This is a genomic window from Wujia chipingensis (assembly GCF_014337155.1).
Taxonomy (GTDB): domain Bacteria; phylum Bacillota; class Clostridia; order Lachnospirales; family Lachnospiraceae; genus Coprococcus_C; species Coprococcus_C hominis.
This window is the reverse complement of sequence record NZ_CP060632.1, coordinates 57,672-173,014: the sequence shown is the minus strand read 5'-3', so window position 1 is coordinate 173,014 and position 115,343 is coordinate 57,672. Positions and strand designations below refer to the sequence as shown.

Below are 115,343 nucleotides of genomic sequence, written 5' to 3'. Positions count from 1 at the left end.
TCGTAGATCTGCTTTGCAAGCGAGTTCACTTCGCTGACTGCAAGTTCAACCTCATCGTTGATCGTCTTCTGCGTCGATTGGAAATTGCTTGCAAGCTCATTCACCATGTCTGTGAAAGAATCTGCCGTAAGCGCAAAGGAGATTCGCGTTGTATAATCGGCTGGCTTTGTCGAGAGATCCTGCATGGCATCGGACATCTCTGCCATCCATTTTGTATAGCCTGCCTCGGAAGTCATTTCGTTCATATACGTCTGTAACTGTTCGAGATTGGCATGCTGTGAATTGTACTGACTGTACTTGGAATTTGCAGACCAGTATTTCGTGTCGTAATATGCATTTCTCTGACGTTCTACGGCTGAAGCGGTAATACCGGTTCCCATCATACCATACGTCTTGTTCAGACGTAAGGCGTCCGATGCGGAAGCCTGCACGTTCTGTCTGGAATATCCTTTTGTATCCGCATTGGATATATTGTGCGCGGTTGTATTCAGCGCCGTCTGGAAATATGTCAGTCCCGAAAGACCTGTATTGAGTCCTAAAAATGTAGATGGCATCGCTTCCACTCCTTCTTTGTCAATTGCGAATTATCGTTTCTTTTATGCACCCAGCTTCTCGATCAGATAAGCAATCATCTCGGATACGGTGTTGATATATCGGGAGGACGCATTATATGCATGCTGGAATTTGATCATGCTGGATAACTCCTCATCAGAGGATACGCCAAGCAGCTGCTGTCTCGTATTCTCGGCGTCGGACACTGCCTGCTGTCCGGTTTCCATCATGGATTTGTATGTGTAACCACGGTCTGACAGATCATCCATCATACCGCTGTAATAATCTTTGTAATTGCACTGCACCAGAGAATTCGGACTGACCGTTGCAAACTTATCGTTCCACCGTGCCAGCAACTCATCTGCGATCGTCTGTGCCTCCTCACCCGATACACGGGAGAGTGGAAGCAGGGACGGATTCTGTAACAGCTTCTCGTTCACCTTCAGGTTTCCGATCGTATAAAGCGAATAGAAATCGTCCGGATTTTCTTCGTTATATACCTTGAACGTCTGTGTCGTTCCATCTGCCAACGTCAGTGTACGCTCTGTGTACCGCTCCACGCTGTTTCGCGTAAACAACTCGGTGCCCGGATACTCATTACCTGAACCCATGCCGATACCTGCAGTATCCTCGTCCAACACCTTTACGGTAGAACCATCTGCCAGCGTCACGGTTTTGTTCGGACACAACGTATCGTTGATCTGTGTCACCATCGCATGAATCAGCACATCAAACTGTGCCTCCAGATTCGTAATCGTGTATGGTTCCACATACGTATTAAAATATTCCAGATCTTTTACATAATCTTTGACGTCCTGCTCGTACTGCGCCATCGCCGTCTGATAATCCGCATTGTTAGCAAAATCTTTCTCCAGCGGTTTCGTCGGCTTTGTCGGTACGTCCGTGTAGTTACTGATAAAATAACCCCGCGACATCATAAGACCATTCAGAGAACCGATATCGCTGTTACTGTCCGCGGTCGGTACCCGGTTTATATTAAACAAAGGATCGCCATCCTGCTCCCATACCGGCATCAGGAAGTCCGTCGAAGAACCTGTGAATCCGTAATTCTGCTGATATTTCTCATTCTCACACACCTTCTGTGTCGTCAGTGTGTAGGTTCTTCCAAGCGTAACCAGTGTATGTCCTTCCAGATACACCTCTACCGTACCGTCTTCGTTGTTTACAACTTCGGTATTCACAATAGAAGAAAGCTTATCAAGTGCCTGATTCCGCTTGTCCTTTAAGTCATTTGCTTTTTCCACATTTCCTGCCTCAACCGCACGGATCTGCTGGTTGAGTTCATAGATGGTAGATGCAAGATCATTGACTGTCTTGACCTGATCCTTGATCTCCGTGTTCAGATTCCGCTGATACTCGATCAGACTGGAACGTATCGTCTGCACACGATCGATCAGGGTGAGTGCATTGGAGATAAAGGAGCTCCGCGTTACGATACTGTTCGACTCCTTCTGCAGCTCCTGCATGGATGTCCACATATCGTTTAACGTCGTGTTAAAATCCTTACCCTCTAACTCACCGAAATAATTCTCTATCTCTGAGACGGTTTCATACTGCGCCTTGTAGTAGCTCATACGCCCGCTCTCTGTGCGGTAGGTATCATCTGCAAACTGGTCGCGCACCTGTCGGATCTGCGCCGTTACAACTCCCATACCTACGTTATTGATATAATATGAGTCCGTTGCGACTCTGTTATATGACTGGTCTGTCAGGAGTACCTGCTGTCTGGTATAGCCCTCAGTCTGTGTGTTTATTAAATTATGTGCGGTTGCATTTAACGCATATTGACTTGTCTGAAGTCCTGTTACGCCAACCGTCAACCGTCCCATCGTTCCTGCCATACGTTTACTCCCTTATTCCCGTTAATTCTGTACATCAAATCTGCCCGGTACATCGGCACCGCCTGCATATGCAGCGTTGCTCTTGAACATCTCTTTCGAATACTCTGCCGTCTCCGGCGCCCGGTTTAAATTCTGCATCAGATTGATGTTATACTCGATCATTTCAAGTGCATCCTGAATCAGATTCTGATTATGTCCGTTTACTTCCCGCACCTTCCGTGCAAGCTTCGCCAGCTTCTCGTTGATCGCAAGCAGCGGATCATGGAATTCCGGCTGTCCTTCCAGAAATGTAACAACGTCCATCACCTTGACATCATCTGGTCGTTTGCCTAAGATATTCGCTACATTTGTCATTGTCTCGCGCCGTCTGTGTTCCACGCTTGCAAGCGCATCTGCCAGACGCTGCTCCTTCTCGGTTGTCTCAGACAGACGGTCAAGATTGTTCGATACAATCGCACCCGTCTTCTCCATCGACACCTGCAGAAGCTGCTCATACAATGCATACTCATCATTCAATTCCGTAATCAGATTCTCAATTATACTTGCCATGTCGCATCCTCTTTTAGATATTTGTCTTGCTGTAACTGTCCAGTAATTTCTGTGCGAAATCATCCACGCTCACATCATATGTGCCGTTGTCAATCCGGCGCTTCAGATCCTGAATCTTGGACTCTCTGACATCTGGTGTATTGCCCAGTGCTGTCTTTGCTGTCTGCATATCTTTTCCCATGCTTGAGAAAGATACCTGATCCAAAAAGCTTCCTGATCCGGTTGTTCCAGAAGTCTTCGTCTTCTTGGTGCCTGTGTTGCCATAGATCTGACTGATCATATTATAGGTTCCTATTCTCATTGCTTCTCCCTCCTTTTTCTTATCTTTCGCAAGCCGCAGTCTCCTGCAATTACGATTCTTCAATATGAATATCGGAAGTTTTCCCTGTATCATAACCCTTTTTATGTAAAAAAAGACACATGCACCAGCATTTGTGCATATGTCTCTTCTCTGTTTTATGTATTTTATACAGAAGCAATCCCTGCCTGCTTTTCATCCACTGGATTAGTCAAGAAATCGCATCTTACCAGCGGAACTCTTCCGAACCGCCTGCTGGCGTTCCCGCTTGTAAGCGTTTGTCATCGCATCTGCCAGTCCGCCTGCACACTCCTTACAGAATCTTCCGCTGTGGATCATCTTGCCGCAGCGCTCACATTCCAGACCAACCAGAGAATCATCGGTAAAGGATAAACGTTCCTCGCGCACCCAGTATTTGATCTGCTTGATCGTAACATCACACGCTTCCGCTACCTGATTGATATTCTCGCGTGGATTCTCCTCGATATATTTCTTTACTTTCTGAAACTTCTCTTCCAGCTTTTCTTTACATGCAGGGCACAGCTTTTCGCCCGCAATATAATTAAATAACTTCTTACAGTTTCTGCAATTCATCAGTTCCATGATTTGTTCCTCCCTCTATCTATTCTGACACAATCTCTATATCACTTTCATCTTCCGGTTCCGATTGCTACACTTGTATAATAAACATCCGGGATTCCCGCCGCATGCAGACTCTTCGTACATGCCTCGATCGTAGCCCCCGTCGTGTAAATATCATCGACCAACAATACTTTCTTATAGCTTACACTTTTTTCTATACATTGAAAAGCCTTTTTTAAATTTTGCTCGCGGTGCTCCGGGTCCAGACTTTTCTGCGGTTCTGTATTTACCACACGCGCAAGCAGCTCCCGTTCAACCGGTATATCCAGTTTCTTTCCAAGTGCATCTGCCAGAAGCTCCGCCTGATTGTAACCACGCTTCTCCAGCTTGCGCTTATGGATTGGGATCGGAATCAGCGCATCAATCCCCAGACTCTGCAATGTGAGTCCATGCCGTTTCACGATCTGTCCTGCATAGAATGCTGCATAATCACGCTGATTGTGATACTTGAACCGCGCCAGACTCTCATCAAGTGGATACTGGTATTTCATCGCCGGAAAGCCCTGTATATATGTCCGTGTATGCCGCGTACAATCCTCACACAGCTCCGCTTCCTCATCAGTGATCTCGCACCCACACCGCATGCAAACTGGCTGTGCCGGATAATCAATCATCGGTCTGCACTCGTCACACACCTGTCCAGCCTGTCTCCCTGTCACATCGCCACAAAGCGGACAGGTCGGCGGATATATCCAATTCACAAGTTTATTCCATACTCTCATTTAACTCCTCTAACCGAAGTGCCAGCGACGTGTACCGCTTCTGCTCCTCGGAATTATCAACCATCTGGTTTACCAGATTCACATCACCGACGATAATAACCAGCTGTCTCGCACGCGTGATTGCTGTGTAAATCAGATTCCGGTTCATCAGTTTCCGGTTTCCGCCAAGCAGCGGAATGATAACTGCCGGATACTCACTACCCTGTGATTTATGAATCGTCACGGCAAATGCATGCTCGATCTGATCCAGCTCTTTATAGTTATAAACACTCTCTCGTCCGTCGTCAAACAGGATTGTCAGCTCCTCATCGTAATCACTGATATCGGTAATCACGCCCATATCTCCGTTAAATACACCGACACCTTCATCCAGCACATAGCCTCTGCCGGTACCTGTCTTGGAAACACCGTAAATCTTCCACTCCTGTTGGTAATTATTCTTGATCTGCATGACCTTGTCGCCCTTTCGGAAGGTCACATCGCCACGCACATGCTCGGGCTTGTCCTTCGCCTTCGGATTCAGACGGTTTTGCAGCTTCTGGTTCATATTCTCCACGCCGACTTCGTATTTCCGCATCGGACACAGGATCTGGATTTCCTGCGGTGAAAATCCATAGTAATTCGGCAGATTCTTCATCGTGAGTATCTGTACTTCCTCGATGATCTGCGATGCTGTCCGCTGTGGGATAAAGAAGAAGTCCTTGCTCTTGTTCGTCAGGATCAGATGCTCGCCACGCTGGATCTTATGCGCATTGAATACGATGTCGCTGCCATCCTCCTGCCGGAAGATCTTGTTCAGCGTCGTAACCGGGAAGCAGCCCGAATTGATAATATCCTTCAGCACATTTCCGGCACCCACGGAAGGAAGCTGGTTTACATCCCCGACGAAGATCAGTCTCGTTCCATATGGAACCGCCTGCACGAGTGAATAAAAGATATACGCATCAACCATCGACATCTCATCCACGATGATCGCATCACATTCGAGTGGATTGTCTGCATTTCGTGAAAAATGCATGCCGTGATCGTCCTGATTTTTGCTGTCCTCATCCATCGCACCGCTGATTTCCAGCAGACGATGAATCGTCTGTGCCGGCCATCCGGTCGACTCGGTCATACGCTTCGCTGCACGCCCGGTCGGTGCACAAAGCTTGATCTCCATACCTTTCTTGGAGAAATATTTGATAATAACATTGATGATCGTCGTTTTTCCGGTTCCGGGACCACCGGTAATAACTGCCACCCCGGCTTTGATCGCCGATTTTACAGCTGCCCGCTGCAGCTCATCCAATGTCAGTTTTTCTTCTTTTTCAATCTTCTGAATTTCCCGTTCCAGCTCGTCCTGTTCCATATCATAGCGAAGCTGCAGATCGGTAAGCAGTCTTGCAGAATTCAGCTCCACATAATAATTCGATGCCAGATAGACGACATCTTCTTCATCGATCTGCTTGATCATGATCTTGCCTGCGATCAGCAGCTCCATCAACTGCTGTTCAAACAGGGAAACCGTCTGTTCGTACGCCGATTCCGCACTTGTCGCATCCGCGTATTCTGCATAACCAAGCGCCGACTGTCCATAGATGCCTTCGACATCCGTTGCAGTGTCGCGCGTCAGCTCCACACAGCGGCGCAGCAAAAGCTGCTTCGGCAGATACATATGTCCCTCGCCGCCTGCCATATTCAGCACATACAGCACAGCCGACCGCAAACGGAATTCAGAATCCTGTGCAATTCCCATGCGCTTTGCGATATCATCCGCGATCCGGAATCCGATACCGGAAATATCCTCCGCCAGTTTATATGGATTGCCGCGCAGAATGTCATAGACTTTATTTCCATATGTATTGAAGATGCGAATTGCCAGATTCACCGAAATTCCATACTGCGCCAGAAAAATGGCAACCTCCTGAAATTCCTTCTTCTCCAGATACGAGGTCGCGATCGCTTGTGCCTTTCGCTCAGAGATTCCACTGATCTCCGCCAACCGCTCTGGTTCCTCCTCGATGATCCGAAGGGTGTCATCCTTGAATTTCTTGACGATCTTCTTCGCCAAAACGGCACCAATGCCCTTGATGATACCAGAGCCTAAATACCGCTCGATTCCAAGTGTATCCTTCGGCATCTGAATCTCGCAGGAGGAGAATTTGAACTGAATATCATACTGCGGATGATTCACGTATTCTCCCTCTGCAATCACATAGAGACCTTCACCGGCACCCGGCAGGGTGCCAACGAAGATCTCTTCACCTTCTTCGCCTTCCACGGACATCACACAATAGCCCGTTTCGTCGCTTTTATATACGATTTTTTCTATGTAGCCTTCTCTAATCATGTCATGATCCTATTTGTATTTTATGCATTTTGTGTCTGCGTAGTTGCCGCAGCCTGTTCCTGCTCATGCAGCTCCTCCGGCGTGATTGCCGCATTCTGTTTCTTCATAGATTCGTATAGCTGCTGTGCCAGACCAAGCTTGCCCTGATCGCTGACCAGCTTTGCATACTGCTGCGCCTGCAGGTCATATGCGTAGTCTGCATATGGGTTGTCGTCCTCATCGCTGTCGGACTTGATCGTTGCCTGTACCTGCTTATACACCTGCTCGACCAGATATGCTTCAAACTCCTTGCATGCCGCAAGCATCTCCTCATCGGTTGCTTCCGAGGAGGTTGATTTCTTGATCTGATTGGTTAAGTTGCTCGTCTGTGCCTGTGTCACATAGGATGAATAATCTTTATTTGTAAGGTTTGTGATGTTTTCCATAAGGTCACCTTTCCTCTACCTAACGAAGAGCGTTAGCCTGTTGCATCATTTCGTCGGATGCCTGAATTGCTTTGGAATTCATTTCGTATGCACGCTGTGCCACGATCAGGTTAACCATCTCATTTGCCACATCGACATTCGATGCCTCCGTGTAATACTGATGCGTCTTTGTCTGCTTCACTGCCGCATTTCCATTCTCCGCAACTGCCGCGCCACTTGCGACGGTTACCGAATAATTGTTGCTGCCTTCCTTGGAAAGACCTGCCGGATTATTAAACTGGTAAATACCAAACTTGACCGGACGTCCATTCGCATCTGTAATCACTGCTGGGTTCCCTGTACCATCCGGGAATGCCAGAGTGCCATCCTGATTAACTACCAGATCCGTTGCCACACGATTAGATGGCAATATGATTTGATTTCCATATGCATCCAGAACCGGATTTCCGTCAGATGTACAAAGCATGTTTCCATTTGCAACCGGCGAGATTTCAAACGAACCATCTCTTGTGTACTGCAATTCTCCACTCTCCGTGCGAATCTGGAAGAAACCATCCCCTTCCAGCGCTACACTGAACGGATTCTCCACATGCGTCAGGTTTCCCTGTGTAAATGTACTTGTAATCGCTGCCACACGGCTGCCAAGACCTACCTCTGCCGCAACCGGCTTGTTCTCGCCTGCATTGTTCGTCGATGTCGACTGCAGGTTCTGATACAGCAGTGACTTGAAGCTCGCCTGCTGTGATTTATAACCAATCGTATTAATATTTGCTACGTTATTTGCAATTGTATCTACATTGACCTGCTGTGCCCGCATACCGGATGCAGCCGTCCAAAGTGATCGCATCATACGCTACTACCTCCTATTATCTTCCACTATAACCGTCCGATTTCATTGACTGCCTTGTCCAAGGTCTGGTCGATCGTCTGAACCATCTTCTGATTTGTCTCATACGCTCTTGTGACCGCGATCATATCAACCATCTCTGTGACCATATTGACATTTGACATTTCCAGATATCCCTGATTGACTGTTGCATCCGCCTGTGTCTGTACGGCGCCATCCACGGCTTCGTACATATTCTCACCATAGCTGGATAATGCGTCGTAGCTCTGAAAATCAACCAACTGCAATTTCGCAACATACGTATTGCCAGAGTAAATTTCTCCCGCCTGATTTACGCTGATCTTGACCAGATTTGCATTCGGAATCTGTATACGATTACCGCCTTCCGCCAGCACATAATCGCCATCCTTTGTCACAAGATAACCGTCCCTGGTTACAGTGAAATCGCCATCGCGCGTGTAGCGTGTCGTTGTCGTTCCACTCTTGTCTGTTGTGCTGATGGTAAAAAATCCGCTGCCGGATAATGCCAAATTGTACTGGTCTTCTGTCTGTCTGAAATTTCCCTGAGACATATCATAATACGTCTCTCCGATCTTCACGCCGAGGTTCACGCCGCCGATGCCCTGCTTTATGTTCGGTCCGATCGTTGGATCGTCAATCTTGACTGCCAGCTGGCGGTCAAAAGACTGCGATGTAACGTCCACCTTTTTGTAGCCGGTCGTGTCCGCGTTCGCCATGTTGTTTGTCACAACATCCATTCTCTTTTCCTCGTTGCGAAGTCCGGTCCATGCCGTGTACAACCCTCTTACCATCGTTTTCCTACTTTCTACTTTCGCTCACTCAAAAACTCAATATACTTACCTGTACCGATTGCCACTGCAGTCAGTGGTTCCTCGGCTGTCATCGTTGTGATTCCGGTGTTCTCCTCGATCAGATCTTCGAGTCCGTGCAGCAATGCACCGCCACCAGTCAACACGATTCCACGGTCTGCGATATCAGCTGCCAGCTCTGGTGGTGTACGCTCCAATACCGAATGTACTGCATCCACGATCTGGGATGTCACCTCGCGCAGCGCCTCCTCGGTCTCATCCGAAGATACCGTTACCGTCTTTGGAAGTCCGGTTACCAGATTTCGTCCACGGATATCCATGGAGATATTCTCTGGTCGTTTGTAACAGGTTCCAATATTGATCTTGATCTCCTCTGCCGAACGCTCACCGATCAACAGATTATGACGTTTCCGCATAAAACGAACGATCGCATCGTCGAAATCATCGCCCGCTACCTTGATGGACGATGATACAACCACGCCATCCAGTGAAATAACTGCGATATCCGAAGTACCGCCTCCGATATCTACGATCATATTTCCGCATGGTCTGGAAATGTCAATACCGGCTCCGATTGCGGCTGCAACCGGCTCCTCAATGATATAGACATCTCTGGCACCCGCCTGATAGGTCGCATCCTCAACAGCACGCTTCTCTACATCCGTAACACCGGATGGCACACATACACTAATACGTGGTCTTCTACCGAAGAAGCTCTTGCCCACTGCCTTCTGGATAAAATATTTCAACATCTTTTCTGTCGTTTTATAATCGGAGATAACACCCTGTCTGAGCGGACGCACCGCAACGATATTCCCAGGTGTTCTTCCGAGCATCAGTCTTGCCTCTTCCCCGATTGCCATGATCTGTTCGGTATCTCTGTCATAGGCAACTACGGACGGCTCCTTCAATACGACGCCCTTTCCTTTGACATAGACTAATATACTGGCGGTTCCTAAGTCGATTCCAATGTCTGAACTTGCCACGTCTTGTTCCTCCTATCTATATATCGGAAATTTCCTAATTATCCTTAGCTTTTTTCATAATAATCATGGTTGCAGCGCCTCCCTGTAACCATTCAATCGGCACTTCCGTGATATCCATGATCTCGTCCAATGCTGGCACATAGCTGCACCAGTTTGTGATCTTCCGTCCGGCAATATCCTTGCGGACACCATCCATATGCTCAAATTTATCGCGCAGATTCTTCAGGATCTTGCGGCTGTCGCCACCAGTCAGATCATATCCAAGCATGTCATTGAGTGCCTTGTTGGAGAAGAATACATAACCCGTGTACAGATCCCGGATAAAAATGCCCTCATGGAAACTATTGTATGTTTCTATCAGATGTTTATTCACATTTCGCACATTATCATCGCCATCTGCATTTTCCAGCATATTCTGGATCAGCAGAGAGATACTCTGTGAGAAACGAAGTTCTTCTTTTGTCCAGATTCGTTCCGATTTCGACTCTGCAAAAATCAAAATACCGTACAATCTTCCTTCCAGATAAATCGGATATGCGATCTCCGCCCGGAAATTATACCGCATCAGGTTGATTACATCGCGCTGTGTCATATTGGTACGGTCAAGCATACAACAGCCATTGCCGCGCTTGATCGCGTCTACCACAAGATACAAACGCTCCGGAAGCAAAGTCAATATATCGTCACTCGGCATCTCACCGGATACATCGAAATAACTTCGCAGACTGAATGCTTTTGGATTGTCCTTGTCAAATGTATATAAGAACATGCGGTCCAAATCCATATGCAGCGCGACCTCACGCAACGTCTCGCCAATGACCTGTTCTACATCTTCGCTTAATTTGCTGTTGATCTTCGACAATGCATTGTTGACAATGCTCTGTCGTGCAAGCTCCTCACGCAGCTTCTTGCCCGCGCCACGTGACTTCGCAGATTCCACAATAGAATTATAGCTTTGCAGCAGGAAATCCGATACCAGTTCTGCTGTCGTCCAATGAAGCTCGTAAATTTCCTCCAGATGCTCTGTCTCATCCGGTGTATAAGAGCCAAGCACCCAGAACCCCTGCAAATTATCACCGACGAAGATCGGTGCCATTGCCAGCTTTCCATAACCGCCTTCCTCGCGGTCAAAGATATGTGGCTTCATCTCTGCCAGTACTTCTTCCTTCATCGTTTTGAAAAACTCTTTGTAGGTTGGCGTCTCAAACAGATCATAGAAATCACCCAGATCCGTCGCAGGTCCGACTGGTGTAGATTCCACCTTGCCATTCTCATCAACAAACACAGAATACAAATTAGTGAGTTGTGAAAATCCACTCATGATCATTTCCATCTTCTGAATCTGCGGAATCATGCCCGGATTATCCAGCTTGCTGATTACCAGGGATCCCGTCGGCGAAATCTGCATGCGTCTGTTTGGCTCTTCAATCGCCCGTTTGATCTCCGCCTGTTTTTCTTCTTCCTTCTCCGCAGAGATATCGCGGATATAAAACTCTACTTCATATGTATTTTCTTCTTCTGACACAACTTCGATACAGATATTGACCCGCACCTGTCGAAGCACCCCATCGTCTCCAACCATACGATATTCGTGCACGTAATCCTGAACACGATTGTCAATCGCATTATGAATGGTCTTCATTACCATCTCACGATCCGACGGATAGATATAATCCTCGGACAATTTCATTCCTTTGTTCAGCATCTCGACATTCATACCAATCTCGGATGCGTTCGGTGAAACATATACCAGACTGGAACCCGGCATATCGATAATATATCGTTTTACAAGCACAATATATTTTGTCTTTTCAATCGCTTTTCTGAGGTATTTGTTTTCAATTACCATGCCACTCGCCCCCTTATCGTATCGTAAAGCCTCGGTATCTAATAAGGCTGTCACACGCAATGTGCGACAGCCCCGTCTATACTGCTTTCTGAATCGGACTAATTGTTGCTGATCTCAGGGAATGCCTGATCTGCAACCTTAATCGTATTGTCTACGGAAATAACTACATTATCAAGTGCTGCTTTCATCTGTGCCATATATTCGCTTACACTCTCGCACTCACGCTTCACAGACATACGTGTATTGTATGCCTCTGTTCTTGCCTGATTCCGCATCTCCTCACACTCTGCAGTTGCCTCTGCGCGCATATTTGCACAGGTTTCCTCTGTATGATCGTTCAAAGACTGACATGCGCTCTCCGTCTCTGCACGCAGGTTGTCTGTCTCTTCTCTTGTCTCACGCTTCACGCGCTCACACTCTGCATATGTGGATTCCTTGCGCTCCTGACATTTGCTCTTTGTCTCTGCATCGAGTCTCTCACAGGCTGCAACTGTCTCTGCATGCATACGCTGGCACTCTGCGGTTGTCTCCTCTGACATCTGACGGCAGGCATCACTTGTCTCCTGTGTCAGTCTGTCGCATTCTTCCTCTGTCTTTGCGCGCAGCTCCCCGCACTCCTTCTGTGTCTGCTTTGTCAATGCATCTGCACTCTCACGTGCCTCCAGCAAAGTTCTGGAAATTGACTCGTAACGGCTCGCTGACTCTTCTTCTCTTGTCTCGTACGCTGTCATCTTGTCACGGAGCTGTGTCACTTCTACCTGCAGCTCATCGTTTACCTTCTTGAGGTTCTCGATCGTGCTGGAAGATTCGTTCAAGTTAACCTCTCTCATCGTGTGGAGATTCTTTACTGTCTCTGACAGCTTCAATACGTTTGCCTTTAAATCTGCAACCTCTTTCTCGTGTTCTGCTGTCAATTCGTCTATATAATTTTCTACTGCCTTCTTGTCATATCCACCAAACGATGTGGTCTTCAACGTTACATCCATTCTGCAATTCTCCTTTCGAATGTCCATTATCCAATATGTTTCTTAATTATATCATAAGAACTTCGTTTATGCATCATTTTTTTACACGGGATTTATGATTAACAATCTATATACAAATTACTTTAACGGACGTTTGAATTGACGATAATGGATTTACGAAGGGACATTTGCGACCGCCGGTACTTAATGAGTGTGAAACACGAATTTAGTACCGCTGCGCGGAGCAACTAAGCGGAAGCGGTCCCGGAGTGAACCATTATCGTCAATTCAAACTATGCATTAAAAGGTTCAATAAAAAGTATGTGTGTATTGATATTTGCTTTCACTTTATGATACACTAAGGGTATGTTTAATCATATAAAAATTATTACGAGGTGATCTTTAAATGAACTTTTTCATGAAAATTCATGCAAAAAAATACAAACGATTTTCTCTTTTGCCGATTTGTATGCTGTTAATTTTTTCATTAACCGCATGTACAGCGAATGTGGAGAAGCGGTATCAGACCTACATCAAGAGTTTGATCGCAATCAATTATCTTGGTGCAACCAAGGATTACATTGCGGCGTCCGGTGCCAATCAGGAGGATGCAGATGCCCTTTATCAGGCAAACATTGACCTGCTCACTGACAATATCCTCACCTATTACAGTGTGAATATTGACGATGCGCCAGAGATGCGGGAGCAGTTCGAGTCTCTTGCCAAAAATATTTACAGCAAGGTTAATTACAAGGTAGATAAAGCAAGAAAAGACGGCAGTGTTTATCTGGTAGATGTCACGATTTACCCGATCAACCTGTTCGCACAGACCTCTTCTGAAGTAACTGCTTATGTCGACACATTTAACAACGATGTGAAGGCTGGAACTTATAACGATTATTCTCTCACTGATTACGAAACATTATTCTCGCAGGGCTTGATTGACATCCTGAATGCCGGTTGTGAAAATATGAGTTATGCCGACCCGCAAGTTATAACTGTTGAAATTATTGAAGATGGAAATAAATATTACATCAGCGACCGCGATTTCATGCAGATTGATGCTGCTATGATCAGTTCCGCAATCGTGACTGAGACTGCAACTTCAACAGATGCGAACTAAATAATGAAGCATGCAGGTAATATATGAAACAACATATAAAAACGACCGATTGGTTTTAAACCAACCGGTCGTTTTTGATATATTATTTTATTATTCCTAGCTGATCATTGCTCCAGCCGGCATATCCTTCTCTGCGGTAAGCAGTGCCAGATTTCCATCGAAATCCTCTGCACAAAGAAGCATACCTTCGGATAACACACCTGCAAGCTTTGTCGGCTTCAGGTTCGTGATAACAACAACCTTCTTACCAACCATCTGCTCTGGTGTATAGTAATGCTTGATTCCTGATACGATCTGCAGGGTTCTGCCCTGTACCTTTACCTGTGAGCAAAGCAGCTTCTTGGACTTTGCAACTTCCTCACAGGAGATGATCTCACCCATCTGCAACTGCATACGGCTAAACTCATCAATTGTGATCTCTTCTTTCACTACAGCATCAAGTGTAGGAATCTCAACCTTTTCTTCCTTCTTTGCCTTCTTCTCCGGCTTTGGCTCTTCTTCAACCACTTTGGATGGGAAACGCTTCTCGATCTCCTCGAGCATCTTTGGTGCATCGATTCTTGCGAAGAGAATCTCCGGCTGATCCGTTACCTTATTCCCGGATGGATACAGGCCAAAGTTCGAAAGTTCTGTCACACGACGCTTTTCTGCATTGAGCTGCTTTAAGATCTTCTCAGACGTCTCCGGCATATATGGCTCCAGAAGGCTTGCGCCAACCACGATGCTCTCTACCAGATTGTAAAGAACGGTGTTCAGACGATCTGCATTCTCCGGATCCTTGGCAAGTGCCCAAGGCATTGTCTCATCGATATACTTATTGCAACGCTTAAACAAAGCGAAGATCTCTGTGATCGCATCTGCCACGCGGAGCTTGTCCATGCATGCATTTACACGGAGTCTGGTGTCGGTTACAACAGCCTTCAAGTCATCATCGACCGGCTCATGTGCACCGGCATTTGTCACAACGCCATCAAAATATTTATTCGACATGGAAATCGTACGGTTCACGAGGTTTCCAAGTGTATTTGCAAGTTCTGAATTGATACGCTCAATCACAAGCTCCCATGAAATAACACCATCGTTCTCAAATGGCATCTCATGCAACAGGAAGTAGCGGACCGCATCCACGCCGAACAAATCTACCATATCATCTGCATAGATTACATTTCCACGGGACTTACTCATCTTTCCATCACTCTGGATGAGCCAAGGATGTCCGAACACCTGCTTCGGAAGCGGCTCGCCAAGCGCCATGAGGATACATGGCCAGTAAATGGTATGGAAACGGATGATATCCTTGCCGATCAGATGCAGATCTGCAGGCCAGTAACGATGGTACAATTCGTCCGAATTGCCATCCACATCATAGCCAAGACCTGTGATATAGTTGGTCAACGCGTCGATCCATACATATACGATATGTCCCGGATCAAAATCTACAGGAATACCCCATTTGAAGGATGTTCTTGATACGCACAGATCCTGCAGTCCCGGAAGGAGGAAGTTGTTCATCATCTCGTTCTTGCGGGACTCCGGCTGGATAAAGTCCGGATGTGTATTGATATGCTCGATCAGACGGTCAGCGTATTTGCTGAGCTTGAAGAAATATGCTTCTTCCTTTGCCGGCTGTACCTCACGGCCACAGTCCGGGCATTTGCCGTCCACAAGCTGTGCTTTCGTGAAGAAGGATTCACAAGGTGTACAGTACATGCCTTCGTACTGACCCTTGTAGATATCGCCCTGATCGTATAATTTCTTGAAAATCTTCTGTACCTGCTTCTCATGATAATCGTCCGTTGTACGGATGAATTTGTCGTAAGAAGTGTTCATCAGATCCCAGATACGCTTGATCTCAGCCGATGTCTCATCCACGAATTCCTTCGGTGTGGAGAGATTCTCAAATGCTTTAATCTCGATCTTCTGACCATGTTCGTCAGTTCCTGTCTGGAAACGTACGTCGTATCCGACGTATCTCTTGTATCTGGCAATGCTGTCTGCAAGTACAACCTCATACGTATTGCCTATATGAGGCTTACCAGATGTGTATGCGATTGCGGTTGTAATGTAGTACGGTTTTTTAGGCATATGAAACCCCTCCCTTATTTTTGTTTTTAACCCACTCTTAATTTAAACTTCTGGACATCGCGCTCGTCATCAACTACCTCGATCTGACCGCCAAGTCCACGGATCTTTCCATCGAAATCTTCGTAACCACGCAAAATATACTTGATATCGTCGATCGTACTGAATCCTTCCGCTGCCAATGCTGCAATGACAAGTGCGGCACCTGCACGCAGATCCGGTGCTACCAGATTCGCGCCTGTGTATCCATCCACGCCAGTAATCACTGCGGAATTACCTTCTACTTTGATGCGTGCTCCCATGCGGGAAAGCTCGCTTACATATTTAAACCGGTTTTCAAATATACTCTCCGTAATCACGCTCGTTCCCTGTGACAATGCAAGTGTTACCGCCATCTGCGGCTGCATATCTGTCGGGAATCCCGGATATGGAAGTGTCTTAATCTGTGTTGCCTTGAATCTGCCGTCCGCCATAACACGAACTGCATCATCGTATTCGATTACGCGTGCACCAATCTCATTCAGCTTCGAAGAGATTGCCTCTAAGTGTTTTGGAATTACATTTTTGATGAGAACATTTCCCTTTGTCGCTGCCGCCATCGTCATAAATGTTCCCGCCTCGATCTGATCCGGAATGATCGAATACTCCGTTCCTCTCAGCTTCTGAACACCACGGATACGGATGACATCCGTTCCGGCGCCCTTGATATTTGCACCCATACTGTTCAGGAAGTTCGCTACATCTACAATGTGTGGCTCCTTCGCAGCATTCTCGATCGTCGTCTTTCCCTCTGCAAGCACGGCTGCCATCATGATATTGATGGTTGCACCAACCGTTACCACATCGAGATAAATATGATTTCCAATCAACTGGTCTGCTTTCGCAACAACCTTACCGCCATTTACAATCTCTACTTTCGCACCAAGTGCCTCAAAGCCCTTGATATGCTGGTCGATCGGACGCAGTCCAATATCACAGCCGCCCGGCAAAGCAACCTGTGCATAGTTGTATTTACCAAGCAAAGCTCCAAGCAGATAGTAGGATGCTCGTATCTTCCGAATATATTCATCATCCACACAGACATCCTCGCCGGTTCTGATTGTTCCGCCGCAGATAGAAACTGTATGGTTATCAATGTATTTTACCTTAGCGCCAATTGTCTCGATTGCACGAAGTAATGTCTTTGTATCTTCTACATATGGTACATTCTCAATAATGCATTCTTCGTCTGTCATGACTGCTGCTGCAAGGATACCGAGTGCGGCGTTTTTCGCACCGGCAATCGAAACTTCACCTTCCAGAACATTGCCGCCTTTTATAACATATTTTTCCATTTCACACCTCTGTGCTGCCAGTTATTTTTTACGCTACTAGCCCATAATCTTAATAATTATAACACATTCCATTATTTTGTAAAGCATTTTACTTGTCTGCCTCACAATAAATGCATCGATAAATACGATTTTTTTCATCGGCTAATTTAAATATATGCACAATTCCTGGTTCTGTCGATGTGATACAGCGAGGATTTTTACATTTTTTCACATTGATCAGTTTTTTGGGCAATGCCAGCTTCTTTTTCTCGACCGTCTGTCCGTCCTTGATGATGCTGACTGTGATATCTGGATCGATGTAACCCAACACATCCAGATTCACATCGTACTCCTTATCAATCTTCAGGATGTCCTTCTTGCCCATCTTGCTGCTCTTGACGTTCTGCAGGATGGCAACGGAACAGTCGAGCTTGTCAAGTTCGAGGTCGTGATATACCTGAAGTGCCTTGCCAGCAGTAATATGATCCAGCACAATACCATTTTGAATACTATCTATCTTCATGATTTTTCCTCCTTAATGCAAATCCATTTCCTTACTCTGGGATCTTGGCAAGCTTGTCCGCAGACAGATTCAGCTTCGCACCATTCGCCTTGAGCAGTGTCAGCATCAGTGCCATACGCACGAATTTTCCATTCATAACCTGACGGAAATAGCAGGCACGTGGATCGTCATCGATTTCCACAGAGATCTCGTTCACACGTGGAAGCGGATGCAGGATTGCAAGGTCAGACTTTGCATTTTTCAGCTTCTTTCCATCAAGAATGTATGTATCCTTCAATCTGACATAATCCGCCTCGTTGAAGAAACGTTCCTTCTGTACTCTTGTCATATAAAGCACATCCAGCTCGCTCATCACTTCTTCCATCGACTCTACTTCTTCATATGGAATATTCTTTGCTTCGAGCACTTCGGAAATAATGTATTCCGGCACGCGGAGTTCCTTCGGTGCAATCAGGATGAATTTGATGTTCTCATAACGGGACAATGCCTTGATCAGGGAATGTACGGTACGTCCAAACTTCAGATCGCCACACAGACCAATCGTGAAATTATCCAGTCTTCCTTTCTCCCGCAGGATTGTAAGCAGGTCTGTCAATGTCTGTGTCGGATGGTTATGTCCGCCATCCCCCGCATTGATAATCGGCACGCCACTCACCATGGAAGCACGCATCGGCGCACCTTCCTTCGGATGACGCATTGCGATGATATCTGCATAGCAGCTTACCACTCTTGTTGTATCGCCCACGCTCTCGCCCTTCGTTGCTGACGAAGAATCAGCCGAAGAAAAACCAAGTACATTTCCGCCAAGCTCCATCATTGCTGATTCAAAGCTAAGCCTTGTTCTTGTACTTGGTTCAAAAAATAATGTTGCAAGTTTTTTGCCCTTACACGCTTCGCTATACGCTTCTTTGTCGTCGATGATATCCTGTGCCAGCTTCAAAATGCCATCGATTTCTTCTACGGTCAGGTCTGTTGAATCAATTACATGTTTCATTTCTGGTTTCCTCCCATTGAACGCACGTTGTTTTTTCGGAATATCTCATCGATTGCAAACCGGTCTTCCCGGTTGCAAACGAGGATATATGTTTTTCGATTCGCACGAATCTTCAGTACGATTACATTGCTGTCCTCCCCCTGGTTCTCCAGGAGAAAAGACCGCATGAATTCCCATTCGATAAATGTGGTTCCGACCAGCACTCCATCTTCTGTGATGCCACTCTGTATCCGGGTGGACAGCACGATGAACAACACAAACATCAATACCGCAGGCACAAATATGTAGATCTTAAAATATACCAACACAACAAGTCCCACAAGTCCAAGGTTCGCATAGACGACCTCAGAGATATTTAATTTGTGATGCAGCCGGCTCTTTATGACGATCCCAGACTGTTTTTTCACGGCAGAGACGCAGACAAGCGCGCCCGTACCAAAGCCAAGGAAAAGCACAAACGCCAGTACCGAAAGCCACACATCCATATATTATACCACTTAAATTCCTTTTATCAATGTATACATGACAGCTTTTTCTGCGTGTCTTCTGTTTTCTGCCTGATCGAGAATATGATCAAGGTTCTTCATCTCCACGTCCTTCGAAATCTCGAAGCCTACATGCATTGGCATGTCGTGGAAGACAAGTGCATGACTGCCCTCTAAGAACTCATCGTTCAACTGATATGGCATCATCTTATCCATGAGTTCTTTCTTCTTATCCTGATATGCAGGATCGTTGAAGAACTCCATGTCAAGCCATGTATCGGTGTAGCAGATATCCATATCCTTGACATATTTCTTCACTTCGTCCATCGGCATGTTCGGATCAAGCTCTACATAGTAACCAGTCTTCTTTGCTTCCTCATAGAAGTCTGGACCGCAGGCAGTATCATTTACAAGCGGGGTAAGTCCGTACAAAGTTCCCTGCTTCATCTTGGAGAAGAATTCTACCAGTGAATTGAATACGTTGTTCTTTGCACCGATATATAAGAACTTGACATTCAGACTACCAAACTTCTCGATGATCGTCAGTGCATCTGCCAGAATCTGGCAAGGATGGTACGAGTTATCGCAGCCATTGATAAATGGTACCGTTACATTGTCACCGAACAGCTCAACGGTCTCATTTTTCACGAGACGTGCCATGATGATGTCCACATTGCGGCATACATATTTGATCTCAGAAACCGGCTCGCCAAGAACAAAGTTGCTGTCCTTCCAGAGCTGGTTGTAGTAGGTTCCGCCAAGCTCTGTCATTCCTGTCGTGAAAGAAAGGAATGTACGGGTACTTGTCTTCTCAAACAACGTATAGAGCTTCTTGCCCTCCAATGCGTGGCTGTACTTCTCCGGATTCTTCTTCATATCCAGTGCAAGATCAAGAATCTTCTGCAGCTCTTCCGCAGAGAAATTCTTGAAGTTCAACATATTCTTCATGATATCTTCCTCCTGTTTTCTACAAATATTTCTTTAAGTCGTCTACCTTGTCGGTCTTCTCCCACGGAAGGTCGATATCGGTTCTTCCGAAATGTCCATAAGCGGCTGTCTGCTTGTAGATTGGTCTGCGCAGATCAAGCATCTTGATGATACCAGCTGGACGCAGGTCGAAGTTCTCACGGATGATCTCTACGAGCTTATCATCTGCAAGCTTACCTGTGCCAAATGTATCTACCATGATGGAAGTTGGTCTTGCAACACCGATCGCATAAGAAAGCTGGATCTCACACTTCTCAGCCAGTCCGGCTGCTACGATATTCTTTGCTACATAACGTGCGGCATACGCTGCGGAACGGTCTACCTTTGTGCAGTCCTTTCCAGAGAAGGCTCCGCCGCCGTGACGTGCATATCCACCGTAAGTGTCTACGATAATCTTACGTCCGGTTACACCAGAGTCACCGTTTGGTCCACCGATAACAAAACGTCCGGTTGGGTTGATGAAGAACTTCGTCTCATCGTCGATCATATCCTGTGGAAGGACTGGATCAAATACATATTTCTTGATATCCGCATGGATCTGCTCCTGCGATACATTCTCGTCATGCTGGGTAGAAAGTACAACTGCCTCTAATCTGCAAGGCTTTCCGTTCTCGTCATACTCTACCGATACCTGTGTCTTACCATCTGGTCTTAAATAAGGAAGTGTGCCGTTCTTACGAACTTCTGTCAGCTTTCTTGCAAGCTTGTGTGCCAATGAGATTGGATATGGCATAAGCTCTGGTGTCTCGTTTGTTGCATAGCCGAACATCATACCCTGATCGCCAGCGCCGATTGCCTCAATCTCCTCATCGGACATATGATTTTCCTTTGCTTCGAGTGCCTTGTCAACACCCATTGCGATATCGGTTGACTGCTTGTCAAGTGCAACGATCACACCACAGGTATCACAGTCAAATCCGTACTTTGCACGGTCATAACCGATCTCACGAATTGTCTCACGTACGATTGTCTGAATATCGATCTGTGCCTTTGTTGTGATCTCACCCATAACAAGTACCAGTCCGGTTGTTACGGCTGTCTCACAGGCAACACGGCTCATAGGATCCTGCGCTAAAAGCGCATCTAATACGGCATCACTGATCTGATCACAGATTTTGTCAGGATGGCCTTCGGTTACTGATTCTGAAGTAAATAATAACTTCTCCATTTGTTCCTCCTTTGGAATGCATTTGTCTATGGTTCTTTGTCTCTTTTTCAGCGGCAATTCATAAAAAATAAATCCGGCTGCAAGCAACCGGATTTGAAAGTCGTTATCAAATCTTCTTATTGCTCGACAACTTAATCTAAGTATCGCTCAGGTCGGCACCTTCCGTCTCCGGGGTTGCCGTGGCTTCTTCGTCCCTTATGACTCCACCACTCTGAATAAGAGAGACATGTTTAACATATATCATATATTTCTAATTGTCAATGGTTTTATTTGCTAATCTCGTTGTATTTGCGCATATTCTGGCGATTTTCATTCCTGTGTGCCATGCTTTTTACGGATAAATCGAATCAGCGCCGCAACAAGCATCAGAATCAGCACGCCCACTGCTGCGCCACAGCTATCGAGTAGCACGTCCTTTACCTGTCCGCTCCGTCCAGGGACAAACAACTGATGAAACTCATCCGTCGCCGCATACACCGTCGCAGTTCCCCACGCGAATAACGCAGACACCTTTCGTTTTCTTCGGACATCCAGCCATACACCACAGAGCAGCATTGCAAAGACGGCATACTCCGTCGCATGTGCCAATTTTCGGATCGGATGATCGACCTTCGCTGCAAACGCAAGCTGTGCTTCCTCCGACCAGTTCTTAAAATCCGGATGTACAATGCGTCCAAACTCCATACCGACCGTATAACTGTCCTCCGTCGATTCCTCGCCATTTCTGGCAGAGAAACAGAAGATCATAATCGCGAACAGTACCGACAATACAAGAAACACAATCTGCCGTTTCGACAGCCTCCCCGACTGCGTCTGTTTATCCTTAGATATGCTTCTTGATTGCATCTGCCAGTGCCTTCAAGGATTCTGATTCTGTCTCGCCCTGCTTCCATGTCACCTGTACGTCATCCCCTGCGTGACGTGGAATCACATGCATATGGAAATGATGCACGGTCTGACCGGCTACTTCGCCATTGTTCTGCACGATATTCAGGCCCTCGCAGCCAGTCTCTTCCTGTACCGCTTTCGCAACGTGGGTTGCAAGCGAAAATACCTTGCCTGCAGTCTCCTCATCAAGCTGGTAGATATTATCGTAGTGCTCCTTCGTCAGAATCAGCGCATGTCCCTGATTGGCTGGTGCCAGATCCAGAATTACACGGCACTCTGGTGTCTCATATACCGTTGCAGATGGAATCTCTCCATTTGCGATCTTGCAGAAAATACAATCATCTTTTTTCATCTTTACTTACTCCTTTTTATTTTAACTACTTATACTTTACCATTTCTGATAAAGCATGGCATCGTTTTGCTCTTAGACCTGGTATCCACGTTTTTCGTAGTTTACACCCTGTATACTCTCGTTCAGGGTTCCTTTCCCATAGGTAAGTCCAGCGTACACCTGATGTACATTCTGCATCACAGCGCCCTCGTTGTCAAGTTCGTGTAAATGTACAAATCCGACACGTAAGTCATCGACCATCTGCACACATCGATCCAGTTCATCCGGCTGTCTGCGTACTTCCGAGCGCACAAGCTTCCCATAGATAAATCGCAAAATGGCAATCACATTTCTTCCAAGCGGATCTTCCTTCGAGAAACATTCAATCAGCTCCTGCATCGCACGCCGCGCCTGCCCAATATTCTGCAGATATGCGGTCGCGTCATCCGCCTCATACGCGGCGATCGCGTCGTTACCATATGTATGAAAGATATCACACAGCACCAGAATCAGACCGCTGTGGTTTTCCTGACTAATGCGCCGTGTGAATTCCTGTTTTTGTTCCTGTGTCATGATAATTTCCTCGTATTCCGATTTTATCAATATATTCCACGTTATCCTATACTATCTACTGCAACAACTGCAAGATAGATTCCGGACGATCATTTGCTTTCTGCATCATCGCGATTGCCGCCTGCGACAAAACCTCCTGCTGCGTATATTCTGTCATCTCCTCAGCCATATCCGTATCCATGATCCGCGAATAAGCCTCCGTGATACTCTCACTTTGCACTTCGAGATTCGAATGCACATCATCCAGCCGGTTCTCATACGCACCCAGCTTCGAACGTGCAGCCGAAACTTTCTTCACTGCCTCATCAATGATATCAACTGCCTGACTTGCATATTCATGTGTGTACATGATCAACTCATCCACGCCAAGTGATTTTGCATTCAGCTCTGGAATGTCGATGGCTAACTGCTCACCCTCGTTGGAACCTGTCTGTATTACCATCGTTCCAGCCGACAGCACTTCGATCTCTGCTGTTACAGCTCCACCATTTTCGGCAACAGCGCCCGGATCTGCTTCAATCGTCATAGAGAAGCCGCTTCGGTCTGTGACTTCAATCTTATTTCCATTTGTCTTCAAAGTTGCAGTCGTAGAAAATCCATCTTCTGTGATGTTCAAAGCTGCCTGACAATCCTTGCCCTGCATCATCGTGCCATCTGCCACTCCAAACACCGCTGCCAGCTCCGGATTTCCCACAGAGATGCTGATTTTCTCACTGCTGCCATATCCCTTTGTGCGGAACACCACCGGTGCTCCACTGTCAAAGCTCTCCTCTGTCGTTCCGTCATTCGACGCAAAGATATCAATATTGATCTTGGCAAGGCTGGTCTGGATCTTTCCATATACATCCTCCATCGACATGCCCTCCTCGATCTCGATTGCAAATCCATTTACCTTCAAAGTTCCTGCCTGCTCTTTTGTGATCACGGCTGTAGAATAGGTAAATCCTGTCGTCATAGATGCCTGCTCTGCATCGGCTGTGACATTGATCGAATAAACACCCGTGCTTACCTCTGATGAAATGTATGTTGCTTTCACACCATTGACACTGGACAGGGAACGTCTCGTCAGATCCCCATTCAGCAGTGTCTGTCCGTTAAATGCGGTCGTATCGGAAATCTGTGTCAGCTCAGCCGCCAGGGAATCAATCTCCTCCTGAATCGCATCACGATCGACCTCATCATTGACATCGTTTGCCGCCTGCACAGCCAGTTCCCGCATACGTCCTAAAATGCTGTGCATCTCCTCCATGCCGCCCTCTGCGGACTGGATCACAGAGATACCATCGTTAGAATTCAAAGCCGCGCGGTCAAGTCCCCGGATCTGTGCACTCATCTTCTTTGAAATCGCAAGTCCTGCCGCATCATCTGCCGGGCTTGTAATCTTATAACCAGAAGAAAGTCTGGACATCGACTTTGCAACTTTATTATTTATTTTACCGAAATTCGTCGTGGCATTCATCGCCAGCGCATTATAATTAATTCTCATGGTCTGCCTCCTTAAACCCGTTCGTTATGCTTCAGCTATCCAAATGTCTGCTTCTTATCCGGCATCATGTCCGCGGCACATTATACGTCCGCATCCCGGTTTTACTATGTTATATATCGGTAAGTTTCGCCATAGCCTTAACGAAGAATATTGCCGCCCGACACAGTTTTTGTGTGTCCGCTCCCCCGTTCGTTCCACGCGCCGCTGTACGGCTTTCTCCAAGCGCAACTGCCGCATCCGCATATTCACTTCCGGCAAGCAGTTCCCGGAACGCATCCGTCCGCCCGGCAAGCCATGTATTCGCCTCCGAGGAACCGCCAAGAATCTCACCCGTGCATGTTCCCGCTTCGTCCATCCGGATCTGCGCCTGCAGCATACCATGCACCCCTGCCGCCATCCGGATCGTGATGCCGCGGGCTTCTACTCCGCCCGTCTGCATCGTCAGATTCACTACCTTCATACCTGACTCTGTCTCAACCGGGAGCTGATACTGCCTTCTGCCCGCCATGGCTCCCAATATTCGGAATCCTGCCTGCACGACCTTCATGCCCTGCAGCTGATCTGATGTTATATTTCCTTCTTCTGCCCGATCATACATCTGCTCTACCATCTGCTGCCGGATATCCGCATACATCTGCGCCAGATCTGCGTCTGCTTCGATCTGTTTCAGCAGCATCTCCGATTCAAACGGCAACGCAATCTCCTCTCCTGTGAGGGACTTCGCCATAGCATCCGTCTCTGCGTCAACTGCATCCTCCTTCGTATGGTCCTGCCATCTAATCTGCTTCCATACCTGTGATGCAAATGTATAGAAATTCATGGACGCCTGATGATTGACAGCTTCTGCTTCCGGTCCTACCGACATTCCCTGCAGTATATAATCCGCCGCTTCCAGATTCTGTGCGCTCTCTTCAATATCATTTGCCTGCAGAAGCTGTTCTGCCTGTGCAAGCATCGGAGAATCAGAGATTTTCTCCCATGGGTTTTTATATTCTTCCTGCGCAGCCATCGGTTCATTTCGGCTCATATATTCATCTTTCTCTCCCATGCGGAGCTGTCCGGTCCAGTTACCATCCGCACCAACCCGTCCCGCATATGCACGCGCGATCTGATCATCCATCTTCTCCCCACGTGTCTGCAGATCCGCAAGCATACCGAACGAATCATCGACCACAGCCTCCATCCCGGCGGCCTTCCGGCTTCGCATCGCAGTAATCAGATTACGCACGGTAAGCCGGCTGTTGTTCGCGAACAGATACCCGGCTTCCCGGTCGCCGGATTTCTCTAACTGCTTAAATACCCGGTACAACCCGATATATCCTGCGCGTTCCTCGCTGCTGATCTGTCCACGCTTCTCTACATCACGCAGATACGTTGCAAAATCGTCTGTCTCCTTCACACCTGCTTTGTAATTTTTGTCCCGCAGTGTCTGATTGAGTTCATCGACTGTCATATCAAGCGGGTTGATACCATCCCGGATCATAGACAGCACCGCATTCGGATGGCATGCGGCAAGCATATCATTGACCGCTCTGTCATACTCTATGATCTGTGCGATATTTTCCTCCGTGATTTCCATGCGGTTATACCCGAGAATCTGTACCGCTCGTGTATGTTCCTCATCCACCGGCAGCTCCATATCTGTCAGTATATCTTCGATATTTGAAAATGCTTTGCGGATACTATCTCCCATATCCGCACGCGGGGCTGTACCAAGTGCCTCATATCCGCGCTCCATCGCTGCGAAATCAACGGAACGCCGGATCGTCTGTGTCGATATATCTGCCACCCCATCCGGCACATTGTTATCGGACATCCGGCGTTGCATATCACCCGCCTGTCCACCGATCTGGTGTTCTTCCTGTACAAGCTTCGCAAATCCATGTACCGTCACCGACTGCAGCGCGTCCGTACCCGCCAACACGCCAAGCCTTGCTGCCGGTGCCGTGCCAATCGTCTGCAGATCTGCCTGCATCTGCTGATAGATTGCCTTGTTTTCTTCGGTTGGCGCAACACCCTGCTTCGCAAACATCTCCTGCGTAAGCTGTGCCTCTGCATTTCGCAGCTTCGCCACCACCTGCGCCAGTTCACGAGTATCAATATTGATATCCACGGAGAGCATCCGTACCGCAACACTCTGTGTCATGGAGAGCCGGATCTCCTCTAACTGCCGCAGTGCCGTTACCTCCCGCAGCGTCTGATTCTGTATGTCGGAACCTGCGCTCCGGCCATCCTGTAACTGTGTACCCTTATCCGCGGTTTCGTCGTATGCTCCCACCGGCTGTCCACCGGTCTGTCCATCCCGTACCCCATCATAATGCGCCGCCACCAGCGCAGCGATTGTAAGCGGCCGCTCTGTACGTACTGCCTGTGCCACATCCTCTGCTGTAATCGAAGCTGCATCCTGTCTGAGCTTTGCCGCTCTCGTCTCAAGCTCCTGTGTCTGCCGCTTCTCTGCCTGCTGTGCCGTCGGCAGTTCACCGATATCCTTCCCGATCTGCGCCTGCATCTGCATATAAGCCCGCACGGAATCCGTCGTGACCGGAATATCATTTGCCAGAAGCAGATTTGCCCCGGCCATGCTTGTTTCATCCACGGCAAATCCAGCCTGCATGATCACATGTGCGAGCTGCGCCTGCAAGCCGGAATCTGCATTTCCATCTTCCCCGGGAATATACACCGATTGTCCAGCGCTCTGTTGCAGCTTGGATATTGTCTGTTGTGCAGCCTGTTTCGCCGCATATGCGGTGTCTCCTCCGAATTCCTCCACCGCGGCAATCGCTCTTTGTCCACTGTAATGCGCTTTGTAGAGTGTCTCCTGCGTGAGTGGCTGCCGATTCTTCAGCAGGTACAGAATGTCCTTGTTCCCCACCTGCAGCTTCACATCTGTCCCGGCTATCTGCGCCCCGCTGCTTGTAAAAACCAGATTCGAGACGTCTCCCTCCTCGATCTGCGCCTGTGCGAGCACATTTGCAAGCGCGTCCTTATGCGCATCTGCACGCATGGAAGTAACCAGCCCTTCTATGTCCGAAAGCGATGCCGAAGCAACATCCACGCCCATCATGCGAAGCTTCTTTATCTCCTCGGAAGTAAGGGAACGCGCAATCTCCCGTGCATCTGCACGCGCCTGTTCTTCGTCGCTTGTCTCTTCCTGCTGTTCCTGCTTCGCCTTCTCCTGCATGTCCTTGCGGTACTCATTGAAATTATCCATGACCATCTGCGCGTTCGTATCGACCGAAGAATTCCTGTCGTACTGCACCTGCTCGACCTTCTCGAAGGCATCGAGCTGATCGACCGAAGCAGTCTTCATCTTTGTTCCACTGTAAGCATTTGCACTGTCACTATACGCTTTGATGGCATCCTGTGAATTTTTGATATTGATATTCTGCATAAAATGCTCCTTGCATCATTAATTTGTATAATATTATTTCTATCTTGCATTGTTCCGATCTTGCGTTCCAGTTGCCCGAACCGGTTCTCTGTCTTTTATATCGGCACAGTCCGCTCAATCATTAAGAAGCTGCATGGTGCCTGAAGCACAATGTCTGAAACGCAATGTCCAAGACGCAAAGCTTGGTGTTTGCATGAAGATTAAATGCAAAAAGCATGGACGGCTCATTATGAACCAACCATGCTTTTTCATTACTATCTCATGCGCATCTGTCACTGCTTACCGGTACAAGCACATGTATAATATTTCATCATTTAATTGAAAAATGGTGTCCCGGGTGCTACTGTCCCATCATAGATCAGACCGGTTTCCGGCAGCTTCCCTGCGTTGCTATCAACCCGCATATTTGCGACCTGTTCTTTGGATAGTTTCATGTCAGCCGGAAGCTTATCATATGAATCTGAATGCCACCAGTTTCTTCCGTAATACGACTGCACTGCATACCAGCCACCTCGTTGCGCATCATATTCATACAGGACATCCTGTGTGACGGTTTTGCCGGATGCATTTGTAAATGTTTTATTCCGGACAAGAATATCCGAAGTCGGATGCTGTGCATAAGTTGCCTTCAGGTCAATACAGTTATTCTTATTGACATATCTTCCGTCCACCCATACATCCTCCATATGGTAGACGCCGTTTCCAACACCTGTATATGCACTCACATACGTATATGCCGTTCCATATCCCCAGCCCTCAGCAGCAACCTTCAGCCAATTGCCTGCGCCAATCTTTTTCTCAAATTCATCTCCGGACAACTGATTCCGATATGTCTGTAACTCATCGGTCGATTGTTTCTCATATTGATGAATTTTCCTTTCCAGTTTATCGAGGGACGAAGAAAATGCGTAATCATTCGCTCCACCGTCAAAGGTAAATAAACTTTCAATATATTTGGACATAACCGGATCCGTATTTCCGTTTCCGGCACCACCATATGATTTCGTTGTTCCGTTCCATGTTACATCGACCAGATAATGCGCCGAGCCTGACGAAACCGTACAATCCGGCTGCAACGCTTTCGCTACATTCGCCATAACGCCCGGAACTCCTACGGATGACAACACCATCGGATGAAGGTATTCCAGGAACATCATCTCATCCGCCGACTGCCACATCGAATAGTGTTCATTCAAAGACAATTCCGGGTATGGAGATGTTGCCAGCAGCGGATACGGGCGATTCGGATCCGGCTTCGATGTGTCAACGATGTTTTTCGGATAGACAGAAAGCCGCCCCAACGCTGAGTTCACACTTTGCAGATTGTCGAACAAGCCTTTTGATTTATCCGTGTAATTGTTAATCAGATAATCGGTCAGACTCTCCACCGATTTGCAGGAAACCTGAACCGGTGTATCCGTATAAACCGGCATTGTTGAATACGACACATTTCCCGAATAAGTGACTTTATAGGCACGATCAGCCTGCTGCAATGTATATGCTCCGCCATCGGAACCCGATTCAGACATCTCGAATATATATCCGCCCTTCACACGTCCGGTTTCTTTATTCTCGTATTTGACATCGAAAAATCTCCGGGTCGTCGGGATAAGATAAGCTCCTTTTCCGGCCTTATACTTACTGTTTTTATCCTCAAAACGAACATAGGAAACATCCGGATTATTCGTCTTCACATAGAAATACTCATTGAAAGGCTCCAGCAGAGGAACGATTTCATATGAATATCTGGTAACATCGTTCTTGTTTGCTCCGGTTGAGCCCGTTGAACCCGATGTTCCGTTTGAACCGGTGCTTCCGTTTGATACCGGATTTTCCGGCAAAGCAATTTCAGGCCGGTTCACAAAACCCGTTCCAACTGTAGATACGATACCTGCAACATTTCCCGGAGCCGCCCCGTTCTTTTGAACAAGAACGATCTGGATTGCCTCTAACCTTTTTGCATATCCGGCCGTTCCAGCTGCTGCTCCATTTCTTGTCCATCCAAGCCAGCCATACGACTGTGCATGTACGCGGTAATAAACATCATAGTGATTGGCAAGTTCTCCAGTAAGGTAAATCTGGATTGCCTCCAGCCGTTTTGCCTGCCCGCTTGTTCCGGACATCTCGCCATTCATTCTCCAGCGGGACTCCCAGCCATAGCTTTGTACATGTGTGCGATACACAATATTTCCCGTATATTGTTGATTGGTAAGTTTTATCTCTATACCTTCCAGGCGTTTTGCACGTCCGCTTGTACCTGCCATCACTCCGTTGTTCTTCCATCCCTGCCAGCCATAGCTTTGTACATGCGTACGATATGTAATGTTGGTCGTCTCCCGACCTCCGACATTCACATCAGAGGCGCCATTGAGCGATACGTAGTTTCTCCCATACCTGCTTACGATACCATTGACATTATTCTGAACCGTTGTTCCCCTTGCGACAACAACAATCTGAATTGCCTCCAACCGCTTAGCAAGCCCTGCTGTTCCGGCTGCCTGTCCATTTTTTGCCCAGGCAAGCCAGCCATATGACTGTGCATGCACACGATAATAAATATCGTAATTCTGTGCATTTGCACCGGTTAACTCAATTTTAATCGCTTCCAGACGCTTTGCTTCGCCCTGTGTTCCGCTCATCTCACCATTCGAAACCCACGGGAGCCAGCCATATGTCTGGCAATGTGTTGTATAACGGACCCCCAGATTATCTCCGGAGACGGTGATCCGGATTCCTTCCAGCCGTTTTGCTTTTCCGCTTGTTCCGGAGGCTTCTCCATCACGCTTCCAGGCAGATTCCCAGCCAAATGTCTGAACGTGTGATTTGTATTGTACCGAAACCCCTGCGGCTTCCACATTTTGAACCGGGGCATATGCAAATACAGACAGCACCATCACGATTGAAAGCACAAGTGCCCATACTCTTCTCTTATTCATAAATAACCCCTCCCTTGTCACCGCACGCTTACGCGGTATAGATCTTCTCTGTCACCGTATGAGATTCACCCGGTGCAAGCTCCTTGTAACCAGATTCCTCTGCTGGGATTGGCTGGTTTGGTGCATCGATGATCCATGTGCAAGGCTCTGGACAGAAGTATCCTTTGTCTCCATGATCGTTCCATACAACCCAGAATTTGAAGTCCTTACATACTTCATAGCAGATACGCTTGCCTGTTGCAGCATCCGTTGCCACTGCGCCATAGAATGGCTTGCCATCCAGACTTCCTTCCTCTGCAAAGAATACGTCATTGTCAATATCATGCAGCACTGGAACCTGTGAACCAGTCAGATACTGTCTGTCGTGATTTGTCTGTACGAGCATGTCACCTGTCGGAATGCAGGACTTTGAAAGCTCCCACTTCTCGCCAACCGGGATATACAAACGCATATCCAGACCATTTCCATCCTTTGTGAAAGGTCCGTTAATCGTTGTATGGTTGCACATACCATATGGCATCTGCTTGTCAGATGTATTTGTCATCGTAAATGCATACTCCAGACCGTCATCAGACAAAGTAAATGTGAACTCTGCCTTGAAGCTGACTGGGTATGTTTCGAAAAATTCATCGTTCTTGTCATATATGTACTCTGTCTTTGCGATTGCCTTCTTGCCGTCCACGGCTGCACTCACAAGTGTATGCTCACGCTTATGCAGGAAACCATGAATATGGTTGCCAAGCGGATCATTCAATGGAAAATGATAGGTTGCATCGCTTACCTTCAGCACGCCATTTGCAAGGCGGTTTGGAAGATACAGGGTCGGAAGTCCATACACCTCCGGGCTCTTCTTCAGATCCTCAACAGAAAGGGATTCGTCATAACGGAAAATCTCAATGTCATTTTCAACATCCTGCATACGGATGACATTACTGCCTAAAAAAGGTGCCACGATTGCTTTGTACTTTCCTGCTGTCAGTGCAACTGCCTCTTTCCCTTTATAATCAATAATCTCTGCGGAATAACTCATTGTTTTTTCCTCCTTTTCAAGACTGCACCTTTCGTGCAGTTTCACTCAAAAAATTTCATTTCAAATCACATAAAATAATAGCACATCGACCATACTATGTCTAGGAAAAAAGAACACAAGACATGCTTTTTGCGTATGATATGGATAGGCACGCATGCAACCGATTATTCACAAGTCTTTTCGAGTTTTACCATCCATTTCTCCCCCTTGCTAAGATACCACCCGCGCGGTTGCATTTTTATAAAAAGGGACCGATTTGTTTCGGTCCCTGTAATTTATTATTTGTACTTTTATAATTTGAATTTGATCTGCACTGGCTCCTTCAACGACTGTCCGCCTCTCGACTTCACATTTTTTGTGATCGTCAGGAAATAGTATTCGTTCGTCGAATACGGCTCCAGCGGTTCCACCTCGATAATCTCATTTTTCGTATCATAACGGATATAGGATCGCAGCTTTTGGTTCTGCGAATTCGTCACATACATCGTATCCTTGTTCACCGTATGCGGGTCCAGCGGAATATTGAACCGCACGCGCCACACAAAATTCCCGGTCTTAAAACGCAGATCCTGCTTGACCTTGTTCGCAAGCTGTGGTGGAATATCTTCTATATCAATCAAATTTTTTGCCATTTGCAACTCCCTCTGTCGTAATCCAATGCCGCATTTCCAGCATCCATCTTCTGTACTCACTCATGTTTTAGTTTATCACAAAGCGCATGCGCGAACAAGAATTTTGCCGCTGTCTGTCAGAATTTTGTACACGCATTTTCTTTACATCACAGATTTGTAACACTACAATAAAATTGTTACGAATTTGTTATCGTACATTTCAATATATCGTCACATTTTCCATATATTTGAATAGCGTATGCCATATATGGGAACACTGACTGCAAGTACATATTCCGTAGGAGAGCAAATCATGAAACATAAATTTCAGTTTTCCTACAAAAGACAAAAATTACTGACATTTACTTTGGTGGGAAGCAGTCTGCTCGTCTGTCTGATGAGTCAGGCACGCGAATTTCCATCGATCAAATTACCGCAAAAAGAATACAGACTAACCGGAACATCCCTGCAAAGTGTAAAGGAAATCGTTCCTTATTATGATTCCTGCAACACCGTCTACGATGATTCCCTCTATCAGGGCGAGATCGTCGTCACACAGGAAGGCACCGCTGGCAAGCAGGAAACAACTGCTTTGATCACCTATTTAAATGGACACGCTGTGTCCGAGGAGATCATCGATTCCCGCGTCATCACGCCCGCGATTGCCCGCGAGGTACATGTCGGAACAAAGGAGCGACCGGACTTTCTGATTCCGGTCGATGATTACGTCATCACTTCTTACGTCGGTCCGCGCTGGGGCAGAACGCACAACGGAATCGACCTCGCGGTCAATGTCGGCACGCCTGTCAAGAGCAGCACCGCCGGAACCGTCATACAATCCGGTTGGAACGGCGGCTACGGCATCAGTGTCTATGTGGACTGCGGCGATGGCATGGTCATCCGTTACGGACATCTGTCTGAAACTTCTGTCGAAGTCGGACAGACCGTCGCACAAGGCGATCTGCTCGGACTCTCCGGCAACACCGGAAACAGCACCGGACCACATCTGCATTTTGAAATGCGGGTGAATGATGAGGTTGTTGATCCATTGGAATACGTGAAGCTACAATAAAATGGCAGGGGGTATTTGATTGGAATAATTTAATTTTTACATTTGGGTGGGGCGGAAATTTTCATAAGAAGATATGTAACAGGATTTCCAATCACTGCTTGTCCCAACACACACCCAAGTGTATTATCAAAGATATCATCAAATTCAAACAAGCCCCGGCACAGCCAAAGCTGCAAGCCTTCAATACTTGTAGAAATCAGAATTCCAGTAACCAACGCCAGCCAAATACCTCGTTTCCGTCCACTCGCAAGCGGCAGCAATGCACCAATCGGAACAAACAACGCAATATTCAGCAGAATCTCCCAAAACAAGCTATGTGTATATCCCTCTTCAAAGGCATGATACACTACCTTCCACGACCAGAACCATTCATACTCCGCCTGCCTTGTCCCTGGCTGCCGCATAAACACAGTCGAACCAAATACAAGCATCAGATATGTCACAAGCAATAACACAGAAACCGCCCGCACCCAACGAATATGCTTGCGTAGCACTTGTATCAATAAAATGGCTGTTACTCCTATCAAAACCGAGAAAAATACAACCGCTTCAAACGCGGTCCACTCTGGATAATATTTTATAAATATCTGATTGAGATCCATATGTTTCCCCTTTCCTTGTGTAGTATAGCACAAGTTTTTATCCTCAGATATAACCTGTATTTTTTATCAAAATTACAAAACCGGACTTGACGATTCTGCATGAAATATAGCAGAAAATGCACGAAAGTGAAAAAGTATGCTCTCCTGCGCGTCAATTGTGCCACCCCCCTTGTTTTTTCTTCCACTTATGTTACGATAAATGTGTTCAAAGCAAACACCTTTGGACATCTTGGGGAGAGGATGAGTTGCTGATGTTCGGAAGCAGCTCAGATGTGTGTTTTATATAGAAATACCGTGTGGATTGGGGAATCCACACGGTATTTTGCGTTACTGTTTTAATTTGATGTGTCTTGATCTATAACTTAGTCAAATATTATTCTGACAAACCTTTATAGTAATCAATTACGTTTACAAACGGAATAACAACTTTTCCGCTGTCAAAAATATTAGATGTTATCGATTCTATTTTTCCTCTTGCAATGCTAATCAGAGCTGCAGCTCCATTTATGATTACAAGCTGTTTAAAATCTTCTTCCTCAGTATTTTTTTCTGATAGGAATGCTCCTTCTAAAGATAGTTCTAATTTAAAATTTCGATCTTCTGTCTGCTCTATCTCTACTTCAAAATCTATAGCCATTTGCGAAAAAAGGCCTTCGTCAATATTTTCAAAACTAGGCTCATTAATATTAAGACCAAAACTTCTTTTTGCCTCTTTTTGAACATTCACTATGTTATTTTCAACAGAAATCTCTTTAATCGTTGTACCAACTAACTTTATTCCTGTTGCAATTCGATTTAACTCCATTATGCAATCGCCCCCTTATCATATACAAGTCGTAAATAACCATTATCCCGTCTTTTCTTTCCTACCTTTTCGCTCTCCCATTCCACAATATTATAATCAGATTTTACACATGGTTTATCCAAACTAACAAATAATTTCAAGTTTGTCTTTTGACAAATTTCATTTAATGTTCTTATCGTGAAATTATATTCCCTACTTTCCCACTTAGAAACCATCGCCTGCGTTACGCCCATATATTCAGCAAACTTTTGTTGTGTCATGCCCATGTCAAGTCTGCATCTTTCAATCTGCGCAGAAATCTTTGCTAACTCAACAATCGTTTTTACTTCAGACTTAGAAATACCTTCTGAAACCCAATTTGACTTCTTTGCATTTGCAATCTTTTCTGCAATTCCCATTTTCATATCCTCCATCTATAATCCTTTTAAATTAACTAAACAACCACTTTAGCCTCTTTTGAGCAATTTCAATTGCTCTTTGATAATCTCCAGCATTTTTCTCTAAAAAGGCAGTAAGCAGTATTATGGTGTCATCTTCAATCGTATAAAGTACTCTTACATTTTTCCTGGATTCTGGATGTCTAATACTATATAGTTTGTCAAATCCCGTTAACTTTTCAAATTGCGGCAAATCAATCGCTCGATCTTTTTCCTGTTCTAAAACTGCCAGATCTGCAATCAACTTTTTCTGATATCTCTGCCAAGGCGCATTTTCCCTCCACGCCTCATCAACTGCTTTTCGAAACTCTTTCTTTACACTTGAAATTGTCTCTTCTAATTCTTCAATAAGTAATTGTTCTAATTCCACACCCCAAGTCTCCTCCTTCGTATTGTTATAATATAACTTATAAGTAATATTTTCAACAGTTTTTTATATTTATTATATTCAAAACTTTATTTTATATTCAATTTGATAAACTTTCTCTACTCGCCTCCTCACACTTTACCATAACAAGATTTGCCTGCGTTAACAAACTATCCTGTGACAAAGAATACATTTCTCCACATTTCCTAATAAATAAGTTTTCTGAGATATCCCATATCTATAAACAAATAAATGATTTTTCGTGTTTCTCTGAAGCCAATCAATCAACACATTTCTCCATGTTAAATCCGACTCTCCCAGCGCCAAACCATATGTACAAATCGTATCCGCAGAATTGATTATATTCACCGCCTCAACAACCCGCATCCTGTCATATTCTTCATTAAAAAAAGGTTTAACAAACGCTCTTTTTCCATTTCTTGATAGAGGATATGCTGCTTTCCATTGATTTTCATTGTCAATTCCTAACGTTGGATCATCCCCTAATTTACCATGAATATGGATTATCTGAGGTGCCCGATATGAATATTGATCAAACGCTTTCTCCATAGCATAATCAAAAACCTCTGTGTAATTAAACGAAATCGCCTGGATATTTCTACGCAGCCCTGCATCTCTTATACTCATTGTAGAATTCACATTATGAGATATTCCTTTGTAAAACCCAGAAAACGAATCCACCATCTCATCATGAATTATTTTTTCTTTTGCTTCATCATTTATCCTTTTGAAAAAAAGTTTCTGTTCTCTATCTAGATATTCTCTCATATATACAGAAAAATCCCTGACACATTCAACAAACTCTTTTTCCGTTTTTAGGGATTGCGCATAATCACACATCTCCATCTCGAAATCACCCCAACGATCTATATCCAATGATATTTCTCTTTTGAATGCCTCAATAATAGGAGATTTCGAATCTGAATTAACCATCCGAGAATCTCGTATTCATACCACAATTAAATCAAAACCATTTCCAATCAAAAATAAAGTCATTTTATCCCCCTTGTATAATCTTCAAAACTATTCAGCTCTACTATTCCCGCCGTGTATCAAACAAAAGTAACAACTACTGTGCTGCATACGACAGACAAATCATCATCACAATTTTAAATGCGAATTTTGTCTCACTTTCGTACATGGGAATTTTTCAGAGGTTCTCAACTATCGACATTTTTTCTAGAAAAAAGAATTTGCAATAAGAACGATAACTATATAGAATTCCCCTCACCCCTATAAGTCATGCTCCCACACATGTCTTATAACCATTATTCTACACAAATCTACAATTTTTTCCAGCACCACCTGCAAAATAAATTCTACCGCTTCAACCTTTCCATCCAGCGCCTCGGAAAAGAAGTCATCATCCATCAGCTTCAGTCTGTCAATCCGATTCAGATACTCTTCCTGCCTGTTCAACTCCATCTTCGCCATACACTCCTCCTGTATTGCCCCGGGGTGATGGTTCATCCATCCAACCTTGTCGACACAAAAACCATATCACAGGTGAAAATACATTGTAAAGCGTAAGTTTGGAACATTTAGGAAAAGCACGCAAGAATGCGGGGTACAGGCGAAAATAAATTTTAAAAACGTAAAAAAACCGCCGAAAGCACTACGCTCCCGACGGTCTCCCATCCCTAATCTCTCCTAAATATATCTCTCGTATACACCTTGTCCGCCACATCATCCAGACAAGCATCATACCGGTTCGCAATGATCGCCTGCGACAGATCATTGAACTGCGCCAGATCATTCACAACTCTGCCGCCAAAGAATGTGCTACCATCCTCCAAAGTCGGCTCATACACGATCACGGTTGCGCCTTTCGCCTTGATCCGCTTCATGACTCCCTAGATGGAACTCTGCCGGAAATTATCCGAATTACTTTTCATCGTCAAGCGGTACACACCAACGACAACTTCCTTTTCCTTCGAAGCATCGTAGTCTTCATTCGGTCCATACGCTCCAGCAATCTCCAGCACTCGATCCGCAATATAATCCTTCCTCGTCCGGTTTGATTCCACAATCGCTTCAATCAGGTTCTCCGGCACATCCTGATAGTTCGCCAACAACTGCTTTGTGTCCTTCGGCAGGCAATATCCTCCATAACCAAAACTTGGGTTATTGTAATGTGTGCCGATTCGCGGATCCAAACACACACCATTGATGATCTGCTGCGTATCAAAGCCCTTCATCTCCGCATATGTGTCGAGCTCGTTGAAATACGATACACGCAGTGCCAGATATGTATTTGCAAAAAGCTTGACCGCCTCTGCTTCCGTATACCCCATGATCAGCGTGTCAATATTCTCCTTGATTGCGCCTTCCTGCAACAGCCCCGCATATGTATGTGCCGCCGCAACCAGTCTCTCATCATCCATATCCGTTCCAACAATGATACGGCTTGGGTATAAATTATCATACAACGCCTTTGATTCCCGCAGAAATTCCGGACTGAAAATAATGTTTTCACAACAATATTTCTTCCGGATGGATTTCGTATATCCCACCGGAATTGTGGACTTAATTACCATACTTCTCAATATATTCATCCTGAATCGGACTTATGTGATGATTGATCTTCTCACACATACGCTTGCTCGCACCCATGACATTTGTCGGATTGACTGCTTTATCTGTACTGATCAGCACAAAACGGTCGCAGTGATTTCGGATTGCCGCAAGTGCGGTTTTATAAGTGCCAAATACGTTGTTTTTGATCGCCTCGCAAGGACTTCCCTCCATGAGTGGCACATGCTTGTGTGCCGCCGCATGGTAGACGATCTGCGGTTTATACTCTTCAAACACACGCTCGATTCTGCAGCTGTCACGTACCGATCCAATCAGTACAGTCAGATTCAGTTTCGGGAAGTTATGTCGTAATTCCTGTTCAATCTCGTATGCATTGTTCTCATATACATCAAAGATGATAAGTCGTTCCGGCCGGCTTGCCGCGATCTGTCTGCAAAGCTCACTTCCGATCGAGCCGCCTCCACCGGTTACCAGCACACGTTTGCCCTCGATATAGCCGGTTATACTAGCAAGATCTATCTTGATCGGTTCTCTTCCGAGCAGATCTTCCATAGAGATCGGCCGGAGCTTACTCAGCTTCACATCACCATCCACAATCTGGTAGATACCTGGCACGGTCTTCACAACACAATCCGTCTCGTTACATATATTAAGTATCTCCCGACGCTCATCCTTTGTTGCCGTTGGAATAGCAAAGATGATTTGATCGATCTTATGCAGCAAATATATCGTCTCTTGTTCCTGCTACCGGAACACCCTCAATAAAACGTCCATTCTTGTTCTTATTGTCATCAATAAAACATTTCACAAGCATGTTGTTGAGCTTGGATGACCGCTGGATTTCCCGCATCAGCGTCTGTCCTGCCGCACCGGCTCCAATAACCATGACATTGTCCACCTGCTTGCCATGTGCCCGGTTTCGTTCTGTGACAAAGATACGATACGAATACCGCAGTCCGATCTCACATACATATTCCAGAACAAATCCTAATATATAGTAGGAAATCGGCATACGCTGCAGGAAGATCGTGATTCCACACAGGTTGATCAGTCCTGCGATCAATGTCGCGTTCGTCATTGGCAGTAATTCACGGATGCCAAGGAACCGCCATATTCGTTTGTACATACTTGTGAGCCAGAAGACTGTCAGCGTGATAACCGTTCGAACCGGTATATATGCGATCCACGCTTCCAGATATTTGATATCAATTGCTGAGAACCGGCAGTCAAACCGCAACCACAATGCAACCGCATACGCAAAATTAACTACAATTGTATCGTACACCATAAGCATCACTGCGACAATATGCCAGTGCTGAATTTTGAACTTTTTCTCTCCCATGTTTCCCATTTCTCCCTGTCACCGGACGCCACGCCCGGAAATTTTATCTTTTGTTACCATTCATCTCCAAAAATATAGTATAGCAATTTGTGAATTGCAATAGACCTTGCAAAATTGACACTTAATCTGTCATAATTGGTATTCGTCCTTGTAAATAGGGAGTTTTCTGGCATACTTTCTGCATTTTTCGTTTGTGCAATTTGTTGCCTGAATGCGAGAATTTTTGTTGTGCTTTGACTATTTTTATTATATAATGAGGGCAGTGTTTTATGAAAGGAAGGTATTATACATGAAATTTGGTTACTTTGATGACGCAAATCGTGAGTACGTCATTACAACGCCTAGAACTCCATATCCATGGATCAACTACTTAGGCACACAGGGATTCTTCTCCTTGATTTCAAACACAGCAGGAGGATATTCCTTCTACAAAGACGCTCGTCTTAGAAGAATCACTCGTTACCGTTACAACAACGTACCTATTGATATGGGTGGCCGTTACTTCTATATTAACGAGAATGGCACCATCTGGAATCCAGGCTGGTCTCCAGTGAAGACAGAGCTGGATGCTTACGAGTGCCGTCATGGTATGGGTTACACAGTGATCACAGGTAAGAAGAACGACCTGAAGGCTGAAGTAACATTCTTCGTACCACAGAATTACGACGGAGAAGTACAGCAGGTAGTTTTGACAAATGAGAGCAACAAAGCTAAGACATTCTCCTTCTTCTCATTTGCTGAGTGGTGTCTGTGGGATGCACAGGACGACTGCACAAACTTCCAGAGAAACTTCAGTACTGGTCGTGTAGAGGTAAAGGATTCTACCATCTACCACAAGACTGAGTACAGAGACAGACGTGATCATTACGCATTCTATTCTGTAAATGACACCATCGATGGTTACGATACAGACCGTGATGCATTCATCGGTTTGTACAATGGTTTCCACAATCCACAGGCAGTTGAAGCTGGTAAGGCTAACAACTCCTTTGCAGATGGCTGGTCACCCATCGCTTCTCATTATAAAGAGATCACACTTGCTCCGGGCGAGTCTAAGACACTCATCTTCATCCTTGGTTATGTAGAGATGCCAGTTGAGGAGAAGTTCGAAGCAGATGGTAAGACTATTAATAAGGTAAAGGCTCTTGCTATGATGGACAAGTACAACACACCTGAGAAGGTTGCTGCTGGTCTTGCAGAGCTGAAGGCTACTTGGGATAATCTCCTTGGCATCTTAAATGTTGACACACCAGATGACAAGGTTAACCGTATGGTTAATATCTGGAATCAGTATCAGTGTATGGTTACATTCAACCTTTCACGTTCTGCTTCCTATTTCGAATCAGGTATCGGTCGTGGTATGGGATTCCGTGATTCAAACCAGGATATCCTCGGTTTCGTTCACCAGATTCCAGACCGTGCAAGAGAGAGAATTATTGATATCGCTTCTACTCAGCTTGAGGATGGCGGTTGCTACCATCAGTATCAGCCACTGACCAAGAAGGGTAACTCCGATATCGGTGGTGACTTCTCCGATGATCCATTGTGGATGATCCTTTCTGTTTCCGCTTACATCAAGGAGACAGGCGACTGGGGTATCCTCGATGAGATGGTTCCTTATGATAATGACGAGTCTAAGGCAAAGCCAATGCTTGATCACTTGAAGGTTTCCTTCTACAAGATCGTAAATAACCTTGGACCTCACGGACTTCCACTTGCAATGCGTGCAGACTGGAATGACTGTATCAACCTGTCATGCTACTCTGACACACCAGGTGAGAGCTTCCAGACATATACAAACCCTAAGTTCGCTGCTGAAGGCGGTTACTCTAAGGTTGCTGAGTCTGTTATGGTTGCTACACTCTTTACCTATGCAGGTCCAAACTATGTATCTATCCTGAAGCACCTCGGTAAGGATGACGAGGCAACAGCTGCTCAGGCTGAGATCGATAAGATGAAAGCAAATATCATGGAATCCGCTTGGGATGGCGACTGGTTCATCCGCGCATACGATGCAAACGGCGAGAAGATGGGTTCTAAGGAATGTGAAGAAGGTAAGATATTCATCGAGCCACAGGGCTTCGCAATCATGTCTGAGATCGGTAAGGATCAGGGCTGTGATATGAAGACACTTGCAGCCATCGATGAGAGACTGAATACAAAGCATGGTCTTGTACTGAACAACCCTGCTTATACAAAGTACTACATCCAGTACGGCGAGATCTCTACATATCCGGGCGGATACAAGGAGAACGCTGGTATCTTCACACACAACAATGCATGGATCATCTGTGCAGCAGCTTACGCTGGTCAGGGTGATCAGGCATTCAAGTATTACTCAGAGATCGCTCCTGCATTCACAGAAGAGACATCTGATATCCACAAGACTGAGCCATATGTATATGGACAGATGATCGGTGGTAAGGATGCTGGTTCTGATATCGGTCAGACAGGTAAGAACTTCGGTCAGGGTAAGAACTCATGGCTGACAGGTACTGCTGCTTGGAACATGGTAGCTATCTCCCAGTACATCCTTGGTGTACAGCCTGACTTCGACGGTTTGAAGATTGATCCTTCTATCCCTTCTGCTTGGGATGGTTTGAAGGCTTCCCGTCAGTTCCGTGGCGACACATATGATATCGAGGTTAAGAACCCAGATCACGTATGCAAGGGTGTTAAGAGCATGACTGTTGATGGCAAGGCAATCGACGGAAATGTAATCCCTGTTGCTGGTGATGGCAAGGCTCACAAGGTTGAGGTTGTTCTTGGTTAATTGATAACTAACGAAACAATTCACAGGTAAAAATAGCAGCGGCTGCACGATGTGCAGCCGCTGTTTTTGTATGCAGTCACCACATAAAAAAGGCACCACCCGTTGGGTGATGCCCTCATATGTAGAAATTCGGTTCTAAGTCTCGATTAGTCCTCGATACCGTTGTTCTTAAGGTAATTAACAACATCCTCTACAGTTGCCATAGCAGCTACGTCATCTGCAGGGATCTCACAACCATACTCCTCTTCCAAAGCCATAACAAGCTCATAAAGATCCAAAGAATCTGCGCCAAGATCATCCTTGAAAGATGTTGAGAGTTCGATTTCGCTCTCGTCAACGCTAAGCTGGTCTGCAATAATTTCCTTTAACTTTTCTAACATACTATTAGTCTCCTTTTACATTTCATTTTATAACTGCACTTGCATATCGGCTAAGTGACTCTCATACAGAAAATATACAACAGCCCTATACTATATGTCAAGCTAGTATTCGTATTTTTAATAAGCGGGGTTAAAAAGCAATCCGCTCAAACTCTGGTACAGGCATTGGCTTTGCAAAATAAAATCCCTGCGCGATATCACAGTTGGAATTCTTCAGGAAATCCACATGTGCCTTTGTCTCGACGCCTTCCGCGATTACCTGCAAATGCAGATCCTTCGCCATACCGATGGTGTGATTTACCACAATCTTGCCCTTCTCCGAAGCGATCTCACTATCAAGGAATTCCTTGTCGATCTTGATCGTATCGACCGAGATATTTCGAATCAGATTCAATGAGGAGAATCCGGAACCGAAATCGTCCACCTCCAGCTTAAATCCCAGCTTCTGAAGACGGTCAAGCACACGATTCAGCTCCTCCGGCTTGTCTAAAAACAGGGATTCTGTAATCTCCAGATTCAGCATATCCGGTGTGAGATCGTATTTGTGGATCAGCTCCATCAACGCCTTTTCCAGATCGTTGTGCTGAATATGATATCTCGATATATTCACGGATATCGGCACAACCGAACGTCCCTGATCCAACCAGCGGCGGATATTCTTACACGCCTCTTCCCACATGTATTCATCCAGCTTCAAAATAAAGCCGTTCTTCTCAAATAACGGAATAAAATCGTTCGGCGGGATCAAGCCCTTCTCTGGATGCTGCCATCTGCAAAGCACTTCGGCACCACACAGGGAGTTGTCCTTCAAACGATACTTCGGCTGCAGATACATCTGATATTGATGCTCGGTCAGCGCCTTCTCCATATCCTGCTCGATCTGTCCGGCACGCAGCATCTCCTCGCGGTAATGCTCATCATAAAATGCACAGAACTTCATGATATTACCCTTTACGGTACGCTCTGCCATCATCGCACGGTCGCACATCAGATTCACCGGAATACTTCGGTCATTCACCAGATAAATACCGAACTTTGTCACGATATCATACTGGAATGGATTGTTGCTGATCTTCTTGCGCAGCTTCTCAATCTCTTTGATGATCTCGCCCTTTTTATCATAGCTCATATAAAAGACGAACATATCCGAATGCAATCTTGCGTAATTGTTCTGATTGCCATATGTCTCCTGCAATACCCGCGCTACAAAACGGAGCACCTGATCGCCCTCCGCAATACCGTGGATATCGTTAATATTCTTAAAACGCTCAATGTCTAACAACACAATTGCATAATTATTGTATAAATCCTGAATCGCAACCTGCGTCTGATCATAAAACCGAATCCGGTTCGAAATGCCAGTCAGCTTGTCCACCTCGTCTGGTGTATGATCCATCAGCTTGACTGCCTGCTCCATCATATTCTGCATAACTACCTGCTCATTGTCGCCAAGTGCGACCAATGTTGCAAGCACAGCGTCTCTACCGTCAAACCATGCAATATCATGATAACGCCACGTTGCCACGCCATCAAGCAGCTCCTCATAACGCTCCCGCACCAGCGGTGCCTGTGTCTTGATATGCTGCATCGGGCAGTCCATACACGGAGTTTCCTTCGTACAAAGCACCTCATGACAAATCATGCCGACACGATTTCCCATCAATTCAATCGCCTTGTCATTCTGATACAGAATCTCAAAGCTGGAACGGTCAATGACGATGCTTGCCTCACATCCGGCATTTAAAATGGAGTGAATGACCTGCTTCGTCTCCTGCATGTTTAATTCATCGGTTATCATACCGAAATTCATATATTCGCTTCCTTTTATCAGGTAAATATTTATTTAGTAAACAACACAGATTTACTATAACAATGATGGAATTTTATGTCAATCGAAATCAGTCAAATACTTACAAATACTTGTGATTTTCTATGTTTTTACTAGATTCTTTTCCTCGTTTTATATAATTTTTTGGTTGACAGAATGTGTATTATTCACTATACTAAATAATAAGAATTATTACTATTTTATGATATAGTATCAATACTATTCGTATACAGATAATGTGCAGAGTACGTTAACTCATATATTGTTCAGAGTGTGTCAGCTCATATATTGTGCATACAGTGTATTAGTATATATAGTAACGGAGGTATCTATGGCAACAAGCAAATATAGTCATCAACGAGAATCAATTATAAACTTTCTGACGGGCAGAACCGATCACCCGACTGCGGATGCTGTCTACCAGTATTTGCGGAACGACCTCCCAACGATCAGTCTCGGTACGGTCTACCGGAACTTAAACCAGATGGCAGCGTCCGGCAGGATTCTGCGTCTGCATGTAGACGGAAAAACCGATCACTACGACGCCTGCACCGACCCACATGCCCACCTTTTATGTACGAAATGCGGTGCCGTGCGTGATATCCATATGAATTTCGAGGATGATCTGATTGCACAGGCTGCAGAAATCTCACCATGCCGCGTGGATGGCGTATCTGTATTGTTTACTGGTTTGTGTGAAGAGTGCGCAGACTGTGTCGACGATGAACTTTGATGGGTGATAAATCATAATTGGTGTTGAACTGTAATTGATGAAAAATCGCCGGTTCATAACAATTTCCCCAATATTTGACTTCTGTGTCTGTTTTACTGGGTAAATTATACGTAAAAACAAAAAAATCCCCAACCATTTACGCTCTCAAGCAGCTTCCGGTTGGGGAATTTTTTGTTATATGAATTTATTCCCCAATCAGCCACTTTCTAGCCAGCTTCCAACTGGGGAATTTTTATTCTACTGCATTTTTTACCCAACAGTCACCCAATAATCAGTACTACTGCATCAGAATCATTGGGTTGATTGGCACGCCATTCTTCATCAGCTCGAAAAATACATGTGTACCTTCCTCGGTATAGTAACTGCTTGGAGGAGCAACCTCGCCGATATTCTGCGCGGTTGTAATCGTATCACCCTCGGCGACAGTGACATTCATCAACTGTCCGTAGATTGCTTTGAATCCATTTCCCATGATTACAGTCACCGTCGTTCCATGCTCTTTGTCCTCGCTGACAGACTCGACAACGCCCTCATAGGCTGCCAATACATTTTCTCCCTCATCTGCAGCGATCAGGATACCCGGATTGCAACGATAAGAACGAAGTGTCTTGAAGTATACGGTTGTGTCCATGCTGTATGGCAAGATGACCTTTCCATCTACTGGCCATACGAGCGTGCCACCTTCGTTGTAGGCATTCGCAACAACCACACCATCTTCATTGACGATCACGCCATCACTGCTTGTCTCTGCAGTCGCTTCAGATGATGCATTGCTGTCACTTGTACTTTCATCTGTATTTTGTGCGCTTTCATTTGTGCTGTTTTCTGTATCCACACTTTGTGCATCTTTATTTGCAGCTATTTCCTGTGCTGTCTGATTGTCCGCATCGGTATCACCAGCAACTGCTTCATCGGAATTTGCCTCTGCTGTTTCCGGCATCTCCACCTTTGTCTCAGCAACCTGTTCCGTTGTTTCTGTTACCTCTGGTGCATTCAGATCCACCGTCTGCTTGTCTACTCCAAACTCGCTTTTGTAAGTATTGTAATTATAGATTACCATCAGACCAACGAACGCCAGAACGCCTGTGCCTATCGCAATATACAGTCCCTTTGTCCGCAAAAATTCTTTGAATCGGTCCATACTCTGCCTCCTTTTGATTTGCTAATGCTAGTATGGACACATTATTTTCCTTTTATTCAATTATTTTCTTTTTGCTCGATTATTTTTCCTTTGGTGGCGATCACCGCACGCTCATAACGCGCCTTGACGGATTTGTAATTCTCCCTGCCCCATTTTGCGATATAATCTCCTTCCGTATAATATTGAAATTCCAGATCTGACGCCTGTATTACGGTCGCGTCTCCCATCGCATAATACACCTTCGTCCGAAGCGCGACCGCCTGTGCCTGCAAATAGCTGTCATCCGCGCTTGCATCCACGATTCCCGGCATGATATGCGCTACATATTTTTCCACATCCACCAGCTCATTTCCCGCTTTCGTCTGCACCAGCACATCTCTCCCGGTTGAAATGCGTTCCAGCGAGACAGTCCCGTCCCCCTGCTTTCCATTCACGCAGAATGTGACGAGACACGGCACCACGATTGCACAGACAACCGCCACTAAAATATATGGAAATACTTTCATATACAACAACCCTTTTCTTGCTCGTTTTATTATATGTACAAACGCGGAGCAGCATGCTGTATTTTTGTATGTGTGCTCGCGATTGCTTCCGGCTTGACATATTCCGTATAATGTCTATAATAATAGCAGAGTGTTTGTCATATATGGCTGCGCGAAGGGGCACACCACCACGGGTGTGGTTTTTTCGCGTGGCTTTTTTGATATTTTATAAACGGAGGTTTCAAATATGGAGAATAACAACGATGTTTTCATGCTTGGCGGACATGAGTTTCATTCCCGCTTTATCTTGGGTTCCGGAAAATACAATTCCCACCTGATCCGTGCGGCAGTCGAATATGCCGATGCCGAGATCGTCACGCTCGCCCTGCGCCGTGCCAATACCAGACCAGAAGAGAATATTCTGGACTTTATCCCGAAGAACGTAACGCTGCTGCCGAACACATCCGGCGCAAGAAATGCAGAGGAAGCAATCCATATCGCCCGCCTCGCCCGTAAAATGGCTGGCACTGATTTCGTCAAGGTCGAGATCATGCGCGATTCCAAATACCTGCTTCCTGACAATCAGGAGACGATCAAAGCGACAGAAGTCCTCGCGAACGAAGGCTTTGTCGTTATGCCTTACATGTATCCAGACCTGAATGTTGCCCGTGATCTGGCAAATGCAGGCGCCGCCTGTATCATGCCGCTCGCATCGCCGATTGGTTCCAACAAGGGTCTTGCAACGAAAGATTTCATCCAGATTCTGATTGATGAGATCGACCTCCCGATCATCATCGATGCCGGTATCGGACGCCCTTCACAGGCTTGTGAAGCAATGGAAATGGGTGCCGCTGCCATCATGGCAAATACCGCGATTGCAACTGCCGGTGATATCCCGATGATGGCAAGCGCATTTAAGGATGCGATCATCGCCGGTCGTAAAGCTTATCTGGCAGGACCTGGGCGCGTACTCGACAAGGGCGGCGCAGCTTCCGATCCTCTGACCGGATTTTTGCGATAGGAGGAAAATAACGAATGGAACAAGAATATACAATAGATAATTCCTACCTCTCCCCGGAAGCGCAGAAGCGCAAGAAGGACTTGGAGGAAAACCCGGCATCCCGTACCAACCATATGGAATATATGGACGGCATGGAAGTGCTGGATTCTGATATCAAGGACAAGGTGCGCGCAGCCATGCAGTCCTATGATTACAACGCTTACACTGATGCGGATGTCCGCACAGCCCTTGCAAATGCGAAGCAGGGACACTGTGGCATTGAAGATTTCAAAGCACTTTTATCCCCTGCCGCACTTCCACATTTGGAGGAAATGGCTGCTCTGGCACAGAAGGAGCGGTTGGCACATTTCGGCGACTGTGTATACATTTTCACCCCGCTATACATTGCAAACTATTGCGAGAATTACTGTGTATACTGCGGTTTCAACTGCTACAACCACATTCACAGAAAGAAGCTTACCGAAGCAGAAATGGAAGCAGAGATGAAGGTCATCGCAGATTCCGGCATTGAGGAAATACTGATGCTGACCGGCGAGAGCCGCGCCGTAAGTGACGTGAAATACATCGGCGAAGCGTGCAAGCTGGCGCGGAAATATTTCCGGAATATCGGTCTGGAGATCTACCCGGTCAATACTGACGAATACCACTATCTGCATGAGTGCGGTGCCGACTACATCACTGTCTTCCAGGAGACTTACAACCCAGACAAGTATGAGACGCTTCATCTGATGGGACACAAGCGTGTATGGCCATACCGTTTTGACGCGCAGGAACGCGCGCTTCGCGGTGGCATGCGCGGTGTCGGATTCTCCGCGTTGCTCGGACTTGATGACTACCACACAGATGCACTTGCGACAGCCCTGCACGTCTATTATTTACAGCGAAAATACCCGCATGCAGAAATGTCTATTTCCTGTCCGCGTCTGCGCCCGATCATCAACAACGACAAGATCAATCCAAAGGATGTCCATGAAAATGTCCTCTGCCAGATATTATGTGCTTACCGGTTGTTCCTTCCATTTGCAGCAATCACGGTTTCTTCCCGCGAGGAAGCGCGTTTCCGCGATGGCATCATCCGCATCGCCGCAACTAAGATTTCCGCAGGCGTATCGACCGGTATCGGTGACCACAAGGAGAAATACGAAGCACACGAAGTAACAAAGATAGATTCTGTCCAGAAAAGTGTGAATAATAGCGCACAGACAGACGACGGTCTGGCATGCGCAAATAACGGTTCACCGGCTGATGCTGCTCGCGCATGCGTAAATGACGGTTCACAGGCTGATGCTGCTCACGCATGCGTAAATGACGGTTCACAGGTTGATGCTGCAGATGCCGGTGATGAGCAGTTCGAGATTGCTGACAACCGTAGCTTCGAGGAAATCTACGATGCCATCCGCGCCCAGGGCATGCAGCCGGTATTGAACGACTACTTGTACACGGAGGAGTATCATAATTAGGTTTTGGGTATTCTAATTTAGACTGGTAGCATCATGGCTTTATTAGTTATTGGTTGGGGAAATTTTAGCTATTTAGATTTTTTACCCAAGTTTCCTTAATTTAATTGTCTACTTGTTGGGGAGATTTCCTACAATACGGTTTTTCTCCCCAACTTGCTATAGTCTAATTACCTATTTATTGGGGGGTTTTTGCACTATTCAATTTTTTACCCAATTTGCCATGGCTTAATCGCCTACTTGTTGGGGGACTTTTCCTATAATATGAATTTCTCCCCCCCCAACCTACGCCATAGCGGACATATCAAGACTAGGGAATATTTACAATTATCAAATGATATTTTCGAAAGGATTACAGAATATGATGACACAGACACGAATCGCAGTAACAAACCGGACTATATGTTATGAATTATACAAACAGGCAGGCTTAGCAAGTGCAGAGGACACACCGCTCACTTGCTTATCCCGCCAGATTCGTGTGCTTCTAAACAATAATTCTTACGATAAAATTCTAGTTCGTGAAAAGGATCTAAGCGTAGAGGAATATCATGAATTTATCGCTGATATTTTCTCTGCCCAACATTCCTATCGCTCCGCAACTAACTTGACCTCCAATAACTGTACATCTCCAAAGAATCCGCTCACCATTAACTCAAGATCAGATAATTCTACCCTCACAAAATCAATATGCTCCGATGGATTCAACATAATGTCCTCCCGCATCATTGTACACAATTTTCCAGCGGTTGCCGAAGAATTTGGTACAGATCTGCATCTGCCATTTTCCATGTTTACGAATTTACTTTGTCAATCAGGCAATTCAGGACAAAATAATTTTCAGAATTCCCTATCTAATAGTTCTGTCCTGGCTTCTGATGCTTCTGGTACCTCTGTTATAACTTCAAATAACGATCTGACTCATGGTACCTCTGTTATAACTTCAGATAATGGTCTGTCCCATGAGAATACTACATCCGCAACAACATCTTCTGACGGCTTCCGAAGAAAATATCCGCACATCAAATGGATCGGAACCTCTATCCACAGTGTAGAGGACGCAGTCTTTGCAGAATCACATGGTGCAGATTACATCACCGCCGGACATATCTTTACAACGGATTGTAAAAAAGGGCTTCCGGGAAGAGGTATTGACTGGCTGAAGTCAATCTGCAATGCTGTTTCTATTCCAGTGTACGCCATCGGTGGAATTTCAGATGCAAATGTTTCCATGTTATACGATTGTAATATATCTGGATATTGCATGATGTCGGCGTCCATGAAACCAATTCTATCCGAATAATTGAGCGTTCCATTTTAAGGAATTAAGTTTGTTTCTGACAGATTACCTACTTTAATAAACCTAATTAAACTCCTTACAATTTGGAGCTTTTTCCCTTTTGGTTTACTTTACCACTACTCTGTCACATACTTTTGGGATTTACTATATTGTAACTTCATCACATATTTTTGATTTTTCTCTGTTGCAACCTCATCACTCGTTCTTCGTTTAGTGCAAATCTTATATTTTCTCCATTTTCCCCCAGCATATTCCCACTTGAATTTGTGCAAATCTCCTAAACTTGCATTTTTTACTCAAAAAGTTCTTTACAAGCAATCATAATCCATGCTATTGTCTATATGGTTAATTCATTTAATTTCTAAAGTGAATTTATCTACATGTTCTTATTTTTACCCATTATTTTATTACATAATGAACATTATAACGAAACAGGCATAATTGTATCAAACTATGTCATGTCATAACACTTTTTCTGACCCGGATTCTACTTCCCCCGGTCCCATATTTTTCTTTCTGACTAGGGACATTTTCTATCAGTTTCCTGTCATGTTCCTAGTCAATTTCAAAAACTATAATTATTTTATTTAACAACGGAGGTTTTTATGGACGTACAAAAAATGCAAAAGGAACTCGAACATTTATTAGCTGAAGTACACTGGATACAGCAAAAGCTAAAGAATCTACCAGAGGAAAACATATCTTGTGAACGCGACAAACAATACATTCGATGGTACTTAATATCTGAAGGGAAACGAAACTATCTGCCACGCTCACAAGAGAAATTAGCCAATAAATTAATGCAGAAAAAATACTATCTCGCCCGTCTAAAAGATGATTTGGATGAAATTACATTTCTAAAAAAATGCTTGAAAATTGCACCACCACACACACGAAGAATTGACAAACTTCTATCTCCAGATTCTTCCTATCACAATCTTCTACTTTCAGCAGTTTTCAATGATGAAGTTTCATGGTCAACAACCGACTATCAAAGATCCAATAACTATCCAGAAAAATTAATTCATAATACTTATGCGGGGATTCTGGTACGTTCCAAATCAGAAGTTCTTATTGCCAATGCCCTATTTTCAAAGCAAATTCCTTTTCGATATGAAGCATGTTTGCAACTTGGATCTCATACTGTCTATCCGGACTTCACGATCCGACATCCTGTCACAAAGAAAATATATTATTGGGAGCACTTAGGAATGATGGGGGAGGAAGACTATCTCGACAATGCCTTAACGAAAATCCGACGTTATTGCCGGAACAATATCTATCCTGACGGCAATTTGATTCTTACATATGAGTCGCTTCAAACGCCACTTGATTCTGAACTTGTCCTACATATCATCGAGCACTACTTCTCGTAGCTTCCGGTTGGGGAGTTTCTCTCGCTCTACCACTTTCTACCCAACCTGCTTGCTTCTCTGTAGCTTCCGGTTGGGGATTTTCTCCCGCTCTGCCATTTTCTACCCAACCTGCTTGCTTCTCTTTACCTTCCGGTTGGGGATTTTCTCCCGCTCTGCCACTTTCTACCCAACCTGCTTGCTTCTCTTTACCTTCCGGTTGGGGATTTTCTCCCGCTCTGCCACTTTCTACCCAACCTGCTTGCTTCTCTTTACCTTCCGGTTGGGGATTTTCTCCCGTCCTGCCATTTTCTACCCAACCTGCCCCAATATCCACAGAGACAAGATGCGCTCTGCGCATCTTGCTCTGATTAGCGGTCGTCAAATGCACCGCATAAATGGGGGAATTCCCTCCATTCTACTATTTTCTACCTAATCCAGCTTGCTTTACTCCAAAAAAGGCTGCCACCAAACAGTGACAGCCTTCTCCCATATAACCGGCATGTGCACGCACAGCCGCTCATATATTCCTATCTATAAAATTACAATGTAACTTCTACTTTCTCAAGCTTCCAGATCTCCTGTGCATACTCTTCGATTGTTCTATCAGAAGAGAACTTACCTGCACAAGCAGTGTTGAGCATAACCATCTTAGCCCAGTTAGCCTTATCCTTGTAAGCCTTGTTTACACGCTTCTGTGCATCTGCATAAGAATCGAAATCCTTCAATGTGAAGTATACGTCCTTCATTACAAGAGAATCATATAAGTCACGGAACAATTCCTTATCGCCATTTGAGTAAGTTCCATCTACCAGCTGGTCAAGAACCTTCTTAACCTTTGGATTTGAATTGTAGATGTCCATTGGATAGTAACCGCCATCCTTCTCATACTTCATTACTTCCTCAGCTGAAAGTCCAAAGATAAATGCGTTCTCCTTACCAACTTCCTCTACGATCTCTACGTTTGCACCATCCATCGTACCAAGTGTAACAGCACCGTTCAACATGAACTTCATGTTACCTGTACCGGAAGCCTCACGGGAAGCTGTTGAGATCTGCTCCGATACATCTGCTGCTGCGAAGATGATCTCTGCGTTTGATACACGGTAGTTCTCGATGAATACAACCTTGATCTTGCCCTTGATAGACTTATCATTGTTGATCACGTCTGCTACAGAGTTAATCAGCTTAATTGTAAGCTTTGCTGTCTTGTAACCAGCTGCTGCCTTTGCACCGAAGATAAATGTTGTCGGCTCAAAATCCATATCCGGATTTGCCTTCAACTCATTGTACAGATGCATAACATGAAGGATGTTAAGCTGCTGTCTCTTGTACTCATGAAGTCTCTTAACCTGAACATCGAAGATAGAGTTCGGATCTACATCGATACCATTGTGTTCCTTGATGTACTCAGCCAGACGAACCTTGTTCTTGTACTTAATGTCCATGAACTCCTTCTGAGCCTTCTTGTCTGTTGCGTACTTCTTCAGACCTTCAAGTACCGGAAGATCTGTGATCCAGCCGTCGCCGACCTTCTTTGTAGCCCAGTCAGCAAGCAATGGGTTTGCATGGAGAAGGAATCTTCTCTGTGTAATACCGTTTGTCTTGTTGTTGAACTGCTCCGGACGCATCTCGTAGAAATCACGAAGCTCACGCTTCTTCAAGATTTCTGTATGAAGTTTAGCAACACCGTTTACGGAGTAAGATCCGGCGATAGCAAGGTGAGCCATCTTAACCTGACCATCATAGAGGATAGCCATGCTGCGAACCTTATCCTGGTTGCCCGGATACATATCTTCAATCTTAAGAACGAATCTACGGTTGATCTCATCTACGATCTGATATACTCTAGGAAGAAGCTTCTGGAAGAGGTCGATTGGCCACTTCTCAAGTGCCTCAGCCATGATTGTATGGTTTGTATATGCGCATGTTCTGCAAGTGATATCCCAAGCATCATCCCACTCAAGATTCTCCTCATCAACAAGGATTCTCATAAGCTCTGCTACTGTTACAGTTGGATGTGTATCGTTCAGCTGGAATGTAACCTTGTTTGGAAGATCATGGATATCTGCGTTGTTCTCCTTGAACTTCAGGATTGCTCTCTGTACAGAAGCGGATACGAAGAAGTACTGCTGCTTTAAGCGAAGCTCCTTACCTGAATAATGGTTATCGTTTGGATAAAGTACCTCAACGATGTTACGGGCAAGGTTTGCCTGCTCCACTGCGTTCTGATACTCACCCTTATCAAATGAATTAAGATTGAACTCCTGTACCGGCTCTGCATCCCAGATACGGAGTGTATTTACAACATTATTGCCATATCCAATGATTGGAAGATCATATGGAATCGCACGAACTGCCTGATAATCCTTGTGTACGAAGTAATTCTTTCCCTCTCTGCATTCTGTCGCTACATAGCCACCGAACTTAACCTCTACTTCATACTCCGGACGCTTTACCTCAAATGGATTGCCGTTCTTCAACCAGTTATCCGGCTTCTCGATCTGGTAACCATTCTCGATTGCCTGCTTGAACATACCGTAACGATAACGGATACCACAACCATATGCAGGGTAGTTCAATGTAGCAAGGGAATCCAGGAAACATGCAGCCAGTCTGCCAAGACCACCATTACCAAGTGCTGCATCCGGCTCCTGATCCTCGATCACATTCAAGTCAAAGCCAAGCTCTGCCAATGCTTCCTTCACCTGCTCATAGCATGTGAGGTTGATCATATTATTACCAAGTGCACGGCCCATAAGGAACTCCATAGACAGGTAGTAAACAGTCTTTGCATTCTTCTCCTCGTATGCCTTCTGCGTAGCGATCCAGCGATCAATGATATGATCCTTCACTGCGTAGGACACTGCCTGAAATACCTGTTCCTGTGTTGCTTCATCGATAGTCTTACGGAAAAGGTTTTTGACGTTGTTAATGACGTCCTTCTTGAAGCTTTCCTTATCGAAATCAGCCATCTTCTTCATAGAATTAATCCTCCTTGTTTATGTGCGTATGTGCATCCGAAAATGCCCACACTTATCTTACGTAACATGTCCATATCATCCCCGTTGCTAATCCTCTCATTACCGTTATCGTAGCTTATCCGGCAGCACACCATCATCCGGCATACAATCCTAATTCTCTACGCGATACTCTCCCGTCGCAGACATGTCATTTCAGGGCATCCCAGCCCCATTCCAACACATTCAGTGTAGCAGACATAATTACACGATACAATGAAAAATGTATTTTTCGTTACATCTGCCCATGAATGTGTGAATTAACAAAAAATTTTATACAATTTGCTTGCAAATCCTCTGTTTGATTTGCAGAACTTTACTTATTATTTTATTTACTTACTTCCACGCCGATCGTAACTTTCTCGCCGTTGATGTTCCACTCTTTTGAGTTGTCACACGCTGCATCCATCACAAATGCATCGCCAAGTACGACTCGCTTGATCTCATCTGCGTTCTTCTCCATAACCTCTGCGATCTTCGCATTGCCGGTTACATAGACCTTGATGCGGTCTGTTACCTGGAAGTCAGAATCCTTACGCATCGTCTGGATCTTGGAGATCACCTCACGCACATAGCCTTCCTCGATCAGCTCCGGTGTCAGGGTTGTGTCGATAACAACCGTTACATAGTTATCGCCCTCTGTCACATATCCGTCCATCTTCGCTACATCGATCAGCAGATCTTCCTCAGCGAGTGCAATCTCTGTATCATCGGCTGTGAACTTGATCACACCGTCTGCCTTGAGCTCGCTCATCGCTTTGTTGCCATCGACATTTGCAAGGTACTCCTTGATTGCATTCAGATGCTTGCCATACTTTGGTCCGACTGTACGAAGCTGTGGCTTGAACGAGTATGCGGTAAATGCAGACAGGTCTTCCTTGAACTCTACATTCTTCACATTCAGCTCGTCACGCAGGATATCTACGAAATAATCATCCAGTGTCTTTGCAGCCTTGATGTACATATTTGCAATCGGCTGACGGGACTTGATGTTCGCAGTATTTCTTGCGGCACGACCAAATACAACGACCTTCAGTACTTCATCCATGCTTGCTTCAAGCTCCGGATCGATCATGGACTCATTTACCTCCGGGAAGTCACACAGGTGGATAGATTCCGGTGCATTCTTATCTACCGTGCGAACTAAGTTCTGATAGATATCCTCTGTCAAAAACGGAATCATCGGTGCTGCAGCCTTGCAGAGTGTCACAAGTGCTGTATACAGTGTCATGTACGCATTGATCTTATCCTGTGGCATATCCTTTGCCCAGTAACGCTCACGACAACGTCTGACATACCAGTTACTCATATCATCGACAAACTCAGCAAGTGCCTTGGTTGCCTCCGGAATACGGTAGTTGCCCAGATTATCATCTACGGACTTCACCATAGAATTAAGCTTTGACAACAGCCACTTGTCCATCACGGACAGCTTGTCATACTCCAATGTATACTTCGTTGGATCAAACTCGTCAATATTTGCATACAGTACATAGAATGCATATGTGTTCCAGAGCGTACCCATGAACTTTCTCTGGCCTTCGACCACTGCATCCTCATGGAAGCGGTTTGGAAGCCAAGGTGCGGAGTTGCTGTAGAAGTACCAGCGGATTGCATCTGCGCCGTATTTGTTCAGGGCATCCATCGGATCAACCGCGTTACCCTTGGACTTACTCATCTTCTGTCCGTCCTTATCCTGTACGTGACCAAGCACGATAACATTCTTGTAAGGCGCCTTGTCAAAGAGCAATGTGGAGATTGCCATCAGGGAATAGAACCATCCTCTTGTCTGGTCAACCGCCTCACTGATGAAGTCAGCCGGGAAGTTGTCCTCGAAGATATCCTGATTCTCAAACGGATAATGCCACTGTGCAAATGGCATCGCACCGGAATCGAACCAGCAGTCGATAACCTCCGGCACACGCTTCATCTCGCCGCCACAGTCCGGACACTTGATCGTCACTGCATCAATGTATGGACGGTGCAGCTCGATATCATCCGGGCAGTTGTCGCTCATGGATTTCAGTTCCTCGATGGAACCGATTGCATGACGCTTACCACAAGAGCACTCCCAGATATTCAGTGGAGTTCCCCAGTAACGGTTACGGGACAGCCCCCAGTCCTGAACATTTTCCAGCCATGCGCCGAAACGTCCCTTACCGATACCTTCCGGAATCCAGTTTACAGTGTTGTTGTTCTTCACCAGTCTGTCCTTCACTGCGGACATCTTGATGAACCATGTATCTCTCGCATAGTAGATAAGCGGTGTGTCACATCTCCAGCAGTGTGGATACTCATGCTCAAACTTCGGAGCGTCGAACAGAAGTCCTGCCTTCTCCAGATCAACGAGTACCGGCTTATCTGCATCCTTTACGAATAATCCTGCGTAAGGTGTTTCCTTTGTCATATCACCCTTGCCATCGACAAACTGAACGAATGGAAGGTCGTATTTTCTTCCGACGTTTGCATCGTCCTCACCAAATGCCGGTGCGATATGAACGATACCGGTACCATCGGACATCGTTACATAGGAATCGCATGTAATGTAATGTCCCTTCTGTGGAAGCTTTGCCACATACGCCTTTGTGCACTCAAAAAGCGGCTCGTATTCCTTGCCCTCTAATTCCTTACCCTTATAGGTCTCGAGGATTTCATATGCAGGTGTTCCCTCTGCAATCTTCTCTTCTTTGACAAGCTTCTCTGCCATGCCGCCAAGTACCTTGTCAAGCAGAGCCTCTGCCATGTAGTAAGTATAGCCGTCTGCTGCCTTTACCTTGCAGTAGTTCTCATCCGGATTCACACAGAGTGCCACATTACTTGGAAGTGTCCAAGGTGTTGTCGTCCATGCAAGGAAATACGCATCCTCACCGATCACCTTGAAACGTACCACAGCGGAACGTTCCTTGACTGTCTTATACCCCTGTGCTACCTCATGTGACGAAAGCGGTGTTCCACAACGTGGACAATAAGGTACGATCTTGAATCCCTTGTAGAGAAGTCCGTCGTCCCAGATCTTCTTCAATGCCCACCATTCGGACTCGATAAATGTATTGTGATATGTGACATACGGATTATCCATATCTGCCCAGAATCCTACCTTGTTGGAGAATTCTTCCCACATACCTTTGTATTTCCATACGGACTCTTTACATTTGCGGATAAACGGATCTAAGCCATACGCCTCGATCTGCTCCTTGCCATCGATACCAAGCTCCTTCTCGATTTCAAGCTCAACCGGAAGACCATGTGTATCCCATCCGGCCTTACGGATAATCTTATGACCCTTCATTGTCTGATAACGCGGAATCATATCCTTGATCACACGTGTCAGCACATGGCCGATATGCGGCTTGCCGTTTGCAGTTGGAGGGCCGTCATAAAATGTATAAGTCGGCAGGTCTTTCTTCTCTTCGATACTCTTCTCGAAGATCTCGTTCTCTTTCCAGAACTTGAGTACTTTTTCTTCCCGGCTGGTGAAGTCCAGCTTTGTAGAAACCTTTTCGTACATACTTCTATATTTCCTTTCTTATTATGTTTGATTTTCATGCATATCTGTATCTGTCATAAAAATAGATTTCCGTCTGATTCACAGACCTATCCAAGTTTTCAGTATAACGCATAACCCACGAAAATGTCAATAAAACCCTGCCATGTCACTTCCGCCAGTTATAAATATATTTTGTTATCCATTCCGTGAAAACTTGCTCCTTCATTTTTGTAAAAAGGAAATGACATACGACTGTAATTTTGGTATAATAAACGCAGATCGTCAAAAGCTGACACGGAAGGAGTTTCATATGATCAATTTTAAAGTTGGAATTATGGGTGCCGGAAAGATTGCCGGTGTTATTGCAGATACATTAAAGGATTTGGATGCATTCGAAGCATACGCGATTGCTTCCCGCGATACAGAAAAAGCAGCAGCATTTGCCAAAGAACATGGCGTTACAAAATACTATGGTTCTTATGAGGAACTTGTGGCGGATCCGGATGTCGAACTCATCTACATCGCAACCCCTCATTCCCATCATGCAGAGCACGCAAAACTTTGTCTGAATGCAGGAAAACCAGTGCTTGTCGAGAAAGCATTTTCTTACAATGCCGCTACAACCGAGGAAGTTCTGAACCTTGCAAAAGAGAAGAACCTGTTCTGCGGCGAAGCAATGTGGATTCGTTTCATGCCAATGTACCGCCTGATGGCAGAGTACATCCAGAAGGGTGCGATTGGACGTGTGAACAACATTACCTGTTCCCTCGGTTATTCCCTTTTGAGAGAAGAACGGCTGACCAAGCCGGAGCTTGCCGGTGGTGCACTGCTTGATCTTGGTGTATATCCGCTCAATCTGATCTCCATGATCTATGGCAGCGAACCTCCGATGATCGGTTCTACCTGTGCCAAGCTTGACACAGGCGTGGATGCGCAGGAAGCATTGCAGATTTCATACAAAGGTGGCAGATGTGCAAACGCATTTGTCACAATGATGTACCAGCCTGACAACAATGCAAAAATCTATGGTGACCGCGGATATATCGAGATTGACAACATCAACTGTCCGGAGACATTCCGTATTTACAATCAGGATCACAAGCTTGTGCTTGAGACAAAGAAACCGGACAAGCAGACAACCGGTTATGAATTCGAGTTTATCGCTGCCAGAGATGCCATCATCGTTGGTCAGACCGAATGCCCGGAGATGCCGCATGCAGAGACACTCCGCATCATGCAGATCTGCGACTCACTGAGAAATACATGGCAGATCAAATATCCGATGGAATAATCATTTCCGTTAGTAACGCACGCTGCCAGGCGCACATTTAACAAACACCGGACAGAGAGAACGCTTCTCCTTGTCCGGTGTTTTAATTTCCATTCATATATATGTTTGCCGGTTCATTCAAAAAACATACAACGATTCTGTCTCCGCTGCCATAACTCCTGCATCGTCGGAAACTGTTCATGCAGCGACCTCACATACGTCGATCCAATTGCAATCTGATCCGAATTGCACATCGTAATAACGCGGTTTGTATAATCAATATTGCGTACATAGTTTGCATTAATGATTCCACTGCGGGAACATTGCAGGAAGTACCATACATCGGCAGCCTCCAGAAGCTGTTGCAGGGTAACATATCTCACAGGATATTTCCCACCATTATTCAGACAGACCTCCATCGACCGGTTAGATGCCAGTATATGACTGACCTTGGCACATTGGATCGGGTATATCACATTCTGGTTCTGGATATACAGCATTCGTGCCTCTATTTTATCCTGCCGCAGCATCGGACATGTGTGCGGACTCGTGCACCAGAGTTCCTCCAGAGCCTGTACAAGTGTTTCACACAACCGATGTTCGAGCGACAAAGTATCAATTACCGCAAAACAACACAGCTCCCTATCACAATAACCATTCGGATCTTCCACGTCAGATATCAATATCATAGGCGTATCCCGATAACGCTTCAACCTGCGCGCGGACTCCATAAACCGGTATGCATCTACAATATTCTGGTGAAACTGCTCCTCCGCTGGCCCGCACACCATTACATCAACCTGATGCTCTACAATAATCTTATAGGCCGCACTATAATTTCTGACAATCTTCACAGAATATTCCAGCGCTAACTGACTTACAACCATACGACTACGTTCTAATATCTCTTCATCCCCCATGACAAACAACACAATTTTTCTTTCCCTCAACACATTCTCCCCCTCGTAAATAAAAAGCAGAAAAACCTCCTCCTGTCTTTCTGCTTTCTTGTCCCCTAGTTACAATATTTCTCTATCAATGTAAGTGCTTCGTCCATCTTGTCAACCGGAATCTGCCCGGGTGCCGATGCCTCCGCAAAGCTTGCAAATGTGATTGCACTGCCGAACACCTGACCGCTGATCCGGCTGATTGCCCCCATCTTCCCCATCGACATCGTGACAACCGGTACCTCTGCATACGCTTCCTGCATCATAGCCGTTGCAGCAAGCAGATTCACCACATGCATTTTATTCTCCGGCATCACAGCAATCTTTGCAACATCCGCGCCAAGATCCTGCATACTGCGCAGCCGGTTCACGATCGTGGATGCATCCGGTGTGGTCTGGAAATCATGATTTGACATGATGATCTTTACCCCTTTTTCCTTTGCGATCCCGATCATTTCCTCTGCCTGCTCTGCCCCGGAGAATAATTCGATGTCTACCATATCCGCCAGATGCCCTTCGATCACGTGCCGGTTGATCTCGTAGATCGTCGGCGTGGTAAAGGCAAGCTTCTCGCCGCCCTCCGCTTCACTCCGGATCGTAAATAACAACACTTTTTCTGGCAGAATCTCTGCTACCTTCGCAAGCAATCTATCTAACACTTCATAGTCAGGCAAAATATCCAGATAATCGCCACGAAGCTCCACCATATCAATGGCAGAGCTTCTCTGTGACTGTCTTATCTGATCCGCCTGCGCTATGATCTCCTCCGCCGACCGTCCGACCAGCGGCACACAGATCTTCGGCCGGTCAAAGCCGATGATACAATGTTTGATCTTACAATAACGAATCATATAATTTTCCTCTATTTTTACTGTATCTTCTCATAGTACTTGGATTCCAGTGCCTGCAACAGCTGCTCCACAGTATAGTCATCGTCATCCAGATAGATGCTTGCTTCCATACTCAGGAACACACCCGGTTCTACTTCGATCACGGCTGTAACATCCATACATTTCATCTGGAATGCGTTATAAGTCTGTACGTTATAAAGCACATCCTTGTCTTCTACTTTTGCTGTCTGGTTTAACTGTGTATCCAGAATCTCGTAGCTGTCGATGTTGGACATATCATAATAGACAGAATCCAATGCGTCGGATGCAGATTCTGCAGTATATAACCCATACTGTATCGTAGATACCTGCTCTGTCTCAAACATAACACCATACTCATTCGCATACTCGAAGTTAAATCCATCGATACATCCCTTGATCTTGTATTTCGCACTTCCATCATAGGTCATAACTGATGCATTATCGAGGGTAATCTCATCTGTATTATCGTCGCTGAAATCTGCATCGCTATAGGTAGCTGTGTCTTCGTCGATATCCTCTTCCACCTGATTAAGCAGATCGGAATTTGTTCCAAACAGACTGTTCAATGCATTTATCAGATTTACAAATGCTGTATTGTCAGATAAACGCTCTACCCAAGCATCCATCAACTTCTGGCTTTCTTCACCAAATGTCTGCAGATCGTCCTCTGTCATGGTTGCAAGATCATACACCTTTTTGCTTGCATCCATCTCCTGTACAGAAATCTTCGATGTATCGATCGTTGTATCAATACTTCCATTGCAGAGCGTCTGGTTGGCTGCCTTCAGCTCGAACGAATCAATCGCCACAGTATAGCCGACACCCTTGTTGATGTCTTTGTAAGCACCCTTGTAATTAAACACATAGGTATCTGCGCCTACAATATTGGCATTAACCGTATTCTCAAATGTATTGTCCGCCTTGTTAAATGTCTTCTCCCAGTCAACAGACAGGTACGAAGAAGCGGAGATCTTTACCTTTGTCGTAACTGTATCACCAGACTCTACAACATCCTTTGTGAAATCCAGTCCAATCTCCTTGTCACCGGCAAATGCCTTTACATTTCCATATGTATTTCCGCTGATATCATGTGCCTCGAACTTCACGCCAACGGAAGTGTCTGACACATCAAAACTTAAGTTTCCTGACAGATCATCCTTACCAGCATCCAGCCAAAAATCATAATCGATCTTCACCATATTCAAGATGTTGATCTTATCGCTACATGTGATCTTAACAGCTCTCTTGCCCTTCACATATACTTTCACACACAGATCATGCTTAATGACACTTGGCACAGCCGCTTTCAACTGATCCATATAATATGTATAGTCGTCTGCACTCATACCAAGCTGATCAAGCGTATCCTGCGAACCTGTTACCGCTTCTGTCAAACCATCGATCGCAGATACACACGCATCCTGCAGATCTTCCTTTGCCCATGTCACATAATATTCCTTGGCTGTTACATTCTCGCCATTGACTGTGATCTTGGCACTTCCCTGCTTCTTAAATTCTGCAGCATCCCAGATTGTCTCCAGCGCACTCACATATCCACTTGTAAGACCTGATCCATCAGAACCAGATGCAAATGCGTTTAAACTGTATCCGGCAAGTGCCGATGCGTCCAGACCAAGTGACTGTCCAGCTGGTGAATTCGCAAGCGCGCCCATCGGATCGTCCGCCGGGTATACAAGATAACCTGCAAGCAACTCCGGTATACCGACTGTCATCGTATCTTCATCGCCAAAAACCTCATACGACAGAAGATCATCGCCTCCGATCGTTATCGCGCCATCTGCAGAAAGCTTCTTATTTTTCTGATCCACTGCGTTATTCTGATTCCAACCGATTGCGTAAGCATTTTCACCTTCACCAGCGTTAAATGTCAGGTTGAGACTGCTATCTCCACCTTTCTCATTATACGCCTTCATCACCTCATCGAATCCGACTACATCGTTTCTCTCTCCGCCAGTGCTGTAGGAAGAAAATGTCTCTTCCATCGCATCTAATACGACTTCCTTGTCCGACTTAAAAAGCTTTGGAAGGAAAATGACGCCACATACAACCAGTGCAACGATTGCAACGCCAGCACCGATCAATGCGCCCAGCTTGCCCTTTGTCATTGGCTTCTTCGGTTTCTTACCGCCTGTCTGTGGTTGCATCGGCTGCTGTCCGTAATATCCAGTCATGTCCGGCTGTCCCGGCTGCTGCCCGTAATATCCAGTCATGTCCGGCTGTCCCGGCTGCTGTCCGTAGTATCCAGTCATGTCCGGCTGTCCCGGCTGCTGTCCGTAGTATCCAGTCATGTCCGGCTGTCCCGGCTGTTGTCCGTAATATCCAGTCATATCCGGCTGTTGCGGATTTGCATATCCAGTCATGTCTGACTGTGGTGGATTCATATATCCGGTCGTATCCGGCTGCTGTGGATTCACATATCCAGTCGTATCCGGGAATCCCCCCGGCTGCTGTGTGTTATTTTCGTCCATTCTATCCCTCCAACTATATGTCTACGCTTAGTAAACCTTTGCTTCTTCCTCGCCATTTAATACACGAAGTGCGCCCTGTGCCAGAGCAAGAAGCTCGTCCTCGCCACCGTATACGGTAACCGGTGCGATGAACTGTACTCTCTTTGTGATCTCTTCCGTTGCATACTTGCCATATGCAATACCGCCTGTCAGGATGATCTGATCAACCTTACCGGAGAGAACCGCTGCCTGTGCTCCGATATCCTTCGATACCTGATATAAGAATGCATCGAATACAAGCTGTGCATGCTTGTCACCATTCTTAGCCATAGCCTCGATGTCTCTTGCATCGTTGGAACCGCAGTATGCATTAAATCCTGCCTTACCGACAAGCTGCTTGATCATTTCCTTCTCTGTGTACTTGCCTGAGTAGCACAGACGAACCAGCTCGCCGTTTGGAACACCACCGGCACGCTCCGGAGAGAATGCACCATCGCCATCCAATGCATTAAATACATCTACAACCTTACCACCTGTATGGGCACCTACAGATACACCGCCACCCATATGAACAACGATGAGGTTCAAATCCTCGTACTTCTTACCAACTTCCTTTGCATAACGCTTTGCAACTGCCTTCTGATTTAATGCATGGAAGATACTTGTTCTAGGAAGCTCCGGATGTCCGGAAAGTCTTGCAACATCCTGTAACTCGTCAACAACAACCGGGTCTACGATATAAGCAGGGATTCCAAGCTCATCAGCGAAATCCTTTGCCAGGATACCACCGAGGTTTGATGCATGCTCGCCACGCTTTGCCTCTACCAAGTCCTTTACCAGCTCATCGGTAACTGTGTATGTACCACCCGGAATTGGCTTAAGCAGACCACCACGGCCTACAACAACATCCAGTGTCTTAATATCGAAATTATTCTCAGCTAAAACCTTAGCGATGACATCCTTACGGAAATCCTTCTGTGCAACGATCGAATCGTACTGTGCAATCTCCTCAGTCGAATGACGCAGTGTCTCCTCGAACAACAATGTCTCATCTTCAAATACACCAATCTTTGTAGATGTAGAACCCGGATTGATGATCAATGACTTATAACTCATTTTATTATCCTCCTGCTTATTTATGCTTATAATTTATTTGTTTTTCTTTAAGTTTTCAGCAACGATTGCTGCAAGGGCAATGGAATTTACCTTTGTCTCAAATGTATCGGAACGGGATGTCAGGATAACCGGTGCCTTTGTACCTGTTAAGATACAGCCATTCTTAACCTTTGCTGTGTGAACCAGTGTCTTGTATGTGATATTACCTGCGTGAATGTCCGGGAACAGTAAGATATCTGCATCACCGACAATCTTACGGTTCGTTGCTCCCTTATGCTTTGCAGCTTCCGGATCAATTGCAAGGTCCATGGAAAGCGGTCCGTCCACGATACAGCCTGTAATCTTACCCTCTTCATTCATCTTTGTAAGCTCAGCTGCGTCTACTGTAACAGGCATCTTCGGATTTACTACCTCTACCGCTGCAAGCGGAGCTACCTTTGGACACTCGATACCACATGCATGTGCAACTGCAACTGTGTTGCTGATAATATCCACCTTGTCCTCCAATGTTGGGTATGGAATAAATGCAACATCAGTCAGGAAGAACATCTTCTCGAAGCCTTCAATCTCAAACAGACATACATGTGACAAAGCCTTACCGGTTCTAAGTCCCACTTCCTTATTGAGTACACTCTTCAGGAATCCCTTTGTGTCAATGAGACCCTTCATGTACATATCTGCCTCTCCATCATGTACAAGCTTTACTGCTGTAAGAGCTGCTTCTGTCGGATCCTTCACGTCAATAATCTCAAAACCCTCTAAACTCATATCCATGCTTGCAGCGATTTTCTTGATCTTATCAGCATCTCCGACCAGAATCGCATCCGCGATATCTTTATCCTTTGCTGCCTTTACTGCTTCAAGGACTGCATCATCCTGTGCAACAGCTACGGCAAGCTTCTTCTTGCTGCATGATTTAATCTGCTCAAGTAATCCTTCAAAATTCTTCATTGTTCTGTTCTCTTCCTTTCCTCTTCCATCCTCTTTTTATGAGTCTTTGTTGTTCTTTACGTCCAAGATTGCTGAAACGGTGCATAAAGCAATTGCTATAAATCCCATAGCATGATCAATATGCTTATTTATCTGCTTTCTTCGTTTTTCCTTAAGCTTCCGCTCTTTGCGCGACATACGCTTTGCAGGTTCTCTGTAAAGTGATTTCGCAGGCTTTGCCTTCTTCGGTTTTTTCGGAGTCTTCAGTCTTGACATCTGTTTCACCTTCTTTGACGAATTTATAATGTGTTTTCCGCATTATTCCGGCTTGTGTGAACACAGCCTATATAATGCTTATTATACCATTTTAAGCAGGCTTTCGCAACATCTGTTCCGGCGGCTTCGCGAAATAAGCCACCGTCAGCAGAATCGTCATGCAGACCCAGCTGATCGGTTCCGTAAGTGCCACACCGAAATAAGCAAGCCGCGGCACCAGAATCGTTGCAGAAAGTACCTTGATTGTCATCTCCACCACGCTCGAGCACACCGGTATTACTTTCCGCCCCATCCCCTGCAGACTGCACCGCAGAATAAATAGCGGTCCGAGCACATAGAAAAACACAATACTGATCCGGGAATACATCACCGCAGAATCTACAATTGTCGGATTATCGGTAGACGCAAGCCATGTAAATACCGGCCTGCCAAATGCAAAGCAGATAATTACAAGTACCGTTGTTATTCCCGTTGCCATAACAACGGCATGACGAATCCCTCTGCGAATACGTGCCGGTTCCCCGGCTCCCATATTCTGACTTACAAAGGTTGTCATTGCATTTCCCAGACAATAAAGTGATACCGTAAATATATCGAACACTTTTCTTGCCGCTGTATGCGCCGCAACGATTGCCGTTCCCAATCCATTGATTGCGCCTTGCAGCACAATCGTTCCGAAATTCACAACAAGCGACATAAATCCCATTGCAAGCCCCGTCGTAAGAAGCTCACTGTACTGTCCTTCCACCGGTTTCCACTCGTCCTTCTCCGGTATAATATCCCGGAACTTAAGCAGGATATAACCAAGACAAAGCACTGCCGAAAGTGCCTGCGAGAGGATCGTCGCCCAGGCAGCACCCTGAATCCCCATATGAAATCCATTCACAAACAGCAGATCCAGTCCAATATTCACGAACACGGAAATAATCAGACAATAAAGCGGCGTCCGGCTGTCTCCAACCGCGCGCAGTACATTTGCACACATGTTATAAACAGACACAAATATAATGCCATATAAAATGATTCGCACATACGCAAGTGCCGGGCTCATAATATCTTCCGGTGTTGCCAGAAGTTTCAGGATCGCAGGAATCAAAAGCAAGATTAACACGGTAAGCACAACTGCCCCTGCCAGCGTCAGCAACACAGTACCTGCCACCATACGGCGCATCCGCTTATAATCCTTTCCTCCAAAACTGTTCGCAATCGGAATCGCAAATCCAAGTGTCAGGGAATTCAAAAATCCGATTAAAGTGTTCGATACAACACTTGTGGCACCGACAGCTGCAAACGCTTCGGTGCCAACAAATGTACTTACAATCTTACTGTCCGCAATATTATATAATTGTTGAAATATGCTGCCGAATATCATCGGGATGGCAAATAAAATTATCACCTTTGCCGGGTAGCCTTTTGTCAAATCTTTCATCCTGTTTCTTCATTCCTTACAATACAAATATTCTCTGGTATAAACACAACACCCCATTCTGCACAAGAAGTACGAATGGGGGTTGTATATATGTAGCATTAATTACTCTACCGTTACAGACTTCGCCAGATTTCTCGGTTTATCCACATCCAGTCCCTTTGCCTCGGATGTATAATATGCAACTAACTGCAATACAACCGCTGTTGCAAAGGATGTAAATTCACTATCCATCTTCGGAAGGCGGATATGCTGGTCACAGATACTTGGATCATTCACTTCCTCATCCATGCTGACAAGCACCACATACGCACCTCTTGCCTTTACCTCACGGATATTCGAGATGACCTTCGCATAGACATCCTCCTGGGTTGCCAGCGCGATAACCGGAACATTCTCAGAGATTAACGCGATTGTTCCATGCTTGAGTTCTCCTGCCGCATATGCTTCGGCGTGCACATAAGAAATCTCCTTTAACTTCAATGCCGCCTCTAAGCTCATCGTGTAGTCCAAACCTCTTCCGATATAGAACGTATCAGTTGCAAACTTGATATGATCTGCCACGCGCTTGATATCATCCGCGCATTTCAGAGTTTCCTCAACAATATTCGATGCATTTGTAAGCTTTGTCATAAAGCGTTTTGCATCATGCTCTGTGATAAGTCCCTTCACCAGTCCGATCCGGCATGCGATCAGATACATCGCTGCGACCTGTACCGTATATGCCTTCGTCGATGCAACCGCAATCTCCGGACCTGCATGTGTATATAATACATAATCGCTTTCTCTTGCGATTGTGCTTCCCTTCACATTGACGATAGAAAGCACCTTGGAACCGCGATTTTTCGCAAGCTTCAATGCCTCTAACGTATCAATCGTCTCGCCCGACTGGGAAAGCACGATTGTCAAAGTCTCCTCATCGATAATCGGATCTTTATACCGGAACTCGGAAGCACAATCTACATGCACCGGAATCCGAAGCTTCTTCTCGATCAGATGCTTTCCAACCATACCTGCATGCATCGCTGTACCACATGCCACAATAGAAATACGCTTGCAATCCTTAAATATTGCATCGTCAATTCCATCCTCTGTGAAATCCGGAAGTTCCTGATTGATACGTGGTGCAATCGTATTGCGGATTGCATCCGGCTGCTCATAGATTTCCTTAAGCATAAAGAATGGGTAACCACCCTTCTGTGCACTTGTGATATCCCAGTTTACAGTCAACATCTGTGGGGTTACTTTGTTTCCCTTCAGATCCTGAATATCAATACCGTCCTTTTTGAGTGTCAGAATGTGATACTCCGGTACTACAAAATACTCCTTTGAGAACTCGATTAATGCGGTCAGGTCGGAAGCAATCACCGAACCTCTCTCGCACGACGTTGCAACCATCGGGCTTACATTCCGAATCGCGTAGATTGTATCCGGGATATCCTGGAACATAATACAAAGTGCAAATGCACCGGAAAGTACCTTCACTGTCTTCTTGATTGCCTTGACCGGATCACCCTCATAGAACTTATTCAAAAGTGCAGCAACGACCTCAGAATCTGTCTCTGATACAAGCTGGTCAGCCAGTCCGTACTCTGTCACAATCTGACGGTAATTCTCGATGATACCATTGTGAATCAGTACGACCTTTCCGACACGGTGTGGGTGTGCATTCACGTCCGTTACCCCGCCGTGGGTTGCCCATCTTGTATGACCGATTCCGCAGGTAGCAGGCATTTTCTCTGCCTCGCAGAGCTTCCGTAACTCCTCTACCTTGCCGGTACGCTTGCGCACCTGAATCTGATCGTTCGACAATAGTGCTAATCCTGCGCTGTCATATCCGCGGTACTCCAACCGTTCCAGACCGCCGATGATAATATCCTTCGCTGGTTCATTCCCCGTAAAACCAATAATTCCACACATAATATCTACCTCTATTCTATTTTTAATTTTCTATGATTCCATTACTGATTACAGAACTTTGTTTTGCAGTTACCCACATATTTTTTTCTGTATACGCACTCAGCTTGTGCGGAAACGCATCCGCCGAATCTTTCGATCACGTTTCTCCTCGTCATCCTGAGTTTTTTCCGTCCCCTCAGGACCAGGCGCTAAGGTTCTTACCTTTCGAGTTCTGTGTCCTCCCATATCACACAGTTGCTTTATTCTATCATACCAATATTTAAAATGCAAACGAAAAGAAAGGGCAGATGCACCTGAACATCTACCCTTTCTTCTCTGCGTGCTTCTTACTTAGAAGCTTCCTTGAGCAGGCTTGCGCGTGCGGCTGCCGGCTCCTTTACCTGATGGCTGTGCCATGCAGATGCGCTATTTACAGTCTTCTTTGCAGTGTTGTAACCGATCTTTGCTACAAGTTCCTCAATCTTCTTCATACCTTGTACCTACCTTTCTTTTTCCTATCATTGCCAACACTGCTACAAAGGTTACAGTTCCAATATACACAGTGCCAACAATCACACATGATCTCCAAAGAAATACCAGCAAAGAGCCAATCCCTAAAACGAGAAATCCGTTTCGTTTGTTCCGCTTTTTCTGCACTGCGGTCAGTGGCTTATTGGCATGTGCAACCGGACCGAGTATCGCAAATACACACAGATCTGCGGCGAGCACAATCCAAAGCACGAGTGGTACTTCCGCATATGCTTCCATGTACCGTGAAAGTATCATGACCGCACCCCAGCCACCATAGCTGACGAGCATGCAGACCGGCGACGTCTCCGCATGATACCCACCGAATGCACTGCGAATCAGGTAAAATGTTCCCAAAAAAAGAGCGGTCTGTAACAGGTTCTTCGTGACTATCCCAAGCAGAATAAATCCGATTACCTGACACATCTGTTCAAGAAACACTGCGTATCCATATACATAGATATCGTAGTCCTCTTTCTGAATCACATCTCTTCGCAGCAGATGATCTGTGATTGCATATGCAAGACGTTCCATGGACTTCCTCCTCACTTCATTTCCTGCTACTACAATACCTGATTTTTGACATTTTACAACCTGTCTGGCAAAGTTGGTTGTTTTTTGAGCATACTTTTTACTTTTTCGACGTTATACGACAATGTTCGAGATGAAGAACCCGTTTCGTTCTTCCTCATAGAAAGAACCTTCCATATCCCGGATCAGCTTCTTTACACTCTTTCTTCCAAGTCCGTGCAGACTTGCATCTGCCTTCCGCGTGCGAAGCTCCGGGTTGTTCTCCATAACCGACTGACTGATCCGGTTCCGGACAGTTACCAACAGCAAGCCCGCACTCTCGTAGATCTGCAGCTCAATCAGTTTGTCTTCCTCCAGCTCCTCTGCTTCAATCGCATTTTCCAACAGATTCAGCAGTGCAATCGCAAACTCCATCTGTCCTTCCGGCAAATGTGCACTGATTTCTGTCCGAAACGTGATCTGTTTCTGCCGGCAGATTCCATCGCAATGATTGAGCACAGCATCTAAGATTTCATCGCCTGTCATATAGACACCTTCTGGCTGGAGCTTCGTGTTTAAGACGTCCTCCACATATTTCTGTGCTTCTTCCACATTTCCATTCGCAAGCATTTCCTGAAAGAGCGTGAAATAATGGCGCAGGTCATGCCGAAGCATCCGGTTCTTCTCCTGCAGACGCATCATGCGCTCCATTCCCTCTTTCTGCTCTTCCTGCGACATACGGAGAAGCTGATTTTCCATCAGCAGCTTCTGGCTTTTATTTAATTGATAGGTTGCCACATAAACAAACACATTGATCGCCAGAATTCCGACCATCGCGATACCGATCGCAATCTTTCCCTTTTTGTCAAGATACGGGTAATCCAGCATAATATCTAAGATAATACCGATCAAAATACTGATCACGAACACGACAGCATTCATGACCGGCATCGCGGATTTCATCTTCGTTTTCTTCAGGATCACCATGACCAGAAGCGTGCACAGGATCAGATTCAGCTTCGAACCCATGATGTAATGCAGCCGCTGTATCGCATCCATCTCCCATTCCATGCCATTTGTCCCGCGCACGACATACCCGTAAACTGACGCAAAGATCAGTCCACATACCATAAGCAGGATATTCCAGATTGCGACATAGATGATCTTCTCTGAGATTTTTCCATTCGTGCATACAAAACCAAAGAATATGGTAAGTAAAATATAGACAATATTATTCTCCGGACTATCCGGAAATACTTTCTGCAACACAACATTTGCCACAGGGACGATCAACGCCAAAACGACAAACAACCAGTTCGGCATGCTCTTCTTTTTCCCAAGTATCATCGTCAGAAACACGATACCTAATATAGCATCTAATGTATTTGCAAATATTTCAACGAGATTCTCCATACCTGATCCTCTCCAATAACATCTTATAATTCTTCATCGTCTCTTCCTTATAGCTTCCACTGATCGGCAATACAGTTTCATCTCTCAGAATCAGTTCCTTTTTGCCAATCTGCTTGATGTACCGTATGTTTACCACATACGCGACATGCACGCGTATAAAGCCATATTCCCACAGCTCTTTTACGATCTTTGCCATGCTCCCCTTCGAGACGATCGCTTCATCCTCCGTATGATAGATGATCTGATGTTTGGCTGCCTCTATGTACATAATCTCTTCCACCGAAGCATCCATCACTTCATTCTTTGCTTTTTCGATCAAAACGTGTCCATCCGTCATCCGCTGTTTTGACAGATTCATCAATGCCGTATCAATCTTCCACGGTTCCGCCTTCTGAATAAACCGAAATGGTTTGTATTTGAGCATATCATAAACCATCTCGCCCCGGTTCGTAAAAAATATAATCTGGATTGACGGATACTTTTCCGTCAGTGCACTGGCAATCGCATCACCCGATATATGTGGCATGTCGATATCCAGAAATGCGACATCCATCTCATGTTTTTCCGCCATTGCCATTATCTCCGCCGAAGATTTTGGATTCCACAGCGTATAAATACTCACATCGATCTGCTGATCTTTGCCAAACTGCTCCACATGCAGTCGGACCATCTGCAGGTCGCGTCTTTCATCATCACATATCAATACATTCATATCGTTTCTCCTGTCTCATCATTCATCCCCCTGTTTTCTAAATGCCCCGGATATGCAGCCCTGCTGCCTGATATGCGCAAAGCTTCTCCACGGTCTCTGCCGTAATGATCTCCCCGGTATTCACGATGTAACTTCCGGGCGGATATACATAGATTGGTGCTCTTGCCAGCGTTCCCGCCAGTTTTTGCAATTCCTCCTGCCCGGCACATCGCTCCTTCTCATGATCCCCTTCTTTCGTCAGAGCGACATCGCACATCTGCAGTGTCCGGTATAACTGTTCAAAATCTTCCTGCCCGTCCCGCACCGTCGAGATCAGTACCACATGTTTTCTGCCTGCCATCTCACAGACGACATCCCCCTTATCCGCAAGCATCGCAAGCAGCTCCGGTCCCGGCACAGCTGCAGAATATACAAGCCGTGTCTCGTCATATCCATATGCACCTGCTGCACATACGGCTTCTTTCTCTATCATTGTGATCTGCGGAAGCTTCGCACAATTCTCCCGGAATTCCCGCAGATTGTTTTCATATTCCGTAAAATCATGGTCTGCCATATAGCAGATTGCCGCTTCCATATTCATCATGAAAATATACGACGGCGAAGAACTTAAGAATATCTCCAATGCCTGCTCCACCGGTTTCACCAGTTCTTCTGTACAGACATGAATCACCGCTGTCTGCGTCATCGCTGGAAGTGTCTTGTGCAGACTCTGTACAACGACATCGGCACCCATGCGGATCGCAGAATATTCCGGTTTTAAAAATGGCAGATGTGCCCCATGTGCTTCGTCCACGATCACCCGAACATGATGTGCATGTGCCACACGTGCAATCTGCGCAATGTCGGATATGACGCCCTCGTATGTCGGCGATGTCACTACAACCGCCGCGATCTCCGGATGAGACTCACACAGCCTTTCAACATCATCGGCATCGACATACCCATCAATAAATGATGTAAATGCAAAGGCATCTTCTGCCTCTTTCTTCCATGTCGGCTCCACATAAATCGTCTGTCGCTGCAGCATCGCCGCCGCATTGTAGACCGATTTGTGGCAGTTTTTTGCAATCAGGATCGCATCGCCCGGCTTCGTGCATGCCGCGATTGCCGTAAAAATCCCTCCCGTCGCACCATTTACCACGTAATACGTGCCACAGGTCTGGTAGATTTCCTTCAGCATGGCAAGTGAATCCCCGATAAATCCCTCCGGCAGATACAGATCATCTGTCCCCGGCACCTCCGTCACATCCCATGCGAGAAATGCGTCCTGAAAATCTCCATAGCAGGCTTTCCGCTTATGCCCCGGCATATGCCATACCGCATGCGCATCACTCAGATATTCACTTAGCCCATCCTTGATCCATTGTTTATGCATGTTATTCCAGCGTCTCTGACTGCACATCTGCAAGCGTGAGCTTCGTCAGATCTTCCTCTTTAAAATTATTCTCCGCGATCAGGCGGTTAGCCTGATTGTGAATCACGCGATCCAGATAATTACGCACCGAACGCGCATTACCGAAATTCTCCGGCGGACATGCAAGTATCCTTGTAAATGTATCCTGCACATACTGCACCGCGTCGTCCGTCAATGTATAATCGAGTGATTTTGCCCGGTTGGTCATGATCTCCAACAGCTCTTCCGCATCATAATTCGGAAATTCAATTGTCCGGTTGAAACGGGAACGAAGTCCCGGATTTGCATCCAGGAAATCCTGCATCTCATCATGATATCCTGCCGCAATGACGATCAGATCTTCCCGGTTATCTTCCATCGCTTTATTCAGGATGTCGATTGCCTCCTGTCCGAAATCACCCTGCTGTCCATTTGCAAGGGCATACGCCTCATCAATAAATAAGATGCCACCCTTGGCTTTCTCGATTACTTCCGTAACCTTCTCACTCGTCTGTCCCATATATCCAGCGACCAGACCAGACCGGTCTACCTCCACCAGATGTCCTTTGGAAAGCACGCCCAGCCCATGATAGATCTTCGCAAGGATTCTTGCCACGGTCGTCTTACCAGTTCCGGGATTGCCAAGGAACACCATGTGATTTGTAACCGGCGGCGTCTGCAATCCATTCTCCTGACGGATCTTACAGATCTTCAACAAATTGATCATATTGTTGATCTCCGTCTTCACGCTCTGCATGCCGGTCAGCTCGTTCAACTGCTTAAGTAATGCCTGTATATCCATCTCCGTATTAAATTCTTTTTTACGCTCTTTCTGATCCGGCAGCGTCTGTGCATCCGGTTGTTCCACCCGCATACGGAATGGCTTTCCAGTTTCTTCTGTATCTGCTGCCCGTACATACTCCGGTGTGTCCATATCTCTCCGGCTGTCTGTATCACTTACTGCCGGCGAATCTTCCTCCTTACGCTCCGGTGTAGAGATCTTCGTCCGCCGCATCTCAAGCGTATCGGACCAATACGAATAATCCGGCTTATCCTCCTGCTTAACCTTGCTTCCGGGCTTAAATGCGATCGTCGGCTTGTAATCCTCCATATCCCCACGTACACGATTGATTTCCTCTGTGATCAATTCAATATACGAGGACAATGCCTGAACCTCTGATGACGCAACCTCCTCGTTGCATGCAATCAGATCATTTCCAATATAATTAAAGGTTGTAACATACAACTGTAACAGATCATAATAACCGTCTGATATCTCCCCGGTTTCTGCTCCGATATTTGAGCGCACAAACGAATTTAACGACCGTGGCGCATGATCCCGGATGCTCTCACTCCGAAGTCCCCAACGGTCTGCATAATCACGGATCATCTTCTCATCAAACTGTGTTCCGAATAACAGATTGATGTATTTGATTTCTTCTTTGTTGACGGAACCATCCGAATATGCGAGATATATCAGGAAATGCAGCATATCTGTACGGAAGGTATGTGCCAGATCCATCCGTCCATCTGTCCGTACATAATCCGCACGCCCGATACTCTGTGCCCGACGCATACATAGATCAAACATGCGTCGACTATTATCTTTCACTTTTACGGTATGAAAACTCCACATTTCTATATCCTTACCCTCTCTGTCAATTTCGCCATACTTATCTATATTATACGCACAGATTCTTTTCTCTGCAAGAAAAAAGAGGCTGCCAAGCAACCTCTTTTCGTAACCACCTTGGATGATATTCCCTTATGTAACACCCTCTCTTTTGTCACATAAGGAAATACCACTGCTACACGTAACAAGACCTTCACATAACTTCGAGCTCTGATGCTCACGTGTATATTACAACATCACACTCCGTATCCCTTCCCCCTGTACGAAGCTATGACGCTGATATGCAAAAATCAAGCAACAACCCAACTTGTTGCTACATGTATTAGTGTAGCACTTTTAAATATTTTTTCAACGGCAGAATAGACAAATTTTATCTCTGTTTTTAGTCATAATGACAGTTTTTTCGTCTAATTTCTTTATTTCCGTTTATTTTCATTCAGTTTCAATCACATTTTTATTGTGAGATTTATTAATTTCTCACGCAAAACGTGATAAATTTTTGACAACGGCAATCCAACCACGTTCAAATAATCCCCTTCGATACCCTGGATATACTTCGCAGCTCCGCTCTGGATACCATAGGCACCTGCCTTGTCCATACAGTCACCCGTAGCGACATAGTTGTCAATTTCTTCCTCCGTCATCGGATAAAATGTCACCTTCGTATGACAGTGAAAGGTATTTCCATGTATCTCTTCCTGCGTATCGGAATCTGTCCACAGAATACACACACCGGTGAATACATCATGCGTCCGCCCAGACAATCGTGCGAGCATCTGCTTCGCCTCATCCTCTGTCTTTGGTTTTCCAAGCACACATCCATCGACAGCAACGACAGTATCCGCACCGATTACCGTGATTTCTTCCACGGAATCTGCTGCCTGATTATCTGTCGTTGATTTTTCCATATTCTTACTGCAGTTTCTGCGGTACACATCTTCCGCTTTCACACGCGCCAGTTTTTCAACCAGCTCCTGCGGTGTCAGATTCTCCAATTCTTCCGGTGGAATCTGTTCCTCTGCCGAAGATACGCACACTTCATATTCATATCCACCCAGCGACAGAATCTCCTGTCTGCGTGGAGACTGTGATGCTAAAATGATGTTCTCCATTGGTTCTCCCCTTTAAATTTCATTATCAACAAGGCGTGCAGCAATTACAGAGCAAATTTAACAGGCACATATCCATGCACCAGTTATCGGAACGCACATCCGGCATTCCATATCCCATGCCACGCTGCACATACCAGTTGCTGCCACCCTGCATACGCTGCTTCATCTGTTTGTATTCCATGTTGTTCGGTTCCATCGCGATTGCACGATCGATATGTTCCATCGCTGTTGCCTGATTCCCTGCTCCTAAGTTCGCAGCCGCACTCAAATAATACCATCTGCCCGTCCGGTCGTCTATATCCTCCAGCGTGCGAAGTGCCTCTGTAAACATCCGGTTCATGATGAAATTCTGCGCAGCAGCAAGATGGGACTCATCCTGACTCATGCCACCGCCTTCATTTCTGGCACGACGGAATGCATCTGAACCAAATCCGCCAAATCCATCAAACCCGCCATAGCTGCTGCCACCATACGATGAACCTGTATTTCCATCCATAATGCTCTTATATGCCGCCTGCACTTCCTTGAATTTTTCTTCTGCCTGCGCTGCGTTTGGGTTGTTGATATTGGCATCCGGGTGGTATTTCCGGCTTAGATTTCGATATGCTTTTTTCACTTCTTCTTCCGAGGCGCCATGTGGAAGCCCCAGAACTTCATAAGGATCTTTCATGCTAATTCCTTTCTTTCTCCCATAATTGCGAAACAACCAATTCATAGTAAACGTATATTTCCATATCTATTCATTCTATATACAATGTATTGAAACTAAGAAGTTCTAAATATTCTGATTTACGTGCTCATATTTTACGCCACCGTCGTGCGGGTATTGCCCCCTCGCTTTGCTCGGCGGCAGATTGTCGGGCGCATCCTAAATATGAACTTCGTTCATATGCGCCCTCCGCTCGCCGTCCCTGGCTCACTGGCGACTTGTTTGAACATCGTGTTCAAACATGGCTGGTGTTCTTGCAGAATATTAAGAACTTCTAAGTCTCAAACATATCGTATATATTCATGAATAAATATGGAAATATACGATTTACCATTGAAACTTGTTTCGCAATTATTGTTTACCGTTTTCTGCGTCATTTTGTTTCGTCATAAACCTTACCCAGATCCCGGAATAGATAATGTTGCGGAGGATGGCTGTCTCCTCGACGATTGGCAGGCATTCATAGATTTTCGCCATATCGGTGGCGATCATCATGAGGATTTCCTTCACGTAATTGTCGAACTGCTCTTTCGACAACTCATGGTATAACTCCTTCAAGGGATTGAACCGGTTCTTCTCGATATCCTCCTGCACATCATCATATGCGTCGAGAATATAAATGAATTTGCCAAGCTGGTAACCGAGTCTCCGCAGTTCCTCCGACCAGTCAATCCCGCGTGTCGACTTATATGCAAGGATCTCTGCCATGATATCACCAAAGGTTCCGGCAAGCAAATCCAGGTTCGTCACATTCTTTCTCTCACAGGCAGATAATGTCCGCAGAGATTCCCGGATCTTCGCCAGCTTCTCCGGATAGACCTGACCGATCTTGCGCACACGCTTCCGTATAAAACTGCTGTAACAAAGTCTGGTAAATTTGCGGTCATCCTCCCAGTCATCAAGGCATTTGTAATAGGTCAGAATAAGATTCATATCCGCGATATACTGTATGACCTCATTCTCCAGATATTTTTTCTTCCCAACCGGATGCACCATGCACGTTGCTTCCTTCATCTTCGTATCCGGTTCATATAAAGCGGTCAGAAGCACCGCGGCAAACGTCGAATCATACGTAAGTGACATCTGTCCCATCGCACCGTCCGTATTTCGGAGTGCATGGCAGACGCCGCAATAATACATGCGATACCGCTCATAATCTTTGACTTTCATTTCCGGCTTGTTCACCGTCACATATCCAAACATCGTTCCACCTCCGAGTTAAACGGCTTTCTTATTTCTATTTTATACATTAGCTGTTCTTTATAAACCGTGCGCTACACTTCGGACAACGTATCTCGATCTTTCCTTTTCCCTTTGGGATACGAATTTTCTGCTTACACTCCGGGCAACGGTAGATGTGATGCGTCTTACGCATCGTCATGTGGTTTCTCTCTTTCCGTCCCCACATGCGTAGTTTATACGTCTTATTTAGGAACCATGTATTTTCATCCCGACGCTTGCCAATATTTCTGGAGAACACACGGAAATATGCAAATGCAAAGGTCACAAATGCAATCGTGCTGAGTATATTGCTTCTTACAAACATATCGATAAAAACCAAGATACACGCTGCCCACATCATACACATGGAAAGCTGATCCGTTCCATTTCTACCGCGCATAAAATCCATCAATTTCTGTCTCATAAACATCCTCCATAACTATATCCAATCCTGATATTCATTATTCTTCTTCAATTTTTCGAATTGTCAAGTATTTTAACACGCGGGCAGGCTCCGTCAATGGCTTTCACAGAGATTTCACAAAATAAAAAAATCCCTGATACATCTTGTATCAAGGATTTAAGAGAGGCGCGAGCCGGATTTGAACCGGCGGTGAAGGTGTTGCAGACCTCTGCCTTACCACTTGGCTATCACGCCATATATCATAAGAAGAACCCGCTTGCGGGAGATCTCTTATGATTAGTAAGTAGCTTTGCTACTTACAATATCAAACTCCCCGAGTAGGGCTCGAACCTACAACAACTCGGTTAACAGCCGAGTGCTCTACCATTGAGCTATCGAGGAATATATCGTTGCATTTAACTAAACGCAAAGTAGATTATATGAAATATTTCCAATCAAGTCAAGACTTATTTTCAATATTTTATCCGTAATCTACAAACGGAGATGGAGGGATTTGAACCCTCGCGCCGCGCGAACGACCTACACCCTTAGCAGGGGCGCCTCTTCAGCCACTTGAGTACATCTCCAATGCCTAAAAAACACATTTTACCAATCGGTGTTATTTAGTTCCGCGTCAACACGCTAAATTAGAATAACAAATATTGTACTAAATGTCAAGAGGTAATTATATACCCTTAGTATAATCCTATTTTTTATTATTTTATTCCAATAAATTATTCATACGAAAGAAGCGTATTCACGCCATCGTCACTTTCCATATAATGAACTGTGATTACATCACCTTCCTCAATCTTGATCAGGCTTTCATTTTCGGCAAAATTCTGTTTGTAGACAGAACGATCTTTCGCTGTGATATACACATATGTCTCATTCTCTACCGTGATGTACCGGATCTGTGTGACTGTAATCTTCTTACTCAACGTATCTTCGCTGACATCATTTCCACTTGTTGCAATGCTGTTTTCGGCAAGCAGCTTTCGGTAACTTGCAAGTGCTTCCTTCTGTGTCGCGCCAGTTGCCACGATGCTGTATTTTTCCACATTGACAAGTGCATACATCTTCACAAGTCCTGCATTATCTTTGAGTACCATGATATAGGTTGGTACATTCCCGATGTTGATCAGAGATGGGAATGATGACGTGTACCCGAGGTTTTGTACCTGTCCTTCCGCAGAGGACATCGCGGAATGTTCTTCCGCACCTGCAATTGCAAAATATTTACTCTCTGCAGTTCTTGAATTCATCAACACAAATCCGATGTTCGACTGGTCGCCATTGACGGATGTCACACCTGTGTATACCCACACATCGCCATCCATCACCTTGTAACCATAATCATCGGTCGTCACCTTGCAGCCTTTGTTTCCAATCTTGCTGTTAATGAATCCACCTGACAGCATACCATACCAGTTATACCGGTCACATAAGAGATCACCATCATACACGCGATCTACCCAGTTTGGAATATCACCCAGATCCATATATTCACAATCACCGCTGCATGGATCACAGAGCACGATTCCCTTTACGTCCTTCGCTCCAAATAACCCTGCATTCGGCTTTAATACCGGACAGATATAATATGGATTTCCTTCGTTATCGAGTTCAAAATAATATCCGTTGAAATCATACGTCGGATAAGAAAGCTGCACATGCCGCTGCAAATTCTTACCAAAATATGCTGATGAAGAATACTGAATCGGCTTTTCAATCTTCACATAATCTGCCTCATTTTTGACCGGATCAACGAGCACGTATCCCGGAATTCCGGCATCTTTATTATTCAGATATTTGATAAATCCCGCATATTCTAGCGGTGCAACCTTCATCGGCACACCATTATAATCAATTGTGCTGTATGTCTCGCTCACCTGATACTGGCTGACAACGTCAAACAGGGAACCAATCGCACGATCACCGATGATTCTTGCACTGTCCGTATCCATTAGTGCTATGTTGTTGATATTCTCACTTTCCGGTACATCCGTTGCAAAATCACCATCCTCAACCTTGATGATTCCTGCATATTTCGATGCACGCAACAATTTGGAAGATGCCAGCCCACCAATGATCAATCCTACAATCAACACAAGGATTGTTGTAAATGAAACCATTACCACCTTTGTCGAACCAACGGCTTCTTTGATATTGCCTTTTTTAGTAATGCGTGTTCCCTTGAAATCAAAGGAGCAAAATCCGATTGCCGCAAGCGTAAGTATTACCCATGTCCAGAATCCAGAGGTATGTACATTGATTGCCGGTGTCAGGAAATAATAAAACAACACTTCCACAACGAGCAGCAACCCATACAGAAGAATGTTTGATCTGCGGATAGCAAATCCTGGTTTTCCATTTTTCTGCTGTTTCTTCCTGCGCTCCTTTTCCATATCTACATCATATTCGACTTTAACCTTGTTTTTTGCCATATTAACACCTGCCTTTTTCATTATATTTGTTACATACTGTTAGTCAGAAAGATGGTCAAATGACCATCTTCCTGACCAAGTCTATGAATAATATTTCTGATTTTTACTTTTAGGTTTATCTGGTTCTGTCCTTTTTAACTCTCCTATTTTAAGCATTCTATCCAGATAGTGCCTTCTAAAATAAGATCGTTCCAGATTAAATTCTTTCAGAATTTCACTTGCTGATTTTGGTATTCTGCAAAATTCAATAATTTTGTTTTTCATATCTTGGTCACTATCTTGGTCATTATGACCAAGATAATCGTAATTATCCAATAGTTTCAAATACCTATCACAAGCCTGACACAACACCATAATTCCAGACTCATTAATATCATATTCCGGCAATGGTCCATCATAAAGTGCACAACCTTCTTTAATCTTTTCAAAGCCTCTTCCCCAAGCCTCAATCATTCCGCTTTTAAAAAATACATTTGCTAAATTCGGATTATATGGTTTGGAAGAATGCTTCATAAACAACTTGTCCGTTGTATCCAAATTAGGAGGCATTTCACCATCATTCCAAACATATATCTTATCCTCATAAACACTAATTTGAATAGGATTACAACTGCTATAGTCTTTATGAACAATTGCATTTAAAAGAATCTCTCGAAATGCATCTTTATGAAACATAAACTGTTCAATCCTCTGAATACCTTCATAAGCAATACGTGCTTTCATATATTTCGTGTACACTAAATCTATGGTTTTATCCACTTGCTCAAGCAATGGACCATGCACTTCATCCTGATATTTCAAATCGGAATCCGATTTTCCAAAGAAACCAATTTTAACATAGGCTCCTGTAACCCATTTTTCTGGATCATTATAAAATGCTAACATAGCTGCCCTTATTAAATATCCATTTTCATCTATCAGATGCAAATTATCCATAAGCACTTCATCAGACACATTTACATCTTCCTGAGTCAATCTGCCACGTCTAACCGACTTTTCCTTAAATAACTGTATTGCATCCTGTTTCAAATCTGTTACCGAAAGTTTAGGCAATGGTACTCCATCCCACGTTCTTCCTTGTGTTTTTAACAATGTCCTTTCTAATTCCTTTCCAGTAATCTCACGCATAGTACTACCAGAACGATAATAATATTTTCCTCGAAAACTGATTAATGAGGGATATTTATCAACAATTATTTCCAAATATTCTAAGCCATCTTTATACAATAAATTTACATCCGCAATAATTCCCATTGTATCTGTAATTTTGCTTGGAATCAGTTCTAACAATTCTTTCGCATTATCAATTCCAATAACATTACCATCATCATCCGTTCCGATATATATTGTTCCACCATATGCATTTGCATATCCGCAAATCCACTTCAAATATTCATCACGCCATGCCTGTTTCCATTCTACCGACTGATGTTCTTTTTCTTTCATCTACTACCCCAACTTTCATATTCATATTTTTAATTATGCTCCTTCAGATAATCTGCAACCGCCGTCTCATACAGATTGTGTCCCTCGCTGTCGATCACGACGATTACCGGAAGATTCTCCACGCGCATCTTACGGATTGCCTCGGTTCCAAGGTCATCATAAGCGATTACCTCGGACTCCTTGATACATTTGGATAAAAGTGCACCCGCTCCGCCGACGGCTGCCATATATACGGCTTTTTCCTTCACGATTGCATCAATGACTGCCTGACTGCGCTTGCCTTTTCCAATCATGCCCTTCAACCCTTTTGAAAGCAGAAGCGGTGTATATTTATCCATACGGCTGCTTGTTGTAGGTCCGGCAGAACCGATGACCTGTCCCGGCTTCGCCGGTGTCGGTCCGAGATAATAGATTGTATTTCCTGTAATATCCAGTGGCAGAATCTGATCCTCATACAGCTTTGCTCCGCTATACTCTACTTCCGGATGTTTCTCCTGCTCCACGCAGATAGCATCATACATCCGCTTGTGTGCAGCATCTCTGGCACTGTAAATCGTGCCGGTCAGATAGATATAATCTCCTGCATGAAGCTCCTTTAATTCCTCTTCGCTAAATGGTACTGCAATATGTCGTTCCATGTTCTAGTCCTCCACTACTATTTTTTATTGTACTTACTTTGTCAACATATATCCCTTCATAAACATCCTGTTTATCTTATCTTGCTTTTCGTCTATTTCGAAGCTGATATACGTTATAATCAGCTTTTCCGTATCACTGACTTGTATTTCATAGACTATGTCTTTTTCGTTTATCTTCTGATTTTCTCTTTTATCCTCCAGATTCTTATAATATGAAATACAGGAAGTAAAATCTACATTCTTATATTCGCTGTCTCCGACTGTAATCGTTTTATTCTCATAGTTTTCGATTGTGCTTTCCTCGTTCCAATGTGCAGTCATCGTATAGATTTTTGCATATCCATCGATGATGATTCCTTTCTCTTCAATTGGATCTGCATAAAAATATACAGATTCCCATTGTTCACTGTCATGCGTATCTCCACCATACATCATACTATGTAATTCATCCTGCTCCGCTTCCGTGAGATTGGTCTTTATGTATCGTCTGCCATACGCATTTCCACGCAAATAATCATACGCTTCCGCAGCCACTTCCTTATCCGAAGTTTGATTCTTTACAAACCTGTTTTTCTGTGACTGATAAGACAGGTAAGATGCATTTCCAAATGGAAGCAGAAGTCCTATTAATAAACATCCCACGAATACAAGGATCAGATTTTCATAATGCCGGTTCCACAGAATATAGATGATCTGAAGCAGTATAAACATGATTGCCGCATATCGCTGCTCCGTCAGTCCATATGCTTTGACACGCACTGACATAGAATAGATTTCAAGCAGGATAAACGGTGCATAGATATATTTCGTAATATGGATCAGTTTCTTATAACGTGAAGACTTCTCCTCCACGAACCCGGATGCCATCATCCAGATTGGCATACCAATTGCAAAAAGACTTGCACAGATACTGAAGATTTCGTTGCTCGGAACCTCCTGCGTCACGAAAATTTTTACAACATAGAGATAGATTACGAACATCGCAATCCACACGCATGGAAGTAGCACATACGATACAAATTTCTTCGTAAATGCCGCGTTATCTTCGCTTGTGTCCGAGACAGCAAGCAGGCAGGTTGGAAAATACGCAAGTGCACTCAGCAATAACTGGATATTCAACTCCACTCTGAACGTATCTATATCCACAAGCAATGCATCAATAATTTCAAGAATCAGGATAACCGCAATATTTAACACCAGATAGACACCAACTGCCCGGAGCAATGCGAATATAATCCGTCCGATACAATGTGGCAGATCCAGTTGTTGCTGCCGGAGCAATACATAGATTGCAAGAAGCACCGTGCATGCAATGTAAAAATACAAGATACTTTCAAATATCAGATTCGGTATATCCGCTTTCTGTGCTTTAAGAATCTCTGACAAATTCTCAAATACGATTGCAATCACAAACGTTACGCCATATCCGATCAGCCATTTCTGTTTGTTTTTCTGTGCTTCTTCTGCTGTTTTCTTCCACAGACTCTCAACCAGAAAATTCCCGGCAAGCCAGATAGAACACACAGTCACGATAGATTCTATGTCAAACCCTTTTTTCTGATTTGCTATGATACTCACAACCGCTATGATAAACACACAGAAAATACTCGCAGCATAACGTATGTAAATCTGTTTGAATTTCGCCATATTCTGGTTGATATAATTTGAAACCTTTCCCAAGTACATATCTCCTTTCTTTCAGGCACGCATGATTCTCGTTTATAACCTACACATGCATGCATCCAATCTCCTGTACATTTTTCTCTGTCATTTCATCCCTATCCTTTATATTTCTACAACACAACTGTCTTGTGACGGTTTACATGACAGCACATATTGACTGCAAGTGGCATACCTGCGATATGCGTTGCGTAGGTTTCAATATTGACTGCAAGCGCCGTTGTCTTTCCTCCAAGTCCACCCGGTCCGATTCCAGTCTTGTTCACAAGCTCCAATATCTCTTCTTCGAGCTTCGCAATATGTGCCTTCTCCGAATGTGATCCTGCCGGTCTTGTGAGTGCTTTCTTCGCAAGCTTTGCCGCAAGCTCAAAATCACCGCCAAGTCCAACACCGACTACCATCGGAGGACAAGCATTTGGTCCAGCATCCTTCACTGCTGCAAGCACGGACTGACGGATTCCTTCTTCTCCATCTGCCGGTTTCAGCATATATACCTTGCTCATATTCTCACTACCAAATCCCTTCGGCGCAATCGTTATCTCCAGCTGATCTCCCGGTACAATATCATAATGGATGATTGCCGGTGTATTGTCTCCGGTGTTCTCACGCAGAAGTGGATCTCTCACGACAGATTTCCGCAGATACCCCTCAGTATATCCTCTTCTCACACCTTCGTTAATGGCATCCGTGAGATTCATTCCTTCAATGTGCAGATCCTGTCCAACATTCACGAAGAACACTGCCATTCCTGTATCCTGACAGATTGGTATCTTATCTTCTCCGGCAATCTCCATATTCTCAATCAACTGATTCAAAATCTGTTTGCCGAGTGTGCTGTCTTCCTCTTTTGCCGCCTGACGTATCTTTCCATCCATATCATCTGCCAGATACAGATTGGCCGAGATACACATTTCTTTCACTGCTTCAATGATTTTGTCTGTGTGTAATGTTCGCATGGTTTACTCCTTTTTAACATACTAAGGCTGCTACACGATTTCTCATATAGCAGCCCTTTTCTTAATCATCCAAATAATCGTCTTTATCCTTCGTATCAATTCCGCGCTTCTTATTCTGTGCACGCACATAAATAGATACAAAAATGTATGTCACAAATAACAGTACAAATATAACACCTACCCAATACATAAGTGCATATAAGAAATTGGATACGCCATCCATCTTGGAAAGACCTTCCAAGCCCTCTTTAATACTATCGTTCATCGCTTTTCCCTCTTTTCACGATTTACTTATCTTCCGGACTCTCCGGCTCTTCTACATTACCTTCTTCATTGTCTGCCTCGTTCATCTCGCGTTCCATCATCTCTAAAGACTCGGATTCATCTGCAGATTTCTGACGAACCTTTGCAATACTTGCAACGGTAATATCGCTTTCCAGATCCATGTTGATGAGCTTCACACCGGTTGTAATTCTGCCTAATATAGAGATATCCTTACACAGGAGTCTTATTACAATACCCTGGTTGGTAATCAGCATGATCTCGTTATCATCATTGACCGCCTTAAATCCTACAACGGTTCCGGACTTGTCTGTGATCTTGTAACACTTCACACCCTTACCGCCACGGTGCTGTGGTGTAAATTCTTCGACAAGAGTACGCTTACCAAGACCATTCTCGGATACGATCAGAAGTGCTTCGCCCTGTGTATCAAGCTGCATGCCGATAACCTCATCATCACCGGCAACACTCATACCGATGACACCCATCGATGTACGTCCGGTTGAACGAACCTCCTTCTCATTGAAGCGGATACACATACCCTGCTTTGTAATCAGGATGATATCCTTCGTATTGTTCGTTGCCTTTACTTCGATCAGCTCGTCGCCCTCTTTCAGGGTGATTGCAGCAAGTCCGGACTTACGAACATTTGCATACTCGGTAATCTTTGTCTTCTTGATCATGCCATTCTTTGTAGCCATGATCAGGTATCTTCCCTCATGGTACTCACGAATTGGAATGACTGCTGTGATCACTTCATCCGGCTGGAGCTGTAAGAGGTTTACGATTGCCGTTCCTCTTGCAGTACGTCCGGATTCCGGAATCTCATACGTCTTCAGACGATATACACGTCCCTGATTCGTGAAGAACATGATGTAATGATGCGTCGTTGTCATGAACAGATTCTCGATGAAATCATCCTCGATTGTCTGCATGCCCTTGATGCCCTTACCACCACGGTTCTGACTCTTGAAGTTATTGATTGTCATACGCTTTACATAGCCAAGCTTTGTCATAGCGATTACAACATTTTCCTTCGGAATCAGATCTTCAACTGTGATATCATCATCCATATCAATGCCGATAGAAGTTCTTCTGTCATCGCCATACTTTGTTGCGATGATCAGGATTTCCTCCTTGATTACACCAAGGAGCAGCTTCTCATCTGCGAGAATTGCCTTCAACTCTTTGATGAGTTCCATCAATTCTCTGTATTCTTTCTCAAGCTTTTCTCTTTCCAAACCGGTCAGAGCACGCAGACGCATATCTACGATAGCCTGTGCCTGTGCATCGGACAAACCGAAACGCTCGATCAATGCAAGCTTTGCATCGGCAACGGATTTGGAACTACGGATGATTTGAATAACCTCATCAATATTATCGAGGGCAATCAATAATCCCTCTAATATATGAGCACGATCTTCCGCTTTGTTCAAGTCAAACTTCGTTCTTCTTGTGACAACCTCTTCCTGATGCTTGATATAATATCCAAGCATTTCCAAGAGATTTAATACCATAGGCTGTCCATCCACCAATGCCAGCATAATTACACCAAATGTATCCTGCATCTGTGTGTGCTTGTATAACTGGTTCAGCACGATATTCGCATTGCAGTCTTTTCGAAGCTCGATGACGATACGCATACCCTCACGGGAACTTTCATCACGGAGAGCTGTAATACCCTCAATCTTCTTCTCCTTGACAAGCTCTGCGATCTTCTGGATCAGCTTTGCCTTATTTACCATATATGGAAGCTCAGTCACAACGATTCTCTGCTTTCCATTTGCCATCGGCTCGATCTCGGATACGGCACGTACCTTGATCTTACCACGACCGGTTCTATATGCTTCATTGATACCGGCTGTACCAAGGATAGATGCACCCGTTGGGAAATCCGGTCCCTTGATGATTTCCATGATTTCTTCGATTTCTGTCTCACGATCCTCATTCACACGGTTATCAATAATCTTTACAACTGCATTTACTACCTCACGCAGATTGTGAGGCGGAATATTGGTTGCCATACCTACGGCAATACCGGTTGTACCGTTTACGAGCAGGTTTGGATAACGGCTTGGAAGTACGACCGGTTCTTTCTCTGTCTCATCAAAGTTTGGTACAAAATCAACCGTATCCTTGTTGATATCCGCAACCATCTCCATCGAAATCTTGGAGAGACGTGCCTCTGTGTATCGCATCGCAGCCGCGCCATCCCCATCGACGGAACCGAAGTTACCATGTCCATCGACCAGTGGATATCTTGTATTCCATTCCTGTGCCAGCTTTACGAGTGCCTCGTAGATAGAACTGTCACCATGTGGATGATATTTACCCATTGTATCACCGACGATACGGGCACATTTACGATGTGGCTTATCCGGACCGTTGTTCAGTTCCACCATGGAATGTAAGATTCTTCGCTGTACAGGCTTTAAACCATCTCGCACATCCGGAAGAGCTCTTGCAGCGATAACGCTCATGGCATAATCGATATACGATTCTTCCATGGTTTTCTTCAAATCCACTTCATGGATTTTATCAAAAATTGTACTATCGTCCATTGTTCTCCTCCTACTTAAATGTCAAGATTCTTAACGAATTTTGCATTTGCCTCAATAAATTCACGTCTTGGCTCTACTCTCTCACCCATCAATGTATCGAAGGTTAAGTCTAGCTCAGACTCACTGTTCTCATCAATTGCTACACGCAATAAAACCCGCTTTTCCGGATCCATAGTTGTATCCCACAACTGCTCAGCATCCATCTCACCAAGTCCTTTGTATCGCTGGATCTTGTTATTCTGGTCACGACCAACTTCATTTAAGATATCCGCCAGTTCTTCATCACTGTATGCATACCATGTCTTCTTGTTTTTCTCGAGCTTATACAGTGGTGGCTGTGCTAAGTATACATGTCCTTCCTTGATCAGATCCGGCATAAACCGGAAGAAGAATGTAAGCATCAGCGTTGCAATATGTGCACCATCGACATCGGCATCGGTCATGATAATGATTTTGTCATAACGAAGCTTCTCAATATTGAAATTCTCACGAATACCGGTACCAAATGCAGTAATCATGGCTTTAATCTCTGCATTTTCCAGAATCCGGTCGATTCTTGCTTTCTCTACATTCAGAATCTTACCACGCAGTGGAAGGATTGCCTGTGTTGCACGGGATCTGGCAGTCTTTGCAGAACCACCGGCAGAATCTCCCTCTACGATATAGATTTCACAGTTCTTTGGATTTGGATCCGAACAATCGGCAAGCTTACCGGGAAGCGCCATGTTCGTCTCAAGTGTACTCTTACGGGCAACATCTCTTGCTTTTCTGGCTGCCATACGGGCACGCTGTGCGACAACTGCTTTTCCTACGATAGCCTTTGCCACCTGAGGATTCTGCTCTAAGAAATACGTAAGTTTCTCTGTCACAAGTCCTTCTACCGCGGTTCTCGCTTCTGCATTACCAAGCTTCTGCTTTGTCTGTCCTTCAAACTGCGGCTCCGGAATCTTGATACTTACGATAGCGGTCAGACCTTCTCGCAGGTCATCACCGGACAGGTTTTCTTCTTTGTCACGCAGAATCTTATTGCTTCTTGCATAATCATTGAAGACTTTCGTGATAGCACTCTTAAATCCTGTCAGATGCATACCACCTTCCGGTGTGTTGATATTATTTACAAAGCTCAAAGTAAGCTCGTTGTAAGAATCGTTGTGCTGCATTGCCACTTCGACATAAATATCATCTTTGTTACCCTCGATATAGATAATCTTGTCGTAAAGCGCAGTCTTTGTCTTGTTCAAATAAGCGATAAACTCCTTGATACCACCCTCATAGTGGAAGGATTCTCTCTGTTCCTTGCCCTCACGCTTATCTTCAAGATTAATCTTCAATCCCTTTGTGAGGAAAGCCATCTCACGAAGTCTCGTACGAAGCACCTTATAATCAAAGATAACATCATCGAAGATTGTATCGTCCGGCATAAATGTAACCTTTGTTCCGGTCTTGTCGGTCTTACCAACCTCTTTTAATTTATATATTACATTTCCTCGTTCATAACGCTGCTTGTATATCTTGCCATCTCTGGAAATCTCAACCTCCAGCCAGTTCGAAAGCGCATTTACAACGGATGCACCTACACCATGCAGACCACCGGATACCTTGTATCCGCCACCGCCGAACTTACCGCCGGCATGCAAAATTGTAAATACAACTTCAACGGCTGGAATACCAGCCTTCTTGTGGATACCTGTCGGAATACCACGTCCATTATCGATAACGGTGACAGAACCATCTTCGTTGATTGATACATCGATTTCTGTACAGAATCCTGCCAATGCCTCATCGACTGAATTGTCTACGATTTCGTATACAAGATGATGAAGTCCTCTTGTCGAGGTACTACCGATATACATACCTGGTCTTTTACGAACCGCCTGCAAACCTTCCAGAATCTGGATTTGATTCGCATCATAATTGCTTTCATTTTGATTACCCATCTAACTCCTCCTGTATCGTTCCGGCAACAACTTTATAGACTTTATCGATTGTCAGCCGTTCCTTTATAAAATCATCATATCCTGTACATGTAAGAATCGTTTGGATTCCTCGAATAGACTCTAATAACGCATCTTGCCGGCTTCGATCCAGCTCAGACATTACATCGTCTAACAGTAATATGGGATTATCCTGTATCAGTCTCTTTACCAGCTCGATTTCTGCAAGCTTCAATGACAGCGCCACTGTACGCTGCTGTCCCTGCGAACCGAACTTTCTCACATCCATACCGTCGATCAAAAACGCGATATCATCGCGGTGAGGACCGGTCTGTGTTGTCTGATAACGTAAGTCCATCTCCTGTTTTTCTGCAAGCATCGATGCAAAGCTTTCCTCTTCTGCATTTTTCTCATATACCAGACACAAATGTTCTTTTCCCGACGTTAAATTGCTATGTATATCAGGAATTATCTCATTTATCAAATCAATAAAATGATTCCTTTTTTTAATGATTTCTATACCATATTTTACCAGTTGGTCATCCCAGACTGGCAGCATATCCATTTTACTTTTATCAAAGCTAATCTGCCTTAACAGATTATTTCTCTGATCTAACACTTTTTTATAATTTGCCAGCAGACTCACATAAATCTTATCCAACTGGCATAATTCCATATCCATGAAATTTCTTCGCTCTGCCGGACTGTTTTTGATGATAGAAAGATCCTCCGGGGAAAAGAAAACCATATTCATCGTGCCAAGCAACTCAGAACTTCTGCGGATTGGTACCATATCAATCGCAATTCCTTTTGATTTGCCCTTTTTCAGATGCATATCAATCCGTCGATGCATACCATCTTTTTTTATTTCTGCGCGGATATGACTTTCATCTGCATCAAACCGTATGATTTCCCGATCCTTGCTTCCTCTGTGACTCTTTGTCGTTCCAATCAGGTAGATAGCTTCCAATATGTTGGTCTTTCCCTGTGCGTTATCCCCATATAAAATGTTGATACCATCGGAAAATGTAATCTCGGCACGCGCATAATTTCTGTAATTTTGCAGTGCCAGATTTTCAATATACATGCCTACACCTCATTTGCACAGAAATTATTTCTGAATACTAATCTTATTATCATCAAACACGACTTCATCACCATCATAGAGCTTTCTTCCACGACGTTCATCAATCTCACCATTGACTAAAACCAGTCCCTGCTGAATGATTTCCTTTGCATCAATTCCAGAATCTGCAAGACCAGTCGCTTTAAGTGCCTGTCCTAATTTGATATATTCCTCGCCCTCGCGAAGCTTTAAAATATGCATCTCACCCATGATTAATAAGCCCCCGCATTGATATTGACTGGTAATACAACATAGATATAAGTTCCTGCATCATCCCGGATGATACATGGTGATTTTGCATCACGCATGTAGATAAAGATGTCTTCATCGTCAATAACCTTCAACACATCTGTCAGGAATCTTGGATTAAATCCAATGATGATTTCCTCTCCATCCTTTGTGATTTCGATTTCTTCATTCATGGAACCCATCATCGTATCGACTTTGAGATACATACGGTTATCATTTTTGATACTGACAACGATTGGCTTCTTATCTGACTCACGCATAAGGATAGAAGCACGATCGATACAATCAAACAACTCTCTGTTATTTACGCGAACCTTGATCTTATGATCCATAGAAAGCATCTGTACGATCTTGAAATATTCTCCCTCAAGCAGACGGGATACTACTATTGTATTCTCAAACTCAAATAAAATATGTCTGTCTGTAAAGTAAACCGTTACCATATCATCGACACCACCTGTGATGATCTTTGACAGATCATTGAGTGTCTTTCCCGGTACAACAACGCTTACATTCGAAGCATTTCCCTTCAATGCCAGATTACGAAGTGAAATACGATGTCCATCCAGAGATACGACCTGAAGCACACCATCCTTTACCTCAAACAACTCACCAGTCATCAGCTTGTTATTCTCATTATCTGAGATAGAGAATATTGTCTGTCGGATAATCTCCTTCAAAGAAAACTGGGAAAGTTCAATACTCTTTTCCTTCTCAATCTGAGGAAGTTCTGTAAAGTCCTCACCAGATTTGGATGGAATGACAAACTTTGATTTTTCACATCGGATGATTGTATTATAATCCGGTGTTGTTTCGATAAAGATTTCACTGTTTGGAAGCTTACGAACGATATCATTGAACAGCTTTGCTTCAATCGCAATGCGTCCCATCTCGATTACTTCACCATCTAAGATTGTTTCAATACCAATCTCAAGGTCATTTGCTGTCAGCTTAATGCTGTCTGCATATACATCAATTAAGATACATTCCAAGATTGGTAATGTTGTTTTTGTAGAAACTGCTTTTGAAACGATGTTAAGAGAATTTAACAGGTTTACTTTTGAACATTTTATCTTCATGTTAGTTGAAACTCCTTTCGAGGCTGTGCCTGAGTCATAAATATAGAATATAAATTAGTAGTAGTAATAGTAGTAGCTGTGGATATGTATATAACCCTCAAAAACATTGATGGATGCTGGTTAAATCCACCTTTATAACCATGTTGAAATGCATTTCACTCTCTGTGGAAGCATCTGGATAACTTCACACATTAAAGTTAACATAAGAATGGTTCAAAAAAGTGTCAACAGGTTATCTTCAATCAAATCACAAATTTATGTGTAAATCTATGCGTTTGTATCCAGCTTTTTGATGATCGTCTCAATCGTATTGTTGAATGCCGGATCTTCTTTCCGTTTCGCCTCAACACGGTTAATGCCGTTGATGACTGTCGTATGGTCACGACCGCCGACGATATTGCCCGCAGATTGCAGAGACATGACGGTAAGCTTTCGACATAAGTACATAACGACCTGTCTGGCTGTCGCGATATCCTGACTACGCTTCTTGGAGCGAATATCATCTGGAGAGATATTCATATGCTCGGATACTGTCTTGAGAATTGTCTCACCGGTAATTGTCTCATTCTTCTCTTTGTTGATCAGATCCTTTAGAGATTCCTTGGCTGTCTCCAGTGTAACTTCTTCTTTCATAAGCTTGGAGAAAATGCCTATCTTATGAAGAGCACCTTCGAGCTCCCGGATGTTGTTGGTTACATTCTCAGCGATATACTGGAACACTTCTTCCGGAATATCATTTAAATGATCCATCTCCGCTTTCGTCTTGAGGATTGCCATACGTGTTTCATAGTCAGGCTCGTGAATATCAATCGGGATACCACATTCAAAACGGGAACGGATTCTTTCATTCAAAGACTGCAGCTCCTTTGGAGGCTGGTCGGAAGAAAGAATAATCTGTTTCTTATTATTATAAAGTTCATTAAACGTATTGAAAAATTCCGTCTGTGTACTCTCCTTTTTGATGATAAATTGAATGTCATCAATCAACAGGACGTCCACATTTCTGTATTTTTCACGGAATTCATTTGTTGTATGATTCTTGATCGCGTCGATAATCTCATGTGTAAATGTCTCAGATGGTACATACAAAACTTTCGTCTTATCATCCTTCTGCAGGATGTAATGTGCGATGGACTGCATGAGATGAGTCTTTCCAAGTCCGGAGTTTCCATATAAGAACAATGGATTGAAATTATCCTGTCCCGGAAGATCGGCAACTGCCAGACATGTCGCGTGAGCGTGTCGGTTTCCTTCTCCGACAATGAACGTATCAAATGTATATTTTGGATTCAGATTGCTGCGGCTGACTGCTTCCTTGTAAGAGTCGGATTTTTGTACAGACTCTTTTCTGGCTTCTTCGTCGCTTTCAATCAGATTTTTCTTTTCGTCAATCACAATATCAATCGTACTGTCATTTAATGTCTCGCGAATAGAGGAAAGTAAAAAAATGTCAAACTCTTTGCGCTTTAAAAACTTGAGCGCATTCTCACCGAGCTTTTCATCTACATAAAAATAAACCGTATTGTTTTTAACCTCATATATTTTGAGGGAACGAATCCATGTATTGATCATGATACTGGAAATGTCATATTCAGTTTCCAGAAGAGACAGGATCTCTTCCCATTTTGATTCGATTAATTCTTTCATATCATAACTCCTAAATACCGTGCTTCCTTTATCCGCACACTTGGATTCTATTTTACAATAAATTCAGAATTTTAGCAAGTTTTGGGCGTGGATTTCGGAGATTTTTACTACATAATTATAAGAAGAAAAATAATAATGAGTGATATAAAATGTTATGTAAAGTAAAATTAGGTTTACTTGGAAAATTGTGTATATCCAAAATGACGTAAAATAGGCATTTTGAGGATAAATGAACATGAAATATACAAGTTTTCCACAAGTTAATAACAATTTGTGGATAACATTATGTAAATTAGGTGGGTATATCCCTATATATTTGTGGATAACTTCTATTGACGGAAGCTTATTTTTTCAATATAATAGGCGAGTATGCAGTTTTCGGGCATAACTATATAGAAAAGGAGGACTTTCATTATGAAAATGACATTTCAGCCAAAGAAGAGACAGCGTTCTAAAGTTCACGGCTTCAGAAAGAGAATGAGCACAGCGAACGGAAGAAAGGTATTGGCCGCAAGACGTGCTAAGGGCAGAAAGCAGTTATCAGCGTAGGTCACAGGTACTGTGACCTTTTTCATTAAGTGGAGAATTGTATGAGACATATAGTTACACTTAAAAATAACAGAGAGTTCGGCAAGGTGTATAACCAAAAAGAATCGTTTGCCAATAAGTATTTAGTGATGTATCTGAGGGCCAACAACTTGGATTACAGTAGAATTGGAATCTCTGTTAGTAAGAAAGTTGGTAATAGTGTGGTCAGGCATCGTTTGACCAGACTGATCAGGGAAACGTATCGTTTGAATCAATATCGGATAAAACCGGGATATGATCTTGTGGTTGTCGCGAGAATGAATGCAAAAGGTAAATCTTTTCATGAGATAGATTCTGCTTTTTTGTATCTGGCGAAAAAACATGAGATTTTGATGCAGGATACTGTTCCGGAGGTGATGGAATGAAAAAGGCATGTATTAAGATGATACGTCTGTATCAGAAATACATTTCACCCTGGAAACGTTATGGTCACTGCAAATATTATCCAACCTGTTCCAATTATGCGATTGAAGCATATCAGAAATATGGTTTTTTCAAAGGAACAGCCCTGACAGTATGGAGAATCCTTCGATGCAATCCATTTTCAAAAGGTGGATATGATCCAGTTCCTTAATATGTAAGACAGGGTCTTACACGACTAATTGGAGGACAGTATGTTTTTAACACAGTCAGGTGGCTTTATTATTAAGCCAATTTCGAGGCTTTTAGGAGCTATTCTTAGTTTGCTCTATCGCGGGTTGAATGCAATCGGCGTAGAATCAATCGGTATTGCGATTATTCTTTTTACGCTGATCGTACGTTTGATCATATTCCCGTTGATGTATAAGCAGAATCGTTCAAGCAAGATTATGTCAATGATTCAGCCGGAAATCAACAAGGCAACTAAGAAGTACAGAGGTAAGACAGATCAGCAGTCAATGATGGAAGTACAGCGAATCACGAAAGAGATTCAGAGTAAATATGGTGTCAGTATGACAAGTGGATGTCTGACATCGTTGATCCAGCTTCCGATTTTCCTTGCTTTGTACCGTGTAATTCAGAATATACCTGCATATGTACCAAAGGTATATGATATGTACAAGCCAATCGCAACAGCAATCCAGGGTGATTCCGCTGCACAGAAGGCTTTGGAAGCGGTAACAGCAGATGGTGGACAGCAGCTTACAAATGCGATGAAGTCCATCAACTATGAAAATACAAATACGATCATTGATGTGCTTGCAAATTTCCCAAGAACATTGTGGGATACATTTGCTGCAAAGCTTGGTAATTCAGGTGCGGTCGTTGATGCGATGACAGCGAATGGTAATGTGGATAACATCAAGCAGATTTATAACTTCTTCGGTTTGGATCTGACAGCCGTTCCACATTTTGCATTGACAGCAGCAATTATAATTCCTGTATTATCACTCATCTTCCAGTTTTTGAGCATGAAGGTAACACCAATGCAGGGTTCGGATGATCCGACACAGCAGGCTACGATGGGAACAATGAAGACCATGATGTATGTCATGCCAATCTTCTCTTTCTTCGTCTGTGTGAATGTACCTTGTGGTGTAGGTCTTTACTGGGCAATGGGTTCCTTTATCTCTTTCCTTACAACTGTTTGTACAAATGCTTACTTTAAGCATTGTGATATGGACAAGATTTTGGAAAAGAGTATGGCAAAGGCTGCAAAGAAGAATGCAAAAAAGAAGAAGAAAAACAAGAAATCCTTTATGGAGAAAATGCAGGAGGCTGCTTATGGACAGGCATCTTCTTCGGAAGAAGGTAAAGCAACAAGCAGCGTAACGAATGCAAGCTTGAAGAGTTATACTTCCAACACGATGAAGTCCGGAACAGATGGCGGAACAAAATATCGTGCAGGATCGCTTGCTTCCAAAGCAAATATCATGCAGAATTATAACAATGACAAGGATAAGTAATATTTAGGAGTTAAGATGGAATATAGAGAGTTTAAGGCCAAGACTGTTGATGAGGCAATTACACTCGCATCTACAGAGTTCGGTTGTGCAAGCACAGAGCTTGATTATGAGGTAATCGAGAAGGGTTCCTCAGGATTCCTTGGAATCGGTGCAAAGCAGGCAGTCATTAAGGCAAAGAAAAAGGAAAGCTTTTTAGATGATATTCAGGAATACCTTGATAACTTATTCAAGGCTATGGATATCGAAGCAAAGGTTACAATCGATTACGATGAAGCAGAAGCAACGATGGATATTGACGTGGAAGGTCCGGATATGGGTATCCTGATTGGTAAACGTGGACAGACATTGGATTCTCTGCAGTATCTGATCAGTCTGTTTGTAAATAAGAAGAGTGAATCTTATATCCGTGTCAAGCTTGATACAGAGAATTATCGTGCAAGAAGAAAAGATACGCTCGAGAATCTTGCAAAGAATATTTCATTCAAGGTTAAGAGAACAAGAAGACCTTTTACTTTAGAGCCTATGAATCCTTATGAGAGAAGAATTATCCATTCTGCTCTTCAGAATGATAAATATGTAGCTACTAGAAGTGAGGGTGAAGAGCCTTATCGTAAGGTTGTTATCTACTTGAAGAAAAATGCTTAATTATAAAAAGGATAATCGTTGAAAAACGATTATCCTTTTTTAGTGAGTTGAAATAATTGCAAAACATAGTAGTAGTTGAAACATATATTTCAATATGATTCATTCTATATACAATGTATTGAATCTAAGAAGTTCTAAATGTTCTGATTTATATATTGATATAATACGCCACCACCGCCAATTCGCCATCCATGGCTCAGTGGCGGCTTGTTTGAACATCGTGTTCAAACATGGCTAGTGTAATAACAGAACATTAAGAACTTCTAGGATTCAAACATATCGTATATTAGAATGAATTCATATTGAAATATATGAAAAAATTTAAGTATGTTTTGCAATTATTTTATTTACTGTAATGAAATAAAAAAGTTATTTCTTGTTTATTCTATTTATTAATATATTTGATCGATAATTGACCTTATTTTCCCATGCAGAATTCGGCGAATATTTTGTTGACGAGATCGTCTTCAAGTTCTTCTCCAATGATTTTGCCAAGCGATGTGTAGGCGGACATCAGATCAATCGTGAAGAAGTCCTCTCCCATTCCCATGTCGATACTTTCTAAGACTTTGTTCAGGCTCTCTCTTGTGTCATAGAGTAATGATTTGTGGCGCAGGTTGGTGATGTAAAGTTCGTCGTTATAGGTGAGCTCCTGATTGAAGAACATGGACTTCAACAGGTCGTGAAGTTGTTCTTTGCCAGTGCCCTCTTTCGCTGATATTTCCAGTATTTTAGTCTCTAATTTTGAAGTTATCCCCAACTTATCCACAACCAGATTCTGATCGTTTTTATTGATCAAAGTGATGACTTTTTTGCCCTGTAAAGCGTCCATAATATGGTAATCATCATCATTTAGAGCGCATGTTCCATCTACGATATAAAGAATCAGATCCGCGTCAGAAATCGTTGTCATAGCCTTGGTTACACCGATTTTTTCTACGATATCTTCTGTATCATGAATACCCGCTGTATCCACGATATTTAGCGTAATTCCGTCGATATTGACCAGTTCCTCCAGCGTATCTCTCGTTGTACCGGCAACCTCTGTAACAATCGCACGTTCCTCGCCTAACAGCATGTTCAAAACAGAGGATTTACCTGCATTTGGACGTCCAACAATAACTGTACGGATTCCCTCTTTGATAATACGTCCATTCTCACTGGTTGACAGTAAATGATTTACAGTTATCAACATGTTATCCACAGTGGTGTGTAATTGCTGTGGAAAGTTATCTAATGAATAATTTTCAGGGTCATCTAAGGCGGATTCAATATATGCGATGTTATAAAGTAAAGTATCACGCAAGTCTGTAATCACAGTCTTTAATTCACCACGAAGCTGAAGCAGGGATGATTTTGCTGCCATATCATTTTTGGCATGAATGAGATCCATGACAGATTCTGCCTGTGACATATCAATCCGTCCACCTAAGAATGCACGCTTCGTAAATTCACCCGGTTCAGCTGGTCTTGCACCAAGCCGGATCACGAGATCTAACACACGTTTTAATACGGTGATACCACCATGACAATCAAGTTCCACAACATCTTCGGTTGTGTATGTCTTTGGGGCACGCATGACGAGTGCAACTGCTTCATCATAGATTTCATCTTCGTAGATGATCTTTCCATAAGCAGCGGTATAGCTATCCATATTTAAAATTGTTTTCTTTTTATTCACCGGTTGAAATATCTGATCTACAATCTGTAACGCTGTATCTCCACTGATTCGTATAATGCCTATGCCGGAATCTCCCATCCCGGTTGCAATCGCAGCAATCGTCTCACCCATAATCAAACACCTTTCTTTCAATAAGGTACCCGCATGTGAATGCACCAACATACGGGAAAATCACAATTTCCTCTATTATACCTTTTCTTTTTTTATTCAACAAGGTATAATTATTTAGTTAAAGTTGAATATGTAGATAAACGATTTTCATGATTCATAATGTAGATGAAATAATATAAGATATACCAATTTTAACGCAGACCATTGGAACACGCCGGCACTTAACGAACAGTGATGTATCACTGTGAGTTTAGTGTCCGTTGCGTGTGGAAGTGAGCGAGAGCGCGTCTGCGTGAAATTGTGTATTCTTATATTATTTCTATGAAAAAAGTAAATCATAAAAATCGTTTAGAAAAAGGAATCTTAAAGTTATGGAGAAAAAATATATAGAGGAAGAATATGATATTATCGTCGTTGGTGCCGGCCATGCGGGCTGTGAAGCCGCCCTTGCAGCATCTCGACTCGGTCTTGAAACCATCCTGTTCACTATCAGCATGGACAGCGTTGCCCTGATGCCATGCAACCCAAATGTCGGTGGAAGCTCCAAAGGACATCTGGTGCGTGAAATTGATGCCTTAGGCGGTGAGATGGGTAAAAATATTGATAAGACCTATATTCAGAGCAAGATGCTGAATGTATCCAAAGGTCCTGCCGTACACTCTTTGCGTGCACAGGCAGACAAGGGCGAATATACAAAGCAGATGCGTTTAACACTTCAGAATCAGGAACATCTGACACTCCGTCAGGGTGAGGTCGCTGAGCTTTTATATGATACGAAAATTACCGATGAAATGAAAGACCAGAAAATCATCTGTGGCGTCCGTATGTATTCAGGTGCAGTGTATCATGCAAAGGCAGTTATCTTATGTACTGGAACGTATTTGAAGGCAAGATGCATCTATGGTGATGTTGTGAATTATACGGGTCCAAATGGTCTTTCAGCAGCAAATCACTTGTCTGATTCCATGCGGGATGCAGGTATCTTTATCCGGCGATTTAAGACAGGTACACCAGCAAGACTAGATAAAAAGACGATTGATTTTACCAAGATGCAGGAGCAAAAAGGTGATGAGCATATCGTTCCATTTTCCTTTACGAATAAAGAGGAAGATATCAAGCGGGATCAGATTTCCTGCTGGCTGACTTATACGAACGAGGAAACACATAAGATTATCAAGGATAATATTGACCGTTCTCCGCTCTTCTCTGGATTTATTGAGGGAACCGGACCGAGATACTGTCCTTCTATTGAGGATAAGGTCATGAAGTTCCCGGACAAAGACCGCCATCAGTTGTTTATTGAGCCGGAGGGTGAATTTACAAATGAGATGTATATGGGTGGTATGTCTTCTTCCCTGCCGGAAGATGTGCAGTATGCGATGATTCATACAGTACCGGGACTGGAGCATGTAGCAATTGTTCGAAATGCATATGCGATTGAATATGATTGTATTGATGCGACAAACCTGAAGGCAAATCTGGAATTTAAAGATATGGATGGACTGTTCAGTGCCGGACAGATCAATGGCAGCTCTGGATATGAGGAAGCAGCTGCACAGGGTATCATGGCTGGTATCAATGCAGCGCGGAAGCTGCAGAACAAACCATCAGTGATCTTGGATCGTTCGCAGGCATATATTGGTGTTTTGATTGATGATCTCGTAACAAAGGAGACACAGGAACCATACCGTATGATGACGAGCCGTGCAGAGTATCGACTGCTTTTACGGCAGGATAATGCGGATCTGCGACTGACAGATATCGGACATGAAATTGGTTTGATTGACGAAGCCCGTTATGAGAAATTCTGCGAGAAGCGCAGACAGATTGATGCGGAAATTACACGTATGAATGAAATATCCGTGGGTGCAAATAAGCATGTACAGGAATTTCTGTCGAAGCATGGAAGCTCTTCACTTGGAACAGCTGCAACGCTGGCAGAGCTTATCCGCAGACCAGAGCTTTCTTATGAAGCATTGGAAGAATTAGATACTGGCAGACAGGAAGCATACCAAACATTGCTTGATGTTGATACGACAGATAAGATTACTTTGGACGATGAAGTAGTAGAACAGATCAATATTGCAATCAAGTATGATGGTTATATCAGTCGTCAGAAACAACAGGTAGAACATTTCCAGAAGATGGAGAAAAAGCAGATTCCAGATGATATCAATTATGATGATGTTGCAAATCTGAGAAAAGAAGCTAGACAGAAATTATCCAATATCCGTCCAACTTCGCTCGGACAGGCATCGCGTATCTCTGGTGTATCGCCGGCAGATGTGTCGGTGTTGATGATTTATCTGGAGACAAAGAAACAGGCATAGGAATATAGAAAATGGAAAAAGTTAGAATATATGTAGAACAGATCACAGAGGGACAGGTGCTTTTGACCGATGCACAGCTTGCACAATTCGAGCAGTATTATGATATGCTGATTGAGAAAAACAAGGTGATGAATCTGACGGCTATTACAGAGCGGGAAGAAGTAATTCTGAAACATTTTATTGACAGTCTTGCACTTGCCGGATATGTGAAGATGTGGGAAAAACCATATAAAATTATTGATGTGGGAACGGGTGCGGGATTTCCGGGTATTCCGTTAAAAATTGCATTTCCAAATCTGCAGGTAACGTTGTTTGATTCTCTGAACAAACGTATTAAATTCCTGCAGGATGTGATTGAAGCGTTAAACTTGAATGAGATATCAGCGGTACATGGACGTGCAGAGGAAGGCGCCAGAGATAAGGCAATGCGTGAGAAATATGATTTTGTAGTTTCACGTGCGGTAGCAAATATGGCAGTGCTTTCGGAGTATTGTATTCCATTTGTGAAGGTTGGAGGCTACTTTATTCCATATAAAACCGGAACGGTGGAGGAAGAAATCACACAGGGAAAAAAGGCAATCCAGATTCTCGGTGGTAAGATTGAAAAAGTAGAAAAACTCATGCTTCCGGATTCGGATATCAGTCGGAGCTTTGTATTTATCAGAAAAGAAAAACAGACACCAAAAGCATATCCGCGAAAAGCAGGAACTGCAAGCAAACAACCCCTCGGCTAATCAGCCAAGGGGTTGTTTTAATTATGACGCTTTGTCTGACGTCTTATCCGGAGTTCGTCCTGTCGCTCTTTCATGGCTTCCAGACCTTTTTTATCGGTTGGAACCATCGTTTTAATGACAAATATATTGTTGTTTCTTGATTGTTTAAATCGTATCTTGCCACTCACCAATCCGTGATGCCAGCATTTTCCAATGCAGGTATAGGAGTTCGGCGTATTTGCAAACCATTTTACTTTTGGTGCTAATTTTTTACCACAGCGATAACAGATTGGAGCCATCAGATCAATATCTGAAATTGCTTCCTCCTTGCAATGGTATTCTCTGGAGATATGTTCTAAATAATGCTTATGATGAGATATGATCTCATCCTTTTTATCCTTCGGATTGTTGTAGATATCGTAACAATACCGGTCTGCCAGATCTCTTGGAGACATTGCTTTCAGCACAAGTCCGGTATAGTATGCATCATTCACTGCACTGTGAAATGGTTTATCCTCTTCCACTTCTATCTTCAGATGTTCGACTGCTTTTTTCAGCTTTACAATCTTACCATCTTCGTCATACATATCTGCATAGATTTGCTGTACATTATAAAACTTTAACGGCACGGGCATTGGCTTTAAATAGTAGTAATCCATGTTTGTTTGTAAGATATTCAAGTCCATCGAACCCCATGTGCCAAAGATATAATCATCCTGTCCACACCATTTGATGAATTCCCGATACACCATATCAAACGGTCGTCCCTTTCGAAGTGTGGATTCATCATAATTTAAAATAGTCTTGATATGTGGCTGCAGCTTTTTGTAGAGCTTTGGTTTTATAATACTGGAGTATGTGTCGATAATATTAAATTTTTTGTCCAGCTTGACTGCACCGATTTCTATGATTTCAAATGGCATGCGCGGGTTTTCCATATCTCTGCCACCACAGCACTGGTTCCATTCCAAATCAAATATGATATAGTTCATGTTTATTCTGCCTTATCCATTATGCGAAGATGGGAGTAGTCGTTCTCATCCTCTGTTTTTCCGTTACGCTGTTCCAGTTCTTTGCAGATATCATTGAGAATTTCAATGGTCTCATTGGAAGAACGTGAATTTGCGGTTGCCATTTTTGTAATCAAAACAGCCATCTTTTCCGTGCTGCTTACCACACGGTCGGTATTGTCTACATCCTTCTTCAACTGAATCTTTGTCATCAGCTTATCCTGTTCCATGAGATCTTTCATGTGCTTTGAATTATCATCCTTGATCTCAGACAACAGCTTGGAATTCTCGTCCTTCATTTCCAACATCATATCAAGAATGGCGGACATACTCTGGGTACGGGAAACCTCTTCTCTTTTTGCAACTGAGTAGATACCTTTCTCTACCTTGGTAAGCTCGTTCTGCTTATCGAGGTTCAGGTTTGCGATTTCATCGACCTTCGCAAGAATCCCATCCACTAAGAAATAGGTATCAACGACGACAATCAAAGAGACTGCAATGATAACCTGAATCATGGAAGGATATACCAATATTAAATATAAGTCAATCAGCAGTGCCGCTATAAAAGCGACAGCACTGATTGTAAGAGTTGTACTTGATTTGCGGTTCATGTAACACCCTCCGTTCTACACGTGAAACCGGTTTAATCTGTCAAATCTTCTCCATTTGTTTCGATGACCTTCTTGTACCAGTAGAAGGAATCTTTCTTGTATCTTGCCAGATCTTTCAGATCGAATTCATCCCGGTTTACATAGATAAATCCATAACGTTTAACAACACCTTCATGGGTTGATACAAGGTCAATCGCTGACCACGGACAATAGCCCATCATTTCTACACCTTCGGAACATGCAAGCTTAATCTGCTCGATATGCTTTCTCAAGTATTCAATACGATACTGGTCATGTACCTTGCCATCCTCTGTGAGCTTATCGTAAGCACCAAGACCGTTCTCTGTGACGATCATTGGCAGATGATAACGGCTGTAGATCTCACGCATCGTTGCGCGGAACCCATCCGGATCAATCTCCCAGCCAAACTCGGTACGAAGCAGATTTGGATTTGGATAAGCCTTAAATACGCCAGGCTCATCGCCACTGATCTGCTGATCTCCTCTGCCAGCAGGTTCTGTTCCATCGTTCCATTCTACCGTTGCTGTAGAGTAGTAATTAAATCCAATAAAGTCCGGATGCGCACTCGCCATGATATCCATGTCGCCATCTTCGATAACTGGTGTTGCATCGTGTTCCTCTAAGAATGCCCATACAAGATTGTTGTAACGACCAAAAACTGCCATATCAAGATACAGCCAGTTACGGATTGCATTTAAGTTTTGTGCTGCTAATACATCCTTTGGCTTGCAGCTTGCCGGATAGACAAGAGAAATGTTTGGTGCAGGACCAATCTTTCCGCCCGGTACCATCTCATGACACAGAGCCATAGCCTTTGCCTGAGCAAGCAGCATATGATGATTCTCCTGATACAGTTTCTTATATTTGTTATCCACACCCTTTAAATCACAGGTGCCAATCACTTCTCCATTTAAGGTTAATACGTTCTGCTCGTTGATCGTGAGCCAGTATTTTACACGATCACCATAGTTCTCGTAAAGAATCTTTGCGAAGTTTACGAATTCATCAACACTCTCTCTTCTTGACCATCCACCCTTCTTCTCAAGGGCTGCTGGAAGATCAAAATGGAACATCGTAACAAGTGGCTCAATGTTATATTTCAGACATTCGTCGATGACATTGTTGTAGAAATCGATACCTTCCTGATTGACCGCACCGGTTCCTTCCGGAAGAATACGGGACCATGCAACAGAAAAACGGAATGTCTTAAATCCCATCTCTGCCATCAGAGCAATATCTTCTTTGTAGTGATGATAGAAATCAGCACATACATCTAATTCACTGGTGCCTTCCGGTACCTTCTTGATATCCTGTACACTTGGTCCTTTTCCATGTGTCAGGTTTGCACCCTCTACTTGATATGCACTGGTAGATGCACCCCACAGAAAATCTTTTGGCATTGGTTTCAGCTTTTTTAAAATCATGGATATTGACCTCCTATCAAAAATATTATAAAATAGATAACGATTTGTTTCCGTAGCTCAGCAGGATAGAGCAACCGCCTCCTAAGCGGTAGGTCGGGCGTTCGAATCGCCTCGGGAACATTTTTTTATTGTCTAATTTTCCAGGTACATCTGTCGGAAGCTGTAAAGAGCACCGAGCAGATTCGAATCATTTCCGAACTTACATACATCAACCTTGATAAAATTTGTAATCATGCTGATGGATTTTAACTTTTCAACATAGCGCTTTACACCTTCCACGAATGCAGGCTGCGCGCTGATTCCACCGCCGAGCAAGATGATATCCGGATCGACAATGGCAAAGATGTTGAACAGATATTTTGCAGTTGTAAAATAAAAATCTTCCAACATATCAAGGACAACCGGATCGCCTTCTTCTGCCATCTTATAAAGAAGTTCCCCGTTGAATTCTTTTGGATTGATGCCTTTTGCCACTGCAACCTGATAACAAAAAGCACGTGTAGAATACGAAGTAGACCAAAGATAAGGAAGCTTCTCGTATTCTTCTTCCATATCGCTGATTGAATCAATATCAAAGATTTTATCCACATCTTTTCTTGTCAGGGTATCTGCGAAGAAATAAGATAATTCTCCGGCAGACAGATCTTTTCCACGATGCACATGTCCGTTGATTACGATACCACCGCCGATGCCGGTTCCAAGGATGACTACAGCTGCATTCTTACAGCCTTTGGCATTACCCATCCAGACTTCTGCAAGGGCTGCACATTTTCCATCGTTTTCCATGGAAATTTTCACACCGTCACAGCGCGCACCAAGCAGTTCTGCCAGATGTGCGTCCTTCAGATATTTGATACCACCGCCGTTTCGGATGATACCATTTTCTGCGTCGATAAGTCCTGGCAAAGAAAGGGCGATTCCTTCTACACCCTGATCTTTGTATTTGTCATAAATCTGTCCGAGAGATTCCACGAATTCTGGTACAGATTCTCCTTCCTTGGTCGGGGTTGGGTATTTTCCTTTTTCCTGAATATTACCGTCCATACTCATCCAAGCGTATTTTACAAAAGTTCCACCTACGTCAAATACTAGATACATAAAATCTCCTTCCTGAAAGTATATTATATTGTCACGACACCCTGTAACCAGATTTCTCCGCGAAACCGTCTGCCGACCTTTGGTTCTCCCTGTAAATCTGCTTCATTGATGCCGACGTTGATCATCAATCCATTTGCTTCAATCAGCAAGTTATAGACGATCTCTTTGCTGTATATATTTTGCAGCTTCTCCACTGCATAGATATTTCCGATAACCATGTAATGGTCGCATTCCACACCGCAAGGCATAAAGCTTGTATCGATGATCGAAAGAACATCCTCCTTGATGACTCTGGAAGAAATAGAGGTGTAGGTGTTCATTTCGTCATAGGTCAGTTGTTCCATCGCGTCGGTATCACCGTTTCGCGCTGCATCGAGCAGCTGGTTTCTGCGGTTCCGTCCTTTCGATTCGACGGCTATCTGATGCTTGGAATGATGCATACCAAGCAGAACCGTTCCAGCTACAGACAAAGCAGAAAACTTGACCTTCGTGATCTGCCGGTTGGAATAATTCAACCATTTGGATTTTGCATAATCTGCGATATTGATGACATAGAAGATAATCGTCATACCAAGATGGTAATCTTCGCAGACTCCCGCATAGCTTTCTTTGTCGGTCTGTTTCTGAATCGTGATGTTCTCAAACTGCATGAACCGGTCTCCCTTCAAATAAGGAAAATAATGTTCAATGGATAAAGAACCCTTGATGTCATATTCACCAACGAGCGAGAGTCCGAAATTCTTACCAAAATCTTTTTCAAACTGCAGCAGCGACGTATCGACGCTGATCGTCGTCATTATCTTGCGGTTTGGAGTATTCAACGTGTGACGATAAATATCTTCCAATTGCTGTCTATTTTTACATTCGCGAAAACCGATCGCACGTAGATAAGTATGCATACTACCTCCAGCATTTCCGCATGGGAAATGGATTAACAGATTTTTGTCTTACCGCCCATATATGGCTGAAGCACCTTTGGAATGTTGATGCTTCCATCTTCGTTCAGGTTGTTCTCTAAGAATGCAATCAGCATACGAGGTGGAGCAACAACAGTATTGTTCAATGTATGAGCAAAATATTTTCCATCCTTGCCCTTTACCTTGATGCCAAGACGACGTGCCTGAGCATCACCGAGGTTTGAACAGCTACCAACTTCGAAATATTTTTTCTGACGTGGAGACCATGCTTCAACGTCGTAAGATTTTACCTTTAAGTCTGCCAGATCACCAGAACAGCACTCGATTGTACGAACTGGAATATCCATAGAACGGAACAGATCAACTGTATTTTTCCACAGCTTGTCGAACCACATCTTGCTATCCTCTGGCTTGCAGACAACGATCATTTCCTGCTTCTCAAACTGGTGGATACGATAAACACCACGCTCCTCAATACCATGTGCACCCTTCTCTTTACGGAAGCATGGAGAGTAGCTTGTCAGAGTCTTAGGAAGCTCTTCCTCTGGTGTCATTGTATCGATGAACTTACCAATCATAGAGTGCTCACTTGTACCGATCAGATACAGATCCTCACCCTCAATCTTATACATCATGGCATCCATCTCAGCGAAACTCATAACACCGGTTACAACGTTGCTGCGGATCATGAAAGGTGGTACACAGTAAGTAAATCCACGGTCAATCATGAAATCTCTTGCATAGCTGATAACGGCTGAATGCAGTCTTGCAATGTCGCCCATCAGATAGTAGAAACCATTTCCGGCTACCTTTCTTGCACTGTCAAGATCAATACCGTTCAGCTTCTCCATGATGTCTGTATGATAAGGAACTTCAAAATCTGGAACAACTGGCTCGCCAAAACGCTCCAGCTCTACATTCTCAGAATCATCTTTACCGATTGGAACAGTCGGATCAATGATGTTCGGAATGACCATCATTTTCTTCTTTAACTCTTCACGCACCTGTGGCTCCTGCTTCTCCAGCTCTGCCAGACGGGCTGCGTTCTTTGCAACTTCCTTCTTAACTTCTTCTGCCTCTTCCTTCTTGCCCTGTGCCATCAATGCACCAATCTGCTTTGCAATAGCGTTCTTCTTTGCACGAAGCTCATCGGCTTCCTGCTGAAGGGCTCTTGCCTGCTTGTCAAGCTCGATGACTTCATCTACTAATGGAAGCTTCGCATCCTGAAACTTCTTCTTGATATTCTCCTTTACAGCGTCTGGGTTTTCACGAACAAATTTAATGTCTAACATAATTGTCGTCCTTTCTTATTTATAATAGTAGTTTAAAATATTTGTTAAAAAATTGATATCAAAAATTTTGTATCATTATAATATTGTGACCTGATTATGCATCAAAATTCAGATTACCATCGGCATCTTCGAATTCTGCTTCCTTTGTCAGATCCTGAATCTCTTCTTCCACCGTCTTAGCCTGTTCCAATGCTTCCTTTTCTTCCGATGAAAGCTGGATGTAAGATTCGCCGTTTACGATTTCCTTCGCATAGGTAAAACAGCCTTCCCTCGAGTGCATCGAGTTCAGTAGAATACCGGAATTCTCATCGTTTAACAATGCGATGACGAAGCTTAGTTTTCCTGCCATCTTATCAAATGCATCGTACTTGACGAGGGCATATTTGCTGATACACGAGGACAGATGTTTCTTGATCTGCCGGTGCTCTTTCGTCACACGTCTGGCATTTACCTTGACCTGATCCATCTCTTTAAAACGAATCCGAATAATCTTCTCCAAATCCGCACCTTTTTTGCCACTCATAAGCATCTCATATTTTCTTGCCATCACATTCATCTTATGAATGATAAAAATGATTAGAATTATGAGTAAAACAACCAAAATACAAAGGATTGTGACAGCAGAAGACATTTTCATACCAAATATCTTAGCCTCTTCCATGAAGTTTTCCTCTTTTCGATTTTATTGTGCGAGCAACTGTGTAATGCGCTCTAAATCTTCCTGTGAATAATATTCAATTTCAATTTTTCCGGAATCCTTGGTCTTTGCTTTGATGGTTGTCTTTGTTCCAAGGGATTCCTTTAAGCGGTTTTCAATCGCTTTATATAAGAAGGAAAGTTCCGGGTCTTCTTTCTCGGATGTCTTTTCCTTTGGTTTCTTATTTAATAGTTTCTTGACGTAGCTCTCTGTCTCACGCACGGAAAGCTTTTTATCAAAAATATACATTGCTGTCTCATACTGTAACTGAGGTTCTGTGATCGTAATGAGTGCACGAACATGTCCGGTCGACAGCATATCATCAATCAGCATCTGCTGTACCTTCTCGGTCAGCTTCAGAAGTCGGAGTGCATTTGTCACAGTCGTACGGCTCTTCGATACACGTTCTGCAACTTCATCCTGTGTCAGGTTGAATTCCTGAATCAAACGTTCATAAGCGTGTGCCTCTTCAATCGGATTTAAATCCTCACGCTGGATGTTCTCAATCAATGCGATCTCAACAATCTGCTGATCATCGTAATCTTTGATGACAACTGGAACCTCTTTCAAACCAGCTAACCGGGCAGCTCTCCAACGGCGCTCACCGGCAATCAGTTCATAGTAGCCTTTGCGCTTCACTACGACCAATGGCTCAATCACACCAAACTGTTTGATGGAATCTGCAAGCTCCTGCAATGCATCTTCATTGAATTCTTTTCTTGGCTGATTTTTGTTTGGCTCAATCCGGTTGATATTTAATGTCTGTTCTACTTTTTTCACAACCTCTGTTTTTGTAACAGCGCCTGTTTTAGTCTGTTTCGATGCCTTTGGACTGACATCTTCGGTTGTATCGTCTGTCGGAATTAAATTACTTAGTCCACGACCTAATCCTCGCTTTGGTGCCATAGCGTTCTCCTCCCAAATAGGTGTTTTTATAATTTTGCGTATAGTTTATTATTGATTACTTCGTCTGCAAGATCCCGATATCCCTGCGCGCCGGATGACCGGCTGTCATACAGGTTGATAGGAAGTCCGAAGCTAGGTGCTTCTGCTAGCCGTACATTTCTCGGAATAATGGTTTTATATATAAACTGATCCAAATTATTCTTGACGTTTTCAACAACCTCCAAAGACAGGTTCGTACGTGCGTCATACATCGTAAACACAACACCTTCGATTTCAAGGGATTTGTTTAGCTTCTTTTTAATCAGATTGATCGTGTAAATGAGCTGCGAGAGACCATCCAAAGCAAAAAATTCACATTGGATTGGCACTAAGACAGTGTCCGCCGCAGTCATAGAATTGATCGTCAACATACCGAGAGCCGGTGGACAATCAATGATAATAAAATCATATTTTTTCTTTACGCTTTTTAACAGGTTCTTTAGTATATGCTGTGGATCTTCGGCATCGACCAATTCGACTTCTGCACCTGCCAGATCACGGTTCGCCGGCAAAACGCTTAAATCCAGTCCATGCTCCAATGGATGAACGATCATACACTCTCCAATGTTAATCTCTCCACTCATGGCATGATAAATGGTGTATTCCAAGGTATTCTTATCGATACCAAGGCCACTTGTCAGATTGCCCTGTGGGTCCATGTCGACAGCCAGAACCTTTTTACCTTTTTCCGCCAGACATGCTGCGAGATTGATTGATGTTGTTGTTTTTCCTACGCCGCCTTTCTGGTTGGCGACTGCAATGATTCTACCCATAAAAACCTCCACATATAATAAACATTATAGCACTACCTGACATGTTTCGCTATATCAAAATATGGGTAAATTTGTTGTAGGAGTACAATATATAGATTTGAGTGCTTAGATATTACAATATGTATGGAAAATAAAAGAAAAATTCATAAAAGTCAAGTAAAAAACCGTAAAATAAATATTAGTTATTATAAACACTTTAGTGTTTCACGTGAAACATTAGATATTTTGAAAATTATATTTAATTAAGAATTGGAAGGTTGTTATCACATATGCTATTTGATTTTGTGTGTTGATGTATATATTATTCAGTAAAAAAATATGTGCTTATGTTTCACGTGAAACATGGTTGCGAGATTATGATTATATGGAGATGTAATTCAAAAATTAATTATGAATGAATCTATAATAGATGATAACAAACTGAACTTAGCATTTTATAAATTGACTGAGTGAATTCTAGTGCTATCAGAAGTAACATAACGGGTACATAAAAATAATAGAATATTATCTTATTTGATTTAGATAAATAATTGAGTGTATTTCAGATATAAAAATTGAATTTGGTATAGACACATTAGTTTTAAAATATCTGAATATATATGTTTCACGTGAAACATTGTTTGCAACATATACATTACATAAAATGAAAATAAAATCTGAAATATATGATTTATAATATCTACAAGTATCTAAAAATGAATAACTGATGAACCGACAGATAACTGGTAAAATTTATTTCTGGCTGTTTTTGGTTTTATAAATAACTGTAACGTGTAATATGTTAAATTATAAAACAACAATAAACTTAATTGATAAATTATAGTACAATATGCATCTGTATAATTTTAATGTACATAAAATGAATTATAACTGTTATCTATTTATATTGAGCATGTGTTATCTATATTGAATATAGAATAGAATTTTAATTCACGATTATCAATATGTTTCACGTGAAACACTGATTATCCACATATATAAACATCAATAATTGTGGAAAAGTATATAATATCCACCAACTTATACACATAATTGTGGATAAAAATGATTCTAAAAACAAAAATTGTTGATAACTTCGGGCGGAATCATACATATTGTATTTATAAAATTGGAGATACAATATAGTGAGGTTAGAGGAGAGTAAAACATAAGCATATGAATATATGACAATTTCATAAAAATAAGCCGGATGATTTAATCATCCGACTTACTTAACTTCTTAGTAATTATATACCAGTTTTTATCATATGGAATGTATAATGAAATTACATCTGTTCTGGACAATCAATACCAAGCAATTCCATTGCATCTTTGATCGTCTTCTTTGTGATATATACCAGTGTAGCACGCGCGTTACGCACATTCTCTTCCTCTACATGGATACGGCATGCGTTGTAGAATTTGTTGAATGCCTGTGCAACATCGACTGCAAATCTTGCAACGGCAGAAGGCTCGTAACGCTCGGAAGCATCCTTGACAACCTTCGGGAAGCGGTTAATCTCTTTCAGTAACTCCATTGCTTCTACATCTGTCAATACACTGTAATCAATATCTGCTGATGGTGTAAATCCATCCAGCTTCTTTAAGATACTGCAGCATCTTGCATGTGTGTACTGTACGTATGGACCAGTTTCACCATCGAAGTTCAAAAGCTTCTCCCATTTGAAAGATACGTCTTTGATACGCTGGTTATAAAGATCATTGAACAATACGGCACCAACACCAATTTTCTTTGCTGTCTCATCCTTATCTGGAAGATCCGGGTTCTTCTCATTGATGATCTCTTTGATCTTCGCAATCGCTTCGAGGAGAATATCCTCGGCATAAATAATATTTCCGCTACGTGTAGAAAGCTTGGCACCTTCCAAGCTGACAAGTCCATAAGGAATATGCACTAACTGATCCTTTGCCCATTCATTTCCAAGCAATTCAACAACCTTGAATACCTGCTTGAAGTGAAGCTTCTGTTCCTGTCCGGTTACATACAGACATTTTACGAAGTTGTAAGTTTCTTTCCGATAGAAGATCGCTGCAATATCACGTGTTGCATAGATGGAGCTGCCGTCGTTCTTCAGGATCAGACATGGAGCCATATCATAAGCGTCTAAGTTTACGATCTTTGCACCCTCACTCTCTGTCAGGAGATTTGCGTCTGTCAGTCGTTTTACAACATCGTCGGTTTTATCACGGTAGAAGCTCTCGCCGAGGTAGTAGTCGAAGTCCATACCAAGCAGATCGTAAGTACGCTTGTATTCGATCAGACTGATATCCTTGAACCACTGCCAGATTTTTAAAGCTTCCTCGTCACCATGTTCCATCTTCGCGAACCATGCACGCGCTTCGTCGTTTAACTCTGGATTCTTCTCAGCCTCTTCGTGGAACTTCACGTAGAGCTTCATCAGTTCGGCAACGCCGTCCTTCTTGACCGCTTCTTCACTTCCCCATGCCTTGTATGCAACGATCAGTTTACCAAACTGTGTACCCCAGTCGCCGAGGTGGTTGATGCGGACAACCTTGTAGCCCAGCTTGGAATAAATCTTATACAGAGAGTTTCCAATGATCGTCGTACGAAGATGTCCAACATGGAAATTCTTTGCTACGTTTGGAGAAGAATAATCGATACAGATTGTCTGTCCATTTCCTTCGGTAGAACTTCCGAAATCATCAGCCATAGAAGCTGTCACCATTGTTTCGATAAATAATTCCTTCTTTACGAAGAAGTTTAAGTAAGCACCCTGTACCTGAATCTCCTGCAGGAAATCCACATCGCCGATTGCTTC

The 115,343-nt window shown here is 44.1% G+C and carries 100 protein-coding genes, 4 tRNA genes, 1 pseudogene and 1 riboswitch (2 of these 106 cut by a window edge); of the genes and pseudogenes, 17 read left to right on the top strand and 88 right to left on the bottom strand.

The genetic code is table 11. The annotated features are described in order from the left end of the window. The 13 genes from flgK (H9Q76_RS00835) to H9Q76_RS00775 all read right to left on the bottom strand — a co-directional run. Positions 1 to 554: the 5' end (the start) of a flagellar hook-associated protein FlgK gene (gene flgK, locus H9Q76_RS00835; RefSeq protein WP_249321362.1), read on the bottom strand. Its footprint begins 1,315 nt before the window's first position; the window shows 554 of its 1,869 coding nt (coding positions 1–554); it begins with the start codon at positions 552 to 554; the stop codon falls past the left edge of the window. 42 nt (positions 555 to 596) lie between these two features. After that, positions 597 to 2,414: a flagellar hook-associated protein FlgK gene (flgK, locus tag H9Q76_RS00830; RefSeq protein WP_118734613.1), complete on the bottom strand. Its 1,818-nt coding sequence runs from the start codon at positions 2,412 to 2,414 to the stop codon at positions 597 to 599. A gap of 21 nt (positions 2,415 to 2,435) precedes the next feature. Next, positions 2,436 to 2,963, bottom strand: coding sequence for a flagellar protein FlgN (locus H9Q76_RS00825; RefSeq protein WP_021984867.1), 528 nt, complete (start codon positions 2,961 to 2,963; stop codon positions 2,436 to 2,438). A 13-nt stretch (positions 2,964 to 2,976) separates the two neighbouring features. Next, positions 2,977 to 3,264 carry a flagellar biosynthesis anti-sigma factor FlgM gene (gene flgM / locus H9Q76_RS00820; protein WP_021984868.1) on the bottom strand — a complete coding sequence of 96 codons (288 nt, stop codon included), beginning with the start codon at positions 3,262 to 3,264 and terminating at the stop codon, positions 2,977 to 2,979. Between the two features lie 204 nt (positions 3,265 to 3,468). Then, positions 3,469 to 3,864, bottom strand: a complete 396-nt coding sequence (locus H9Q76_RS00815) for a hypothetical protein (RefSeq protein WP_021984869.1) — start codon at positions 3,862 to 3,864, stop codon at positions 3,469 to 3,471. Positions 3,865 to 3,911: 47 nt separating this feature from the next. Next, positions 3,912 to 4,625: a ComF family protein gene (locus H9Q76_RS00810; protein ID WP_117780856.1), complete on the bottom strand. Its 714-nt coding sequence runs from the start codon at positions 4,623 to 4,625 to the stop codon at positions 3,912 to 3,914. Continuing rightward, positions 4,609 to 6,957 (bottom strand): SF1B family DNA helicase RecD2, encoded by a 2,349-nt coding sequence (gene recD2, locus H9Q76_RS00805; RefSeq protein ID WP_249321361.1) that lies wholly within the window; start codon positions 6,955 to 6,957, stop codon positions 4,609 to 4,611. Before recD2 ends, H9Q76_RS00810 begins: the two co-directional genes overlap by 17 nt. Positions 6,958 to 6,977: 20 nt before the next feature. Beyond that, positions 6,978 to 7,382, bottom strand: coding sequence for a rod-binding protein (locus tag H9Q76_RS00800; RefSeq protein WP_249321360.1), 405 nt, complete (start codon positions 7,380 to 7,382; stop codon positions 6,978 to 6,980). 19 nt (positions 7,383 to 7,401) lie between these two features. After that, a complete protein-coding gene (locus tag H9Q76_RS00795; RefSeq protein WP_021984873.1) occupies positions 7,402 to 8,232 on the bottom strand; it encodes a flagellar hook-basal body protein in 831 nt (276 codons plus the stop codon). Between the two features lie 26 nt (positions 8,233 to 8,258). After that, positions 8,259 to 9,041 carry a flagellar basal-body rod protein FlgF gene (flgF, locus tag H9Q76_RS00790; protein ID WP_021984874.1) on the bottom strand — a complete coding sequence of 261 codons (783 nt, stop codon included), beginning with the start codon at positions 9,039 to 9,041 and terminating at the stop codon, positions 8,259 to 8,261. 14 nt (positions 9,042 to 9,055) lie between these two features. Next, complete coding sequence (mreB, locus tag H9Q76_RS00785; protein WP_021984875.1) at positions 9,056 to 10,045, bottom strand: rod shape-determining protein; 990 nt, start codon at positions 10,043 to 10,045, stop codon at positions 9,056 to 9,058. Between the two features lie 34 nt (positions 10,046 to 10,079). Beyond that, entirely contained in the window at positions 10,080 to 11,894 is a 1,815-nt protein-coding gene (locus H9Q76_RS00780) for a PAS domain-containing protein (RefSeq protein WP_021984876.1), read from the bottom strand. A gap of 98 nt (positions 11,895 to 11,992) precedes the next feature. Beyond that, entirely contained in the window at positions 11,993 to 12,880 is an 888-nt protein-coding gene (locus tag H9Q76_RS00775) for a hypothetical protein (RefSeq protein WP_117780860.1), read from the bottom strand. Positions 12,881 to 13,328: 448 nt separating this feature from the next. Here H9Q76_RS00775 and H9Q76_RS00770 point away from each other — a divergent pair, with 448 nt between their 5' ends. Further along, positions 13,329 to 13,982 (top strand): hypothetical protein, encoded by a 654-nt coding sequence (locus H9Q76_RS00770; protein WP_147341771.1) that lies wholly within the window; start codon positions 13,329 to 13,331, stop codon positions 13,980 to 13,982. Between the two features lie 96 nt (positions 13,983 to 14,078). Here H9Q76_RS00770 and metG read toward each other — a convergent pair whose 3' ends face one another. The 15 genes from metG to H9Q76_RS00695 all read right to left on the bottom strand — a co-directional run bounded on the left by metG (position 14,079) and on the right by H9Q76_RS00695 (position 32,801). Further along, a complete protein-coding gene (gene metG / locus H9Q76_RS00765) occupies positions 14,079 to 16,067 on the bottom strand; it encodes a methionine--tRNA ligase (protein ID WP_117780861.1) in 1,989 nt (662 codons plus the stop codon). A gap of 26 nt (positions 16,068 to 16,093) precedes the next feature. Beyond that, positions 16,094 to 17,398, bottom strand: a complete 1,305-nt coding sequence (locus tag H9Q76_RS00760; RefSeq protein WP_021984880.1) for a UDP-N-acetylglucosamine 1-carboxyvinyltransferase — start codon at positions 17,396 to 17,398, stop codon at positions 16,094 to 16,096. 88 nt (positions 17,399 to 17,486) lie between these two features. Then, a complete protein-coding gene (locus H9Q76_RS00755) occupies positions 17,487 to 17,900 on the bottom strand; it encodes an aspartate carbamoyltransferase regulatory subunit (RefSeq protein WP_021984881.1) in 414 nt (137 codons plus the stop codon). A gap of 31 nt (positions 17,901 to 17,931) precedes the next feature. Continuing rightward, positions 17,932 to 18,894, bottom strand: coding sequence for an aspartate carbamoyltransferase (gene pyrB / locus H9Q76_RS00750; protein ID WP_118671259.1), 963 nt, complete (start codon positions 18,892 to 18,894; stop codon positions 17,932 to 17,934). Further along, entirely contained in the window at positions 18,891 to 19,379 is a 489-nt protein-coding gene (locus tag H9Q76_RS00745) for a DUF5673 domain-containing protein (protein WP_021984883.1), read from the bottom strand. The genes pyrB and H9Q76_RS00745 overlap by 4 nt, the downstream gene beginning before the upstream one ends. Before the next feature lie 12 nt (positions 19,380 to 19,391). Further along, on the bottom strand, positions 19,392 to 20,327 hold the full coding sequence (locus H9Q76_RS00740; RefSeq protein ID WP_021984884.1) for a Rossmann-fold NAD(P)-binding domain-containing protein: 936 nt from the start codon (positions 20,325 to 20,327) through the stop codon (positions 19,392 to 19,394). 19 nt (positions 20,328 to 20,346) lie between these two features. After that, a complete protein-coding gene (gene metK / locus H9Q76_RS00735; RefSeq protein ID WP_117780862.1) occupies positions 20,347 to 21,534 on the bottom strand; it encodes a methionine adenosyltransferase in 1,188 nt (395 codons plus the stop codon). 113 nt (positions 21,535 to 21,647) lie between these two features. Continuing rightward, positions 21,648 to 21,756: riboswitch (SAM riboswitch) on the bottom strand. A gap of 87 nt (positions 21,757 to 21,843) precedes the next feature. Further along, on the bottom strand, positions 21,844 to 22,380 hold the full coding sequence (locus tag H9Q76_RS00730) for a VanZ family protein (RefSeq protein WP_021984886.1): 537 nt from the start codon (positions 22,378 to 22,380) through the stop codon (positions 21,844 to 21,846). Beyond that, positions 22,358 to 22,774, bottom strand: a complete 417-nt coding sequence (locus tag H9Q76_RS00725) for an HIT family protein (protein ID WP_117780863.1) — start codon at positions 22,772 to 22,774, stop codon at positions 22,358 to 22,360. Before H9Q76_RS00725 ends, H9Q76_RS00730 begins: the two co-directional genes overlap by 23 nt. A gap of 72 nt (positions 22,775 to 22,846) precedes the next feature. Continuing rightward, on the bottom strand, positions 22,847 to 23,326 hold the full coding sequence (locus H9Q76_RS00720; RefSeq protein WP_249321359.1) for a flagellar protein FliS: 480 nt from the start codon (positions 23,324 to 23,326) through the stop codon (positions 22,847 to 22,849). Positions 23,327 to 23,381: 55 nt separating this feature from the next. After that, complete coding sequence (locus H9Q76_RS00715) at positions 23,382 to 24,812, bottom strand: flagellin N-terminal helical domain-containing protein (protein ID WP_249321358.1); 1,431 nt, start codon at positions 24,810 to 24,812, stop codon at positions 23,382 to 23,384. A 109-nt stretch (positions 24,813 to 24,921) separates the two neighbouring features. Then, the gene (locus H9Q76_RS00710; RefSeq protein ID WP_249321357.1) at positions 24,922 to 28,203 is read right to left on the bottom strand and encodes a DUF6240 domain-containing protein; all 3,282 of its coding nucleotides are present in this window, start codon (positions 28,201 to 28,203) and stop codon (positions 24,922 to 24,924) included. A gap of 314 nt (positions 28,204 to 28,517) precedes the next feature. Continuing rightward, complete coding sequence (locus H9Q76_RS00705; RefSeq protein ID WP_249321356.1) at positions 28,518 to 31,139, bottom strand: hypothetical protein; 2,622 nt, start codon at positions 31,137 to 31,139, stop codon at positions 28,518 to 28,520. Between the two features lie 28 nt (positions 31,140 to 31,167). Beyond that, complete coding sequence (locus H9Q76_RS00700; RefSeq protein ID WP_021984892.1) at positions 31,168 to 32,169, bottom strand: aldose 1-epimerase; 1,002 nt, start codon at positions 32,167 to 32,169, stop codon at positions 31,168 to 31,170. A gap of 290 nt (positions 32,170 to 32,459) precedes the next feature. Beyond that, positions 32,460 to 32,801, bottom strand: coding sequence for an Ig-like domain-containing protein (locus H9Q76_RS00695; protein WP_021984893.1), 342 nt, complete (start codon positions 32,799 to 32,801; stop codon positions 32,460 to 32,462). A 292-nt stretch (positions 32,802 to 33,093) separates the two neighbouring features. On the opposite strand from H9Q76_RS00695, the gene H9Q76_RS00690 reads away from it, so the two are divergent. Beyond that, positions 33,094 to 33,852: a M23 family metallopeptidase gene (locus H9Q76_RS00690; RefSeq protein ID WP_181985530.1), complete on the top strand. Its 759-nt coding sequence runs from the start codon at positions 33,094 to 33,096 to the stop codon at positions 33,850 to 33,852. Positions 33,853 to 33,881: 29 nt separating this feature from the next. On the opposite strand, the gene H9Q76_RS00685 is transcribed toward H9Q76_RS00690, so the two are convergent. The 9 genes and pseudogenes from H9Q76_RS00685 to H9Q76_RS00645 form a co-directional block, all read right to left on the bottom strand. Next, complete coding sequence (locus H9Q76_RS00685) at positions 33,882 to 34,454, bottom strand: VanZ family protein (RefSeq protein WP_249321355.1); 573 nt, start codon at positions 34,452 to 34,454, stop codon at positions 33,882 to 33,884. Positions 34,455 to 34,827: 373 nt separating this feature from the next. Further along, positions 34,828 to 35,259: a protein-export chaperone SecB gene (locus tag H9Q76_RS00680; RefSeq protein ID WP_117780869.1), complete on the bottom strand. Its 432-nt coding sequence runs from the start codon at positions 35,257 to 35,259 to the stop codon at positions 34,828 to 34,830. Then, a complete protein-coding gene (locus tag H9Q76_RS00675) occupies positions 35,259 to 35,657 on the bottom strand; it encodes a helix-turn-helix domain-containing protein (protein ID WP_021984897.1) in 399 nt (132 codons plus the stop codon). Before H9Q76_RS00675 ends, H9Q76_RS00680 begins: the two co-directional genes overlap by 1 nt. A 31-nt stretch (positions 35,658 to 35,688) precedes the next feature. Then, positions 35,689 to 36,066 carry a type II toxin-antitoxin system RelE/ParE family toxin gene (locus H9Q76_RS00670; protein WP_021984898.1) on the bottom strand — a complete coding sequence of 126 codons (378 nt, stop codon included), beginning with the start codon at positions 36,064 to 36,066 and terminating at the stop codon, positions 35,689 to 35,691. Positions 36,067 to 36,225: 159 nt separating this feature from the next. Continuing rightward, positions 36,226 to 37,017: an AbiH family protein gene (locus H9Q76_RS00665; RefSeq protein WP_021984900.1), complete on the bottom strand. Its 792-nt coding sequence runs from the start codon at positions 37,015 to 37,017 to the stop codon at positions 36,226 to 36,228. 300 nt (positions 37,018 to 37,317) lie between these two features. Next, a complete protein-coding gene (locus tag H9Q76_RS00660; protein ID WP_021984901.1) occupies positions 37,318 to 37,518 on the bottom strand; it encodes a hypothetical protein in 201 nt (66 codons plus the stop codon). A gap of 206 nt (positions 37,519 to 37,724) precedes the next feature. Continuing rightward, positions 37,725 to 38,621: pseudogene (locus H9Q76_RS00655) on the bottom strand (nucleotide sugar dehydrogenase); the annotation flags it as partial. Beyond that, positions 38,611 to 39,171 carry a polysaccharide biosynthesis protein gene (locus tag H9Q76_RS00650; protein WP_249321875.1) on the bottom strand — a complete coding sequence of 187 codons (561 nt, stop codon included), beginning with the start codon at positions 39,169 to 39,171 and terminating at the stop codon, positions 38,611 to 38,613. The gene H9Q76_RS00650 and the pseudogene H9Q76_RS00655, both read right to left, overlap by 11 nt. Before the next feature lie 160 nt (positions 39,172 to 39,331). Further along, positions 39,332 to 39,961 carry a nucleoside-diphosphate sugar epimerase/dehydratase gene (locus H9Q76_RS00645; RefSeq protein WP_182428846.1) on the bottom strand — a complete coding sequence of 210 codons (630 nt, stop codon included), beginning with the start codon at positions 39,959 to 39,961 and terminating at the stop codon, positions 39,332 to 39,334. Positions 39,962 to 40,250: 289 nt separating this feature from the next. Between H9Q76_RS00645 and H9Q76_RS00640 the strand changes: the two genes are divergently transcribed. Further along, a complete protein-coding gene (locus tag H9Q76_RS00640; RefSeq protein ID WP_118374234.1) occupies positions 40,251 to 42,734 on the top strand; it encodes a GH36-type glycosyl hydrolase domain-containing protein in 2,484 nt (827 codons plus the stop codon). 146 nt (positions 42,735 to 42,880) lie between these two features. On the opposite strand, the gene acpP is transcribed toward H9Q76_RS00640, so the two are convergent. Together acpP and H9Q76_RS00630 are read right to left on the bottom strand one after the other, a co-directional pair. Continuing rightward, positions 42,881 to 43,114 carry an acyl carrier protein gene (gene acpP / locus H9Q76_RS00635; RefSeq protein ID WP_021984907.1) on the bottom strand — a complete coding sequence of 78 codons (234 nt, stop codon included), beginning with the start codon at positions 43,112 to 43,114 and terminating at the stop codon, positions 42,881 to 42,883. A 130-nt stretch (positions 43,115 to 43,244) separates the two neighbouring features. After that, positions 43,245 to 44,924, bottom strand: coding sequence for a putative bifunctional diguanylate cyclase/phosphodiesterase (locus tag H9Q76_RS00630; RefSeq protein ID WP_021984908.1), 1,680 nt, complete (start codon positions 44,922 to 44,924; stop codon positions 43,245 to 43,247). 349 nt (positions 44,925 to 45,273) lie between these two features. Between H9Q76_RS00630 and H9Q76_RS00625 the strand changes: the two genes are divergently transcribed. After that, positions 45,274 to 45,675, top strand: a complete 402-nt coding sequence (locus H9Q76_RS00625; protein WP_117780873.1) for a Fur family transcriptional regulator — start codon at positions 45,274 to 45,276, stop codon at positions 45,673 to 45,675. A 277-nt stretch (positions 45,676 to 45,952) separates the two neighbouring features. On the opposite strand, the gene H9Q76_RS00620 is transcribed toward H9Q76_RS00625, so the two are convergent. After that, positions 45,953 to 46,816, bottom strand: a complete 864-nt coding sequence (locus tag H9Q76_RS00620) for a M23 family metallopeptidase (RefSeq protein ID WP_118374235.1) — start codon at positions 46,814 to 46,816, stop codon at positions 45,953 to 45,955. 56 nt (positions 46,817 to 46,872) lie between these two features. After that, a complete protein-coding gene (locus tag H9Q76_RS00615; RefSeq protein ID WP_249321354.1) occupies positions 46,873 to 47,322 on the bottom strand; it encodes a SpoIID/LytB domain-containing protein in 450 nt (149 codons plus the stop codon). Positions 47,323 to 47,548: 226 nt separating this feature from the next. Between H9Q76_RS00615 and H9Q76_RS00610 the strand changes: the two genes are divergently transcribed. From H9Q76_RS00610 to H9Q76_RS00595, 4 genes are all read left to right on the top strand, one after another. Then, on the top strand, positions 47,549 to 48,322 hold the full coding sequence (locus H9Q76_RS00610; RefSeq protein WP_249321353.1) for a thiazole synthase: 774 nt from the start codon (positions 47,549 to 47,551) through the stop codon (positions 48,320 to 48,322). A 14-nt stretch (positions 48,323 to 48,336) separates the two neighbouring features. Next, positions 48,337 to 49,782 carry a 2-iminoacetate synthase ThiH gene (thiH, locus tag H9Q76_RS00605; protein ID WP_118545808.1) on the top strand — a complete coding sequence of 482 codons (1,446 nt, stop codon included), beginning with the start codon at positions 48,337 to 48,339 and terminating at the stop codon, positions 49,780 to 49,782. A gap of 358 nt (positions 49,783 to 50,140) precedes the next feature. After that, positions 50,141 to 51,082: a thiamine phosphate synthase gene (locus H9Q76_RS00600; protein ID WP_243029257.1), complete on the top strand. Its 942-nt coding sequence runs from the start codon at positions 50,141 to 50,143 to the stop codon at positions 51,080 to 51,082. 602 nt (positions 51,083 to 51,684) lie between these two features. Next, entirely contained in the window at positions 51,685 to 52,455 is a 771-nt protein-coding gene (locus H9Q76_RS00595) for an ATPase (protein WP_196020579.1), read from the top strand. Here H9Q76_RS00595 and H9Q76_RS00590 read toward each other — a convergent pair. The 3 genes from H9Q76_RS00590 to ileS all read right to left on the bottom strand — a co-directional run bounded on the left by H9Q76_RS00590 (position 52,433) and on the right by ileS (position 58,959). Beyond that, entirely contained in the window at positions 52,433 to 52,792 is a 360-nt protein-coding gene (locus H9Q76_RS00590; RefSeq protein ID WP_249321352.1) for a hypothetical protein, read from the bottom strand. The genes H9Q76_RS00595 and H9Q76_RS00590 overlap by 23 nt on opposite strands. A 181-nt stretch (positions 52,793 to 52,973) precedes the next feature. Next, entirely contained in the window at positions 52,974 to 55,415 is a 2,442-nt protein-coding gene (locus H9Q76_RS00585; RefSeq protein ID WP_021984050.1) for a glycogen/starch/alpha-glucan phosphorylase, read from the bottom strand. A 364-nt stretch (positions 55,416 to 55,779) separates the two neighbouring features. Next, complete coding sequence (gene ileS / locus H9Q76_RS00580) at positions 55,780 to 58,959, bottom strand: isoleucine--tRNA ligase (protein WP_195541173.1); 3,180 nt, start codon at positions 58,957 to 58,959, stop codon at positions 55,780 to 55,782. Positions 58,960 to 59,248: 289 nt separating this feature from the next. Here ileS and H9Q76_RS00575 point away from each other — a divergent pair, with 289 nt between their 5' ends. Next, positions 59,249 to 60,229 carry a Gfo/Idh/MocA family protein gene (locus H9Q76_RS00575; RefSeq protein WP_117780881.1) on the top strand — a complete coding sequence of 327 codons (981 nt, stop codon included), beginning with the start codon at positions 59,249 to 59,251 and terminating at the stop codon, positions 60,227 to 60,229. A gap of 113 nt (positions 60,230 to 60,342) precedes the next feature. Here the strand turns inward: H9Q76_RS00575 and H9Q76_RS00570 are convergent, their stop codons facing one another. The 33 genes from H9Q76_RS00570 to dnaA all read right to left on the bottom strand — a co-directional run bounded on the left by H9Q76_RS00570 (position 60,343) and on the right by dnaA (position 95,821). Then, a complete protein-coding gene (locus H9Q76_RS00570) occupies positions 60,343 to 61,158 on the bottom strand; it encodes a LytTR family DNA-binding domain-containing protein (RefSeq protein ID WP_195541172.1) in 816 nt (271 codons plus the stop codon). A 65-nt stretch (positions 61,159 to 61,223) separates the two neighbouring features. After that, positions 61,224 to 62,006, bottom strand: a complete 783-nt coding sequence (aroD, locus tag H9Q76_RS00565; RefSeq protein WP_227573566.1) for a type I 3-dehydroquinate dehydratase — start codon at positions 62,004 to 62,006, stop codon at positions 61,224 to 61,226. A 17-nt stretch (positions 62,007 to 62,023) separates the two neighbouring features. Beyond that, positions 62,024 to 64,516 carry a DUF1720 domain-containing protein gene (locus H9Q76_RS00560; RefSeq protein ID WP_249321351.1) on the bottom strand — a complete coding sequence of 831 codons (2,493 nt, stop codon included), beginning with the start codon at positions 64,514 to 64,516 and terminating at the stop codon, positions 62,024 to 62,026. A 27-nt stretch (positions 64,517 to 64,543) separates the two neighbouring features. Beyond that, positions 64,544 to 65,611, bottom strand: coding sequence for a butyrate kinase (gene buk, locus H9Q76_RS00555; protein WP_021984056.1), 1,068 nt, complete (start codon positions 65,609 to 65,611; stop codon positions 64,544 to 64,546). 33 nt (positions 65,612 to 65,644) lie between these two features. Then, a complete protein-coding gene (gene ptb / locus H9Q76_RS00550; RefSeq protein ID WP_249321350.1) occupies positions 65,645 to 66,562 on the bottom strand; it encodes a phosphate butyryltransferase in 918 nt (305 codons plus the stop codon). A gap of 36 nt (positions 66,563 to 66,598) precedes the next feature. Beyond that, a complete protein-coding gene (locus tag H9Q76_RS00545; RefSeq protein ID WP_021984058.1) occupies positions 66,599 to 66,817 on the bottom strand; it encodes a hypothetical protein in 219 nt (72 codons plus the stop codon). A gap of 91 nt (positions 66,818 to 66,908) precedes the next feature. Further along, a complete protein-coding gene (locus H9Q76_RS00540) occupies positions 66,909 to 68,246 on the bottom strand; it encodes an MATE family efflux transporter (RefSeq protein WP_249321349.1) in 1,338 nt (445 codons plus the stop codon). Between the two features lie 102 nt (positions 68,247 to 68,348). After that, positions 68,349 to 70,163, bottom strand: coding sequence for a glutamine--fructose-6-phosphate transaminase (isomerizing) (gene glmS, locus H9Q76_RS00535; protein WP_117780884.1), 1,815 nt, complete (start codon positions 70,161 to 70,163; stop codon positions 68,349 to 68,351). 326 nt (positions 70,164 to 70,489) lie between these two features. Next, positions 70,490 to 70,633, bottom strand: a complete 144-nt coding sequence (locus tag H9Q76_RS00530) for an AgrD family cyclic lactone autoinducer peptide (protein WP_021984061.1) — start codon at positions 70,631 to 70,633, stop codon at positions 70,490 to 70,492. Beyond that, the gene (locus H9Q76_RS00525; protein ID WP_249321348.1) at positions 70,620 to 71,204 is read right to left on the bottom strand and encodes an accessory gene regulator B family protein; all 585 of its coding nucleotides are present in this window, start codon (positions 71,202 to 71,204) and stop codon (positions 70,620 to 70,622) included. Before H9Q76_RS00525 ends, H9Q76_RS00530 begins: the two co-directional genes overlap by 14 nt. 111 nt (positions 71,205 to 71,315) lie before the next feature. After that, positions 71,316 to 72,593, bottom strand: a complete 1,278-nt coding sequence (locus tag H9Q76_RS00520) for a GHKL domain-containing protein (protein WP_021984063.1) — start codon at positions 72,591 to 72,593, stop codon at positions 71,316 to 71,318. Next, positions 72,577 to 73,305 (bottom strand): LytR/AlgR family response regulator transcription factor, encoded by a 729-nt coding sequence (locus H9Q76_RS00515; protein WP_117780887.1) that lies wholly within the window; start codon positions 73,303 to 73,305, stop codon positions 72,577 to 72,579. Before H9Q76_RS00515 ends, H9Q76_RS00520 begins: the two co-directional genes overlap by 17 nt. Positions 73,306 to 73,342: 37 nt before the next feature. After that, positions 73,343 to 74,680, bottom strand: a complete 1,338-nt coding sequence (locus H9Q76_RS00510; protein ID WP_182428849.1) for an aminotransferase class I/II-fold pyridoxal phosphate-dependent enzyme — start codon at positions 74,678 to 74,680, stop codon at positions 73,343 to 73,345. A 1-nt stretch (position 74,681) separates the two neighbouring features. After that, entirely contained in the window at positions 74,682 to 76,334 is a 1,653-nt protein-coding gene (locus tag H9Q76_RS00505) for an AAA family ATPase (protein WP_147352553.1), read from the bottom strand. Positions 76,335 to 76,777: 443 nt separating this feature from the next. Then, positions 76,778 to 77,443 (bottom strand): Maf family protein, encoded by a 666-nt coding sequence (locus H9Q76_RS00500; protein ID WP_117780890.1) that lies wholly within the window; start codon positions 77,441 to 77,443, stop codon positions 76,778 to 76,780. Positions 77,444 to 77,468: 25 nt separating this feature from the next. After that, positions 77,469 to 78,113 (bottom strand): DnaJ domain-containing protein, encoded by a 645-nt coding sequence (locus H9Q76_RS00495; protein ID WP_117780891.1) that lies wholly within the window; start codon positions 78,111 to 78,113, stop codon positions 77,469 to 77,471. Between the two features lie 390 nt (positions 78,114 to 78,503). Next, positions 78,504 to 79,355: a DUF5685 family protein gene (locus tag H9Q76_RS00490; RefSeq protein ID WP_118374249.1), complete on the bottom strand. Its 852-nt coding sequence runs from the start codon at positions 79,353 to 79,355 to the stop codon at positions 78,504 to 78,506. 46 nt (positions 79,356 to 79,401) lie between these two features. Beyond that, on the bottom strand, positions 79,402 to 79,797 hold the full coding sequence (locus H9Q76_RS00485; RefSeq protein WP_117780893.1) for a hypothetical protein: 396 nt from the start codon (positions 79,795 to 79,797) through the stop codon (positions 79,402 to 79,404). 163 nt (positions 79,798 to 79,960) lie between these two features. Beyond that, a tRNA-Cys gene (locus H9Q76_RS00480) sits at positions 79,961 to 80,031 on the bottom strand. Positions 80,032 to 80,106: 75 nt separating this feature from the next. Beyond that, positions 80,107 to 80,178, bottom strand: a tRNA-Asn gene (locus H9Q76_RS00475). Between the two features lie 97 nt (positions 80,179 to 80,275). Beyond that, positions 80,276 to 80,363: transfer RNA gene (locus H9Q76_RS00470), tRNA-Ser, on the bottom strand. Between the two features lie 147 nt (positions 80,364 to 80,510). Continuing rightward, on the bottom strand, positions 80,511 to 82,223 hold the full coding sequence (locus H9Q76_RS00465; protein WP_242995422.1) for a hypothetical protein: 1,713 nt from the start codon (positions 82,221 to 82,223) through the stop codon (positions 80,511 to 80,513). An 81-nt stretch (positions 82,224 to 82,304) separates the two neighbouring features. Then, positions 82,305 to 83,669 (bottom strand): ATP-binding protein, encoded by a 1,365-nt coding sequence (locus H9Q76_RS00460; protein WP_021984089.1) that lies wholly within the window; start codon positions 83,667 to 83,669, stop codon positions 82,305 to 82,307. A 29-nt stretch (positions 83,670 to 83,698) separates the two neighbouring features. Next, the gene (locus H9Q76_RS00455) at positions 83,699 to 84,307 is read right to left on the bottom strand and encodes a Fe-S-containing hydro-lyase (RefSeq protein ID WP_118374251.1); all 609 of its coding nucleotides are present in this window, start codon (positions 84,305 to 84,307) and stop codon (positions 83,699 to 83,701) included. A 33-nt stretch (positions 84,308 to 84,340) separates the two neighbouring features. Further along, positions 84,341 to 85,987: a DUF4153 domain-containing protein gene (locus H9Q76_RS00450; RefSeq protein ID WP_249321347.1), complete on the bottom strand. Its 1,647-nt coding sequence runs from the start codon at positions 85,985 to 85,987 to the stop codon at positions 84,341 to 84,343. A gap of 113 nt (positions 85,988 to 86,100) precedes the next feature. Then, entirely contained in the window at positions 86,101 to 86,943 is an 843-nt protein-coding gene (locus tag H9Q76_RS00445; protein ID WP_196020621.1) for a fumarate hydratase, read from the bottom strand. 61 nt (positions 86,944 to 87,004) lie between these two features. Beyond that, the gene (locus tag H9Q76_RS00440; RefSeq protein ID WP_021984093.1) at positions 87,005 to 87,208 is read right to left on the bottom strand and encodes a hypothetical protein; all 204 of its coding nucleotides are present in this window, start codon (positions 87,206 to 87,208) and stop codon (positions 87,005 to 87,007) included. 22 nt (positions 87,209 to 87,230) lie between these two features. Then, positions 87,231 to 89,786, bottom strand: coding sequence for a DNA gyrase subunit A (gene gyrA, locus H9Q76_RS00435; protein WP_196020623.1), 2,556 nt, complete (start codon positions 89,784 to 89,786; stop codon positions 87,231 to 87,233). Positions 89,787 to 89,800: 14 nt separating this feature from the next. Beyond that, a complete protein-coding gene (gene gyrB, locus H9Q76_RS00430) occupies positions 89,801 to 91,723 on the bottom strand; it encodes a DNA topoisomerase (ATP-hydrolyzing) subunit B (protein ID WP_118374731.1) in 1,923 nt (640 codons plus the stop codon). Continuing rightward, positions 91,716 to 92,807 (bottom strand): DNA replication/repair protein RecF, encoded by a 1,092-nt coding sequence (recF, locus tag H9Q76_RS00425; RefSeq protein ID WP_196020627.1) that lies wholly within the window; start codon positions 92,805 to 92,807, stop codon positions 91,716 to 91,718. Before recF ends, gyrB begins: the two co-directional genes overlap by 8 nt. A gap of 24 nt (positions 92,808 to 92,831) precedes the next feature. Further along, positions 92,832 to 93,047 (bottom strand): RNA-binding S4 domain-containing protein, encoded by a 216-nt coding sequence (locus H9Q76_RS00420; RefSeq protein ID WP_117780903.1) that lies wholly within the window; start codon positions 93,045 to 93,047, stop codon positions 92,832 to 92,834. Positions 93,048 to 93,058: 11 nt separating this feature from the next. Then, positions 93,059 to 94,174 carry a DNA polymerase III subunit beta gene (gene dnaN, locus H9Q76_RS00415; protein WP_021984098.1) on the bottom strand — a complete coding sequence of 372 codons (1,116 nt, stop codon included), beginning with the start codon at positions 94,172 to 94,174 and terminating at the stop codon, positions 93,059 to 93,061. 267 nt (positions 94,175 to 94,441) lie between these two features. Continuing rightward, complete coding sequence (gene dnaA / locus H9Q76_RS00410; RefSeq protein WP_021984099.1) at positions 94,442 to 95,821, bottom strand: chromosomal replication initiator protein DnaA; 1,380 nt, start codon at positions 95,819 to 95,821, stop codon at positions 94,442 to 94,444. 414 nt (positions 95,822 to 96,235) lie between these two features. Here dnaA and rpmH point away from each other — a divergent pair, with 414 nt between their 5' ends. Genes rpmH through jag form a run of 5 tightly spaced genes read left to right on the top strand, consistent with a single transcriptional unit; the run spans position 96,236 to position 98,940 of the window. Beyond that, positions 96,236 to 96,370, top strand: coding sequence for a 50S ribosomal protein L34 (gene rpmH, locus H9Q76_RS00405; RefSeq protein WP_021984100.1), 135 nt, complete (start codon positions 96,236 to 96,238; stop codon positions 96,368 to 96,370). A 41-nt stretch (positions 96,371 to 96,411) separates the two neighbouring features. Beyond that, positions 96,412 to 96,774 (top strand): ribonuclease P protein component, encoded by a 363-nt coding sequence (rnpA, locus tag H9Q76_RS00400; RefSeq protein ID WP_118374732.1) that lies wholly within the window; start codon positions 96,412 to 96,414, stop codon positions 96,772 to 96,774. Continuing rightward, complete coding sequence (gene yidD / locus H9Q76_RS00395) at positions 96,771 to 96,983, top strand: membrane protein insertion efficiency factor YidD (protein ID WP_021984102.1); 213 nt, start codon at positions 96,771 to 96,773, stop codon at positions 96,981 to 96,983. Before rnpA ends, yidD begins: the two co-directional genes overlap by 4 nt. Positions 96,984 to 97,023: 40 nt before the next feature. After that, positions 97,024 to 98,295, top strand: coding sequence for a YidC/Oxa1 family membrane protein insertase (locus H9Q76_RS00390; RefSeq protein ID WP_249321346.1), 1,272 nt, complete (start codon positions 97,024 to 97,026; stop codon positions 98,293 to 98,295). Positions 98,296 to 98,310: 15 nt separating this feature from the next. After that, positions 98,311 to 98,940 carry an RNA-binding cell elongation regulator Jag/EloR gene (jag, locus tag H9Q76_RS00385; protein ID WP_021984104.1) on the top strand — a complete coding sequence of 210 codons (630 nt, stop codon included), beginning with the start codon at positions 98,311 to 98,313 and terminating at the stop codon, positions 98,938 to 98,940. 418 nt (positions 98,941 to 99,358) lie between these two features. Here jag and mnmE read toward each other — a convergent pair whose 3' ends face one another. Further along, positions 99,359 to 100,735 carry a tRNA uridine-5-carboxymethylaminomethyl(34) synthesis GTPase MnmE gene (gene mnmE, locus H9Q76_RS00380; protein ID WP_249321874.1) on the bottom strand — a complete coding sequence of 459 codons (1,377 nt, stop codon included), beginning with the start codon at positions 100,733 to 100,735 and terminating at the stop codon, positions 99,359 to 99,361. 368 nt (positions 100,736 to 101,103) lie between these two features. On the opposite strand from mnmE, the gene mnmG reads away from it, so the two are divergent. Beyond that, entirely contained in the window at positions 101,104 to 103,062 is a 1,959-nt protein-coding gene (gene mnmG / locus H9Q76_RS00375; RefSeq protein ID WP_021984214.1) for a tRNA uridine-5-carboxymethylaminomethyl(34) synthesis enzyme MnmG, read from the top strand. An 11-nt stretch (positions 103,063 to 103,073) separates the two neighbouring features. Further along, positions 103,074 to 103,796, top strand: a complete 723-nt coding sequence (rsmG, locus tag H9Q76_RS00370) for a 16S rRNA (guanine(527)-N(7))-methyltransferase RsmG (RefSeq protein WP_021984215.1) — start codon at positions 103,074 to 103,076, stop codon at positions 103,794 to 103,796. Positions 103,797 to 103,813: 17 nt separating this feature from the next. Here rsmG and H9Q76_RS00365 read toward each other — a convergent pair whose 3' ends face one another. The 3 genes from H9Q76_RS00365 to H9Q76_RS00355 are packed head-to-tail and all read right to left on the bottom strand — an operon-like array spanning position 103,814 to position 106,841. Continuing rightward, positions 103,814 to 104,767: a 3'-5' exonuclease gene (locus H9Q76_RS00365; RefSeq protein WP_021984216.1), complete on the bottom strand. Its 954-nt coding sequence runs from the start codon at positions 104,765 to 104,767 to the stop codon at positions 103,814 to 103,816. 2 nt (positions 104,768 to 104,769) lie between these two features. Further along, positions 104,770 to 105,396, bottom strand: a complete 627-nt coding sequence (locus H9Q76_RS00360) for a hypothetical protein (RefSeq protein WP_021984217.1) — start codon at positions 105,394 to 105,396, stop codon at positions 104,770 to 104,772. Positions 105,397 to 105,428: 32 nt separating this feature from the next. Beyond that, positions 105,429 to 106,841, bottom strand: a complete 1,413-nt coding sequence (locus H9Q76_RS00355; RefSeq protein ID WP_021984218.1) for a glycoside hydrolase family 1 protein — start codon at positions 106,839 to 106,841, stop codon at positions 105,429 to 105,431. A gap of 46 nt (positions 106,842 to 106,887) precedes the next feature. On the opposite strand from H9Q76_RS00355, the gene H9Q76_RS00350 reads away from it, so the two are divergent. Further along, positions 106,888 to 106,961: transfer RNA gene (locus H9Q76_RS00350), tRNA-Arg, on the top strand. A 12-nt stretch (positions 106,962 to 106,973) separates the two neighbouring features. Here the strand turns inward: H9Q76_RS00350 and H9Q76_RS00345 are convergent. The 7 genes from H9Q76_RS00345 to argS all read right to left on the bottom strand — a co-directional run. Next, positions 106,974 to 107,939, bottom strand: a complete 966-nt coding sequence (locus tag H9Q76_RS00345) for an ROK family protein (RefSeq protein WP_021984219.1) — start codon at positions 107,937 to 107,939, stop codon at positions 106,974 to 106,976. A gap of 23 nt (positions 107,940 to 107,962) precedes the next feature. Then, the gene (locus H9Q76_RS00340) at positions 107,963 to 108,838 is read right to left on the bottom strand and encodes a DUF3881 family protein (RefSeq protein WP_117781715.1); all 876 of its coding nucleotides are present in this window, start codon (positions 108,836 to 108,838) and stop codon (positions 107,963 to 107,965) included. Positions 108,839 to 108,870: 32 nt separating this feature from the next. Then, positions 108,871 to 110,148 carry a serine--tRNA ligase gene (gene serS / locus H9Q76_RS00335; RefSeq protein WP_021984221.1) on the bottom strand — a complete coding sequence of 426 codons (1,278 nt, stop codon included), beginning with the start codon at positions 110,146 to 110,148 and terminating at the stop codon, positions 108,871 to 108,873. Positions 110,149 to 110,242: 94 nt separating this feature from the next. Continuing rightward, positions 110,243 to 110,809 carry a DUF4446 family protein gene (locus H9Q76_RS00330; protein ID WP_249321345.1) on the bottom strand — a complete coding sequence of 189 codons (567 nt, stop codon included), beginning with the start codon at positions 110,807 to 110,809 and terminating at the stop codon, positions 110,243 to 110,245. A gap of 21 nt (positions 110,810 to 110,830) precedes the next feature. After that, complete coding sequence (locus H9Q76_RS00325) at positions 110,831 to 111,751, bottom strand: ParB/RepB/Spo0J family partition protein (RefSeq protein ID WP_118545197.1); 921 nt, start codon at positions 111,749 to 111,751, stop codon at positions 110,831 to 110,833. A 26-nt stretch (positions 111,752 to 111,777) separates the two neighbouring features. Continuing rightward, positions 111,778 to 112,563 carry a ParA family protein gene (locus tag H9Q76_RS00320; protein ID WP_021984224.1) on the bottom strand — a complete coding sequence of 262 codons (786 nt, stop codon included), beginning with the start codon at positions 112,561 to 112,563 and terminating at the stop codon, positions 111,778 to 111,780. 1,265 nt (positions 112,564 to 113,828) lie between these two features. Beyond that, positions 113,829 to 115,343 carry the 3' portion of an arginine--tRNA ligase gene (argS, locus tag H9Q76_RS00315; protein ID WP_117781630.1) on the bottom strand. The gene runs 177 nt beyond the window's last position, so only the last 1,515 of its 1,692 coding nucleotides appear in the window; the start codon falls outside the window, past its right edge; it ends in the stop codon at positions 113,829 to 113,831.

Excerpts from the sequence above, each read along its gene's own strand:
- H9Q76_RS00420 (WP_117780903.1), bottom strand. The coding sequence starts at position 93,047 with ATGCATATTTTAAAGCTTCGCGAGGGCGAGGAATATATCAAATTAGGA.
- H9Q76_RS00705 (WP_249321356.1), bottom strand. The coding sequence starts at position 31,139 with ATGAATAAGAGAAGAGTATGGGCACTTGTGCTTTCAATCGTGATGGTG.
- H9Q76_RS00650 (WP_249321875.1), bottom strand. The coding sequence starts at position 39,171 with ATGGAAGATCTGCTCGGAAGAGAACCGATCAAGATAGATCTTGCTAGT.
- H9Q76_RS00800 (WP_249321360.1), bottom strand. The coding sequence starts at position 7,382 with ATGGAAAACATCACAAACCTTACAAATAAAGATTATTCATCCTATGTG.
- H9Q76_RS00615 (WP_249321354.1), bottom strand. The coding sequence starts at position 47,322 with ATGAAAGTATTTCCATATATTTTAGTGGCGGTTGTCTGTGCAATCGTG.
- buk (WP_021984056.1), bottom strand. The coding sequence starts at position 65,611 with ATGAGTTATAAGTCATTGATCATCAATCCGGGTTCTACATCTACAAAG.
- H9Q76_RS00675 (WP_021984897.1), bottom strand. The coding sequence starts at position 35,657 with ATGGGAATTGCAGAAAAGATTGCAAATGCAAAGAAGTCAAATTGGGTT.
- mnmG (WP_021984214.1), top strand. The coding sequence starts at position 101,104 with ATGGAGAAAAAATATATAGAGGAAGAATATGATATTATCGTCGTTGGT.
- H9Q76_RS00660 (WP_021984901.1), bottom strand. The coding sequence starts at position 37,518 with ATGGCGAAGATGGAGTTGAACAGGCAGGAAGAGTATCTGAATCGGATT.
- H9Q76_RS00515 (WP_117780887.1), bottom strand. The coding sequence starts at position 73,305 with ATGAATGTATTGATATGTGATGATGAAAGACGCGACCTGCAGATGGTC.
- H9Q76_RS00685 (WP_249321355.1), bottom strand. The coding sequence starts at position 34,454 with ATGGATCTCAATCAGATATTTATAAAATATTATCCAGAGTGGACCGCG.
- flgK (WP_118734613.1), bottom strand. The coding sequence starts at position 2,414 with ATGGCAGGAACGATGGGACGGTTGACGGTTGGCGTAACAGGACTTCAG.
- H9Q76_RS00720 (WP_249321359.1), bottom strand. The coding sequence starts at position 23,326 with ATGACACAGGAACAAAAACAGGAATTCACACGGCGCATTAGTCAGGAA.
- gyrA (WP_196020623.1), bottom strand. The coding sequence starts at position 89,786 with ATGGACGATAGTACAATTTTTGATAAAATCCATGAAGTGGATTTGAAG.
- H9Q76_RS00815 (WP_021984869.1), bottom strand. The coding sequence starts at position 3,864 with ATGGAACTGATGAATTGCAGAAACTGTAAGAAGTTATTTAATTATATT.
- H9Q76_RS00625 (WP_117780873.1), top strand. The coding sequence starts at position 45,274 with ATGGCAACAAGCAAATATAGTCATCAACGAGAATCAATTATAAACTTT.
- H9Q76_RS00775 (WP_117780860.1), bottom strand. The coding sequence starts at position 12,880 with ATGGATGTAACGTTGAAGACCACATCGTTTGGTGGATATGACAAGAAG.
- H9Q76_RS00795 (WP_021984873.1), bottom strand. The coding sequence starts at position 8,232 with ATGATGCGATCACTTTGGACGGCTGCATCCGGTATGCGGGCACAGCAG.
- ileS (WP_195541173.1), bottom strand. The coding sequence starts at position 58,959 with ATGTACGAAAAGGTTTCTACAAAGCTGGACTTCACCAGCCGGGAAGAA.
- aroD (WP_227573566.1), bottom strand. The coding sequence starts at position 62,006 with ATGATTCGTTATTGTAAGATCAAACATTGTATCATCGGCTTTGACCGG.
- H9Q76_RS00740 (WP_021984884.1), bottom strand. The coding sequence starts at position 20,327 with ATGAAGAATATGTTGAACTTCAAGAATTTCTCTGCGGAAGAGCTGCAG.
- H9Q76_RS00545 (WP_021984058.1), bottom strand. The coding sequence starts at position 66,817 with ATGTCAAGACTGAAGACTCCGAAAAAACCGAAGAAGGCAAAGCCTGCG.
- gyrB (WP_118374731.1), bottom strand. The coding sequence starts at position 91,723 with ATGGGTAATCAAAATGAAAGCAATTATGATGCGAATCAAATCCAGATT.
- pyrB (WP_118671259.1), bottom strand. The coding sequence starts at position 18,894 with ATGAAACATGTAATTGATTCAACAGACCTGACCGTAGAAGAAATCGAT.
- dnaA (WP_021984099.1), bottom strand. The coding sequence starts at position 95,821 with ATGAAAGAATTAATCGAATCAAAATGGGAAGAGATCCTGTCTCTTCTG.
- H9Q76_RS00485 (WP_117780893.1), bottom strand. The coding sequence starts at position 79,797 with ATGAGACAGAAATTGATGGATTTTATGCGCGGTAGAAATGGAACGGAT.
- H9Q76_RS00320 (WP_021984224.1), bottom strand. The coding sequence starts at position 112,563 with ATGGGTAGAATCATTGCAGTCGCCAACCAGAAAGGCGGCGTAGGAAAA.
- H9Q76_RS00465 (WP_242995422.1), bottom strand. The coding sequence starts at position 82,223 with ATGGCAAAAAACAAGGTTAAAGTCGAATATGATGTAGATATGGAAAAG.
- H9Q76_RS00715 (WP_249321358.1), bottom strand. The coding sequence starts at position 24,812 with ATGAGAATTAATTATAATGCGCTGGCGATGAATGCCACGACGAATTTC.
- rpmH (WP_021984100.1), top strand. The coding sequence starts at position 96,236 with ATGAAAATGACATTTCAGCCAAAGAAGAGACAGCGTTCTAAAGTTCAC.
- dnaN (WP_021984098.1), bottom strand. The coding sequence starts at position 94,174 with ATGAAGATAAAATGTTCAAAAGTAAACCTGTTAAATTCTCTTAACATC.
- H9Q76_RS00600 (WP_243029257.1), top strand. The coding sequence starts at position 50,141 with ATGATGACACAGACACGAATCGCAGTAACAAACCGGACTATATGTTAT.
- ptb (WP_249321350.1), bottom strand. The coding sequence starts at position 66,562 with ATGAAGAATTTTGAAGGATTACTTGAGCAGATTAAATCATGCAGCAAG.
- H9Q76_RS00725 (WP_117780863.1), bottom strand. The coding sequence starts at position 22,774 with ATGAAAAAAGATGATTGTATTTTCTGCAAGATCGCAAATGGAGAGATT.
- H9Q76_RS00500 (WP_117780890.1), bottom strand. The coding sequence starts at position 77,443 with ATGGAGAACATCATTTTAGCATCACAGTCTCCACGCAGACAGGAGATT.
- H9Q76_RS00810 (WP_117780856.1), bottom strand. The coding sequence starts at position 4,625 with ATGAGAGTATGGAATAAACTTGTGAATTGGATATATCCGCCGACCTGT.
- H9Q76_RS00345 (WP_021984219.1), bottom strand. The coding sequence starts at position 107,939 with ATGTATCTAGTATTTGACGTAGGTGGAACTTTTGTAAAATACGCTTGG.
- H9Q76_RS00665 (WP_021984900.1), bottom strand. The coding sequence starts at position 37,017 with ATGGTTAATTCAGATTCGAAATCTCCTATTATTGAGGCATTCAAAAGA.
- jag (WP_021984104.1), top strand. The coding sequence starts at position 98,311 with ATGGAATATAGAGAGTTTAAGGCCAAGACTGTTGATGAGGCAATTACA.
- H9Q76_RS00340 (WP_117781715.1), bottom strand. The coding sequence starts at position 108,838 with ATGCATACTTATCTACGTGCGATCGGTTTTCGCGAATGTAAAAATAGA.
- H9Q76_RS00495 (WP_117780891.1), bottom strand. The coding sequence starts at position 78,113 with ATGAAAGATCCTTATGAAGTTCTGGGGCTTCCACATGGCGCCTCGGAA.
- H9Q76_RS00590 (WP_249321352.1), bottom strand. The coding sequence starts at position 52,792 with ATGCGCAGAGCGCATCTTGTCTCTGTGGATATTGGGGCAGGTTGGGTA.
- H9Q76_RS00505 (WP_147352553.1), bottom strand. The coding sequence starts at position 76,334 with ATGTGGAGTTTTCATACCGTAAAAGTGAAAGATAATAGTCGACGCATG.
- flgF (WP_021984874.1), bottom strand. The coding sequence starts at position 9,041 with ATGGTAAGAGGGTTGTACACGGCATGGACCGGACTTCGCAACGAGGAA.
- H9Q76_RS00620 (WP_118374235.1), bottom strand. The coding sequence starts at position 46,816 with ATGGACCGATTCAAAGAATTTTTGCGGACAAAGGGACTGTATATTGCG.
- H9Q76_RS00760 (WP_021984880.1), bottom strand. The coding sequence starts at position 17,398 with ATGGAAAAATATGTTATAAAAGGCGGCAATGTTCTGGAAGGTGAAGTT.
- H9Q76_RS00530 (WP_021984061.1), bottom strand. The coding sequence starts at position 70,633 with ATGAAGAAGATTGAGGAACTTGTAGCAAAGATCGGTTACAACACTGCA.
- H9Q76_RS00560 (WP_249321351.1), bottom strand. The coding sequence starts at position 64,516 with ATGGACGAAAATAACACACAGCAGCCGGGGGGATTCCCGGATACGACT.
- H9Q76_RS00595 (WP_196020579.1), top strand. The coding sequence starts at position 51,685 with ATGGACGTACAAAAAATGCAAAAGGAACTCGAACATTTATTAGCTGAA.
- H9Q76_RS00645 (WP_182428846.1), bottom strand. The coding sequence starts at position 39,961 with ATGGGAGAGAAAAAGTTCAAAATTCAGCACTGGCATATTGTCGCAGTG.
- H9Q76_RS00525 (WP_249321348.1), bottom strand. The coding sequence starts at position 71,204 with ATGGAACGTCTTGCATATGCAATCACAGATCATCTGCTGCGAAGAGAT.
- recF (WP_196020627.1), bottom strand. The coding sequence starts at position 92,807 with ATGTATATTGAAAATCTGGCACTGCAAAATTACAGAAATTATGCGCGT.
- glmS (WP_117780884.1), bottom strand. The coding sequence starts at position 70,163 with ATGTGTGGAATTATTGGTTTTACGGGGAATGAACCAGCGAAGGATATT.
- H9Q76_RS00460 (WP_021984089.1), bottom strand. The coding sequence starts at position 83,669 with ATGAAAGAAAAAGAACATCAGTCGGTAGAATGGAAACAGGCATGGCGT.
- H9Q76_RS00520 (WP_021984063.1), bottom strand. The coding sequence starts at position 72,593 with ATGGAGAATCTCGTTGAAATATTTGCAAATACATTAGATGCTATATTA.
- H9Q76_RS00510 (WP_182428849.1), bottom strand. The coding sequence starts at position 74,680 with ATGCATAAACAATGGATCAAGGATGGGCTAAGTGAATATCTGAGTGAT.
- rsmG (WP_021984215.1), top strand. The coding sequence starts at position 103,074 with ATGGAAAAAGTTAGAATATATGTAGAACAGATCACAGAGGGACAGGTG.
- H9Q76_RS00700 (WP_021984892.1), bottom strand. The coding sequence starts at position 32,169 with ATGAGTTATTCCGCAGAGATTATTGATTATAAAGGGAAAGAGGCAGTT.
- yidD (WP_021984102.1), top strand. The coding sequence starts at position 96,771 with ATGAAAAAGGCATGTATTAAGATGATACGTCTGTATCAGAAATACATT.
- H9Q76_RS00640 (WP_118374234.1), top strand. The coding sequence starts at position 40,251 with ATGAAATTTGGTTACTTTGATGACGCAAATCGTGAGTACGTCATTACA.
- H9Q76_RS00755 (WP_021984881.1), bottom strand. The coding sequence starts at position 17,900 with ATGAAGATAGATAGTATTCAAAATGGTATTGTGCTGGATCATATTACT.
- rnpA (WP_118374732.1), top strand. The coding sequence starts at position 96,412 with ATGAGACATATAGTTACACTTAAAAATAACAGAGAGTTCGGCAAGGTG.
- H9Q76_RS00690 (WP_181985530.1), top strand. The coding sequence starts at position 33,094 with ATGAAACATAAATTTCAGTTTTCCTACAAAAGACAAAAATTACTGACA.
- H9Q76_RS00390 (WP_249321346.1), top strand. The coding sequence starts at position 97,024 with ATGTTTTTAACACAGTCAGGTGGCTTTATTATTAAGCCAATTTCGAGG.
- H9Q76_RS00365 (WP_021984216.1), bottom strand. The coding sequence starts at position 104,767 with ATGAACTATATCATATTTGATTTGGAATGGAACCAGTGCTGTGGTGGC.
- H9Q76_RS00585 (WP_021984050.1), bottom strand. The coding sequence starts at position 55,415 with ATGAAGAAGATGGCTGATTTCGATAAGGAAAGCTTCAAGAAGGACGTC.
- serS (WP_021984221.1), bottom strand. The coding sequence starts at position 110,148 with ATGTTAGACATTAAATTTGTTCGTGAAAACCCAGACGCTGTAAAGGAG.
- H9Q76_RS00610 (WP_249321353.1), top strand. The coding sequence starts at position 47,549 with ATGGAGAATAACAACGATGTTTTCATGCTTGGCGGACATGAGTTTCAT.
- H9Q76_RS00440 (WP_021984093.1), bottom strand. The coding sequence starts at position 87,208 with ATGAACGATAGTATTAAAGAGGGCTTGGAAGGTCTTTCCAAGATGGAT.
- H9Q76_RS00695 (WP_021984893.1), bottom strand. The coding sequence starts at position 32,801 with ATGGCAAAAAATTTGATTGATATAGAAGATATTCCACCACAGCTTGCG.
- H9Q76_RS00330 (WP_249321345.1), bottom strand. The coding sequence starts at position 110,809 with ATGGAAGAGGCTAAGATATTTGGTATGAAAATGTCTTCTGCTGTCACA.
- acpP (WP_021984907.1), bottom strand. The coding sequence starts at position 43,114 with ATGTTAGAAAAGTTAAAGGAAATTATTGCAGACCAGCTTAGCGTTGAC.
- flgM (WP_021984868.1), bottom strand. The coding sequence starts at position 3,264 with ATGAGAATAGGAACCTATAATATGATCAGTCAGATCTATGGCAACACA.
- metG (WP_117780861.1), bottom strand. The coding sequence starts at position 16,067 with ATGCCTAAAAAACCGTACTACATTACAACCGCAATCGCATACACATCT.
- H9Q76_RS00575 (WP_117780881.1), top strand. The coding sequence starts at position 59,249 with ATGATCAATTTTAAAGTTGGAATTATGGGTGCCGGAAAGATTGCCGGT.
- H9Q76_RS00355 (WP_021984218.1), bottom strand. The coding sequence starts at position 106,841 with ATGATTTTAAAAAAGCTGAAACCAATGCCAAAAGATTTTCTGTGGGGT.
- H9Q76_RS00630 (WP_021984908.1), bottom strand. The coding sequence starts at position 44,924 with ATGAATTTCGGTATGATAACCGATGAATTAAACATGCAGGAGACGAAG.
- H9Q76_RS00825 (WP_021984867.1), bottom strand. The coding sequence starts at position 2,963 with ATGGCAAGTATAATTGAGAATCTGATTACGGAATTGAATGATGAGTAT.
- H9Q76_RS00730 (WP_021984886.1), bottom strand. The coding sequence starts at position 22,380 with ATGCAATCAAGAAGCATATCTAAGGATAAACAGACGCAGTCGGGGAGG.
- H9Q76_RS00710 (WP_249321357.1), bottom strand. The coding sequence starts at position 28,203 with ATGCAGAATATCAATATCAAAAATTCACAGGATGCCATCAAAGCGTAT.
- metK (WP_117780862.1), bottom strand. The coding sequence starts at position 21,534 with ATGGAGAAGTTATTATTTACTTCAGAATCAGTAACCGAAGGCCATCCT.
- H9Q76_RS00780 (WP_021984876.1), bottom strand. The coding sequence starts at position 11,894 with ATGGTAATTGAAAACAAATACCTCAGAAAAGCGATTGAAAAGACAAAA.
- H9Q76_RS00455 (WP_118374251.1), bottom strand. The coding sequence starts at position 84,307 with ATGGAACGACATATTGCAGTACCATTTAGCGAAGAGGAATTAAAGGAG.
- H9Q76_RS00680 (WP_117780869.1), bottom strand. The coding sequence starts at position 35,259 with ATGGAGTTAAATCGAATTGCAACAGGAATAAAGTTAGTTGGTACAACG.
- H9Q76_RS00770 (WP_147341771.1), top strand. The coding sequence starts at position 13,329 with ATGCTGTTAATTTTTTCATTAACCGCATGTACAGCGAATGTGGAGAAG.
- H9Q76_RS00745 (WP_021984883.1), bottom strand. The coding sequence starts at position 19,379 with ATGGATGTGTGGCTTTCGGTACTGGCGTTTGTGCTTTTCCTTGGCTTT.
- H9Q76_RS00490 (WP_118374249.1), bottom strand. The coding sequence starts at position 79,355 with ATGTTTGGATATGTGACGGTGAACAAGCCGGAAATGAAAGTCAAAGAT.
- thiH (WP_118545808.1), top strand. The coding sequence starts at position 48,337 with ATGGAACAAGAATATACAATAGATAATTCCTACCTCTCCCCGGAAGCG.
- recD2 (WP_249321361.1), bottom strand. The coding sequence starts at position 6,957 with ATGATTAGAGAAGGCTACATAGAAAAAATCGTATATAAAAGCGACGAA.
- H9Q76_RS00445 (WP_196020621.1), bottom strand. The coding sequence starts at position 86,943 with ATGCGAACATTACACACAGACAAAATCATTGAAGCAGTGAAAGAAATG.
- H9Q76_RS00540 (WP_249321349.1), bottom strand. The coding sequence starts at position 68,246 with ATGAAAGATTTGACAAAAGGCTACCCGGCAAAGGTGATAATTTTATTT.
- H9Q76_RS00360 (WP_021984217.1), bottom strand. The coding sequence starts at position 105,396 with ATGAACCGCAAATCAAGTACAACTCTTACAATCAGTGCTGTCGCTTTT.
- H9Q76_RS00325 (WP_118545197.1), bottom strand. The coding sequence starts at position 111,751 with ATGGCACCAAAGCGAGGATTAGGTCGTGGACTAAGTAATTTAATTCCG.